The following is a 111,550-nucleotide window of genomic DNA, read 5'->3' on the forward strand; positions in this document are numbered from 1 at the left end:
ACGTTGACGCAGGAGTGGATGCCGTGGCTGAGGTACACGTACAGATGCCCCGGCTCCCCCCACATCGTCGCGTTGCGGTTCGTGCGCCCCATGCGCGCATGCGAACCGGGGTCGGCGAGCTCGCCCGTTCCCTGCCCGTGGTACGCCTCGACCTCGGTGATCCGCAGCCGCACCTCGACCGGCGCATCGGCATCGCCGACGACGATCGTGCGCAGCTCGGCGCCCAGCAGCCGCGGGGCGACCTCGACGGCGGATCCCCTCAGATCCGCCCGGGCCGCCCGGCGCAGTGCACCGTCCGACGCCGCCATGTCAGAACCGCGGAGCCGTCTGACACCAGGACACGTCGAAGCCGGTCAGCGCGACGATCTCCTTGCCGGTACGCAGGTCGATCAGATGCGTCTCCATGTTCTGCGGCAGGGGCAGCAGCATCTCGTCGTAGGGGTTGTTCGCCAGGTCAGGGGCGATCACGACCGCCGCGTACTGGCCGCTCGGAGACGCGCACGCCTGCAGGATCGAGTCCGTGGCCGCCACCTCTACGAGAGGTTCGGCGGTGCCGTCGTCATCGACGCGGATGATCGCCTGACCGGACGGGATGCCGTTCTCGTTGCGCGCGACGACGTGCCGCAGCGTGCCACCGGGGAACGGCGTGATGGTGGTCGCTGCACCGTAGTCGGGATCGGATGCGGCGAGCGGCACCTCCGACCCATCGGTGAGGTTCAGTTCGACGACGGCTCCGTCGAGTCGCTCCACGATCGCGGTGTAGGTACCACGAGAGACGCCCTGGATGTTGGCCGCCAGCCCGAGGGACTGCACTCCGGCGTCGCTGGAGCGGTCGACGAGCGACAGAGCACCGTCGAAGTCGATGAACAGCACCGCAGCACTGTCGGGCACGAACTGCCAGGCGAAGACGCTGGCCTCCTTGTCGGCGACCTCGATGACCTGCGGCTTGTCGTCGCCCTTCAGCGACTGGGTGACCAGCACGCTCGCGCGGCCTTCGGTATCGCTGAGTTCGCGATCGGAGTAGCTGTATCCGACGAGTCCTCCGCGTTCGGAGACCTGGACCGAACCGACGTAGCCGGTCCCGGGCAGCTCGAGCTCGCGCGGGTCCGAGCCGTCACGGTTCATCACGAGCAGTGTCGAACCGTCTTCTTCCTCGACCGCGACCACGAGCTGCGCGGACGTCGCGCGGAAGTCGTTGATCTTGTCGGCCGAGAACACGACGCTTCCCTCACCCGTGAGGTCGGTGCGGAAGACCTTGTCCTCGCCGTCGACATCACGGCGCAGCAGGAAGAAGCTCGAGGCCGGTGTCGTGATGGTGGTGGTGAGATCGGCCTTCGGTCCGCCGCCGGCGCCGACGACGTCGGACACGCGGATCTTGTACTCGGTGTCGTCGTCGAGAGGCACGGTGAAGCGGATGCCGATGCTGCGGCCGGAGGCGTCGACAGTGAACGGGGCGGCCGGTTCGACCGTGACCTGCGATGGGTCGATCGCGGCGAGCGACTGGTTCGCAGTGAGGATGACGCGGCTGCCGGACGACTCGATCGCCTGCTGAGCGTCGGACTGCACCTTCGTCACCCGCGGCCCCTGCAGCAGGCTGACGATGCCGAGGCCGGTGCCGACCAGGACCAGGATGCCGAGCACGGCGACGAGAGTCAGGACGAAGCGGCGCGACGGCAGCGTTCGCGTCGGCTGTGCGGAGCGGGGTCCCTCGGCAGAGCGGGGCCCCTCGGCGGAGCGGGGCCCCTGAGCAGAGCTGGGTCCCTGAGCTTGTCGAAGGGTGCCCTCCACGGGCGGGGATGCTTCGACAGGCTCAGCAACCCAGGTCTCCGGCTCCGCTCCCGGGGTCTCCGGCTCGGCACCCGCACCCACGACCACGGGCTCAGGGGCGAGGGGAACCGCAGGAACGGCGGTCGCCTCGACGTCCTTCCGAGCGGCAGCCTCGAAGGCGGCCATCTTCCGCGCGGCGGCCTCCTGCTCCGCGACCTCACGGTCGCCGGCCCGGCGAACAGCCTCTTCTCGCGCAGCAGCTTCGCGAGCGGCACCTTCGCCTGAAGCGGCATCCGGCTGGTCGACACCCTCTGCGGTCTGATCCGTGTGCGCGACCGCGCGGCCGATCCGCTCAGCCTCCGCCTGCTCTGCAGCTTCACGGGCAGCCCGCATCTCGGCGCGCGTCTGCGGCACCGCAGGCACGTGTGGACGTTCGTCGTCAGTACTCATACGGGTCTCCGGGCTCGTCGATCGCGACGACGTCGGTCGGCTCGATGTGCAGTGCGCCGTCGGCATCCGCGCGCACGGTTCCGGTGATCTCGACCCACTGGCCGGTCTTGTATTCGCCGGGGTCGACCTCGACCGGAAGCGTCGCGGTCTGCGCGTCGATCACACAGTGCGTGATGACCAGGCGCGTCAGGTTCACACCGTCCGAACCTGAGCCCGGGGTCACGAAGCCGGTGAGCGTGACGTCGGCGCCGTCGTAGGCGGCGGTGTTGGTGGCGGTGGCGAACACGCTGGCCCAGTCGCCGATGCCGAAGGTCGTGGTGTCGGCGACGCCGAGCGAGACGGTGTCGGCGCCCGCGAACAGTGCGGTCGATTCACCCGCGCGCGACATCGCCAGCTCCACCGACAGCGACGCAGGCGGCAGCACGAGAGCCGCGGCGACGACACCCGTGGCGACGACTCCTCCGGTCACCGCGCCGACCGTCGCGAGGGTGCGCCGTCGCGACACCGCCGGCGTCTCCTCGCTCGCGGCATCCGCGGCATCCCCGTGGTCGTGACCGTGGTCGCCCTCTGCCCCGATGGGCAGCGTGCACGACCAGATCGCACCCGCGAGGGTCACGACGGCAGCGGCACAGGCGAACCAGATCGACTCCGGGCTGATGTAGAGCGTGAGCCGTCCGGTGACCCCGAGACCCAGGGTGACGACGGCGATGACCGAGGCCAGGCCGACGCCCAGCCACCGGGTGCCGAGTGCGCGCGCGCGGGAGGGAGCCTGCTCAGACAAGGACGTTCACCCCGATCCCGATCGCGAAGGCCGCGGTCAGCACGATGCCCACGATTCCGGCGAGAGTGCGGGCGGTGAAGGTGGTGCGCATGAGGGCGAGCATCTTGATGTCGACCAGGGGTCCGACCAGCAGGAAGGCCACCAGCGCACCCGACGAGAACGTCGAGGCGAACGACAGCGCGAAGAAGGCGTCGACGTTCGAGCAGATGGCGACGGTCATCGCGAGCACCATCATGGTGACGATCGAGAGCACGGGGTTGGACCCGATGGCCAGCAGCATGTCGCGCGGGATGAGCACCTGTACCGCGCCCGCGAGCGCCGAACCGATCACCAGCGCCGGCATCACGGCACGCAGCTCGATCAGGAACTGCGTCAGGCTGCGCTTCACGGGAGTGCCGTGTTCGTGCGTGACACGGTCGCAGGTCTCGACGAAGCGCTGCGTGAGCATGCCGTCGGGATCGGGGTGCCGGCTGTAGATCCAGCCGATGAGGTTGGCGATGAGGTAGCCGCCGACGAGGCGGGCGACGAGGATGCCACCATCCCAGCCGAAGGCCGCGTGCGTGGTGAGGATCACGATCGGGTTCACGATCGGCGCCGCGATGAGGAACGTCATCGCCTCGGCCGGAGCGAGCCCGCGCATCATGAGCCCGCGGGCGAACGGCACGTTTCCGCACTCGCACACCGGGATCAGCATGCCGAGCAGCGACAGCACCGCTCGGCGCGCCCAGGCCCGCTTCGGCAGCCAGCGCTGGATCGCATCCGGCGGCAGCCACACCTGCACCACGATCGACAGGATGACGCCCAGGATCACGAACGGCAGCGCCTCGATGAGCACGCTGAGCGCGAGGGTCAGACCATCCTGCGCCCTCGTCGGCAGGGAGGCCGGGAAGAGCGTCGGGAGGAACTGGTCGATCAGGAACAGCGCCGCGATGACCACTGCCCCGACCGCGACGCCGATCCAGGGCGAACGCGGAGAAGCGGTGGGACGATGCGAATGGCCTGTGCGCGACACCCCAGGCCGGGTCCCTGAGTCTGTCCGGAGGATCACGCCGTCGCAGCCCTCTCGGCGTCACGCTTGTTGGCGCAGGGGGTGCACAGTCCGAAGATGTCGACCACGTGCGCGGCATCCGTGAATCCGTGGAGCGCCGCGGTGCGGTGCGCCCACTGCTCGACGTCCTTCGCCTCGATCTCGACCGTCAGCCCACAGGAGCGGCAGATCAGGTGATGGTGGTGGCCCTGCGTGGTGCAGGCGCGATACAGCGCCTCCCCCTCGGGGCTCTGCAGCGAATCGGCGTCGCCGGAGGCGGCGAGTCCGGCGAGGGCGCGGTACACCGTCGCCAGTCCGATGCCGGTGTTGTCGTCACGCAGCGAGGCATGCAGATTCTGCGCGCTCACGAAACCGCGCGCGTCGGCGAGTGCTTCGCGCACGCGTTCGCGCTGCCAGGTGTTCCGCTGAGCCATACCGAGAGTCTAAGCGGCGGGCATTGCCGAGGGCTGGGAACGGATGGGGCGCTGGTGGGCCGATCCGTGCGACGGATCACGGAGTTCATGACGAATCGAGGAACGGATGCCGCAGAAAGGTCCGTGATCCGTCCGGAGCTCCGCGATCCGTCGGGTCGAGGTCACGCCGCCACGCGCCGCACGCGCGCCCGCGACCGCTGCACGAGCCAGCACACCACGTAGATCGTGAACGACAGGGTCGTGATGTAGGGGCTGACGGGGAGGGTTCCGGCGAGGGCGAGCAGGATGCCGCCGACGGCCGAGACGAAGCCGAAGAGCGCGGCCAGCAGCGGTACCGCGACCGGACCGGCGGTGACCCGCATCGCGGCGGCGGCCGGCGTCACCAACAGCGCCATCACCAGCAGCGCGCCGATGATGTGCACGCTGACCGCGACGATGAGGCCGAGGAGCACCATGAACAGCAGGCTCACCGCGCGGGTCGGCACACCGCGCGCGGCGGCGGACTCAGGGTCGAGTGAGTCGAACCGCAGCGGGTTCCACATCACCAGCAGCCCGACCAGAACGACGCCGCTGATGCCGATCAGCCAGCCGAGATCGGGGCTCGACACCGAGACGATCTGGCCCGTGAGCAGGCTGAAGCGATTGGCGCTGCGTCCGTCATAGAGCGACAGGAACAGGATGCCGAGGCCGAGGCCGAACGGCATCAGCACACCGACGATCGAGTTGCGGTCGCGGGCTTTCGCGCCGAGCAGTCCGATCAGGATCGCCGCGACCAGGGCGCCGCCGAGCGATCCGACAACCACGCTGCCCCCGAACAGGAGCGCGGCCGCGGCACCCGCGAACGACAGCTCGCTCACGCCGTGCACTGCGAACGCGAGGTCGCGTTGCATCACGAAGACGCCGATCAGTCCGCCGACGATGCCGAGCACCGCACCGGCGACGATCGAGTTCGCGAGCAGGGCGACGAGCTCGCCGTAGTCCTGGAAGGAGAAGACGTCGCTCCAGTCGACCATCGGGACGATGCCGGTGAAGACGTTCATGCGGCACCTCCGTGGTCGTGGTCGTCGTCATGGAAGTGGTGGGGCTCGGCATCCGGCACACCCACGACCACCAGCCGGTCGCCGGCGCGGAGCACGAAGACCGGGGTGCCGTACAGCTCGGTGAGCACCCGCGTCTGCAGCACCTCGTCCGGCGTGCCCAGCAGGAAGCGGCCACCCGCGATGTAGAGGATGCGGTCGACGCGGCCCAGGATCGGGTTGATGTCGTGCGTCACGAACAGCACCGCTGCCCCGCGCTCACGGCGCTGGCGGTCGATGATGTCGGTCACTCCGACCTGGTTGGCGAGGTCGAGGTTCGACAGGGGCTCATCGCACAACAGCAGCGAGGGCTCGTCGGCGAGGGCTTGTCCGACCCGCAGCCGCTGCTGCTCGCCGCCCGACAGCATCCCGACCCGACGCTCGGCATAGTGCGCGGCCCCGACGGCCTCGAGCAGCCGGTCGACCTTGGCGCGGTCGCCGCGGTGGGGGATCGGGAAGCCGAAGCGGCTGCCCTGCACACCGAGAGCCACGAGGTCGCGGGCCCGCATGCTGGTGTCGGGGGCGAGCGAGCGCTGCTGTGGGATGTAGCCGATGCGCGAGTTGCCTCGGTGCACGGGCTCACCGGCGACGCGGATCGTGCCGGACGACAGCGGCTGCAGGCCCAGGATGCTGCGCAGCAGTGTGGTCTTGCCGGAGCCGGACGGCCCGAGCACGGCGATGAACTCTCCTGGATGCACCGTGAGGTCGAGCCCCGACCAGAGCTCGCGGTCGTCGCGGTGCAGCGACGCGTTCGCGATCTCGAGCACGGGGCTCGCCGCGGATCCTTCGCCGCGACCTTCGCTGGGTCCCTGTGGCCGACCTTCGCTGGGTCCCTGAGCCTGTCGAAGGGCCCCGCTCACGACTGGATCGCGGCGGCGAGGCTCTGAATCGCGTCACTCATCCACTCAGAGTACGACGATCCGTCCTCCAGCAGCTCCGTGAAGGCGACGACGGGGATGCCGGCATCCTTCGCGGCGGCCTCGACGCGCTCGGTCTCGGAGCCACCGGTCTGCGCGTTGGTGAGCAGCGCGCCGACCTCTCCGCTGTCGATCACGTTCAGCGCTTCGAGCAGCACGGCGGGGGCGACATCCGTTCCCTCTTCGACCGACTCGGCGAAGCCCTCGGGGGTGACATCCGTGAGACCGGCCGCGGCGGCGAGGTAGCCGGGAAGAGGCTCGGTGATGAAGACGTTCACTCCTTCGGCCTGCGCCTGCAGACCGGCGAGGTCGGCCTCGAAACCCTCCAGGTCGGCGGTGAGCGCAGCGGCGTTCGCCTCGAAGTCGGCTTTGCCGTCTGGGTCGATCTCGGTCAGCTCGGCGGCGATCGCCTCGACGACGTGGACCATCGTGTGCGGGTCGAACCAGACGTGCTCGTTGAAGCCCTCGATGTGGTTGTGGCCCTCGTGACCCTCGGCGTCTTCGGCGTGATCGTGGTCGTGCTCGGCTTCGTCGCCCTCCGCCTCATGACCCTCGTTGCCGGGGAAGTCGTGCGAGTACTCGACGGCGGTGACCAGGTGCGGGTCCTTCGCGTCTGCGAGCAGTGTGTCGATGAAGGCGTCGTAGCCGCCGCCGTTCTCGATCACGAGGTCGGCCTTCTGCACGGTCAGTCGGTCGCGCGCGGTCGCCTCGTAGGAGTGCGGATCCTGGGTCGCGGAAGCGATGATCGACGTCACGTCGACCCGGTCTCCGCCGATCTGCGCTGCGATGTCACCGTAGACGTTGGTGCTGGCCACGACCGTGATCGTGCCGTCATCGCCGCCACCCTCTCCCGCCGCGGGGGCGGTGGAGCATCCGGCCAGCGTCAGGGCGGCGACGGATGCGAGGGCGAGGGCGATCACGGGCTTCTTCATGCTCTCACTCTAAACGCTAATGAGAACCATTATCAAGTTGGCGGGTAGGAGATGACGCGGGGGTAGGCCGATCCCAGCCATATCGGCCTACGCCCGCTCCATCGCCTACGCTCGTGTGATCCACGCAGTGGCGTCGCCCGGCAGCGCGGAACCGTCCAACGCCGTGCTCGAGAGCACCACGTCTGCGGGATCAGCACCGAGGTCGAACGGCTCGGCGCCGAAGTTCGTCACGATCTGCCAGCCGTTCGGTCGCGCGAATCGCAGCACGTCCGCCCGCCCGGTCTCGATCCACTCCAGCTCCTCGCTCGCCTGCAGCAGGCGGCGAAGCCGCAACGCCTCGCGGTACAGCGACAGCGTCGACGAAGGATCAGCCGCCTCGACGTCGACTGCGGCCGATGCGAACCAGGCCGGCTGCGGCAGGTGGGCCTCCGCGTCACCGAATCCGAACGAGACCCCCTCCGCGGTCCAGGGCAGCGGCACGCGGCATCCGTCCCTGCCGAATCCGTCGAACTCCGCCTGGCGGAAGAACCCGGGATCCTGCCGCTGTTCCGGTGTGATCTCGGCGACTTCGTGGAGTCCCAACTCCTCGCCCTGGTAGAGGTACGCGCTGCCGGGGAGCCCGAACAGCAGCAGCGAGGCCGCCCGCGCGCGATGCAGACCCTGCTCGCGGTCGAGCTGATCCGCTGGGCCACCGGCGATGACCCACTCCGTCCCCTGCTTGACCGGGCGTCCGTTCAACGGTGCGAGTCCGTAGCGCGTCGCGTGCCGGGTGACGTCGTGGTTCGACAGCACCCACGTCGTCGACGAGCCGGTGCGCGCCGACTGCTGCAGGTTGTCGTCGATGATGCTCCGGAACTGCGTGGCGTCGAAGTCGGCCACCAGCAGATCGAAGTTGAACGCCTGCCCCAGCCCCTCGGCGGAGGCGTAGCGAGCCCGGCGCTCCGGCGTCTCGACCCAGGCCTCAGCCACCGCCGTGCGCGGAGGGTCATAGGAGTTGAACACCTCACGCCACTCGGCGTAGATCTCGTGCACATCGTCGCGGTCGAGCAGCGGATGCGTGCCCGAGGTGCGGTCCATCGCGTCGAGCTCCGCCCGCGAGGGCAGCGGCTCGCTGAGGTCCTTGGTGAGCATGTGGGCCACGTCGATGCGGAAGCCGTCGACACCGCGGTCCGACCAGAAGCGCAGGGTCTTCAGGAAGTCGGCACGCACCTCGGGGTGGTCCCAGTTCAGGTCGGGCTGCTCGACGGCGAAGTTGTGGAAGTACCACTGGCCGTCCTCGACGCGCTCCCAGGCGCTGCCGCCGAACACCGACACCCAGTCCGTGGGCGGCTCGGCACCGTCCGGCCCGGTGCCTTCACGGAAGATGTACCGCTCCCGTGCGGCCGAGCCGCGTCCGGCGGTGAGCGCCTCCTGGAACCACTCGTGCAGGTCCGAGGTGTGGTTCGGCACGATGTCGACGACGACCTTGATCGACCGGGCGTGCAGCGCCGTCACCATGGCGTCGAAGTCGTCGAGGGTGCCCAGGCGCGGGTCGACGTTCCGGTAGTCGGCGACGTCGTACCCGCCGTCGGCGAGCGCCGAGGGATAGAACGGGCTGAGCCACACCGCATCGATCCCGAGCTCGGCGAGATAGTCGACACGGGACAGGATGCCGGGGATGTCGCCCAGTCCATCTCCGTTCGCATCGGCGAAGCTGCGGGGGTAGATCTGGTACACGGCGGCCTGACGCCACCATGCCGTCTTCTCGTCTTCGCGGGTCTCGGTGAGAAGCGCTTCGGTCATGAGGGGTGGTACTCCTTTGCGTGTTGCGGTCTGGTGCGGTTGGGTTGCTGAGCCTGTCGAAGCATCCCTAACCCTTGACGGCGCCCTGCGTGACGCCCTCCATGACGAAGCGCTGCGTGAACAGGTACGCCAGGATCGCCGGGGCCATCGCCATCAGGTATGAGGCGAACGACACGTTGTAGTTGTTGCTGAACTGGGTCTGGAAGAGGTTCTGCCGCACCGGCAGCGTCTGCAGCGCCGGATCGGAGATGATCAGCGACGGCATCATGAAGTCGTTCCAGGCGTAGAGGAACGCGAAGATGCCGACCGTGGCACTCATGGGGGCGAGCAGCGGGAAGATCAGCTGCCAGAACGTCTGCCAGGTGGTGGCGCCGTCGATGCGCGCGCTCTCCTCGAGCTCCAGCGGGATCGACCGCAGGAACGCCGTGAACAGCAGCACGCTGAAGCTGAGCTGGAACATCGTGGCGAGGATGATCACGCCGAAGGGATTGTCGAGCCCGACGCGTCCGGTGAGCTGGATCTGCGGCAGCGCCACCACGGGGAACGGGATGAACATCGCCGCGAGCAGGTAGAAGAACGAGTAGCGGAACAGCTTCCGGTCCCAGTTGCGCACGATCGCGTAGGAGGCGAATGCCGCGAGCACGATGGTCGCGACCACGGTGCCGGCGGTGACCAGCAGCGAGATGCCCGCTCCGACCGGGAACTTGGTGAGGTTCCAGGCTTCGACGAACCCGTCGATGCTGAACGGTGCAGGGAGCGAGAAGGCGTTGCCGTCGACGGCCTGCGCCGTGGTCTTGAACGCCATCGAGATCGTCACGTACAGCGGCAGCAGCACCGTGACGGCGCACAGGATCAGGATGATGGTGCCCGACCAGTTCACGCGCTCCATGCGGATGCGCGGCTTCTTTCCGGAGGCGGTGACGGTGGTGATGGTCTGCGTCGACATCAGAGTGCGTTCCTTCCGCGGGTCAGCGAGAGCTGCAGCAGGGAGATGAGCACGGCGACGATGAAGAAGATCGTCGCATTGGCCATCTGGTAGGCGTAGTCGCCGCCGTTGAAGCCCGCGATGATGGTCATCGCGACGCTGCGGGTGGAGGTTCCCGGTCCGCCGTTGGTGAGTCCGACGATGATGTCGTAGGCGTTGAGGAATCCCTTGAATCCGAGGATCACGTTGATCACCACGTAGCCGGCGACGAGCGGGAGCGTGATGCGCGTCAGCTGCTGGGTCTTGCTCGCGCCATCGATGCTCGCGGCCTCGTACACCTCGCCGGGCACCGAGAGCAGACCGGCGATGTAGATCAGCAGCGTGCCGGGCACTGCCTGCCACGCGGTCACGATCACGATCGCGATCCATGCGAGATCGGGATTGGCGAGCAGGCTCGTCGACAGCCACGGAATGCCCGTGGCTGCACCCGCCGCCGGGATCGAGTTGGAGAACAGGAAGTTGAAGACGTAGGCGATGATGATGCCCGAGATGACCATCGGGATCACGAAGATCGTGCGCAGGCCTGTCTTGAAGCGGATGCGGGAGGTCAGCCCCACCGCGAGCAGGAACGCGACCACGTTCACGACGATCACCGTGGCGATCGAGAAGCCGAACGTGAACAGGTAGCTCTGCAGGATGGCCGGATCGCTGAACATCGCGATGTAGTTCGTGAGGCCGTTGAAGTTCCACTCGCCGATGCCGATGGAATCGGTGAAGCTGAAGAAGATGCCCATGACACCCGGCACCGTGATCGCGAGAGTGAACAGCACCAGCGTCGGCAGCAGGAACAGGTAGTAGATCGGCTCGACCCTGCGCGTACGCCGACCGAGCGTGCGCTTCCCGCCCGTGACGATCGCCGTGGTGTCGGTCGTCGGGGCGCTCGGCTTGGTGATGCGTGAGGCTGCCGGGTTCGGCAGTGCGGTGTTCGTCATGGCGCGGACTCCTCTGTCTCGCCGGATGCGGATGCGTCGCCCGATGCCGAATCCTGGGTCGATGGGAGCGGAGCGCGGAATGCGATCCTGGCCCAGTCGGCATCCATGGTGCGCAGGGTGGCGGTGGTGGACGCGCCGAGCACCATCGCCTGCGCGTAGTTGAAGATCGGGAGCGTCTTGGGGACGAGCACGGACGGGCCCTGGTAGATCTGCCCGTTGTCGTAGTACTCGATCATCCCCTCGATGCGCGGGTCGTCCGGCGCGGGAGCATCTTTCGTCGGTGTGAAGCCGAGCTGCGAGGCGTTGTACTCCTCGATGTGGCCCGGCTGATACAGGTACTCGAGGAAGTCGCGGGCAGCCTCCTGGTGGCGCGAGCCCTCGGGGATCATCGCGGCGAGGTCCATGTTGACGCGCACGCCGAGGTCGGCAGGATCGTCGGTCATGGGCAACGGGAAGGTGCCGAGTTCGAGGTCGGGTGCGGTCTTGGCGATCTCGCTGAACGCCCACGGCCCCTGCAGGTACATCGCGGCCTCGCCCTTGGCGAAGGCGAGATTGCCGTCGCCGTAGCCGCGGCTCGCGGCATCCGCATTCGTGTACTCGTCGGCGAGCAGCAGCATCCGGTCCATGGGCTCGGCGAAGTCCTTCTGGAAGGAGACCTCGGAGTCGGGGCCGACTTCTGTGCCTTCCTCGGCGAGCGCGTCGAAGAAGTCGATCACGTCGACGGAGCCGCCGGCGGTGTAGTCGTACCAGCCCTGGCCCACGGTCCAGTCATCCTTGAAGGTGCCGTAGAACGGGTCGATGCCGGCGTCCTTCAGCTGGTCGCAGACCGCGATCAGCTCGTCCCAGGTCTGCGGGACCTCGAGCCCCTGGGCGTCGAAGATCTCCTTGTTGTAGATGACGGATGCCGCCATCACCGAGTACGGCAGCGCGCTGGTGCGTCCGGCGCAGGAACCGTACTGATCCATGAGCGGCTGCAGATCGTCGCGGATGGTCGCGGCCGCATCCGTCCCGGACAGGTCGGTCAGCGCGCAGCGCTGCACGAAGCGGGCGATCTCGTAGTTGTAGTTGGCGAGCATGATGTCGGGCGGATTGCCCCGCACGAAGCTCGCAGAGACGACGTCGACGCCCGAGGTGTCGATCACGACCTCCACGTCGTCCTGCGACGCGTTGTACTCGGCGACGAGTTCGGTCATGAACCCGATCGCCTCGCGCTTGCTGAAGGTGAAGCGGATGGTCTCCGCTCCGGAGCCGGCTGCGCAGCTCGTGAGGGCGGCCCCGACCAGCGTGAGCCCCAGAGCCCCGGCGACCAGTCGCACCGCGCGTACTCGATTCACAGACACCGTCGTCCTTTCGATATGTAGATCCGCGTACTAAATCTAGTCAGCGAATTTACTCTGTCGAACGGTACTCTCTCATTTGGACGACAGGGAGGTCAAGTGCTGTGACAGAAGTCTCCGCAGACCTGGGCACCGGACGCGCGAGCGTCGGCGCCGTCCTCGACTTCGCCTGGACGGCCGGCGAGTTCACCGCGACCGAGGCGATGGCGAGCACCTCGCTGACCCGCTCCACCGCGATCGACGCGATCGACACCCTGCTCGGCGCCGCGCTGCTGCGCGAGCTCCCGAACGCCCGCGCCGCCGGCAGCTACCGCTCCGGACGCCCCTCACGGCGCTTCGTGCTGTCGTCGGAACTCGGCGTGGTCGTCGGCGTCGACGCGGGAGACACCCACCTCGCCGTGACCGTCGCCGACCCGCTCGACCGCACCCTCGTGCACCACCGCACAGACCTCGAGCCCGACCAGTCGGCGTCCGCACGCCGCGCGACGATCCTCGAGCGGTTGAACGCCGCTCTGGCCGAGGCCGGCGTCACGCGAGACGACGTCTTGGCGCTGTGCGTCGGTGTGGCAGCCCCCGTGAACCGCAACGGCATCTCTCCTCCACACCCCGACGGGTTCTGGGAGCGCACCAACCCCGGTCTCGCCGAGGCTCTGAGCGGATGGGCCCCGGTCGTGCAGATCAAGAACGATGCCCAGCTCGCGGCCATCGCGGAGGGTGCGGAAGGCGCAGCGATCGGATGCCGCGACTACGTCGCCCTGCTCGCGAGCGAGCGCTTCGGCGGCGGCGTGGTGGTCGACGGCCACGTGCTGCACGGCGCGCACGGCGGTGTCGGCGAGGGCGTGGTGTTCGACCACATCATCGGCGTCGGCTCTGCGTTCGGACTCCGCTACGCGGTGCAGGACCAGGTGCGCCTCGCCGTGGATACCGGCGAGATCGCCCCCGACAGCACGGTCGGCCGGCTCGTCGACGCCGACCGGATCGACCCGCGCCTCGTGCTGACGCTCGCCGCGTCCGGGGATGCGGACGCCCTGCTCGTCACCTCACGCGTCGGAGCGACCGTGGCCCGCGTCGTCGGTGTGCTCGGCAGCATGTACGACCCGGCGCGCGTGATCGTGTGCGGAGCCGTGGCCGAGAGCATCGAGCCGGTGCTGGCCGCCGCGCGGCGCATCCTGCCGGAGGAGCTGCATCTTCCCGCTCCCGAGATCCTCGCCTCGAGCCTCGGCGCGGAGGTCGTCTCCCGCGGCGCCGTGGCCACCGCGCGTCAGGCCGCTCGCGACCACGCCGTGCCGCTGCTGGCGGAGCGGCGGTTGCGGGCGACGGCGTAGTCGGCATCCCCGCATCCGGAGGCGCTTGCCCCGATTCCCCCCGCATCCGGAGGTAGGCGATCACTCGGGCGTAGGCCGATACCTCCCCTGGCGACCTACGCCGGAGTGATCACCTACGCCGCGAAGCGGCTTCGCCTGCGCGCCTCAGTCGACAAGCAGCGCGGGCTCCTCGAGCACGGATGCCACGTCGGCGATGAAGCGGCTCATGCCGTCGCCGTCGATCACGCGGTGGTCGAACGATCCGGCGACCGTGGTCACCCAGCGCGGACGCACCTCGCCGTCGACGACCCACGGCTTCTGGCTGATCGTGCCCATCGCCACGATGCCGGCCTCACCGGGGTTGATGATCGGGGTGCCGGCATCCATCCCGAACACGCCGATGTTGGTGATCGTGATGGTGCCGCCCTGCTGATCGGCCGGGCTGGTCTTGCCCTCGCGCGCGGTGAGCGTGAGGCGGTTCAGCGCGCGAGCGAGCTCCTTCATGCCGAGGTCCTGCGCGTCCTTGATGTTCGGCACCAGCAGACCGCGAGGCGTGGCAGCGGCGATGCCGAGGTTCACGTAGTGGCGCACGGCGATCTCGGCGCCGGCATCCGTCTCGATCCAGGCGGCGTTGACCATCGGCGTGCGGCGCGCAGCCCAGATCACGGCGCGCGCCATGATCAGCAGCGGCGAGACGCGGATGTCGGCGTAGTCCGGCGAGGCCTTGAGGCGCTTGACGAGCTCCATGGTGCGGCTCGCGTCGATCTCCTTCCACACCGTCACGTGCGGCGCGGAGTACGCGCTCTGCACCATGGCCGAGGAGGTGGCCTTGCGCACGCCCTTGACCGGGATGGACTCGGTGCGGCTGTCATCGCCGAACGCGGTCGCCACCGCAGCGATTCCGCGCGCGAGTCCGACCGGGGCGCTCTGCGGTGCCGGCACGGTCTCTTCACGGACGGCGCCCCACTCGGGCGTCTCGATGTTGCGGAACACGCTCGCCTGCGAGGCGTGCTTCATCACGTCGTCGCGGGTGACCTCGCCGTCGGCACCCGTGGGCGTGACGGTCGTGAGGTCGACGCCCAGGTCGCGGGCGAGCTTGCGGATCGGCGGTTTCGCGATCACGCCGACCGAGGAGCTCACCGGACGCCCGGCCGCGCGCTTGCGCCGCGAGGTCGCGCCACCGCCCGTCCCGTAGCCGACGAGCACCGAACCTCCGCCCTCCTCCGCCGCAGGTGCGGGAGTGGCAGGGGCTGCGGGCGCCGCATCCGTCTCAAAGGTGATGATCGGGGTGCCGACCTCGACCGTCACACCCTCCGCCACCAGCAGCTCGCCCACGACGCCGGCGTGCGGCGACGGCAGCTCGACGAGCGACTTCGCGGTCTCGATCTCGCAGATCACGTCGTTGATGGCGACGGTGTCGCCGGGGGCGACCTTCCACGTCACGATCTCGGCTTCGGTCAGGCCTTCGCCGACGTCGGGGAGGATGAAGTTCTGCGTGCTCATGAGCGGTCCTTTCGGAAGGTGCCTCGTTCACAACTCAGGAGAAGTGCGGGGCGAACCCCACTCTGACGCAGATTCACGGCCTGTGCGGCGCGATCTTCCTGAGTTGTGAACATGGAACGGCGGTGTCAGTAGGCCAGCGAGCGATCGACGGCTTCGAGGATGCGGTCGGCATCCGGCAGATAGGAGCCCTCGAGCTTCGCGGGAGGGAACGGGGTGTCGTAGCCCGAGACGCGCAGCACCGGGGCCTCGAGCGCGTAGAACGCACGCTCCATCACGGTCGCCGCGACCTCGCTGCCGATGCTGGTGAAGCCCTGGGCCTCCTGCGCGTAGACCATGTGGCCGGTCTTGCGCACGGAGTCGAGGATCGGCGCGTAGTCGATCGGCGACAGCGAGCGCACGTCGACGACCTCGCAGCTGGTGCCTTCGGCTTCGGCGAGCGCGGCCGCCTGCAGCAGCACGGTGACCATGGCCCCGTGACCGACGAGCGTGACGTCGGTGCCGGTGCGCACGACGCGGGAGGCATGCAGAGGCGCCGCGGAGGCGTCGAGCTCGACCTCGCCCTTCTGCCAGTAGCGGCTCTTCGGCTCCATGAAGATCACGGGGTCCTTCGAGGCGATCGACTCCTGGATCATCCAGTACGCGTCGTTCGGGGTCGACGGCGACACCACGCGCAGACCAGGGGTGTGCGCGAAGTACGCCTCCGGGCTCTCCTGGTGGTGCTCCACCGCGCCGATGTGTCCGCCGTAGGGGATGCGGATCACGATCGGCAGGCTCAGCGCGCCCTCGTGCCGGTTGGTGAGCTTGGCGAGCTGCGTCGTGATCTGGTCGAACGCGGGGAACACGAAGCCGTCGAACTGGATCTCGATGACCGGACGGAAGCCCGTCATCGCCATGCCGATCGCGGTGCCGACGATGCCGGATTCCGCGAGCGGAGTGTCGAGCACCCGACGATCGCCGAAGTCGCGCTGCAGGTGCTCGGTCACGCGGAAGACGCCACCGAGCTTGCCGATGTCCTCGCCCATGAGCAGGACCTTGGGGTCGTTCTCCAGCGCCCTGCGCATGCCCGCGTTCAGTGCGCGGCTGAACGTCATCGTCTCGAGGGTCATGCCTGGTCTCCTTCGAACGACGCCTCGTACTGCGCGCGCCACGCCTTCTGCTCGTCGATCAGCGGATGCGGTTCGCTGTAGACGTGGTCGAACATCTTGCCGGCGGGCGGCGGGCCGAGCGCGACGGTGCGGGCGCGCAGGTCCTCTGCGGCATCTGCTCCCTCCGTCTCGACGTCGGCGAAGAAGGATGCGGAGGCACCCTTGCCTTCGAGGAACGCACGCATGCGGAGGATCGGGTCGCGCAGCGCCCAGGACTCCTCCTCGTCGCTTCCCCGGTATTTCGTGGGGTCGTCGGTGGTCGTATGTGCGCCCAGACGGTACGTGACCGCCTCGATCGCCCGCGGGCCCTTGCCACTGCGGGCCTCGTCGAGCGCGACACGCGACACGGCATAGCTGGCGAGCACGTCGTTTCCGTCGACGCGGACGCTCGGGATGCCGTAGCCCGCACTGCGCTGCACGAGCGGCACGCGCGACTGGGTCGCGACGGGCACGGAGATCGCCCACTGGTTGTTCTGCAGGAAGAAGACCGCGGGCGCCTGGTAGCTCGCAGCGAAGACCATGGCCTCGTGCACGTCACCCTGGCTGGAAGCGCCGTCGCCGTAGTAGACGATGACGGCCTCGTCGCGGTCGAGGTCGCCGCTGCCCGACCTTCCGTCGAACTCGATCCCCATCGCGTAACCGGCCGCGTGCAGTGTCTGCGAGCCGAGCACGAGCGTGTAGAGCCGCGTGTTGCCGTTCTTCGGGTCCGTAGGGTCCCATCCGCCGTGCGAGACGCCGCGCATGAGCTTGATGATGTCGACCGGGTCGACGCCCCGGATGCGCGTGACCGCGTGCTCGCGGTACGAAGGGAAGATCGTGTCCTGCGCACGGGTGGCACGGGCGGAGCCGACCTGCGCCGCCTCCTGCCCCCGGCTCGGCGGCCACAGGGCGAGCTGCCCCTGCCGCTGCAGATTGATGGCCTGGGTGTCGATGGCACGGATGACCACCATGTCCCGGTAGAACTGCTCCAGCTCTGCATCGCTGATCGCCTCGATCAACGGCAGGTACTGTTCGGCAGCCGGACTGGGCGCGAAGCGGCCATCCGCCTCGAGGACGCGGATGAGTTCAGTCTCTGACGAGGTCACCGTTCCACGCTATCCGAGGTTCCGGTCCTAGGGCTGGAGGGTCCGCACAATGGATTCCGAAACCTGTAGGACCTTCTCCACCGACTCATGCTCTCCGACGGATATGCGGATGCCGTCGCCCGAGAACGGACGCACGATCAAGTCGGCCGCGACGAAGGCCGCAGCCGCCTCGTCGGTATCCGCTCCGGTGGGCAACCAGACGAAGTTGGCCTGGGCGTCCGGCACGTTCCAGCCCTGTGCACGGAGCCCGTCGACCAGGAGGGTGCGGCGCTCGACGATCACTGCGACGCGTTCGAGGAGTTCGGCTTCGGCGTCGAGGCTGGCGATCGCCGCGTTCTCGGCCGCGGACGTGACCGACAGCGGGATGCCCGTCGTGCGGGCGGCGTCCAGCACCTTCTCGTTGCCGATCGCATAGCCGATGCGGAGGCCGGCCAGACCGTACGCCTTGGAGAACGTGCGCAGCACGACCACGTTCGGGTGCTGCTCGAAGACGCGCTCCGCCAGACCGTCGATCGCGTCAGGCGCGGTGACGAACTCGGCATATGCCTCGTCGAGAATGATCAGGACATCGGCCGGGACGCGCTCGACGAAGGTCGCGAACTCGGCGGTCGTGATGATCGGACCGGTGGGGTTGTTGGGGGTGCAGAGGATGATCGCACGCGTACGTTCGGTCACGGCATCGGCCATCGCGTCGAGGTCGTGGCGCGATTCCGAGGTGAGCGGCACCTGCACCCCTGTCGCACCCGCGACGAGCGGAAGGCTGGGGTACGCCTCGAACGAACGCCAGGCGTAGATGACCTCGTCGCCGACCGAGGCGGTCGCGAGGATCAGCTGGTGCAGGATCGACACGCTGCCCGCGGCGACGTGCACCTGGTCGGGCTCGACACCGTAGCGGGCACCGAGGCGCTCGCGCAGACGAGCGGCGGTCGCATCCGGGTAGCGATTGATCGGCGTCGTGTGCTGCAGCGCCGCGAGCACGGACGGCAACGGATCGAACGGGTTCTCGTTGCTGGACAGCTTGAACGCGTCCGGGCCTGCCTGCTTGCCCTGGCGATACGGCGCGAGGGCGGCGATGGTGGGACGGATGCGGGGCAGGATCGGCTCGGTCACAGTCATGAGTCTAGAAGTCGGGCGCGGTCGGTGACCCGAGACCCGAGGGAGTATCGCCCTTCCCTGTCGAGCCCGGGCCGAACCGCTGACATCGCACGGCGATCGTGGAAGACTGGACGGACCATGCGCTTCATCATCCGAGTCGTCGTCAATGCGTTCGCCCTGTGGGTCGTGACACTGATCCCCGCTCTGCAGGTGCAGATCACCGCGTTCCCGCCCGCCGAGACGCTGCAGCTCGTGCTGACGCTGCTCCTGGTGGCCGCGATCTTCGCGCTCGTGAACACGATCATCGGCACGGTGGTGAAGATCGTGGCGTTCCCGCTCTACATCATCACCTTGGGCCTGATCGGTTTCGTGATCAACGGCTTCCTGCTCTGGCTGACGGCATGGATCACGAGCGGTTTCGGCTGGGGCCTCACGGTCGGCGACTTCTGGTGGGGCGTGGTCGCCGCGCTGATCATCTCGCTGATCAACGGCGTCTTCGGTTTCATCCTGCGCCCGCAGAGCAAGAAGCCCCGGCGCGACTGACCCCGACCCCTCACTCATCGCGCTCCGCGTGGTACTCGGTCGACGTGACCTCCACCGCTCCATCGAGTTCCGACCACAGCTCGTCGAGCGCCGCCACACGGGGGTCGCCGGACGCATCGACCTGCTCCGCGGTCTCGACATAGGCATCGAGCTGGTGCGGGGCGAGCAGCAGGTCCTGCAGCCCCGCCGCGGGATCGGCCTCCCGCTCTGCGGTGAAGCTGTCGGGCGATCCGGTGCCGTCGGGTGAACCTCCGGCGGCCAGCGACGACACGACATCGTCGGTGTGGCGCAGCTGGATGAGCAGCTGGTCGTCGTCGAGAGTCGGTTCGACCGGGCTGCCCGCGGTCATCTGCACCTGCACGTCGTACTGGCTCTCCATCGCGAGGTGCGCGGCGATGACCCCGCCCTGGGAGTGGGCCACGACATCGACGCGATCCCCGGGCTGCGCCCCGGCCGCCTCCAGCGCGTCGAGCGTGGCCTGATATGACGCCGACTTCTCGCCCGTGTACAGCTGCGTGTTCGACCGCATGTCCCACGGCTCCGCCCCGCCGAACGCCACCGACTGCGACCCCTTGACGTAGGCCATGTACCGCGTGGTCCCATCCGCCATCACGTACTGCTCTACCCTCACCTGGGCTCCCGGCGCGGTGGGGAACCTGCGGAAGGCATCAGCCAGACTCGCGGGCGGGCCGGTCGGCGTCGACGTGCGCACCGGCGTGACGGTCACCGGGTCCGCGACGCCCCGCAACGTCATCTCCGGGCGCACCGTGCCCAGACCGAGCATGATGCCCGCGAGCGGCCCGCCCCAGAACAGCGGTGCCACCAGCCCGCCGAGGTCGTACTGGTCCCCCAACCCCTCGAACCGACCCTCCTTCCATCCCGCCACGAGCTGATCCGCCATCGTCGCGATCCGCTCGTCAGAGGCGGTCAGTCGGTCGATCCGCCGCTGCAGCGCCGCCGCTGTGACGGTGTCGGCCAGTCCCATCGCCTGCGCCTGCGCGCGCAGCTCGACGAGCTCGAATGCATCGGCCATGAGCAGTGTGCCGGCCGCGGCGTCCGCGCACTCGTCACCCAGCGCCACGGCGCACCCCCCGGACGTCGCCAGCGCAACCGCATCGACGCTCGCGAGCCCGGGGTCCGCGGTGACCGCCCCATGGGCCCGCGCGATCGCCGCGCGCGCGTCGTCGAACCGCACTCCCACAGCCGCGAGGCGCATGCCGACATCGCGGAGAGCGGCGGTGTCGACCGCGATGGCGCCGCCGTGGTGGATGTCGAGGTCGCCACTCACGACGCGCCTGCCCGCGTGATCTCCCACTCACGCACCCGCAGCTCGGCGATCACGGCCTCGGCCCGCGCTCGGAGTTCCACGAGCAGCATGTGCAGCGCGCGCACACCCTGCGCCTGCCAGTCGGCATCGGCCGCGAGCTGGTGAAGACTGACCGCGGCGTCTTCGACCGCATCGAGCGCGGCACGGGTCTCACGGTCGGCGACGAACCAGAACCAGAACGCCTCGGAAGTCCAGGATTCAGCAGGTGTGAAGGAGTACATGCGTCCAGCATCCGCCCCGGCGGCACCCGTCGATCGACGGGTTCGCGGCCGCTGTGGAGCCACCGATATCGCTCCGGGCCGTGCAGGAACAGTTACCAGAACTGTGCAGGATCGGTCGGTAGAGGCAGAATAGGTGAGTGACATCCCCGGATCCCTTCCGCGTGATCTTCGTCTGCACGGGGAACATCTGCCGCTCGCCCATGGCCGAGGTGGTGTTCCGCGATCTCGCCGAAAGGCAGGGACTCGGCTCGCGCATCATCTCGCGCAGCGCCGGCACCGGCGACTGGCACCTCGGTGAACGTGCCGACCACCGGACGATCGATTCACTGTCACGCCGCGGCTACGACGGCTCACAGCACCGCGCCAAGCAGTTCACTCTGGCCTCCTTCGCCGACAACGACCTGATCGTCGCGCTCGACCGCACGCACGAACGCATCCTGCGGGAATGGGCGAGCGACGAAGACCAGGAGGGCAAGGTCACGCTCCTGCTCGCCTTCGACCCCGACGCCTCCACGCACGACGTGCCCGACCCCTACTACGCCGGCACCGACATGTTCGATTCGGTGCTCGGTATGATTGAGACGGCGACGCGGGGCCTGTTCCGCCAGCTCGAGCCCGCTCTTCGTCTCCCCCGCACGCCCCGCATCTGAGGGGCCCGATCAGGAGGACTCCCCTGACTTTCCAGCCTTCGCTTCCGCCGCAGCCCCTGAGCCCCCTCGACGGTCGCTACCGCGCCGCCGTGTCCGGACTCGCCGACTTCCTCTCGGAGGCCGGACTCAACCGGGCCCGGGTCGAGGTGGAGGTGGAGTGGCTGATCGCCCTCACCGACCGGTCGCTGTTCGAGACATCGCCGCTGTCGGATGCCGACAAGGAGCGCCTTCGCGCGCTCTACCGCGACTTCGGACAGAACGAGATCGACTGGCTCGCCGAGAAGGAAGCCGTCACCCGTCATGACGTCAAGGCCATCGAGTACCTCGTGCGCGACCGCCTCTCGACGCTCGGACTCGACGCGATCTCCGAGCTCACGCACTTCGCCTGCACCAGCGAGGACATCAACTCCGTCTCGTACGCCCTCACCGTGAAGCGTGCGGTCGAGAGCGTCTGGCTGCCCGCGCTCGACGGCGTGATCGCCAAGCTGCGCGAACTCGCCGTGGAGCACGCGGACGCTGCCATGCTCTCGCGCACCCACGGACAGCCGGCGACGCCGTCGACCATGGGCAAGGAGATCGCCGTGTTCGCGTGGCGCCTCGAGCGTGTGCGCGACCAGATCGCCGCATCCGACTACCTGGCCAAGTTCTCCGGCGCGACCGGCACCTGGTCGGCGCACCTGTCGGCGGACCCCGACGCCGACTGGCCGACCATCGCCCGCGAGTACGTCGAGGGGCTGGGCCTGGGCTTCAACATCCTCACCACACAGATCGAGTCACACGACTGGCAGGTCGAGCTCTACGACCGCGTGCGTCACGCCGGCGGCATCCTGCACAACCTCGCCACCGACATCTGGACCTACATCTCGCTCGGCTACTTCGCGCAGATCCCGGTCGCCGGTGCGACGGGCTCGTCGACCATGCCGCACAAGATCAACCCGATCCGGTTCGAGAACGCCGAGGCGAACCTCGAGCTCTCCGGCGCCCTGCTCGGCTCGCTGTCGCAGACGCTCGTGACGAGCCGCCTGCAGCGCGACCTGACCGACTCGACAACGCAGCGCAACATCGGCGTCGCGTTCGGGCACTCGCTGCTCGCTCTCGACAACCTGCGCCGAGGCCTCAACGAGATCTCGCTCTCGCGCGACGTGCTGCTCGCCGACCTCGACGTGAACTGGGAGGTGCTCGCCGAGGCCATCCAGACCGTGATCCGCGCCGAGGTCGTCGCCGGACGCTCCTCGATCACCGACCCGTACGCACTGCTCAAGGAGCTCACCCGCGGACACCGCGTGGGCGCGGCCGACCTCGCGGAGTTCGTGCAGGGCCTGGAGATCGGCGACGCGGCCAAGCAGCGCCTGCTCGCCCTCACGCCGGCGACCTACACCGGTATCGCCGAGCGTCTGGCCCGCTAGACCTCACCCGCAGAACAGAAACGCACCTCGCGCCGACCGCGCAGGTGCGTTTTCTGTATGTCCAGGCCTCCGGCGCTCGCTTCGGCCGTTCATAACTCCTCAGAAGCCGTGCACGTCGAGCACCCCGCTCGAGGCATGACGCGGAGCCCGTCCGCGCCGACCGTGATTCTTGAAGAGTTGTGAACGCGAGCCGCGGCTGACCACGGCTCCGGAATCAGTCCGTGCGACCGGTCCCGGCGTCGCCGGAGGGTGCGGTACCCGCGTCACCCTCGGGCTCGGGGTCGTAGAGCACCGGCCGGTCGACGGTCTTGGTCACGTCGGCCGGATCGACGGCCAGGATCAGCATGGCCAGGATCAGCAGCGTGGCGATGAACGCCCCGCCTCCGACCACGAGTCCGAGCACGACCGGGGTCAGTCCGTCGTAGGTGCCGTTCGCGATCGCGGTGTTGACGCGCGAGGTGAAGGCACCGGTCGAGACCAGCGTCACGATCATCGCGAACACGCCACAAGCGAGCGCGATGCCCAGCAGGTGCAGCGGGCGCAGGATGTCTCGCCGGGTCGGTTTCTCGTCGCTCATCGGTCTCCTCCGAGCTCAGCCGACGTCGGAGTCGCGTGCTGTGCAGTATCAGGGGCGTCGGCATCCGAGGTGGAGTCCGCCACGGGTTCGGCGCGACGCGGGGTCAGGCCGGCGATGCCGAGGAAGACCGCGACGATCGCCGCGTATCCGCCGAACAGCCCTACGCCGAGGATGATGCCGGACAGCAGGAAGGTGCCGGCCTTGTCGATCGTGTACTCCTGGAGGAAGCCGGCGGGGATGAGCAGCAACGCACCCGCGAGCAGGATGCCGAAGGCACCGACGGTGATCGCATCGCGGGCGAGCGGGTCCGCCGTGCGGCGAGCGCGGATACCGGCGAGCAGCTCGATCCCACCGGTGAGCAGCGCCCATGTGATCACGACGAAGAAGAACAGATCATCCGTGCGCCACATCGGGATGCCGCTGACCATGCCGGCGATGAGTCCGAACGCGGCCTGGAGGATCGAGGACCAGCGGGCGCCCGCAGGCAGCACGAGCCAGGCGGCCAGGATCTGCACCAGCGCGGTCACGAACACGAAGCCGCTGAACACGGCCAGCCCGACCGGAGCCGAGTGGTCGGAAGAGAAGGTGATCATCAGCGCCGCGGCGGCTGCGATCAGCGCGCGCAACAGCTGGATGTGACGCACGGTGAACGCGCGGGCAGGGGCAGACATGACGATGCAGAGTCCTCCGGGATGTTCCCCCCAGTCTACGCGGGGGTACGGAGCGCATCCGCCGGGCGCGGAACCGAGCCGCGGAGCGCCGGGCAGCAGCTGTTCGTGAGGCCCGGCTGATCTCTCCCCAGATAGATCGCCGGGCCTCACGAAATACGCAGCAAGGGGGGCGTCACTGCGTCAGACTGATCGTTCGCAAGGTCGGGCACCCTGCCTGCGTCGAGTCAGCCCAGTGACCCCACACCTTCACCCCGTCCCTTGAGGTGCACGTGTGCGGTCGTAAGCTCACTCTAGAGATGTCGTCTTCACATACCGGAGGGGGTCTGTGATGAGTATCGGAAGTGACGCGAAGGAGTCCGGCGCCGACGCCTTCGCCGGCGCGCTCAGGGACGCCATCAACGCGAAGCGGATGACGCTGTCGAGGCTGCAGGAGAGGCTGCGCGCGCGGGGGAACCGGGTCTCACTCGCGACGCTCAGCTACTGGCGATCGGGGGCGCGGCGGCCCGAGGGGGCGCAGTCACTCGCGGCCGTGGCCGACCTCGAGGATCTGCTCGACCTCGATCAGGGTTCCCTGACGGGGTTCCTCGGCCCGACGAACCGGACAGGACCGCTCGGACCGATCCAGTTCCCGATCGACGAACAGGCCATCGAACGTGCGGTGCGCGAGGCCTATGCCGCGCTCGGCGCCCCGTACCCCGACATGTCGCGCGAGGTGACGACGCACTCGGTGACGGATGTGGGCGCCGACGGCAATGTGGCGTTCTGCATCACGCGCAGCATCGTGCAGTCCACGAGCGGAACCATCACCGCGACGCCGTTCCTCGAACTCACACCCGGCGTGAACACCCCGGCGCCCCTCATCTCGGCGGTGTCGGGCGGCAGGATCACCGAGCGGTACTCGCACCCCAACGGCGAGGTGCACGGGGTGCTGTTCGAGTTCGATACACCGGTGACGGCTCCGAACACGACCGTGGTGGAGTGGTCGATCTCGTATCCGCCCGGCTATCCGACGATGCGCGAGACGGGCCACGCGGTGGCGCGCCAGTGCCGCGAGCTGCTGGTGTGGACCCGCTTCCACCCCGACGCGCTGCCGGACTGGTGCGAGGAGCGCATCGAGACCCCGACGGGCACGACGGTCGCGGGAGTGACGCTCGACGGCGGCACCTCGGTGCATCAGGTGCGGCGGGCCTTCGGCCCCGGCGCGATCGAGCTGACGTGGGGCTACGGCCCCCGGGAGTGAGCCCCGCTACGCTCAGCCGGGCTGGTCGCCGGTCGCGACCGGGCGTCCTGGCGTGTTCGACCACTGGCTCCAGGAACCGGGGAAGACCTGGGCGTCGATGCCGACCTCGTCGAGGATGAGCACCGTGTGCGCCGCCGTGATGCCGGAGCCGCAGTAGGCCGCGACCGAAGACCCAGGGGTCACACCGACGCTCGCGAACGTCTTCAGCACCGTGGTGCGGTCGAGGATCTTGCCCTCCGGGTCGAGGTGCAATCCGGTGGGCAGGTTCACCGCGCCCGGGATGTGCCCCGCCACCGGGTCGAGCGGCTCCGTCTCCCCGCTGTACCGCTCGGGGGCGCGGACGTCGAGCAGCACACCGGATGCCGGGAACGCGGCGGCTTCGTCGATCGTCAACGCCTCGCCGCCGATCTCGTCGAGCACCACGTCGCCGACTTCGGGGGTCACGTCGTCGGTGTCGACCGGCAGTCCCGCCGCGGTCCACGCCCGGATGCCGCCCGCGAGCACGCGCACATCGACACCCCCCTGTCGGAGCAGCCACCAGGCCCGCGCCGCCGCGAGACCCTTCGCGTCGTCGTATGCCACGACGATGTCGCCCTGACGGACGCCCCAGCGACGCGCCGCCGTCTGCAGCGTCTCGGTCGACGGCAGCGGGTGACGTCCTTCCGAGGGCTCGCCGTGCGTGGCCAGCTCGGCGTGCAGGGGCACGTACACGGCTCCGGGGATGTGCCCTGCCAGGTACTCCGCGTGGCCGTCGGGGCGATCGAGCCGCCACCGTACGTCGAGCACACGCACGGATGCGCCCTCGGTCAGCAGTGCGTTCAGCTCATCGACGGTCGTGAAGTTGCTCATGCTGCGAGGCTACCCAGTCGCCACCGACATCCGGCCTGCATGACCCTTTCTGACGTCGACGCGGTGTTTTCCCGGATGTAGGCTCGATCCGGCACCGTCGAGAAAGGGCCCTCTCCATGCCCTCCACTCTGCGTTGGATGCGTCTGCGCCCCCAGGAGACCGCTCTCATCGCGATCACCGCGGTGTGGGGCAGCACCTTCCTGCTCGTGCACTGGGCGATGCAGCATTCCGGCCCCTGGTTCTTCGTCGGCATCCGGTTCCTCGTCGCCGGTCTCATCAGCGTCGTCATCTTCCGACGGGTGCTGCACGGCATCCGCTGGCGTGACATCGGAGCCGGCGTCGCGATCGGTGTGATGATCTATCTCGGCTACGGGTTGCAGACCGTCGGCCTGCAGACGATCGACAGCAGCACCTCCGCCTTCATCACCGCGATGTACGTGCCGCTGGTGCCGCTCGCACAGTGGGCGGTGTTCCGCAAGCGCCCACCGGCCATGGCCTTCATCGGCGCCGGGCTCGCATTCATCGGCCTGGTGCTCATCGCCGGGCCCGACGCCCTGCTCACCCTGACGTTGGGCGCCGGCGAGATCGCGACCATGCTCAGCACTCTGCCGATCGCCGCGGAGATCATCCTGATCAGCGTGTTCGCCGGCAGGATCGACCTCGGGCGCATCACGGTCATCCAATTGCTCACGGCCGGAATGCTGGGTCTGCTCACGATGCCGGTGACCGGGGAGAGCGTGCCGGAGTTCTCCTGGATCTGGGTCGGCTGCGCGGTGGGTCTGGGTGCGGCGAGCTGCCTCATCCAGCTGACGATGAACTGGGCGCAGAAGTCGGTCTCCCCCACGCGGGCCACCATCATCTACGCGGGAGAACCGGTCTGGGCGGGCATCATCGGCCGCATCGCCGGCGAGCGGCTGCCCGCGACGGCCCTGATCGGCGGGGCGCTCGTGGTGCTCGGCATCCTCGCCAGCGAACTGAAACTCGTGCGACGGCGCGCGCGGGAGTAGCTCGCGAATTCTCGCGCATCCGGGAATACTCCGGCGGATGCCGCGTTTCACCCGACATGATTGAAACTTCAACCGTTGCTCCGGTCGCCACGGAGCGCACCCGCGTCCGCGTGCCGCTGCGCTTCGGCGATGGATTCTCCACCACGGCCGACGTCGTGACCTTCGACGGACTGGTCGACGCCCGCGAGCACCTGCTGCTCGGACTCGGCGACTGGCGCGCCGCCCTCGATCGCGCGGCGGACGGCGGCGACGCACCCCTCGTGCGCCCCCACAGCGAGTGCCTGACCGGCGACGTCTTCGGCTCCGAGCGCTGCGACTGCGGCCCCCAGCTGCGCGAAGCCGTGGAGCGGATCGCGGCTGAGGGCGGCTTCCTGCTCTACCTCCGACAGGAGGGACGCGGCATCGGCCTGTACGCCAAGCTCGACGCGTACGCGCTGCAGGACGCGGGCCTGGACACCTACGAGGCGAACGTCGCCCTCGGGCACGGCGAGGACGAGCGCGACTACACGGTCGCCGCGCAGATGCTGCGCGCGGTCGGCACCGACGCGATCCGCCTGCTGAGCAACAACCCCGACAAGGCCGTGCAGCTCGAGGCGCTCGGCATCCAGGTCACGGAGCGGGTGCGTACCGAGGTGCACCTGTCGGAGTCGAACTCTCGCTACCTGCAGGCCAAGCGGGACCACACGGCGCACACGCTCGACCTGTCAGCAGCGTGACACTTCTGGAGGAGACCATGACCGCGGAGCCGCGGCACCCGCGTCGCCTCGACGACACCGAGATGGCGACCTGGCTCCCCGTCATCCGCTTCGTCCAGCTGTTGCCCCAGGTGCTCGACCGCACGCTCAAGGACGAGGTGGGCCTGAACCACGCCCGCTACGCGATCATGGTCACCCTCGCCGGGCAGAACGACGGCGCCGTGACCATGACCGAGCTCGCCCGCATCGCCGGGTTGAGCCGGTCGCGCCTGAGCCACGCGCTCGACTCTCTCGAGGAGCGAGGCTGGGTCAGCCGCACCTCGTGCAGCACCGACAAGCGCACGCTCTCGGCGACTCTGACACCGGAGGGCAGGGAGATGCTGCGCACGGCGGCGCCCGTGCACGTGGATCAGGTGCGCGAGCTGGTGCTCGATCCACTCAGCGCGGACGAGCGCGACCAGCTCAGCACGATCCTCGGAAAGCTGCTGCCCGGCGTGACCGCGGCGCTGTAGGCCGTGGACCGCTCCGGAGTCTGACCGTTCTGCTCTGATTCCGAGGGTTTCTGCTCTGAGCAGAAACCCTCGAAACCGCCGGATGGCGCGGATTATCGTGAGGCATGGCCGACATCGTCCCGTTTGCACGCGCACCGCGCCCCGTTCGCCCCCGCCTCAGCGATCCAGAGCCGCTGTGGCGCCACCTGCTCGGCGACCAGCTGCGCCGCCGACGACACGACCGCGATGAGACGCTCACCGAGACCGCCGAGAAGGCCGGCGTCTCACCGCAGTACCTCTCGGAGGTCGAGCGCGGACGCAAGGAGCCGTCGAGCGAGATGATCGCCGCGATCGCCGGGGCGCTCGACACCAGCCTGATCGAACTGACCAGCGCCGTGGCGGACGCGCTGCGCTCGGCCGCGGTCCCGGCATCCGCTGCGGTGTCGGTGTCGGTGTCGGTGTCGGTGTCGGTGTCGCGCGGGGCGTTCGCACTCGCGGCCTGAGCCGGGGCATCCGCTCGCTGCCTTTCGCGGGGTACTGGCGCGCGACCTGCAGGACCATCGGCGACCTGCAGCACCGATCCCCGGCGAGTCTTCCTGCACGTCGCGAACCGTCCTGCAGGTCGCGCGCGGCAGGTCGTCGAAAGGCCAGGAGTCAGTCCCTGCGCGCGCCGAGCACCGTGTCGATCAACCCGTACTCGCGCGCCGCCGAGGCCGTGAACACCCGGTCCCGGTCGGTGTCGGCACGCAGCTCGACCACCGTGCGTCCGCTGTGCCTGGCGAGGATCTCCTCCATGTCGCTGCGCACCCGTACCACCTCGTCGGCCGCGAGGATCAGGTCGGGGATCGCGCCGCGCGACTGACCGGCCGGCTGGTGCAGCACGATCCGCGCGTGGGCGAGCGCCGCCCGCTCCCCCGGCGCTCCGGCCGCGACCAGCAGTGCCGCGGGTCCGATCGCCTGTCCGACACACGTCGTCGCGACGCGCGGACGGATGTGCTGCAGGGTGTCGTAGATCGCCAGCGCGGCCCCGGGATCTCCGCCTTCGCTGTTGATGTAGAACTGGATGCCGGCCTCGGGGCTGTCGGCGTCGAGGTGCAGCAGCTGCGCGATCAGCGCGTTCGCGACCCCCGCGTCGATGCCGGTGCCCAGGTAGATGACCCGTTCGGCGAGCAGGTGCGAGTACACGTCCATGATGCGTTCCCCGCGCGGATGCTGCGCGATCACGTTCGGGATCGTGTAGCCGCTCATGCCCCGACCCCCAGTCCGACGCGGGCGCGCCTGCGCGGCATGACCTCGTCGATCGAGGAGACGATCCCGTCGATGAACCCGTAGTCCTGCGCCTGGACCGCGGTGTACCAGCGGTCGTGCAGCGAGTCCTCGAAGATGCGCTCGACAGGCTGTCCGGTGTCGGCGGCGATGAGCCCGAGCACCGTGTCGCGCATGTGGCGCAGATCATCGGCCTGGGTCTCGATCTCGCCGGCGGAGCCGCCGATGCCCGCCGACCCCTGGTGCATCAGGATGCGGGCGTGCGGCAGCGCCCGACGCTTGTCGTGCGTGCCGGCCGACAGCAGAAACTGCCCCGCGCTGCACGCGAGCCCGAGCGCGAGGGTGGCGACGTCGTTCGGGATCAGTCGCATGATGTCGCGGATCGCGAGCATCGACGGCACGGAGCCGCCGGGCGAGTGAATCCAGAGCGCGATGTCGGTGGCTGGATCCTCGGCCGACAGCGTGAGCAGCTGCGTCATGAGCAGCGTGCCGTTGTCGTCGTCGAGGGCGCCGTCGAGCACGAGCACCCGCTCGTGGAACAGCGCGCGGCGGGCCTCGGGCCCGAACTGCGGGATGGGGTTGTCTTCAGTCATGCCCTCAGCATCCGCCGCCTCGCTGGTCTGCGCGCCCGATTCTGCCCTGGGCTGCTCTGCCCGCAGCAGACGGATGCCGGCCCCTGCCCCTCCTCGCCCCCGCGACGTGCAGGACCGTTCGCCACGTGCAGGACGGATGCTCGGCGTGTCATCCTGCACGTCGCCATCGGTCCTGCAGTTCGCGCAGCGCACCCCGCACGCCGCACCCCGCACCCCGCACGCCGCACCCGCGCACCCCGCAACCCGCACCCCGCACCACCCGCGCACCTCCGCGAAAACTCGTCGTAACACCGCGGACTCACGACGCTCCTACGCTCGGGCACATGGCGAAGCAGAAGGCACCGGCGTGGTCGGAAGACGGACTCAACTTCCGCACCCGCAAGTGGGTGCGCCCCGAGGATCTCAACGCGAACGGATCGCTGTTCGGCGGCAGTCTGCTGAAGTGGATCGACGAGGAGGCGGCGATCTACGCGATCGTGCAGCTGGGCAACTACCGCGCGGTCACCAAGCACATCTCCGAGATCAACTTCGAGGCGTCTGCGGTGCAGGGCGACCTGATCGAGATCGGCCTGCAGGCCACGCACTTCGGCAACACCTCGCTCACGATGCGCGCGGTGGCGCGCAACATGATCACGCGCAAGCGCATCCTCACGATCGAGAAGATCGTCTTCGTGAGCCTCGACGAGGATGGCGTGCCCACCCCGCACGGCTACAGCGACATCACCTACAACCGTGACCGCATGCCCACCGAGCGCCTGGCGACGGGCACCATCCGCCTCCCCGGCTGACGCGGAATCGGCGCGTCGTCGAGCGGCCCGTCACAGAGGCGACGGCTCCAGCGGGTGCAGTTCGTCCCCGGATGCGCTCGTCCGGCCCGCAACGCGACCGCAGATCATGAGGAGGGCCTCGCGGAGATCCGCACCCGCGCGGTGAAGCGCGTCGCCGCCCCATGACACCCAGACGGGGAACTCACCGTCTGGCGTGCGTGAGGACGTATCCCACAGCAGGTAGTCGCCGTTCTCGCTCCACCCGAAGACTTCGAGGGAGGCGACGAGCTCCCACGAACCGTCCGGCTCGACCATCCAATCGAACTCCTCGACACGGCCGTCCTCATAGGCCTCGCGGAACCGCCGCGTCAGCACGCCGCCGCGCCCGGACAGACCATCAGCCCAGCCGGCGAGCACCGGCGGGTAGATCAACCACAGTCCGACGAGACGCGCCCAGCCCGCGTGACGAATGTATCCCCGGTACGACGGCGGGAAACCGAGTCCGTCTGAGAAGCGGAGGCCGTCGAGCTCCACGAGGTCGACATGGGAAAGCGATGGCCGCCCGGCTACGCGCAGGTCGGCGAAAGGCTGGTGGGGCACGGTCACGACCCTAGGCGAGGTCTGCAGGGAGCAACAAGACCGCCGAACCGGCACTCAGACGCGAACAGCCCCTTCCGGCATCGGGGTGCCCACGACCGCGGGCAACGTCGCGAACGCCTGCGCAAGGTCGTCGATCAGGTCGTCGACGTTCTCGAGGCCGATCGAGAGGCGCAGCACGTCAGCGGCCGGTCGCGCCTCGGGCGGCACCGGCCGGTGGGTGAGCGCCGCCGGATGCTGGATCAGCGAATCCACGCCTCCCAGCGACACGGCGTGCGTGAACAGCGTCGTCGCCGTCGTGACAGCGGATGCCGCGGCGTACCCGCCCTGCATCCGCATCGCGATCATCGCGCCGGTCCCGCGCATCTGCCGCGCGAGGATGCCGTGCGGATCGCCGTCGAGTCCCGGATAGAACACCTCGGCGACCTCGGGCCTGTCGATCAGCCACTGCACGACCCGGCGCGCGTTCTCCTGCTGCTGGCGCATCCGCACCGGCAGCGTGGTGAGGCCCCGGTGCAGCAGGTAGGCGCCGAGCGGATGCAGCAGCCCACCCGTCACCGCCCGCACCCGGCGCAACGCCTCGGCGGTCTGCTCGCTGCACGCGACCACGCCCGCGATCACGTCGCCGTGTCCTCCCAGGTACTTGGTGGCGCTGTGCAGCGACATCGCCGCACCCAGATCGATCGGGTTCTGCAGCACCGGGGTCGCGAAGGTGTTGTCGACGACCACGGGCACCGCGCCGGCCTGGCGCACGACGTCCGCGATGTCGGCGAGCTCGAGCGTGGGGTTGGCCGGCGTCTCCAGCACGACCAGTCCGGTGTCGGGGCGGATGCTGGCCGCAACCTCGTCCGGGTGGCAGTAGGTCGTCTCGACGCCGAGCAGACCAGAACCCAGGAGGTGATCGGTGCCCCCGTAGAGCGGGCGGACGGCCACCACGTGCCGCAGCCCGGTCGCACCGGTGTGCGCGAGGATCACCGCGGTCATCGCCGCCATCCCCGACGCGAACGCGACCGACGCCTCGGCGTGCTCGAGCTCGGCGAGCGCCTCCTCGAACCGGGCGACGGTCGGGTTCCACAGCCGTGCGTAGACCATGCTGCCGTCTGCCGGCGGTCGCCCACCGGTCGCCATCGCCTCGTACGAGTCGCCTCCGCGCTCGATGTCCGGCAGCGGATTGGTGGTCGACAGGTCGATCGGCAGCGCGTGGACCCCCAGACCCTCGAGGTCGGAGCGGCCGCTGTGCACGGCGACGGTGTCAGGATGCAGCGGTGCAGTCATGCCTCCACGTTGCCGGAATCCCGGTTTCAACGCAGAGAATCGACAGCATCCGCCAGAGAAATCGTGATTCTCGCTATTCTGAGCAGGATTCGGCATCCGAGGAGGGATGACATTGGCGAAAGCGCAAGGCACACCGCTCGACGAGATCGACCTCGAGCTCCTGGCCGTCCTCACCCACGACGCGGACATCACGAACAAGGCGCTCGCGCACCGCCTGAACCTCGCCGAATCGACCTGCGCGCACCGCGTGAGGTCGCTGCGCGAGCGCGGCATCATCCGCGACACCCGCATCCGTCTCGATGAGGCCGCCGTCGGCTTCCCGCTGCAGGCGATCATCAAGGTGCGCCTCGCCAACCACACCGGGCAGAAGGTCACCGCGCTGTTCGACGCGCTCGCGAGCATCCCGCGCGTGCTGCAGGTGTTCCATGTCGCCGGGGTCGACGACTTCCTCGTGCACGTCGCGGTGCAGGATGCCACGGCGCTGCGCGACATCGTGCTCGAGCACATCACGGTGCACTCTGTCGTGCGCGGCACCGAGACGCAGCTGGTGTTCGAGCTGCGCGATGGCGTCGGCCTCCTCCCCCGCTACGTGCGGGAGGATGGACTGCACGCCAGCAAGGGAGCATCATGAGCCGCAGTGCCACCGCCGCCACGCAGACCATCCGTGAGATGCGCGACTTCCTGTTCGCGAACGCGACCGACTACGACGCGGCACGCGCCGGATTCGCATGGCCGCAGGTCGACGAGTTCAACTTCGCGCTCGAGTGGTTCGACGTCGTCGCCGCTGAGAACCCCGACCGTCCTGCCGTGCAGATCGTGTCGGCCGACCTCAGCCTGCAGGCCTGGACCTACGGCGAGCTCTCCGCGCGCTCCGACCAGGTCGCCGCCTGGCTGACCGGCCTCGGCATCCGCCGTGGCGATCACGTGATCGTGATGCTCGGCAACACGATCGAACTGTGGGAGGTCATGCTCGCGATCACGAAGATCGGCGCGGTGTCGATCCCGACCTCGACCCTGCTCTCAGCATCCGATCTCGCCTACCGCATCGAGCACGGCCGCGCCCGCTCCGTCGTGACGCTGGGGTCGCTGAGCGACCGGCTGGCGGGCATCGACGACGGCATCCTGCGCGTCGGCGTCGGCGACGGCATCCCCTCCGGATGGGCACGCTTCACCGACTCGGCGAGCGCCCCGAGAGCCTTCGACCCCGATGGTCCGACCCCCGCGACCGACACCGCGCTGCTCTACTTCACCTCCGGCACGACGAGCCGCCCCAAGCTCGTGCAGCACACGCACGTCTCCTATCCGGTCGGACACCTGTCGACCATGTGGTGGCTCGGTGTGCGACCCGACGACGTGCACCTCAACATCTCCTCCCCCGGGTGGGCCAAGCACGCCTGGTCGAGCTTCTACTCCCCGTTCCTCGCCGAGGCGACCGTGTTCGTCTACAACTACGACCGCTTCGACGCGAACACGCTCATGCAGGTCATGGACACGCACCACGTCTCGACGTTCTGCGCCCCGCCGACCGTCTGGCGGATGCTGATCCAGGCCGACCTCGCCCACCTCACCCACCCGCCGCGCGAACTCGTGGGCGCGGGCGAGCCGCTCAACCCCGAGGTCATCGACCGCGTGCGTGACGCGTGGGGCGGCACGATCCGCGACGGGTTCGGCCAGACCGAGATGACCGCGTGCATCGGAAACTCCCCTGGGCAGACCGTGAAGGTCGGCTCGATGGGCCACCCACTGCCCGGCTATCCCGTGGTGCTGCTCGACCCGGTCACCGGAGCCGTCATCGACGGAGAGGGCGAGGGCGAGATCGCGCTCGACCTCACCGGCGCACCCCTCGGCCTCATGGCGGGGTACTACGACGACCCCGAGAAGACAGCGGAGTCCCGCGTCGGCGGCTACCACCACACCGGCGACATCGCCGCGCGCGACGCCGACGGCTATCTGACCTACATCGGCCGCGCCGACGACGTGTTCAAGGCATCCGACTACAAGATCTCACCGTTCGAGCTCGAGTCCGTGCTGCTCGAGCACGAGCTCGTGATCGAGGCGGCCGTCATCCCGAGCCCGGACCCCACACGCCTCTCGGTGCCGAAGGCCTACGTGTGCCTGCATCCGGATGCCACCGCCGACGACGCCGACGCCGCCCGCGCGATCTTCACGTATGCCCACGACCGCCTGTCGTCGCATCTGTGGGTGCGGATCATCGAGTTCGTGCCCGAACTGCCGAAGACCATCTCGGGCAAGATCCGTCGGGTCGAACTGCGCGCCCGCGAGGCTGCTCGAGTGGAGTCCGGCGACGACGCGGGCCAGCACCGCGACCGCGACTACCGCTGACCGCGCTCACAACTTTTCTGCCGCACGCTGCGTCACTTCCGGGTTCCCCCCGACTCATTACCCCTGTGAAGACGATATTCGTCCGAATCGAAGGGGAGTTTGATCCGATGAAGAAGAAAGACGCAGCAGTGCCGGAGGGCGGCCTGTCTCGCAGAACCGTTGTTCAGGGCGCGGCGTGGTCGTTGCCCGTGATCGCCGCCGCCGTATCCACACCGATCGCCGCGGCATCGTTGTTGTGCACCGCAGCCATCAGCACGACCACCGCGACATACACGCGCCTGAGTGCCACGTCGGCGGTGTTCACCTGGGCCAATCTGTTCGGCGACGGCAAGGACTTCACGCTGACGCTGACGGCCGTGCCCAACGGTGCCACGAACATGACCATCAACTCCACGAACAACTTCGTTCTGGATTCCGGCACGCAAGGCGGGGAGGCCCAGCCCAGCGTGCGACTGTCGCTCGACACGGCCGACCTCCGGAACATCGGCGGCGGTGAACGGGTGACGTTCAGCTTCGCGCTCGACGGCGCTCCCGCCACGGTCGACACCCTGTCGTACAAGATCAAGGACATCGACGGTTTCCAAGCGGTGGACGGCCTCGGCGGCGCGGAGCGCGTCTACGTGTCGGAGGGCACCGGCACCTACAACACCGACTGGATCCGGGGTCAGGGGACCAGCGCCAACCCGTGGCGCCCCTTCACCGGCTCGCCGAACGTCGAAGTCATCCCCACCAGCGCCGCCGGCAATGTCACCGTCACGGCTCCGGCGGTCAGCGCGTTCGATCTCACCTTCGTCGCCAACAACTCGGGGCGCGCCGTGGGCGATCGACCGAACCAGAACATCTGGGTCGGCCCGTTCAGCTTCACCGCGCTGAATCCGGCCTGCGCGGTGTGACGCACGGAGAGCCCCGCAGGACATGCTCCTGCGGGGCTCTCTCGTGTCCTCGTTCACAACTCCTCAAGAATCAGCGGACGGGGTCGTCCGGAGCCCGGGAACGCGGCCCGACCAGCGCCGAGGCCTGTGTCCTTGAGGAGTTGTGAACCGAAAGCGGGAGCTCTCAGGGCGTCGAGACGACCGGGATCGCCGACGTCACCGGAGACGACTTCGCCGACGACACGAGCGGCGACGTGACGGCCACCGGTGCAGTGACGGGTCGCCGCGACGGGCGTCCACCGTCGGCGACGTTCACGATCGCACGCACCACGCTCCCGAGCACCAGCATCGCGGCGAGCGCGGCCCCCGAAGCGATCAGCGGCAGCCACTGATTCGCGAACGATGCGGTGAAACTCAGCAGCGCGAACGGGATCCACATCCCCACAGCGCCGCCGATGAGCCCCCCGGCCCCTCGCATGATCGCGATTCCCGCAACGATCGCGCACAGTGCCGCCAGCACGGCTCCGATGACGCCGATCGGCACCAACACTGCGGCCAATTCGTTGGCCACTCTCAATGTCGTCATGATGACCCCCCGGTCTGCGGAACATCCGCATACTTCACACTATGAAAGTGTCCGGGATAAGCCATCCGTCTCAGGTGCGACACGCATCATCCTGCAGGAGGATCTTTTCCGCACACCCTGTTGACGGCGTCAGCGGCGGGCGCCGCGTTTCGGCCGGGTGAGCGCCAGACGCCGCAGGCGTGACGTGCGGATGACCGGCACGGACTGCGTGATCACGGCATCGACGACCATCGAACCGTCGGTCGGCCCCACGATCGCGATCGCCGAGGTCTCGGTCGCATCGATCGGATCCACGGGCATGCGTCCGAGCGCCCGGTGCGCGCGCACGTATGCGGGCACCAGCAGCACGATCGCCCCCACCCACGCCAGCGGATTGCTGAGCGCGACGCCGGTGAAGCCGTAGATCGCGCCGAGCACCACGGCCGCGCCCACGCGCATCACGAGCTCGATCACTCCGGTGACCGTCGGCACCAGTGTGTGGCCGAGACCCTGCAGTGCACCGCGGAGCACGAAGAGCATGCCGAGCGCCCAGTAGCCGCATCCGTTCACGATCAGCATGAGGTGTGCGAGCTCGACGACGTCATCGGACCCCTCGCCGATGAACAGACGCACCATCGGAGCCCCGAAGGCGATGAGCAGACCACCGAGCACGACGCCCGCGATGATCGCCATCCACGTCGCCTCGACCACACCTCGACGGATGCGATCGGGCCGGCGTCCACCATGGTTCTGTGCCGCATACATCGAGACCGCGAGGCCGAGCGAGGAGAGCAGTGCGACCGCGAGGCTGTCGACGCGCGATCCCGTCGTGTAGGCGGCGACCGCGTCTGCACCCTGGGTGTTCAGCGCCACCTGCACGGTGAGCGTGCCGATCGCGATGATCGACGCCTGGAAGCCCATGGGCAGTCCGAGGCGCAGGTGCTCGGCGAAGTCCGCGCGGGTGATGCGCCAGTCCGCGCGGCGCAGGTGCAGCATCGGGAGCCGGCGACGCACGAACTCCAGGCACAGCACCACCGACACGGCCTGCGCGATCACCGTGGCGAGGGCGGCACCGCCGACGCCCCACTCCAGCGGGCCGACCATGAGCACCACGAGTCCGACGTTCAGTGCGCACGACACCGTCAGGAACACCAGCGGGGTGCGCGAATCGCCGATCGCACGGATGATCGCCGAGAGGTAGTTGAAGAACATCGTCGCGCCGGCGCCGAGGAAGCTGATCTGCGTGAAGACGGTGGCCTCGGCCATGAGCTCAGGAGGCGTCTGCAGCAGGGCAAGGAGCGGCTCGGCGATCAGCGGCGCACCGACCATGAGCACGACGCTCGTGATGCCGCTGAGCACGACGCCGGTCGCGACCGAGCGGCGCACCGCATCGTCATCGCGCGCGCCGAACGCCTGCGCGATCGGGATCGCGAATCCGCTGGTCAGTCCCCAGGCGAAGCCGAGCAGGAGGAAGAGCAACGCGCCGGTCGCGCCGACCGCGGCCAGCGAATCCACACCGAGGTGGCGCCCCACGACGATGGCGTCGGCGAACTGGTACAGCTGCTGCACCACGTTGCCGAGCAGGAGTGGGATGGAGAAGGCAAGGATGACACGCCACGGGCGGCCCGTGGTGAGGGAGGTGGCCATGAGGAGGAGCTCGCAGGACTGGAGTGCGGATCGGGGGAAGGCACCAAGCCTATCGAATCGATTCGGTCCCTGTCATCCATTGGTTTCCAGGCTGGGCCTTCCGGATGCGGAGAGGCACCCTCTCCCCACGGGAAGGTGCCTCTCCGCGATCGGAGCGAACGGAGGCGATCAGACGACGACGGCGGGGGCTGCGGCCGGGGCTGAGGCGACCAGGCGCGTGCGCAGGGCGAGGAAGAGCAGGATCATCCCGGCGGTGAGGAGTATGTGGCCGAGCCCCGCAATACCGGCGATCATCTTCGACGACTCCAGGCCGAGCACCGTGAGGCACCCGTGCCAGACCATCATCGCGGAGGTCAGTACGAGACCGGCGATGTAGGTCCAGAAGAACCAGCCGAACAGGCGGCTCTGCGACAGCGCGAACTGCTTCTCGAGCAGCAGCACGATCAGCAGCACGACGAACCCGAGCACGAGCAGGTGCGTGTGCACCAGGCCCAGCTGCGTCGAAGCCCCCTCGGGGAAGTCGTTGAGCTTGGTGAACTCCCGGTAGAAGAGTCCGGAGGCGACCCCGGCCACCATGGAGGCGAACGCGGCGTAGAACAGTCTGCGCATCAGATTCCTTTCGATCTGATTCCAGCCTCGGCGTCGCGGGCAGATCCGGGATCCATCGAACGGTGGAGATGCGGATGCGGCCGGGCCGCTGCACTCAGATCAGACCGGACTCACGGGCGATGGCGAGCGCGCGGGCGCGACTGTCGGCACCCAGCTTCTCGAACACGTGCACCAGGTGCGTCTTGACCGTCGCCTCGGTGACGAAGAGGGTCTTCGCGATCTCGCGGTTCGACGACCCGGTGTCGAGCAGGCGCAGCACATCGAGCTCGCGCTCGGTGAGCCGCACCCGCGGCGCCCGCATGACCTGCACGACCCGTTCACTCAGTTCCGGTGTCAGCACGAGCCCTCCCGCGGCGGCCTGCCGGATCGCGCGGACGATGTCTTCCGGAGCGATGTCCTTCAGCAGATATCCCGCCGCTCCGGCCTCGATCGCCCCCAGTATCTCCGCATCCCTGTCGAACGTCGTGAGGATGATGACGGCGGGAGCCGGGTCCTGCGCACGCAGCGCCGCGGTCGTCTGCACCCCGTTCATCCCCTCGCCCAGGCGCAGGTCGCACAGGACGACGTCGGGGTGCAGGTGTCGGGCCAGCGCGATGGCCTCCTCGCCCGAGGCGGCTTCACCGACCACGTCGATGTCGTCACGCCGGTCGAACAACGAGCGCACGCCCGCGCGGACGATCGGATGGTCGTCGACGAGCAGCACGGTCAGCGCGGTCATTCCCTGTCTCCGTCCGCAACGGCCCGCACGGTCGGGATACCGCCGAGCGGGAGATGCGCCGAAAGCGCGGTCCCGTCACCCGGAGCGCTCTCGACATCGAGTCCCCCGCCGAGCTCGCGCAGCCGCGCCCGCATCGAGCGCAGTCCATAGCCGCCGCCATCCGATCCGAGGCCACCGTGTGCGGCCCATCGGGTGGCGTCGAAGCCCCTCCCGTCATCGACGATGTCGAGCCGGACCGTCTCCCCGGCATCGGCCAGCGTGACGACCACCCGCGATGCGCCCGCATGGGACCGCACGTTCGCCAGCGCCGACTGCGCCGTGCGCAGCAGCGCGACCTCGGCGTCGAGCCCCAACGACGGCAGCTGCTCGTCCGCGTGCAGGGTCGTCTCGATCCCCGTCTCATCGGTCAGCCGTTCGAGCATCCTCCCGAGCGCATCGCCGAGAGCGGTCGCCTCGAGCTCGGCGGGCATGAGCGCGTTCACGATGCGCCGGGCATCGGCCATCCCCTCCGTGGCGAGCGCCCCGATCTGCTCGAGCGTCTTCCTCGCCGGGGAGTCTCCGCTCAGCTCGACGGCCGAACGCGCCAGCATCCCGATGGAAGACAGACTCTGCGCCACGGTGTCGTGGATGTCGCGCGACACTCGCGTGCGCTCCGCGCTCGCCCCGGATTCACGCTGCGTGCGCGCGAGCTCATCCTGCAACGCTGCCATCTCCTCCTGTGTCGCGACGAGCGACGCGATCAGGCGTCGCCGTTCGCGCCCGTCACGCACCAGCTCGAGATACCCGCGCGATATCCCGAGTGCGAAGACTCCGCCCACCAGAGGCCCGATCACATTCGCATAGCTCGTCACGCCGGTGTGCAGCAGCGGGGCGGTGATGACCACCGCGAGGATCACCGCACTGAGCGGCACCGCCCAGCGCATCCGCATCACGAAACCGGCGAGCAGCCACAGCGAGAAGGCGAGCCAGACGAACTCCGGCGAGAGTGCGACCGCTCCGAGCCAGATCGCGGTCAGCCCGAGCAACCACCAGGTCGCGAGGCGTCGATCGTCGGTGCGTTCACTCAGCAGCAGCCCTCCGCCGTACCACCCGGCGAAGACGAGCGAGACGGCGACCACGACCGGAAGAGGGATGCCGTCGGATGCCGCCCGCGCCGCCCCGATCACCACGAGCACGGCGGTGATGACGGCCTGCCCGACGCGGATCGATCCGACCAGGCTCGCCCACGTGCGCGGGGAGCGATGCGCGACGGTCGGATCGATGCGGCCGTGCGATTCAGCCCGCGTCTGCGGAGGCGGCGACTGCGGCATCCTCGTATTCTCCTCTGCTCGTCGCCATGCCACGCGGATCGGCACGACGTCGGATGCTCTTCGCCGGCCACCACATCCGATCGCCGACGATCGCGAACAGAGCGGGCACGACGAGCGTGCGGACGACGAAGGTGTCGACGATCACCCCGATCCCGACGATGAGGCCGATCTGCCCCAGCGTCACCAGCGGCAGCAGACCGAGCGCGGCGAACACGGCCGCGAGCACGACGCCCGCACTGGTGATGACCCCTCCGGTCGCCGTCACCGCGGCGACCATCCCCTCGCGCGTGCCGAGCCGGTGGGCCTCTGCCCGCGCACGATGGACGAGGAAGATCGTGTAGTCGATGCCGAGTGCGACCAGGAACAGGAACGACAGCAACGGGACCTGCAGATCGAGGGAATCCCATCCGAACAGCACTCGACTCGCCCAGGTCCCCGCACCGATCGCGGCCAGCGCGCTGAGCATGTTCACCGCGAGGAGCAGAAGAGGCGCGATCAGCGCTCGCAGCAACACGATCAGCACCAGCAGGCTCACCCCGAGCACGAGCGGGACGAGCAGAAGCACGTCGCGCAGGTTGCCCTGCCGCGCATCCAGATCCGCAGCGACGGGGCCGCCCACCAGGGCATCGGCGTGCGGCACCGTCGCCACGGCATCGCGCACCGCCTGAACCAGATCGAGGCTCTCGGTGGTGCCGGGCGCAGGCTCACCGACGACGAGCAGACGGGTGAGCCTGCCGTCGCTGCTCTCCCCCGCCGAGGTCACCCGGAGGATGCCGTCGACGTTCTCCACGGCAGCACTCACCGCAGCGATCTCACCCGTGTCGGCGATGATCGCCATCGGCTGCGCCTCACCGGCGGGGAAGTGCTCCCCGAGCACCGTCAGCCCCGCCGCGGATTCGGATTCCACACGGAACTTCTCCACCTGCGTGAGTCCGACGGATGCTCCGGCGAGACCGCCCGCGAGCACGCCGAGCAACGCCAGACCACCGATCAGCGGGACCCAGGGGCGGCGGGACACCCGACGCGCGACAGGACCCCAGAAGCGTCCGGTCGTCGCAGCATCGCCCACACGCGGGGCGAAGGGCCAGAAGACCCCGCGTCCGCAGACCGCAAGCGCGGGCGGCAGCACCAGCAGCACCGCGGCGAGCGCGATGAGGAGTCCCACCGCTGACGCGATGCCGAGCCCCCGAGTGCCGGGGATCAGCGCCAGGGCGAGAGTCGAGAGCGCGAGCACGACGGTCAGGTTCGAGGCCACGATCGCCGGTGCGGCGCCGCGCCAGGCAGCGACGAGCGCCCGGCGGTGGTCGGTGTCCCGGGCGAGTTCCTCGCGATAGCGGGAGATCAGCAGAAGCGCGTAGTTCGTGCCCGCGCCGAAGACGAGGACGCTCACGATGCCGGAGTCGAACTGCAGCCCCAGCGCGGTCCCGACAGCTGCGGTGGCCTTGTTCGCGAGCTGGTCGGCGAGAGCGACGACCACCAGCGGGATCAGCCACAGCACCGGCGAGCGATACGTGACGATGAGCAGCAGCGCCACGATTCCGAGCGTCACCATCAACAGTGTGAAGTCGGCGCCGTCGAACGCCGACGCGACATCCACCCCGAAGGCGGGGCCACCGGTGACCTGCACGGACACCCCCTCGATCGGATGCTCCGCGAGGCGGTCGCGCAGGCCGTGCACCACCTCCGCAGCCGCGTCATCATCCGGCAGGACGAGTGTCACCGGGATGACAGCGGCCCTGCCGTCCTCGCTGGCGATCGGCTCGCGCGGAGACACCCCGGTCTCCGACTCGATGTCAGCGGTGAGCGCGGCGATCGCCGCTGTCTCTTCCGATGTCAACCGGGCCCCATCATCGCGGGCGGCGACCACGAGCACGGTCTGCTCGTCGGCATCAGGGAAGTCCGCCGCGAGCGCGGCGGCACGGGAGGATTCCGAATCAGGAGGAGCGACATCGTTCCCCGCGGGGAGAGAGGCCCTCCCCAGCGTTCCGAGAAGAGCGACGAGCGCCAGGGAAGCGATGACGAGGGCAACCCATGCGCCCCGCCGGGACGTGAGCCGGAGGGGAAGGGAGCGCAGTGTGCGAAGCATGCGTCCAGTCCATTCCCCCGAGCTCCTGCGCGGATCGGGCGACGGGCTGACACCCGTCTCCACCATTCGATGGATCCGGATACGCGCATCTGCGGTCTGAGGGGTTTCGCCAGGCCCTCCCTCATCGGGGCGCGGGTGTGTAGCGTCTATCGCAAAGCCGTCGGATGACAGATGACCCCGCGGCGCGGAAAGGGATCGCTCATGCACACACGCACTCTCGGTCAGGGGCTCGAGGTCTCGGCCATCGGCCTCGGCGCGATGGGGATGTCGCAGAGCTACGGCCCCAATCCCGGAAGCCGCGACGACATGATCGCGGTGCTGCGCTCGGCACCGGATCACGGCGTCACGTTCTTCGACACGGCTGAGGTCTACGGCCCGTATGTGAACGAGGAGCTCGTGGGCGAGGCGCTGGAGCCGATCCGCGACGACGTCGTCATCGCCACCAAGTTCGGGTGGCGGATCGAGAACGGCGCGAGCGTGGGCCTGGACAGCAGTCCCGCGCAGATCCGGCGCGTGGCCGAGGCATCGCTCCGGAGCCTGCGCACCGACACCATCGACCTCTTCTACCAGCACCGCGTCGACCCTGCCGTTCCGATCGAGGACGTCGCCGGCACCGTCGCCGACCTTATCCGTGAAGGCAAGGTGCGCCACTTCGGGTTGTCGGAGGCGTCGGCCGACACGATCCGCCGCGCTCATGCCGTACAGCCGGTCACCGCACTGCAGAGCGAGTACTCGCTGTGGACGCGCGATCCGGAAGCGGAGGTCCTGCCCGCGCTCGCCGAGCTGGGCATCGGCTTCGTGCCCTTCAGCCCCCTCGGCAAGGGGTTCCTCACGGGCACCGTCGACACGGCTGCGGACTTCGCGTCCGGCGACATCCGCGCGACGATTCCTCGATTCAGTGCGGAGAACCGCTCGGCCAACCAGACGCTGGTCGACCACGTCGCTCAGCTCGCGACGGCCAAGGGCGCGACACCGGGGCAGATCGCGCTCGCCTGGCTGCTGGCCCGCCAGCCCTGGATCGTGCCGATCCCCGGTACACGTCGCACGAGCCGTATCGCCGAGAATGCGGCAAGCACGACCGTCGCGCTCTCCGCCGACGAAGTCGCCGATCTCTCGAGTCTCGCCACACGCGTCGGGGTCAGCGGCGACCGCTACAACCCGCAGCAGATGTCGTTCGTCGACCGGTGAGCTGAAACGGACTGGATATCCTGAGGCGGATGACCTCCGCCCGCACGTACCCCGCGACGATCGCGGCCTCGGTCGAGCACGAGATCAGCATCCGCAAGTCGCGCTTCCTCACACGCATCGAGCCTGTCGGCTCGGTCGAGGAGGCGGAGGCGGTGATCGCCGGCATCCGCAAACGCGCCTGGGACGCGAACCACAACTGCACCGCCATGGTCACCGGGCTGCTCGGCGATCAGGCCCGGTCCTCGGATGACGGCGAGCCCTCGGGCACGGCGGGTGTGCCGATGCTCGAGGTGCTGCGACGACGCGAACTGACCGACGTCGTCGCGGTGGTCACGCGGTACTTCGGCGGGGTGAAGCTCGGCGCCGGCGGGCTCGTGCGGGCATACTCCTCGGCGGTCTCCGAGACGCTCGACCTCGCCGCCCTCGTGCGGCGGGCGGCGCTCACACAGGTGCGCATCGAGGTGGCGCATGCGGATGCCGGTCGCTACGACAACCTCCTGCGCGACTGGGCCACACACCACGACGCGACACTCGGAGAGCCGCAGTACGCCGCCCTCGCCACTCTCGAGCTGTGGGTGCCCGAGGCGGAGATCGCGCGGCTGACGGATGAGCTTGCCGCAGCCTCCGCCGGAGCGGTCACACCCGTGATCGGCGTCGAGCGCATCGTCGACGTGCCGGACTGAGCCCGACCCGTCGCCGCGGCAGCCGCGGTCGCCGTTCACAACTCAGGAAGAACTGTCGCCCCCGCGACCGGCGACCCCGGAATGACGCGGGTCCGCGCTGCCGATGCCTCGGTTCTTGCGGAGTTATGAACACCCGCCTCCGGCGAACCCACAAGCCACGGCGGATATCCTGGATGCCGCGAACCTGGAAGGAGAGCGATGTTCGACAGTCCGCTCTCCGCCTCGGCGTACGAGATCCTCGGCGTGGAAGCCACGGTCGACGACGCCGAGCTGCGGCGCGCGTATCGGCTTCGCCTCCGGCAGACGCACCCCGACACGGGTGGCGACGCCGCCGTGTTCATCCAGGTGCAGCGCGCCTGGGAGCTGGTCGGCACCCCCGACGACCGCGCGGCCTACGACCGGCGCACCGGCGTGGCCACCGACACCACGTGGAGCGGATGGCGGCCGCCGACCGCGCGCGCCGACACCCGACCCCGCGCCCGCTCCTACGGCCACCCCGGCGGCTGGCGGCGCGAGCGCTACCTGGTGCTCATCCGCGAGTGGGCCGGCCGCGGCGTCGAGGTCCCCGACCCGTACGACCCCGCCCTGGTGCGCTCGGCACCGCGCGAGCTGCGTCGCATGCTGGCTGACGCTCTGGCCGAGGAGTCCACCGCCCGCACGGTCTCGGATCTCGGCATGGGGTTCACGGTGTGGCACGACGTGGATGCGGGCAAGGATGCCGACGACAAGCTCGACCACGTGGTGCTGAGCCCTTCCGGCCTGTACGGAATCATGTCCGAGGACTTCGGCGGCGTCGTGGGCTTCCGTCGCGGCGAGATCACCGGCCCGAGCCTCGGTACGCGCGCCCCGGTCACCGGCACGCTCTCGCGCATGCGCGCCGTGGCCCGCGCCGCCCGCGTGCGCTTCGGCGGCGCGATCATCGTGCTCCCCGACGACGACCTCGCCCAGGCAGTGACCCCGCTCGGCACCAGCCGCGGTGTACCCGTCGTCGTGGTGCGCCGCAGCGCGCTGGCGATGGTGCTGCGCCAGGGCGTTCCCGGCGCGCGGGCCATCGGCGGCAACGAGCTCTTCGACGTGCGCACCCGGCTGCAGCAGACCGTCCGATTCGTCTGACCGTCTCTCGCTTCCCCGGTCGCGGCACCTACGCCTGCGCCACCGCCGCCCCGGACCCGACCCCTGAACCGGGGACAGACGTCAAGGTGAACACCTCCCTATACTCCGAGATGACACCGCCGCCACCGCGACGAAGAGCAACGTCGCTGGCGCCAGCATCCGGGAGAGATCGCATGACGGGCACCCGCAGACTCGTACCGCTCTCGGGTGGCGCACTGATCTCACTGGGCGGGCTGACGATCGCGGCAAGTGTTGCGCTCTACCTCATGTCTTACTTCTGGGCGTTTTTCGCGATCCAGGGATGCGGCTTCTTGCTTCTCCTCGTGGGATCGGGCCTCTCCTTCCGGTGGTTTTCGCAACCACGAACGTGGATACTCCTCGTCGCAGGGAGTAGTGGGTGGTTCATCTGCTGGTCGTGGCCCTTCACTTTCGGGCTGCTGATCCCCATCCCGCTCGTCTTCTGGGCAGCGCTATCCTCGATCGCATACCTGGTCGGCACCTTTTTCGCCGTCGAGAGCGGGAAGGCCTCGCAGTGGGCGGCGCTCAGCGTGCTGACGATCGGTTCCTTCGCCTCCACCATCGTCATGGCTTCAGATCGCCTCTATGCGTCGGACTGGACCTATGTCCCGGTGGGCCTCGGTGCGGCTGCGGCCGGCATCTTCCTCGGTGTGGGATCGCTGCGTTCGCAGCCAACAGCTCTCGCTTCCCCCTAGATGATCGCCGGGATGTGCACCGTCGGATCACCGAGCAGCACCACGGCCTGACGATCCCATGCGGTCAGTCGCAGTCGCACCATGCCGCGCGCCGCCGCATCCGGATCGGCGGTGCCTGGGTCGTCGTACTTCGCCGCCTGATCAGCCCAGTCGCGCAGGATGGGCCCGATCCCGGCGTAGTAGTCGGCGAGGATCAGCCCGAGCGGTCGCCCCGAATGGAGGTGATCGGTCAGCCCCGCCACGATGTCGTGCGTGAATCGCTGCTTCGTCGCAGGGTCCCGCAGCGTGACGTCGAAGGTCGGCTCGACGTGGGCGAGCACGCCCCGCACCGGCTTCTCCCTGGCCAGCAGCTGCGCCGGGCCGGGAGCGACGATCGATCCTTGCAGCGCCACCGCGTCCACGATCGACCGCGCCATCGTCCCCTCCTCGAGCAGGTCGCTGTAGCTGCTCTGCCCGTCCGCACCGGCCGAGCAGCAGGCCTGCGAGAACCAGACCGCGCCGGACGGCATCTCGGCCACCAGGTCGTCGATCGGGAGCGTGTTCTTGTCGCGATCCACAGGCAGCCCGAGGGTGCGGGTCATCTCGGCCTGATCGAGCGGCGTGGCGCCGTGGCTCGAAGTCACGACCAGCGTCGGGCGGGCGCGCAAGGCCTTCAGCAACAGGTCGCCGGTGGCGTCGGCATCCTTCAGGCTCTGCACCTTCATGCGCGGGTCGGTGAGATCCGCGACCAGCGGCTCGGCGAGGGCTGTCTTCATGAGCCGGGTGATGTCGCGGGATCCGTGGTCGACCGCCCAGACCGCCGCCGTTCCACCGGCAGGTGGCGCCGCATCCCATCCGTCAGGTCCATCCAGCATCGCGTCGACGTAGCGCGCGAAGTCGTCTCCGGCGAACGGCAGGCGCCCGACCGCGTGGCGCAGCGCGAAGGCGTACTGCACCTCCCACGGGATCGCCGAGGGAGGAGCCGCGATCAGCACGTAACGCGGCAGCCTCTCGATCCCGGTCCCGAACGACGTGAGGCCGATCCGCAGATCGCTCGCACGTCCGTCCGGGTAGTAGCGCCGCACCCTGGTGGCGCCGTGCGCGGGTCGCCAGCGCAGCACGACCGTGTTCTTCCTGGCAGAGAGCAGGCGACGCAGCGAGGGGGCGAGGTCGGCGCCGGTCACCTTCGCCTTCGTCCACTCGCCGGCATCGTCATCCGGAACGAGGATGCCGTAGCCGACGTCCTCATGCGCCCACTGCGTCGGGTCCGCCGGTGCCTCCAGATCGAGCGGTTCCTGCGCCCCTCCGAGCGGCGCCGCCCCCCACGCGAGTCCCCCCTCGGCGATGCGCCCGCTCGCACGCTTCCCCGCCCACGCATCGATCTGGATGCTGCGCGGGAGAGCCACGTGGGAGGTCATGCCTCCACCTCGCTGAGCGCCTTCCGCAGTCGCGTGATCTCCTTCGTCACGGTCACGATGATCTCCTTCGGCGTCGACCGCGGATCCAGGGTCTTCGCGAACAGCTCGTACTCCGCCAGCCGATCCCGCAGGGCCGCGCGCTCTCGCGCGTGCGAGTCGACTGCCGCCGGCGTGTACACGAGCAGGTGTTCCTGCAGCACGTACAGCACCGGATCCGACCAGCCGTCCTCGCGAGCAGGAGCACCCCCTGCAGCAGCCAGGCGCGGCGCGGTCAACGCCGGCGCCCACTCGATCCGGTGATGCGAAGAGCCGTCGGCGGCCGCCGCGGCGGCGACCATGGCCAGCAGCTCCGGATACACCCGCGCGCAGAACGCATCGGTCGCCGAGAGGTCGACGACGCGGCGCATGCCGATGACGGCGGGAACGCCGCTGTTGACGAGCTCGTGCGCGATCGAGGGTGCGGCCGCGGCGTTCGCGGTCTCGCACGCCGCCAGCACGACGAGCCAGGGGTCCTCGCTCTTCAGCGCTGCCGCCACCATGTCGACCGACACCGCGACCCTGCCCGTCTTCGCCCGTGACAGGAAGTCCCTGCGGGTGGCGAACGAGAGCCCCATGACACCGGGCGCTGCATAGCCGCCGTGGCACAGCACATGGAGCAGGTGAGGTCGGGCGGCCGCGATCTGCCGAACGACCGCGACCGGATCGGTGGCGATCGTCTCGACCGTGATCCCCGGATCGGCGAGCTCCTTCACACGCGCAGCGACCGCCGGATCGCCGGTGATCACATGCACGCCCACCTGCAGCCCCTGAACGCGCGCCGCGACGATCGCGGTCGCGAGCGCATCGAGCTGCGGCACGCCGTCACGCTCGGCGGCCGAGAGCACCGCGACGATGCGGAACGGTGGCTCGAAGGTCCGCTGACCGACCTCGTGCACACGGCGGGCGACGCGCGCGATCGGCCAGCGTGCGTCGAGAGCGACGAAGCCGCGCGGTTCGACGTACAACTGCTCCCACGGCAGCGCGTCGGCGGCCGGCGACGCGAGGCGGAAGTAGATGGTCGAGGGCTCGGTGTCGGCATCCACTCCGAGGGCCTGATCGATCGCCTGCTTCGTCGGACGGTGCCGGCCGAGCAGCCGGGCCAGTTCCTCACCCCTCGCCTTCGCGTCGGCTCCCTGCAGTGGCTTGATGACCACTCGTCTGGGCACATCCATGTCTTCGATCTCCACCGACGATTTGAACAACGAGACCATCGCCGAGGCCTTGTCCACCGGGTTGAACGCGACGATCATGCCCATCAGGTGCCTCCGAGGTGCCGCTGCACCAGGCTCTGGATGTCGGCGAGCGCCTGGCCGGTCGCAGTCTCGTGCGTCTGCGCGGCCGGGGTCTCCTCCGACGATGCGCGGGAGATCATCTCAGCCTGACGCGTCTCGATGAACCGCGATGCCGACGCCGCCCAGCGCGGCACCTCCACGAGCTCCTCGTAGGATCCGGACCCTGCCAGTTCCGGGAGCGAGGTCGAGGGCGGCGGAAGGGGCGGTGGCATCCGGGAGGCGGATGCCGCCGGCACCCCAGGAAGCAGGATCGCCCGCAGCAGCGGCGCCTCCGCCCCGGCCTGGTCGGGCTCAGCAGTCGGTGCGTCCAGCGCATCGACGATCGCCTCAGGTTGCAGGTAACCGAACCACGACGGATCGCTGGGCAGCTGCCGCTCCTCCCTGCTCGCAAGGAACGAATGGATGTCGGCGAGCGCCGTGGCGTCGGGGTCCTGACGGATCGAGCTGAACAGGGTCGGCCCCGGCCGCAGCTGCCCGAGGCGGTCGGCCACCATCCGCGCGCCCACGTCGACACGACGCGGCTCCGGGGAGGCGACCGACACAGTCGAGGCCCCGAGCATGTCGGCCAGGAACCAGAGGTCGTCCGCATCGACGGAACCGCGGAGGTCGACCGCATCCGGTCCCGGATGCCCCGCAACGGCGAGCATCGAGCGCTCGGCGCTGGCGATCCCGACCGCGGCCACGTGCACCGCCGAGACGGCGCGGTCGGCGAGCTCTCCGGTGATCCACTCCATCCAGAGCAACCGAGGATCCTCATCCGACTCGAGGGAACGCAGGCCCGGCACCGAGCGCGGACCCCGCGTGATGCGCACGGCCGTCGTCGGCGCATGTGCCGGATCATGGAGTGTGACGGATGCCGGCAGCCGCTCGTCCCGCAGAAGTACAGCGGCGCTCGCATCCGGGAAGAGCTCGATCGCGACGCCGGGGATGCGCTCGTCGAGAGCCTGCGCCAGCGCCCGCGCGTGCGCAGCACCCCACCGTGCACGCGGCGGCTGGGTCACGATCACCGCGATGCGATGCATCCGCCCCAGCCGCACCGACACCGGCAGATGGTCAGGAACACGGATGACGGGGATGCGGATGCGTTCACCCAGCTGCTCCCAGGGCGCTGCGCCGAGGTAACCGTAGGGCGGTTCGAGACGCAGCCACAGCGCCGATTCGGCCCGCAGCTCCGCCCCCATCGTGTCCTCCACCGCGCGGCTCAGCGCCGACGGCATCCGCAGGCGCCCCTGCACGTCGGCCGAGACATCCAGGCCGAAGTCCTCCAGGCGATCTGTGCGCTCCCAGAAGGTCTGCTCCTGCCCATCGATGAACCCGGCGAGCCGCGACCGCACCTGCGGGGTACGCTCGCTCAGGTCGAGTGCGACGTGGAGTGCCGCGAGCTTCCATTTCCACATGATCTGGTCGGCCACGGCTGTTGCCTCATCTCGCGGTAAGCGTGTGCAGCAGCCACCAGGTGATCGGCTTGTTCACGTCGCCGTGGCCGCCGATGGCTTTCTCCCCGTCGACCACGCCTCCCCCGTCGACCGCCACGATCCCGCCGTCGAGCTCATACCGTTCCCCTGCGGCGAGCGCGGGCCTCGTGGCGAACGCGACCCCCTTCGGCCCGTAGCCGCCGAGCGCACCGTAGGTGTCGGTATCGCCGATGGCCGCCGCGTTGAACTCACCCAGGTTGTCGCCGCGGACGAAGAGGTGGAACACCTCGTGCAGGGGAAAGTCGTGGCGTGAGAAGGTGTGCATGATCGGACGCTCGACCCGCTCCGGCACGTTCGCGTATCCCCCCTTCCGGCCGGTCTCGGCCACCTTCTTCGCGAAGCACCAGCGGTTCACGGCGGGCTGCAGCAGGAGAAGCGAATGCACGGATCTGCTGAGCTTCGTCCGAGCGATCGCGGAGAGCAGCACCCGGGCGCCGTAGGAATGGCCGATGAGGTGCAACCGCGCCGTGCTCTCGAGCAGGTCGGCCAGCACAGGCCCGACGCCGTGTCTGCCGACCAGGCCGGCGCGGGACTTGATCTTCCACACGCTCGCCAAGCGGAGGATCGTGCGTGGGTCGAAGCCACCCCCGGCGATCACGAATCGCTCCCCATCGCTGTCGGGTGCGTTCTCGTCGATGACCCCGGCGATGCCGTCATCGTCATACGGTTCGACGTTGCCGTCGAGCGCTGCCCACGCCATCAGGATCTGATTCAGATCGGGCGGTCCCATCGATGTCTCGTCCCGATCCTTCCAGAGACCGGACACGAGACCCGCCGCCTGACGAGCCTCGCTCTCATCGAGCAGCTCGACACCGTCGAGGAGCTCCGTCAGCGCGGCGCGGTTCTCGGCAGGGAGCGAGTCGCCGACCTCGTCGAGGAGTACCTCGATACTCCCCTCAGCCATATCGTCGGCCCCCTCGGTCGCCGCGATCACGGGCCCTTCCTCAGACTGCTTCACGAACCATGTCGATGGCCAGATGATGCCGATCAGCACGGGGCGGTAGTCATCGGGCACCGGGATCCCGAGCTCCTCGCGCTGAGCGATGTAGCCCTGGATGAACTTCGTGTACTCCCTCTTCGCATCGGCGAACACGTTGTTCCAGCCGTGCGAGAACACGTACACGTCGGTCGCACTCCGCGCGCGCTCGACAGCCATCGCCGCGGTCTGTCGACTGAGCAACGTGCCGTCCTTGCTGAACCGCAGCAGAAACAGGTCGACGTTGCTGCCATCAGGCAGCTCGATCTGGACAGGACCGATCATGGCAATCCCCGTTTCTGAGGCGCGTGACCCCAGCGTCACACCCCAATGCGACAAGTGTCGACCCTCTGGGGGCCGCTGTCCAGACCATGTTTTGGGCGCACGAGAAGCAGCACGTCGACGGGCACCCGCGATGGGGGTTGACGTCCCCCAGGATGCCCAGTCCCCTACACCTGGGGGACCTCGGCAACCCCATTGACTTCCGCTATCAAACCGGTTTACGCTCGCTGCCGTACCCCCGCTCTGAACGGGGTCTTTCCACGAGGAGGTGGCATGAGCCGCACGACGATCGCCGATGTCGCTCGCGAGGCCGGCGTGACCAAGGCCACGGTCTCGCACGCGCTGAGCGGCAATCGCCCCATCTCGGAAGAGACAAGGGCGAAGGTGCTGGCTGCGGCCGCGAAGCTGAACTGGGTGCCGAGTCAGAGCGCCAGAGCCCTCGCCACCCGCCGTGCCAACGCGGTCGCCGTCGTACTCGCTCGAGATCCCGAGGTCATCGCCAACGACTCGTTCTTCCCCGCCTTCATCGCCGGGGTCGAGTCGGTGCTGTCCGAGACCGAGACCGCGCTGATCCTGCAGGTCGTGCCCGACAGGGATGCCGAGGAGCGCGCCTACCGCGCACTCACCCATGGCCGCGCCGACGGTGCCCTGCTGCTCGACCTGCGCGACGACGACTGGCGCGTGCCGTTCCTCGACGATCTCGCTCTTCCGACCGTGCTGGTCGGTGCATACGAGCAGCCCACCGCGTTCTCGTGCGTCCGCACCGATGACGCCGCGCCGGTCCGCGAGATCATCGCGCACCTGCGTGCCGCGGGCCATGAACGAATCGCCCACGTCTCCGGCCCCCTCGACTACGTGCACTCCCGCGCACGCGCCGACGCCTACATCGACACGATCGGCGACGACACTCTGCTGCGCGAGGGCGACTTCACTGCCGCCAGCGGTCGCGCCCTCACCGAGGAGCTGCTCGCCCTCCCCCAGCGTCCGACCGCCATCGTCTACTCGAACGACACCATGGCGATCGCCGGCCTCTCGTTCGCCCGCTCGCAGGGCCTCGTCATCCCCGACGACCTCGCGATCTCCGGATTCGACGACGATCACCTGTCGGCGCATCTGTCCCCGGCGCTCACCAGCGTCTCATCCGACCCCGCGGCCCGAGGCCGCGCCGCCGCCCGCCTGCTGCGGGCAGACATCCTCGGAGCGCACCCGCGCACCGAGATCGTCGACTGCAACGTCGTGCACTTCCGCGAGAGCACGGCCGCACCGTCGGCCGCATCACCCACTGTGTCGAGGAGGACACCATGAAGAAGATCCGTGCAGCCGCGCTCATCGGCGCCGTCGCGCTCGTCGCCACCGGATGCTCCGCCGGAGGCGGTGGAGAAGGTGACACCGGTGCCGCCGAAGGCACCGGCCCCATCAACGTCTGGCTCTCCAACAACGAGCAGGAGGTCGCCTGGGGCACCGCCGTCGTCGAGGCGTGGAACGCCGAGCACCCCGACGAGAAGGTGACCGCGCAGGAGATCCCCGCCGGCTCCTCATCGGAGGAGGCCATCACCGCCGCCATCACCGCCGGCACCGCACCGTGCCTGGTCTACAACGTGGCTCCGGCCGCCGTCTCCGGCTGGGTCAAGCAGGGCGGGCTCGTCGACCTCAGCACCTTCGAGGGCGGCAGCGACTACATCACCGAACGCAGCGGCTCGGTCGACGCCTACGCGACAGACAAGAGCTTCTACCAGCTGCCGTGGAAGTCGAACCCCGTCATGGTCATGTACAACAAGGCCCTGTTCGAGGCGGCGGGCATCGACCCCGAAGACCCGCAGATGAACACCTACGACGCGTTCCTCGAGGGCTCCCGCGCCATCGTCGAGTCCGGCGTGCAGAGCGCGATCTGGCCGGCACCGACCAGCGAGTTCTACCAGCCCTGGTTCGACTTCTACCCGCTCTACCTGGCCGAGACCGACGGCACCATGCTCGTGGAAGATGGAAAGTCGACGTTCGACTCGGATGCCGGCCGCGAGGTCGCCGAGTTCTGGAAGACGTTCTACGACGAGAAGCTCGCGCCGAACGAAGCATCGACGGACGACGCGATGTCGGCCGGCACCACTGCCATGCAGCTCGCCGGCCCCTGGGCGATCCCGTCGTACGCCGACACGGTCGACGTCGGCTTCATGCCGGTGCCGACGAGTGACGGCCGCGAGAACCCGATCACGTTCGCGGACTCCAAGAGCGTCTCGATGTTCACGGCCTGCGAGAACCAGGCCACGGCGTGGGAGTTCCTGCAGTTCTCGACGAGCGTCGAGAGCGACGGCGAACTGCTCGAGCAGACCGGACAGATGCCGATGCGCACCGACCTGACCGAGACCTACGGCGACTACTTCGACGCGAACCCGAACTACGTCGCGTTCGCGGAGCAGGCCGAGGCGACCGCCGATGTGCCCAGCATCCCCAACTCGGTCGAAGCCTGGCAGGCCTTCCGCGACGAGTACTCCGCCGCGGTGATCTTCGGCAAGAACTCGATCGACGACTTCCTCGCGAACGCGGCGGAGAAGATCGACAAGCTCGTCGCCGAGTGACGCCGTGACCGACAACCGGCGGTTGCGCACCCGATGGCTGGGTGCGCAACCGATCGGCGGCCTCTTCACGCTGCCGTACTTCGTGTTCGTGATCGCGATCTTCGCCTACCCGCTCGCGTTCGCGGTCTACATCGCCTTCCACGACTACTTCTTCACGGCACCCAACGTCGAGGTCGACCGCCCATTCGTGGGCTTCGACAACTTCGTCACGGTGCTCACGGACCCGCGGGTGCTGGACGCGTTCCGCAACACCCTCGTGTTCCTCGTGATCAACGTGCCGCTCACCGCGGTGCTGTCTCTCGTGCTCGCCGCCGCGCTGAACACCGGCATCCGCTGGGTCGCCGCGTACCGCGTGGCGTTCTACGTGCCGTACCTGACTGCGAGCGTCTCGCTCGTGGGCGTGTGGATGCTGCTGTTCTCGGGCAACGGCCTGATCAACACCGTTCTCGGTCCACTGGCTCCCGACCCCTCGTGGCTCGTGAACAGCGGACTGGCGATGCCGATGATCGCGCTGTACGTGACCTGGAAGCAGCTGGGGTTCTACATCCTGCTGTACCTGGCCGCGCTGCAGAACGTGCCCAAGGAGCTCTACGAGTCGGCCGAGACCGACGGCGCAGGCGCCCTCAAGCGCTTCCTGCACGTCACCATCCCCGGGGTGCGCAACGCGACCACGCTCGTGCTGATCCTCTCGATCATCACCGGAGCCAATCTCTTCACCGAGCCGTACCTGCTCACCAACGGCGGCGGCCCCGATGGCGCCTCCTCCACCCCGGTGCTGCTCATCTACCAGCTGGGCATCCAGCAGCAGAACCCCGACACGGCCGCGGCGATCGGCATGATCCTCGTGATCCTGGTCGGGATGCTGTCGCTGGCCGCCAACCGCGCAACCAGGGAGCGATGATGAAACGCCGACGTTCACTGCCCCGCATCCTGAGCATCATCCTGCTCACGGTCGCGGCGATCGGGTTCGCCTTCCCGTTCTACTTCATGCTGGTCGGAGCGTTCCAGGAGAACCCGACGAACTCGCCGAGCGAACTGCTGCCCACCGGCGGCTGGACGGTCGACAACTTCATCGCGATCGATTCGCGCATCGACCTGATGGGCTCGCTGCTCAACTCGCTGATCTTCACGGCGGGCGTCCTGCTGGGCACGGTCGTGTTCGGACTGCTGGCCGGCTATGCGATCGCCCGCCTCGACTTCCGCGGACGCGGCGTGGTGTGGGTGCTCATGCTGCTCGTGCAGATGGTGCCGTTCCAGCTGCTGATGATCCCGCTCTACGTGCAGATCACCCGCAACTACGGCCTGGGCGACTCGTACATGGGCATGATCCTGCCGTTCCTGATCAACACGACGGCGGTGTTCATCTTCGTGCAGTTCTTCAAGGCCCTGCCCGTGGAGATCTTCGAGGCCGCCCGCATCGACGGGGCGGGCGAGATCCGTCTGCTCACCTCGGTGGCCATCCCGCTGATCCGTCCCGTGCTGGTGACGGTGGTGCTGGTCACCTTCATCGGCCCCTGGAACGAGTTCCTGTGGCCGTTCCTGATCACGAAGGATGCGACGCTGCAACCGCTCGCCGTCTCCCTCGCGAACTACATCTCCAACGTCGCGCAGTCCACCGCGAACCCCAACGGGGCGATCCTCGCGGGTGCCACAGCGCTCGCGTTCCCCGTCGTCATCCTGTTCGTCGTCTTCCAGCGCTTCTTCACCGCCACCGACCTCGGCGCGGCCGTCAAAGGCTGATCGCACACCGTCTAGCCAGAAAGGGCATCCATGTTCACCGGAGCATCCTTCCCCCTCGGACCGTTCACGCCCCACGAGGGCAACCCGATCCTGCGCCCCCGTGGCGCGAGCTGGGAGTCCGCGAACCTCTACAACCCCGCCGCGATCGTCGACGGCGACGAGGTCGTGCTCCTCTTCCGCGCCCACGCGGAGGACATCATCTCGCACATCGGCATCGCCCGATCGCGGGACGGCGTCACCTTCACCCGCGAGGATGCACCGATCCTCTCCCCCTCGGAGGACTACGAGCGGTTCGGCTGCGAAGACCCGCGCATCGCCCTGATCGACGGCACCTACTACCTCACCTACACGGGCTGGGACCGCCGCAGCGCACAGCTGTGCCTGGCCACCTCGACCGACCTGCGCACCTGGACCAAGCACGGTCCGCTGTTCGACGACTTCGACACGTTCAAGACCATGGATCCGCGCGGGTTCAACTGGTCGAAGGCCGGGGTCATCGTGCCGCAGCAGATGCACGGCAAATGGTGGATGTACTTCGGAGAGGGCGCGATCTACTGGGCCACCAGCGACGACCTCATCCACTGGACGCCGGGCACCCCCGACACCGAGCCGATGTACACACCGACGCAGGGCACCTGGGACGAGGCCCTGGTCGAGATCGGCACCTCACCCGTCGTGACCGACAACGGGCTCCTGCTCTTCCTCACCAACGGCGCCACCCGCGTGGTGCACGACGACGGCACCGTAGACGTCGACTACCGCTGCGGACAGATCGCGATCGATCCGGATGAGCCCACCAGGGTGATCGCCCGGATGCAGGAGCCGTGGCTGCGCCCGCAGAGCTTCGAGGACATGCACGGTCTGGTCTCCAACGTGACCTTCGTGGAGGGTCTCGTGAAGTTCCAGGACAAGTGGTTCGCGTACTACGGGCAGTCCGACACGACCCTGGCCGTCGCCATCCACGATCCGGCCGAGCCGTGGGGTCGCGCGCTGCGCGAGTCCGGTTCCTCCGGCGACTGACCCCGGCCCGACGGATCACGGAGGCTTGGACGGTTCGCGGAGGAATCACCGTGCTCTCCTCCGTGATCCGTCATCCGTTCCGCGATCCGTCGCGTCGACACCCACCCACCCCACCCCCACATCCACCTCTGATCCACCGACCGCACGAAGAAGTGACGACATGGACACCTCACGACGCTCATTCCTGACCATCGCGGCGACGGCATCCGCCCTCGCCCTCCTCCCCGTCGACGCCGCCGTCGGCGCGACGACCGCCGCCCCCGGCGTGCCCGGTGCACTGCCTCTCGAGGCATCCCGGCGCGCTCGTCTGACGAACCTCGCGCACCTGCGCTTCCTCCTGACGGAGGTGCCCGTCGCGCCGAGCGACACGCACACGACGTTCGGCATCGACACCCGGCCGACCGTGCGCGCACCCTGGACCTACGCAGACACGGATGGGGCCGGCGGCTTCCGTCCCGTCGGCGGCGGCACCCGCGATGCGGTGACCGGGTACTGGACCCAGGGCGCCTACAACGCCGATGACATCGCCCGTGCGGCGATCGTGTTCCTGCGCGACTGGAAGGCGAGCGGCGAGACGCAGAGCCGCGATGAGGCGCGCGACGTGCTGCGTTCGCTCGCGTTCCTGCAGACCACGACCGGTCCGAACGCCGGACGCGTCGTCCTGTGGCAGCAGGAAGACGGCACCCTGAACCCGAGCGCGATCCCCGTCGAGCTGCCCGACCCCTCCGACTCCGCCGAGTCGTACTGGCTCGCCCGCAGCGTGTGGGCGTTCGGCGAAGGGTATGCCGCATTCCGGCGCGAGGATGCCGAGTTCGCGAAGTTCCTGCTCACCCGCCTGCACCTGTGCCTCGACGCCCTCGGCAAGGAATCGCTCTCGCGAGCGGGTCAGTGGGTGCGCAGCGACGGCCGGAAGCTCCCCGCCTGGCTGATCGCCGGAGGAGCGGATGCCACGGCTGAGGCCATGCTCGGCCTGGCCGCTGCGGCAGAAGCCGGTGACTCCCGCAGTCGTGGTGCGCTGCAGACCTACGGCGAGGGTGTGGCCGCGATGGCCACGGATCCTTCGAAGGGCTGGCCGTTCGGCGCCGTGCTGCCGTGGACCGGTTCGCTCGGCTTCTGGCACGCATGGGGCGCAGCCGCGCCGGAGGCCCTCGCCCGCGCCGGCTCGCTGCTGCGCCGCCGCGACTGGACCGCCTCCGCGATCGCCGATGCCGGACGCTTCACGCCGCAGGTGCTCGCCTCTGGTGGTCCGCACAACGCGTGGGCTCCGCTGCCTGCCGAGGCGCAGATCGCCTACGGCGCGCACGGCCGCGTGGCCGGAGCACTGCAGGCCGCCGCCGTGGGTGGCGAAGGTCTGCGCGCGCTGGCGGGTCTCGCCGCCGGCTGGTTCTTCGGCGCGAACACCGCGGGCGTCCCCGTGTACGACCCGGCGACCGGCGTCACCTTCGACGGCGTCGAGACCGACGGACGCGTGAACCGGAACTCCGGCGCGGAGTCCACGATCCACGGACTCCTCACGATGCTGCTGCTCGACGCCCACCGCGACGTCGCCGACATCGCGACCTCGATCACCGGACTCCAGTCGTTCTCGGGACTGCGGGTGATCGATGCCGAGACCGCGCGCCGATCGACCGGTGCCGTGGTCGAGACCCCGGCGGGTGGCGCCTGGACCGGCGAGGGCAACCTCTCCGGCGGCGCATACGTGCGTCTGGCGAAGGGCGAGTGGGTCGAGTTCGACGTCACCGAAGCCGGTGGCATTCTGCACGGACTCATCTGGCGTCAGGCCGCGGATGCCGGAGACGCGGTGTGGGAAGTGTTCCGCGGCCGCCGCAAGGTCTGGAGCACGAAGACCCCGGCCGGCGGCACGGGCGATCGAGGATTGACCGAGGCTGACGGGATGCTGGCGCCCCAGTTGCTCGGCGGCGACCTGCCGGATTCCGCGGTGACCGTGCGCTGCACGAGCCGGGGCGACGTGCGGCTCGATGCACTCGTCATCCAGCCCCGCATCGTGAACGCGGTGTACACGACCACGGCGGGAACGGCGGTGCTCTATGCCAACGGCACGCGAGCCGAACAGCGGGTTCCGGCACTCGGCCGCGGGAACGGTCGGGCCTACGACGCCGACGGTTCCCCGCGGGGCCAGGCCGTGCAGGGCGGCAAGGTGCGGGTGCGCGGAACGGGCTTCACGATCACCCGGGGCTGAGGCCGGTCACGACGACGGGCTCACGGCGCGATCACCAGGTCGTCGATGAGCCCGTCGCGCAGCGTGAAGCGGTACCGGAGTTCGACGATGCCCCCGGGGAAGTCTCCCTCCAAGCGGGCGACGACGACCCATCGGTCGGCACCCTCGTGACGCTGCCCGATGAAGGTCGTCGTGTAGGTGAACTCCGATGCGACGGTGGTGAGCCATGCGCGGATGGCGTCACTTCCCCGATAGTCGATGCCGTCGTCACGGACGTGCGCCTCGGAGCCGAAGACCTCGATCGCGGACGCACGCCGGAGGCGATCGTCCTGTGCGCTCAGATAGCCGGCGATGGCCGACGGGAGCTCGGCGAGCTGGAACGGGCTGAGGTCGTGGGATTCGGTCATGGTGTTCTCCTTCTTCTGGGTGATGGTTCGGCTGGGGAGGATGGTTCGGATGAGTCGGTTCAGACGGTCTTGATGGTTCCGCCGTCCACGACGAGCTCGGTCCCGACGATCGACGCCGCAGCATCCGAGACCAGGAACCCGACCGCCTCGGCGATCTCATCGGGGTCGGCGAAGCGTCCGAGGGGCACTCCGCCCAGCAGGTCGAAGATCTTCTGCTCGCCTTCTTCCGGCGAGAGGCCCTCCGCCTGAGCCAGCCGCAGTGCGAGAGCGGACTTGCTCTCGTTCTCGATGCCGCCCGGCGAGACCATGTTGACGCGCACTCCACGCGGAGCGAGTTCGTTCGCGAGTCCCTTGCTGTACGTGCGAAGCGCCGCCTTGGCTGCGGCATACGCGAGCGTGCCGTCGTGGATCGGCATCCGCGCCTGGATCGAACCCACATGCACGATCGCTCCCCGGTCTGTGGCTGCGCTCAATGCGGGGACCAGCGCACGGTCGATACGGACCGCCGTGAGGAGGTTGATCTCGAGCTCCCTCTGCCAGTCCGCATCCGTCAGCGCGGCATGACCTCCGGCGGGCGCGCTGGAGCCACCGACGACGTGCACGAGAATGTCCAGTCCGCCGGCCTCGGCGACAGCGTCGGCGAGGAGGCCAGGTGCCTCCGCTGCGGTGGCGTCGAGGAGGAGGAGACGAGCAGGCAGTGCTGTCGGAGGCGCCGAGCGCCCCGCTGCCCAGACGTCCGCACCGGCAGCGGCGAGCCGTCGCACGACGGCAGCGCCGAGCCCGCGAGTGCCGCCGACGACGAGGGCGCGGGAGCCGACGAGTGCGAGGGCGGGAGGGTAACCGGCCCCTGGGTCCGGTCGTGAAGGGGGTGTGTTCTCCTGCATGCCTCCACACTGAGCCTTCCCCTCGGGGGAAGGTCAAGCGGTGACGGCATCCGTCATCGGAACACGCGGAAGATCGGCCATCCGATGTCGATGACGCAGTGCTGATCGATGCCGGGGAAGCCCTGGATGTAGGTCTCACGCACGGGAGCATCGATGCGGAGTTCGTGCCGCGCGACGTGCGCGCCCAGCGCCGCGTAGACCTGAGGGACCAGCGCGTCGGACCCTTCGTGCCGTGCGACCGCGAGTTCGACGGCCGGAAGGACCAGCACCTCTGCACCGGAGCGGAGGGCGTGCTCATCGAAGCCGTTCTGGATCGCGAAGTACAGGGTCGCGGTTCCTCGGCCGTCGACGAGCAGGTCATCCGGCCATACGCCGCCGAACGAACCGATCGCGTCAGGGTCGGCGCTGTCGGCGATGCCCTGCAGTGTCGACACGGATCGGCGGAACCACGTGCCGAGGTCGCGCAGGTCGATGCACTCGCGGATCGCCACCACACGGGTCTCCGCGACGCTGCGATGGACGATCTCCGGTTGAGGACGAGGCCGCTCCAGCATCGCTCTCAGGCTCTCGACGGCCGCTCTGGTCTCTTCGAGCTTGTCCTCCATCCGCGCGAGATGATCCGAGATCAGCTCGGCGCGCAGCTCGACGTCGGGCGTCGAGACCACCTCGCGGATCACCTCGACCGGCACATCTAGGGTGCGCAGGGTGCGCACCGTCTGAGCATCCGGGATCTGTTCCGGGGTGTACAGCCGGTAGCCGTTGTGGTCGTCGACATGGGCAGGCACGAGCACACCGTTGCGGTGATAGAAGCGGAGCGCCTTGGCGGTCAGGCGCACGGCTCGCGAGAAGTCGCCGATCGTCATCAGGGAAGCCACAGTCACGATTATGTCGTCCGTGGAAGGTGCCGGGCCCGGACGGATCGCGGAGGTCGTGACGGATCGCGGAGAGATCGCCGCAGATTCTTCCGCGATCCGTCATCCTCTCCGTGATTCGTCACCGGATCCCGGGCCGGATGACGGGAAGGATGACGGCGGATGACACGCCCACCGGCATCCTTCTTTTGAATCACTCAAAACAACAGGTAGGGTCGAGGCATGGAGACAGAACTCGACTCGGCGCTTCGCGGCGCCGGGCTGCGCGCGACCGCGGGCCGCGTCGCCGTGCTCGAGGCGCTGACCTCCATGGCCCATACGGATGCGGAGCGGCTCTACCGCGCCGTGTCCGAAGTGCTGCCGACCACGTCGATCCAGTCGGTGCACAACATCCTCGCGGACCTGACGACGGCGGGACTCATCCGCCGGATCGAACCGGCAGGCTCCGCAGCCCTCTATGAGCGGCGCATCGGCGACAACCACCACCACGTCGTCTGCACCTCCTGCGGTGCGGTCGGCGATGTGGACTGCGTGGTCGGCGATGCACCGTGCCTCACGCCGTCCTCGGCCGGGGGTTTCACCGTCCAGACAGCCGAAGTCACCTTCTGGGGCCTCTGCCCCAGCTGCCAGAACGCCGCGCAGTAGTCCGACGCGCCCGCCCCATCTCGTCATCCACGAGACAGGGATGCTCGTCGCGCCTGCGCGCAGAAGGAGAAGAACATGACGAATCCTGCCACCAACCAGCCCGCCACCACGACGCAGACCGGCACCCCGGTCGCCAGCGACGCGCACTCGCTCACCGTCGGGGCCGACGGTCCCACCGTGCTCCACGACCGCTACCTGGTCGAGAAGCTCGCCTCGTTCAACCGCGAGCGCGTGCCGGAGCGCAACCCGCACGCCAAGGGCGGCGGCGCGTTCGGAGAGTTCGTCGTGACCGAAGACGTCTCGGCCTACACCCGGGCCGCGGCGTTCCAGCCCGGCGCCACCAGCGAGACGCTGCTGCGGTTCTCGTCGGTCGCCGGCGAGCAGGGCTCCCCCGACACCTGGCGTGATGTGCGCGGCTTCGCCCTGCGCTTCTACACGTCGGAGGGAAACCTCGACATCGTCGGCAACAACACCCCGACGTTCTTCCTGCGCGACGCGATGAAGTTCCCCGACTTCATCCACTCGCAGAAGCGCCTCGGCGACTCGGGTCTGCGCGACGCCGACATGCAGTGGGACTTCTGGACCCTCTCGCCCGAGACCGCCCACCAGGTGACGTACCTCATGGGCGACCGCGGCCTGCCCCGCAGCTGGCGCCACATGAACGGCTACGGCTCGCACACGTATCAGTGGATCAACGCCGAGGGTGAGCGCTTCTGGGTGCAGTACCACTTCCTCTCGAAGCAGGGCGTGGAGGAGATGGGTGCCGACGAGGCGCAGCAGCTCGCCGGATCGGATGCCGACTACTACCGCCGCGACCTGTTCGATGCGATCGACCGCGGCGAGCACCCCTCGTGGGACGTGTACGTGCAGGTCATGCCGTACGACGAGGCGAAGGACTACCGGTTCAACCCGTTCGACCTCACCAAGACCTGGTCGAAGAAGGACTACCCGCGCATCAAGGTGGGTACGTTCACGTTGAACCGCAACCCGCAGAACTTCTTCGCCGAGATCGAGCAGGCCGCGTTCTCGCCCGGGAACCAGGTGCCCGGCACCGGCATCTCCCCCGACAAGATGCTCATGGCGCGCGTGTTCGCGTACTCCGACGCCCAGCGCTACCGGATCGGTGCGAACTACAACCAGCTGCCCGTGAACCAGGCGCACGCCGCCGAGACGCGCAACTACATGCACGAGGGTCAGATGCAGTACCGGCACAACGACGCCGCGCACCGCGTCTACACGCCGCACTCCTTCGGGGCGGCCGGCGGCCCGGTGGCCGACCCGGTCGCGGGGGTCGAGGCGAGCTGGGAGTCCGACGGCGAGCTGATGCGCGCGGCCGCGACCCTCCACCTCGACGACGATGACTTCGGTCAGGCGGGCACGCTCTACCGCACGGTCTTCGACGACGCGCAGCGGGCCCGGTTCCTCGAGACCCTCACCGGCCAGGGGCGCTCGATCACGATCGACGTCATCCGCGAGCGCTTCTTCCAGTACTGGACGAACGTGGATGCCGCTCTCGGCGAGGCCCTGCGCGCGCAGGTCTGAGTCGAGGCTCGATCAGCCTCACGGCTGCCCCCACCGAGACCCACCGCTCCCGCCCAGGCCCACCACCCCGCGCGTCGCAGGTGGTGGGTCTCGGCGGGAGTGGTGGGTTTCGGCGCACGGCAACCGCGCGCGCTGCTCCCGGCGCGCGGCCGGGGCGGGAGTGCGCGCTAGGAGTGCGCGGCGTCGTAGCGGGCGCGGGAGTCCTCGATCGCGGCGTGGTTCGCAAGCGCCCAGTCGCCGATGGTGCGGGCCATCGGGATGAGCGTGGCGCCGAGGTCGGTGAGCTCGTACTCCACCCGCGGCGGCACCTCGGCGTAGGCGGTGCGCGTGACCAGACCATCACGCTCGAGCTGGCGGAGCGTCAGCGTCAGCATCCGCTGGGAGATACCGGGGATGTGCTTCAGGAGCTCCGTGAACCGCAGCCGGTCTCCGCGCAGCGTGGCGATGACGAGCAGAGACCACTTGTCGCCGACCCGGTCGAGCACCTCGCGGATCGCGCGACCCGCGTTCTCATCGAGCGAGCAGGAACTCTCGTAGCCCGGGAACCCGGCAACGTTGCGCTCGTCGATGTGGGTCAGTGACATCGGTGTGCCTTTTGCAGCCGCCATCCGCATGCTCCATTCTTGGTTACTGATCGTAACAAAGTCACAGAACAGAACCTAGGAGTTCCATGCTCATCGCCCTCTGGATCGTCAACGGCCTGCTGGCCCTCGCCATGCTGGGCGGAGGCGGCATGAAGCTCGTCACGCCGAAGTCCACACTCGCCGAGCGGGGTATGGCCTGGACCGAAGACTTCTCGGCACCGGTGGTCAAGCTCATCGCCGGCCTCGAGGTCGTCGGCGCCATCGGTCTGATCCTGCCCCTGCTGACCGGGATCGCCCCGATCCTCACCCCGCTCGCAGGCACCGGCCTCGCGATCATCATGATCGGGGCGACCATCGTCCACGTGCGCCGCAAGGAGCCCTTCGCTCCTGCACTGGTGCTCGCGCTGCTGGCCATCGCGAGCGCGGTGCTCGGCTTCCTCGTCGTCGCCTGAGGCTCAGCGCGTCGGGTGGCGGGCGTGGTTCACGCTCGCTGCCCGGCGGGATCCGCGGGTCAGAGATCGACGACCCTGGCGAACTCCTCGCTCGTCGTGCGCAGATGGGCGCGCATCGCTGCGGCAGCACCCTCGGCGTCGCCCCGGCGCACGGCGTCCAGGATCTTCTCGTGCGCTCCCCAGCTCGACTCCTTGACGAACTCGAAGCTCATCAGGTCGACGGACTCGAACATGCGCACCCGCGCCTCTTCCACGGCATCCCGCACCAGGGCATTCCGCGACGCTTCTGCGAGAGCGATGTGGAAGTCGGTGTCGGCGATGCGGGAGTCCGCCTTGGTCTCGGACTCGGCGAGATCGCGCTGAGCGAGCTCCATCGCCTCGAGGTCGTCGTCGGTGCGCCGAGTCGCGGCGAGCGCAGCCCCGCCCGACTCCACGATCACGCGGAACTCCGTAAGCTCGCCGATCTCCGCCGAGCGCGTGCGCACCTCCTCGCGGATCAGGCGCGGATCCAGCGCGGCATCCTGCACGATGGCACCGCCCGATGCTCCTCGGGAGATCACGATCTGGCCGCTGCCCTCCAGGATGCGCAGCGCCTGCCGCAGCGTCTCTCGGGCGACGCCCAGCTGCTCGGCGAGGCGTCGCTCCGGCGGCAGGCGGTCACCGGGACGGATGCGACCGAGCGCCATCTCGCGGCGCAGGAACCCCACCACGGCCTGATACCCCGACACGGGTTGCAGCACAGCGCGGGAGAAGTCGCGGTGCGCCTCGTCGCGCTCGCCCATGCGTACTCCGTCCGCCTAGAGGGGGAGACCCGGCCTGTCCACGCCCACGATCTGCTTCCCCACGAAGAAGTCAAGCACATCGTCGTCGCCGTGGCCCCCGAGTCCGCTGGCACCGAAGAAGCTCTGCGCCGACTGCGGAGACATGTCGAGAACGCTCGTGCCGTTCACCTTGACCTCGCCCGCGATGAGCCGCGTACCCAGAGCGGCAGCGGCCGCTTCATCCTCACCGAAGACGTAGCCGGCGAGGCCGACCTGACCGGTGTTGGCGATGCGCACGGCTTCGTCCTCGTCGCGGTAGCCACCGACCTGGAGCATGGGCCCGAACACCTCGTCGGCGAGCCCGGGGCCGTCGAGCACCGCCACGCTCGGCGCGAAGAACCAGCCGCCCTGCGGCACGCCATCGACGCGGTGGACCTCCGCCCCCTGCTGCACGAGGCGGTCACGCTGCTCCTCCAGCTCGGTGCGGCGCGCGGCGAACGCCACCGGCCCCACCTCCGTCGCCTCGTCCAGACTCGACCCGATCACCCGGCGTCCGAACTCCTCGGCCAGCAGCGCGGCGAGCTCGTTCCTGCGCGCACGGTCGACGAGTACGCGCCGCGGCGCCTCACACCACTGACCGGAGAGCTTCAACACGCCATCCGCCAGCGCCTTCGCCGCCGCAGGGAGATCCGCATCGGCACGCACGATCGCGGCGTTGTTCGAGCCCAGTTCGAGCTGCAACCGGGCGAAGCGCGCCGCGGCCGTCGCGGCGATCGCCCTGCCGGTGGGCGTGGAGCCGGTCATCGAGATCGCCGCGATGCGCTGATCGGCCACCAGCCGTCGTCCGACACCGCCGCTCCCCTGCACCAGGCTGACGACGCCGTCGGGGATGCCGACCGCGTGCGCACCCTCCAGCAGCAGCTGGGCGCTCCACGGTGAGAACGACGACGGCTTGAGCACCACGACAGCACCGGCGGCGAGCGCGAACGCGGTCTTCTTCACCGCCATCGCCGACGGCGCGTTCCACGGCAGGATGAGGGCGGTCGGCCCCCAGGGGACACGGTGCAGCCGCACGTCGCCCTGCTCTGCGGGGAGCGCGCGGGAGTCCTGAACCGCGACGGCCCGACGCCCCGCATCGCGCAGCGTGGCGCCGTTCGCCCCGCCGAAGAGCCTCGTGACGGAGATCGGGACCCCGCTGTTGAGCGCGTCGAGCCGAGCGATCTCCTCGGCACGGGCATCGATCCACTCGGCCAGTGCATCGAGCAGCTCCGCCCGACGCTCAGGCGCCAGTCCCCGCCAGCGCCGATCGTCGTGCGCCGCCTGCGCGGCATCCACGGCACGATCCACCTGGCCGGTCGAGCTCGACAGGGAAGGAGCGAGCACCTCCCCCGTGTTGGGGTCGTGCAGCCAGGAGCCGTCAGATTCGGGGCTCTCCTCGGCGACGCCGCCGATCCAGGTGCGCAGAGCGGGGTACGTCATGTCAGATCCGATCGAAGTAGCGGTGCAGGTCCCAGTCGGTCACCCGAGACATGAACGTCGTCCACTCGTGCTCGAGCAGTACCTGCTGGTGCGAGATGAGGTCGGGCGTGAGGAGTTCACGGACGAGGCTGCTCGCGCCGAACAGTTCGGCGGCACGGCGGGGGTCGGTCGGCATCGCCCCGTCGCCCGCGAGCTCGTATGCACTCCCGCGCACGGGGTCGCCGAGCTCGGCTCCCCTGGCCATGCCGTCGCGCGCCGAGGCGAGCACGCCGGTGAGCGTGAAGTACGGGTTCGTGTCGGCACCGGGGAGCCGGAACTCGAAGCGAAGCGCCGACGGGGTGTGTCCCACCACCCGCACCGTCGTGGTGCGGTTGTCGAAGCCCCAGGTGCGCCCACTACCCGCGACGTCGGTGGAGTTGCTACGGCGATACGCGTTCACGGTCGGGGCGTACCAGGCCATGAACGCCGGAGCGTGCTCCAGTGCGCCGGCGATCGCCGACCGCATCCGCGGACTCAGATGCTCGGGGTCATCCTCGTCCCAGAACGCCTCCGTGCCGTCTTCGCCGAGGAACGACACGTGCACATGACAGGAGGAGCCGGGCTGGTCGTTCAGCGGGCGGGCCATGAACGTCGCCGACATGCCGGCGCGCGCCGCGGTGTCGCGCACCGCGAGCTTGTACAGGGCGTGCCGGTCGGCCATCTCCAGCGGGTCACCGTAGGTGAACGTCATCTCCCACTGCCCGAGCCCCCATTCGCTCTGCGCGGCTTCGACGAGGATGCCGCTGGCCCGCAGGTCGGCCCGCAGCTTCTGGAAGAACGGCTCGTACAGGTTCCCCTCGTGGATCATGAAGTCCGAGGGGGTGAGCGTGGTCGGATCCAGATCGCGGAATCCCGATTTGCGCAGCTCGCGGGGGTCGTTGCGGAACAGGTAGAACTCCAGCTCCGTGCCCACCTGCGGAGTGAGCCCGATTTCGCGGATGCGAGCGAGCTCCTGCTTGAGGATCACGCGGGGCGAGAGCGGCAGCGGTTCCTTGGTGTGCACGTCGACCGGATCGGCGAGGCAGATCGCGACGCCGTCGAGCCAGGCGGCAGGGCGCAGGGTCTCCAGGTCGGGGATCAGCGTCACATCCGGCACTCCGTTGTGCATCCCGCAGACCGCGAACTTGTTGGCGTCGATCAGCTCGAGACCCTGATCGATGTCCCACGCCCAGGCGCAGGTGCAGATGTCGACGCCGTTCGCGACGACCCGACCGAATCCCTCGACGGGGATGCGGCGGCCGACCAGACGTCCCTGCATGTCGGGCGTCGCCACGATGACGGTGCGGATGCCTGCGGCCTCGAGATCGTCGGGCGCGAGCCGCACGTCGTCGATCATCGCGTCAGCCACCCTCCGTCGACGGGCAGCTGGATGCCGTCGATCCAGGCGGCCTCGTCGCTGAGCAGCCAGGAGACCGCCGAGGCGATGTCGGAGGGCAGACCCACGCGCGGCACCAGCAGGCGCTGCTTCATGAACTCCAGGCCCTCGGCGCTCGTGACGCTCTCGTAATCGAAGAAGTCGGTGGCGATCGGACCCGGTGCCACGCAGTTCACGCGGATGTTCTTCGACGCGAGTTCGACGGCGAGAGCCTTGGTCAGCATCGGCACTCCGGCCTTGCTGGCGTTGTAGTGCGGCTGCGCCGTGCCGGTGCTGGTGACGACGACCAGCGCTTCGACGGTCGAGAGGTTCACGATCGCGCCGCCTCCGGACTCCGCGATCAGCGGGGCGACCTCCTGGGCGACCAGGAACTGCCCCTTCAGGTTGATGTCGAAGACGAAGTCCCACGCCTCTTCCGTGAGGGTCTCGAACGAGTGCTCCGTGACCACGCCGGCGTTGTTCACGAGCAGGTGCAGCGCACCCCAGGATTCACGTGCGACATCGACCGCGGCGCGGATCTGCTCACGCGAACGCACGTCGACCTTCGCCGCGAGCGCCGTGCCGCCGGCCGCCTCGATCAGTGCGACCGTCTCCGCCGCCCCGTCGAGCGATACGTCGGTGACGAGCACGCGCGCGCCCTCCGATGCCAGACGGAGTGCGGTCTCGCGTCCGATTCCCGACCCTGCCCCGGTGAGGAAGGCGTTCTTGTCTGCATGTCTCATTTCGTCTCCTTGCTCTTCGTCGAGTACTGGACGGCCTGCTCCACGAGCCAGCCGAAGACGGGGTCTCCCCCGAAGGTCTCCGGGTGCCACTGCACTCCGATCGCGGGAACGCCGCTGACCTCGATGGCCTCGATGATCCCGTCCGGCGCGGTTCCGGTGACCACGATGCCGTCACCGGGCACATCGACGGCCTGGTGATGGAAGGAGTTCACGCGTGTCGTCTCACCGTAGAGGGCCTGCGCGACGCTCCCCGGAGTGGTGTGCACATCATGCACGCGGTGGGCCCGCGGGTAGGCGTAGGAACCGTGCGACTCACCCTCGCCGAGCGGGAGGTGCTGATGCAGCGTTCCTCCCCGCACGACGTTGAGCAGTTGCGCCCCTCGACAGATGCCGAGCACGGGGACGCCGCTCGCGATTCCCGCCGCGATGAGCGCCGACTCGAACTCGTCCCGCTCGGGATCGATCAGGAACGTGTGCGGACCGGGGGCCTGTCCGTAGCGACGCGGATCCACGTCGTCGCCGCCCGAGATCACGATCCCGTCGAGGCGCGCGACGAACTCCTCGGGCGCAGCATCCATCGGCAGGTGCACCGGCAAGCCGCCGGCCCTGACGACCGAGGTCGCGTACTCGCTCATGTACGCCTCCAACGGGGCATCGACGAAGCCGTGGGGCGCTCCGACGATGCCGGCAGACTTGCGCCGTCCGGTGATCCCGATGAGCGGTGGGTGCGGTGTGCGGGTAGTGATGATGTCCATCCTTCGTGGAGAGCGGGCGGGTGTCGAGATCTCAGGCGTTCTCGTCGAAACGGCGGGCGATCTGGGCGTAGGACTCCGGGGTCTTCCGGCGCATGATCGCAGCCTGGACGAGTCCGGCGATGGGGGCGAGCACGACCACAGCGACGAGCGTGATGCTGATCGGTCCCCACGCTGGCGCGCCCGTCTCATCGACGTCGCTCACCAGCAGCGGGAAGTTGGCGGCGATGAGCACGGCCGAGACCGCGAGACCGAGGAACCCGAGACCCGGAGCGATCACGGTGTGCCAGGGGCTGCGCAGCACGCGATGGCGGGCGAAGTAGACGATCACCGCGAGGCAGGTCACGGCCATCAGGATGACGATCGCCAGGGTTCCGATGCCCGCGAACCAGGAGAAGATGTTCTCCGGCGCGAAGCCGATGAGGGCCAGGATGACGATCGCGAGACCTGATGTCACCACCTGCACGATCGAGGCCACGTGCGGCGAGCCGTGCCGGGTGTGCACGCTGCCGACGCGGTCGGGCAGGAGCCGCGCGTTCGCCATGGCGTGGTGATAGCGGGTCAGCACGTTGTGCAGCGAGAGCACGGCCGCGAACATGCTCCCCAGGAAGAGCAGCGCCACGATGACCGAACCCACCGGCCCGAGGTACTGCTCGGTGACGCGGGTGATCAGCGTGGTCGGATCCGCCGCTGCTTCCTCGACGATCGAGCCTTCTCCGACGCCGACCACGATCGTCCACGAGGCGAAGGCGTAGAAGAGGCCGATCACGATCGCCGACGCGTAGGTGGCGCGCGGGATGGTCCGCTCCGGGGTGCGCACCTCATCGCGGTAGACCACGGTCGATTCGAAACCGATGAAGCTCGCGATCGCGAACATGAGTCCGAGTGCCGGGGCCCCGGAGAGGATGTTCTGCAGCACGAACGTGCCGAAGGTGACCCCGTCGGCGCCACCCGTGGCGAGGATGACGACGCCGAGCAGGACCACGATGCCGATCTCGGCCAGCAGCACGACGACGAGCACGCGGGAGCTGAGCTCGATGCGCCGATACCCGAGGCTGCCGACGATGGCGACGTTGGCGAGCGTGAGCAGCCACCACGGGATCTCGGGTCCGCCCAGCAGCACGATGCTCGAGCTGATGGTCGCACCGAGGTAGGAGAAGACGGCGATCTGCACGGTCGTGTAACAGACCAGCGCGAGATAGGCGGTCGCGAGGCCCGGTGTGCGACCGAGTCCGTGGGTGGCGAAGACGAAGAACGAACCGGCCTTGGGCAGGTAGCGGCTCATCGCGGTGAGGCCCACGGAGAAGAGCAGCAGGATGACGGTGGCCACGAGGAACATGACCGGGAAACCGATCCCGTTGCCGATCAGGTAGCCGATCGGCACGAGGCCGCCGACCACGGTGAGGGGAGCTGCGGCCGCGATCACCATGAAGGTGACGGCCACCGCCCCGAGGTTTCCTCGCAGGTCGCGATCCCGTGTCGTTCCCGCGCTCTGCGACGTCGTTGTCGAAGCATCCATGTGAACCATCCTTTGCGGATTGGGCTAATGGTCTACTTTCTAGTCCATTAGCCCAATGCAGCACAAGGGGTCGACGGAAATCGCTCTGCGACGACGGTGTGCGGCCGGTCGACGATCCGCGGACGGAACGACGAATCGCGGACGAATCGGGCAGATTTCCTCCGCGATTCGTCACCCCCTCCGCGATTCGTCGGGCTGCTGTCGGCGTCCGCGCCGGCCGCCGCCGCGGTGGCGAGGTGCGCGGCATCCGCAGCGCGCAGCCCGTAAGAGACGGCGAGAGCAAGCGCGAGCCTCGCTGTCACGTGATCGAACGGTCGAAGATCGAGGCGGCACATATGTCCGGAAGGCCCTGGCCCCGCATCAGAGGGCCAGAATGGATGCCGTGGCTGTTCCTCTCTCCGACCTCACCCGCATGCCCGAACCGCAGCAGGTCTACGCGGCTGACGGCACTCGGCTCGCCACGTACACCTGGGGTGAACTCGACGCCCCTGTCGCCGTCACGGTGCACGGCTTCGCGTCGAGCGCCCGCGACAACTGGGTGCTCACCGGGTGGGTGCGCGAACTGACGAACGCCGGGTACCGCGTGCTCGCTCTCGATCAGCGCGGGCACGGACACAGCGAGAAGCCGCACCAGCCCGAGGACTACAGCATCCGCACGCTCGTCACCGACGTCGAATCCGTCATGGACGCCTACCTCGTCGACGACGCCGTCTACATCGGCTACTCCCTCGGCGCCCGCGTGGGGTGGGAAGTCGTGCGCGACCTGCCGCAGCGCATCGGCAGGGCGGTGCTCGGCGGCGTGCCGGACGGCATCCCCCTCGCCCGCCTCGACCTCGATCAGGTGCGCGCTTACATCGCCGACGGCACCCCGGTCAGCGACACCACGACGCAGAACTACATCGCCCTCACCGAGCGCGTGCCCGGCAACGACTTGAGCGCCCTGGTCGCTCTCGCCGAGGGCATGCGGTCGTCCGGGGCGATCGACCCCGACCCCGCGGATGCTCCGACCCGCCCGATCCTGTTCGCGACCGGATCGAAGGACGCCATCATCGAAGGCTCGCGTGCCCTGGCATCCGCCGCGCCCGACGCCCGCTTCTTCGAGATCCCGAACCGGAACCACTTCAACGCCCCCGGCTCGCGCGACTTCAAGGAAGCGGCGCTGGAGTTCCTCGGCGAGCGCTGACGCGGCCGTTCGACAAGCTCAGGGCCCCAGAACCCTGGGTTGCTGAGCCTGTCGAAGCGCCCGCCCTCCCGTCCCGAAGGAGATCGCGCGGAATGACGGAGCGGATGCCGTATCCGCTCCGTCATTCCGTGCGATCACCTGCATTCCGCGGGTCGCCCGGTGTGCGCGGGGGCCCTGAGTCGTCAGTTGATGATCGGCAGGAGGATCGTCGATGCCCATCCGGCGAGACAGCCGCCGAGGATCGGACCGACGATCGGCACCCATGAGTACGCCCAGTCCGAAGACCCCTTGCCCTTGATCGGCACGAGAGCGTGGACGATGCGGGGGCCGAGGTCACGCGCCGGGTTGATCGCGTAGCCCGTCGGGCCTCCGAGCGAGGCACCGATGCCGATCACCAACAGCGCCACCGGGAGAGCGCCGAGGGCCGCGAGCCCCGATGCGTCGCCATTGCGGCCGAACCCCAGCACGACGAAGACCAGCACGAAGGTCGCGATGACCTCTGTGGCAAGGTTGGTGCCGTAGCTGCGGATGGCGGGACCCGTCGAGAACACCGCGAGCTTGCTGCCCGCTTCCGGTTCGGCGTCGAAGTGCTGCCGGTAGACCACCCACGCGAGGAACGCGCCGACGATCGCGCCGAGCATCTGCGCCCCGACGTATGTCGCGATCGTGAGGAGGTTCACCGGCACACCGGGCACGAACTCGGTCGCACCGCTCGAGACGATACCCAGGGTGACAGCGGGGTTCAGATGCGCACCAGACCGGTACGCGACGATGACGCCGGCGAAGACCGCGATTCCCCACCCGATGTTGATGAGCAGGAAACCGCCCGCGTGCCCCTTGGCCTTCGCGAGCACGACGTTGGCGACCACACCACAGCCGAGCAGGATGAGGATGGCGGTCCCGACGATCTCAGAAACGAATACTCCAGTGAGAGTGTCCATGATCCCGTTCTCTTCGTCAGCGCCGGTCAGTGGCGCGCGATGTAGGCGACGGGTTCAGGGAGCTTCGCCTCGGCCCGCACGCGACGGGAGAGCCGCTCGATGGACTTGAGAGCGGCGACGACCTCGGCGGGACGCACTTCGAAAGGCATGCTGTGGATGGTCTCACCCGGGACCGTGGCGAGCTCGGCGACCTGGGTCAGTTCCACGGAGTCCGCATCCAGACCGATCTCCGTCAGAGTCGTGGGCAGACCGACCCGGGTGGTGAACTCGATGAAGTCGCGGATGTCGGAGCTCGGGGCCCCCTCCATCACAAGCTGCGTCACGGATCCGATGTTGACCTTCTGTCCGTGCGCGAGCCCGTGCGTCTGCGGAGCGGCCGTGAGCCCGTTGTGGATAGCGTGTGCGGCGGCCAGACCGCCGGATTCGAATCCGAGCCCGGACAGCAGGGTGTTCGCCTCGATGACCTTCTCCACGGCTGGGGTGACGACGTGGTCGCGCACCGCATCCAGCGCCGGCAGCGCGTTCTCCCACAGCACGTCCCAGCTCAGTCTCGCCAGGGCGGTGCCGGTCTCGGTCGGAAGACCGCCGGCCATGGTGTTCGAGTGCGAGCGAGAGGTGGCTCGTGCTTCCAGCCACGTCGCCAAGGCGTCGCCGACACCGGCCGCCAGGAACGCGGCGGGCGCGTTGGCGATCAGCTGGGAGTCGACGAGGACCAGGTCGGGGTTGCGGGGGAAGAATCGGTACTCCTCGAACGCACCGTCTTCGGTGTAGACGACCGCGAGCGCAGAGGTCGGCGCATCCGTCGAGGCGACGGACGGGACGGTCACCCATCGGATACCGGCGAGGTGACCGGCCGACTTCACTGCATCGATCGTGCTGCCTCCGCCGACCGCGACGACGACGTCGGAGCCAGCTTCCTCGATGATCGCGACGAGTCTGTTGATCTCGATCGCGCTGGGGATGCCGTTGAACTTCTCCCGGCGCGCGGGGAGACCGGCGCCGGCGAGTGACGCCTCGACGTCATGACCGACGAAACCCCAGACGACGTCGTCTGCCACGATCAAGGGGGTGGTGCCGATGGGGGCGAGATATTCACCGAGACGGGTGATCGCTCCGGGGCCTTGAACGTAGCGTCCGGGGCTGATGACGGTGCGGATGGGAAGGGCAGTGGACATGTTCTTTCCTCACAGGGTTGATGAGTGCGGCGTCGTTGCCGCGGGATAGATGGGTCAGGGAACCAGGATTGCTCGTCCGCGCACGCGGCCGGCGTTCAGGTCGTCGATCGCCTGCTGGAATTCATCGAGCGGATACTTCACGGTGTGCAGCGTCACGAGTCCGCGCGCGGCCAGCACCATCAGCTCCGTGAGATCGGTGTAGCTGCCGACCAGGTTGCCGATGAAGTTGATCTCCGCCGAGATGATGTCGATCGTCGGCACGTCGATGTTCTCGCCGTAGCCCACGACGTAGTAGTCGCCGGCGGGGCGCAGCATCTTCACACCGTCCGATGTCGAGCCGCCTTCACCGACGAAGTCGATGACCGCCTCAGCCCCCACGCCTCCGGTGAGCCGGAGCACGGCCTCGACATGTGAGCCGTCGGCGATGACCGTGTGGTCCGCACCGAGCGCGGAGGCCAGTTCGAGCGCTGCGGCGCTGCGGTCGATCACGATCAGCTCCGACGCCGTGAGCGCCTTGAGCACCTGGATCCCGATGTGTCCGAGTCCACCCGCGCCGATGACGACGCACCGGTCAGCGGGGCCCAGCGTGCGCGCCGCCTTCGCGGCCGCGTGGTACGCGGTGAGTCCTGCGTCTGCGAGCGCCGCGACGTCGGCGGGCTCGAGCGCATCCGCGATGCGCACGACGCTGCGGGCGGAGGTCTTGAGGTACTCCGCGTATCCGCCGTGCGTGTCGATCCCGGGGAAGGCGCTCTGCTCGCAGTGCACATCGTCACCCGAGCGGCACGCTCGGCACAGTCCGCACGTGATCAGCGGATGCACGATGACCTTGTCGCCGACGGCGACGTTCGTGACGGCGCTGCCGATCGCATCGACCCAGCCGGCATTCTCGTGACCGATCGTGTACGGCAACGCGACGCCCGACTTCTGCTCCCACTGTCCTTCGAGGATGTGCAGATCCGTGCGGCACACTCCCGCGCCACCGACCCGCACGATCACGTCGTACGGTTGCACGACCTCGGGCTTTGCCACCTCCGCCATCTGGAGGTCGTGGTGGTATCCGATGACCTGAACGGCCTTCATCGTGCTCATGCGATCTTCTTTCCCGTGTTTCGGATGACGGTGGAGAGCGGGAAGAACGCCTCTTCCGCGCGGGGCGCCTGATCCGCTTCCGCACCGGGGTAGCGGGTGGCGAGCAGGCCTCGGCAGAAGTGCGCATTGCCTTCGATCGAGATGCGGGTCGCCCGCGCCCGGCGCAGCGCCAATGCAGCGGCTGCCGAGGTGACGGGGACGCCGCGCTCGTCGACCAGCACCAGCGCAGACCCTTCTATCCCCAACCCGATGGCGGATCGTCGCCGGATCAGAGCGGCCTTCGCGTCGTCATCGGGGAGGTCCCCGAGAGTGATCGCCGCGATCTCCTCCTCCGCTGCATCCGGAAGGCCACGGAGCAGGGCGGTCAGTGCCCGTTCCATCGCGGCGACATGCGCCTTGCGCTGAAAAGTGCGACGCAGGTCATCGAGGTCGCTCTCCGCCTCGTGCAGGAAAGTGCCCCGGTATCCGGCATCCGCCGCCAGGCCCACGTTGATGATGTCGGAGTCGTGATGATCATCGAGCTCGACGACGACGACACCCGACTCAGGAAGCGCCGTCACCGCGTCCTTGGCATCTGAGGCCATGAGATACGCGAAGTTCGGGGCGCAGAACGAGGTGGGCAGGCGCAGATGCACCTCGATCCCCTCATCTGTGAACTGCACGGACCGGACGAATCCGAGATCGGTGATCGGCTCGTCGAGCTCGGGGTCGATCACCGCGTCGAGGGCACGCAGCACGTCGCTCTCCGTGAGCGCGAGCAGCTGCGGCCGCTCGATGACCGTGTGAGCGGTTGCGGACGTCATGCCGTCACCAGGTCCGCCCCACGGGGCCCGGTCGCGGTCTCGTCGGCTGCGGGCAGCTGAAGCTCCGCAGGAACAGGGATCCCGTACATCTTCGCGGCGTTCAGACCCAGGATCTTCCGCTTCTGATCGAGCGTGATCTGCGGATACTCGGTCATGTCCTCAGGAATCTGGAAGTCGACGAACGCCTCGATCAGCCACCGCGGTGTCCACAGCGCATAGTCCGACGAGAACTGGATGCGGTCCTCGCCGATCCAGTACAGGAGCTCCCCGATGATCTGAGCGAAGTACCGCGGTCGGGTGTGGATGAAAGGCATCGCGACGGCGAGCCCGCCATGCACATTGGGCTCCTGTGTGGCGATCCAGCAGAAGTCCTCGAGCCGTGGCAGCCCGACGTGTTCGACGATGAAGTTCAGGTCGGTGAAGTCGGTCGCCGCGTGGTCCACATCCGCGACGTCGAAGGCGTCGCGGTCGAGCGGACGGATGGTCGGCCCCTTGTGCACGTGGATGTTGCGGATGCCGAGTTCGCGGCACACCTCGAAATAGCGATACGCCCAAGGGTCGTCGAGCTTCCACCCGCGCGAGTCGCCGTTCCATTCGGCGGTGTAGAGCTTGACTCCCTGCAGGCCGAACCGCTCGGCATCCGCCCGCAGGCGATCGAGACCGGCTTCGCCGTTGCGCGGATCGAAGTTGTGGTTGTAGGTGAGCTTGTCCGGGTGGGCCTGCGCCAGGGCGAACGCCTCGTCGGTCTGCCCGAATCCGCGGTGGTAGAACTCACCGAGTCGAGCCGGCTGGAAGATCGCGTGGTCGACGTATCCATCCGTGAAGAGGTCCTTCATGAACCGCTCGCCGCCCTGGTAGAGGTACTCCTCGTACGACCACTTCTCCGAATCCGGCGAGAGGTTGGCGTGATAGTCGTAGAAGCAGTCGATGAACTGCTTGCCGTGGATGTTGCGCTGGTTCTCGGGTCGCGCGTCCCACAGCGCCACGTGCGCATCGACGATGAAGAAACTCTCGCCATTCTTCTGATACATGTTTGCTCCTTTGCCGCATGTAAGGAATCCCATTTCCTGGCGCAACGATATGCGGGTGCCGACCGTCCAGGACCGCCGGTCCGTCTCACTTTGAGATCGGCAGGGAGACACCGGGCGCAGCGGCGTAAGCTGACGCCACGAACAACTGCGAAGGCGCTGATGGACGCTCACGATCTACCCGCTCGTGCGCAGGTGGACAACACCGCGCTCCGTGACGTTCCGCCGCGCCTGATGGCCTCCTGGCAGCGCAGCCAGACCTACGGCATCTCGCTCGAAGCGATCAACCCCGTCTTCTCCGGCACCTACGACGACGAGTCGCTGTTCTACGAGTGCGGGCGTCAGATCCTCGCCGACCTGCACAGCACGCTCTCCGCGGAGCCTGTGGGGCTGATGCTGACCGACGCCGACGGACTCGTGCTCAACCGGATCAGCGGCGACACCGCACTCCTGCAAGCTCTCGACCAGGTGCATCTCGCTCCGGGTTTCACCTACTCGGAGCGAGAAGTCGGAACCAACGGTCTCGGACTGGCGCTGGCTGATCGGGTGCCGTCGCTGGTGCGAGCGGATGACCACTACACGCTGAGCCTCTGCGGATACACCTGCGCCGCCGCACCTGTCTTCGACCCGCAGAGCGGGCGGCTGGAAGGCGCAATCAACCTCACCACCTGGTCCGATGCCCGGCCCGATCTGCTGCTCGCACTGGCCCAATCCGCGGCGACCTCGACGGCGAATCTGATGCTGGCGCGCGGTCAGGGGCATCGACCGCGTCGGGTGTCCCGTGGCCACGTGTTCCGTGTCGAGGCGGTCCAGCCGGAACCCGGGAGTGCCTCCGTGCACGCGCTGTCAGACGCCTGGAACAATGCCGTCGCGCAAGCGGCCGCAGCGGTGAAGGCCGGCCGCACCGTCGCCGCCGTCGGCGAGTGGGGATCCGGACGAGCCACCGTCCTCGCGCAGGCGCAGCGGATCGCACACCCGCGCGACCGCCTCCTCGCCGTGCGTGCGCCGGAACCGCACGACATCGACACCTGGCTGTCGCTCTGGACGCCGGAGCTCAGCCATGCCGACACCGGAGTCGTGGTCTGCAACGTCGACGAACTACCGGACAGGGCAGCCCACGAGCTTCACGACCTGCTGGTGAGCGCACACGCGAAGACCGGGAGAAGCCATACGATCTCCGCCGAGCGATTCGATGAGATCCCGACGCCCCTCGCCGAGCTGGTGGACACCGTCGTCCACGTCCCGTCCCTGCGCGAACGTCCCGACGACATCCTTCCCCTTGCCGAGGCTCTCGCGCGACGCGCTCGAGGAAGGCCGATCGACTTCACCCCCGCGGCGGTGCGGATACTCGTCGACTACGCCTGGCCGGGGAACGTCGCAGAGCTCTACGCCGCGGTGAAGGAGGCAGCGATTCGCACCGACACCATCGACGCACAGCATCTTCCTCCGGAGATGCTGGCGCGCAGCGCACACCTGCCCCGCATCCGGGCGTTCGAACGCGAAGAGATGGTGAGAGTTCTCACCCGCCCTGGTGCGACGATCGAGAACGCCGCACGTGAGCTGGGGATGAGCCGCGCGACCATCTACCGCAAGCTCGCGCAGTACGGCATCCAGCTTCCCCGCCACTAGGACGGCCGAACGCCGACCTGCCCCTCGACAAGCTCAGGGACCCAGAACCCTGGGTTGCTGAGCCTGTCGAAGCAGCCGGACGGTCAGACCGCCGCGCTCTCCTCGCGCTTCGGGAGCACCCATCCCGCGCGCGGGAAGTGGCAGGTGTAGCCGTTCGGATACTTGATCAGGTAGTCCTGGTGCTCTTCCTCGGCCTCCCAGAACGGCCCCACGGGCTCGATCGTGGTGACGGCCTTGCCCGGCCAGAGACCCGAGGCGTCGACGTCGGCGATCGTGTCGCGCGCCACGGTCTCCTGCTCGGGGCTGAGCGGGAAGATCGCGGAACGGTAGCTCGATCCGATGTCGTTTCCCTGACGGTCCTTGGTCGAGGGGTCGTGGATCTGGAAGAAGAACGCCAGGATGTCGCGGTACGTGGTCTTGGTCGGATCGAACACGATCTCGACCGCCTCGGCGTGACCCGGGTGGTTGCGGTACGTCGCATGCGCGTTCGAGCCGCCGGTGTAGCCGACCCGGGTGCCGAGCACTCCGGGCTGGCGGCGGATCAGGTCTTCCATGCCCCAGAAACAGCCGCCGGCGAGCACGGCGGTCTCGGCTCCGGGGGTGCGGGTGATGGTTCCGGTGTCGTCGGTCATGACTGCTCCTCGGCGTTGTCGGTGGTCTGGTGTGTGAAGAGGGCGCTGTAGCGACCGTACCCTTCCTCCTCGAGCCGGTCGGCCGGCACGAAGCGAAGAGCGGCGGAGTTCATGCAGTACCGCAATCCTCCCGCGTCTCGGGGTCCGTCGTCGAAGACGTGCCCGAGGTGGCTGTCGGCACCGGTCGAGCGCGCCTCGGTGCGCGTCATGAACAGCTTCCGATCGGTGCGGGTCGTGACGGCATCCGGCTCGATGGGCTTGGTGAAGCTCGGCCATCCGGTGCCGCTGTCGAACTTGTCGATCGAGGTGAACAGGGGCTGGCCGGAGACGACGTCGACGTAGATGCCGTCTTCATGGTTGTTCCAGTACGCATTGCGGAAGGGGGGCTCGGTGCCGTCCTCCTGCGTGACCTCGTACTGCAGGTGGGTGAGGTCGCTGACGGCCTCGGAAGTCTTGCGGTAGTCGTTCGACACGATCTGTCTCCTTGTCTGACGCGGCTGGCTGCAGCGTCTGATGATCACAACCAGCGGGGCGTCCGTTTTGGTCCCGCAGGGCTGGGAGCGCGCTGTGAGTTTCTGCGGACCACCCGAACGCCCCGAACATGAGACGATGCCGGGGATGGATGCCGTTGACGAAGAACTCCGCACGCTACGAGCACGTGCCTACGGTCCGCACGCCGACATCACGGACGATCCGGCGGCCGTCCGGCGCCTTCATGAGCTCGAGGGCCTCCGCGCTGCGCGCCGCGCGGAGACGATGAGCGCGGATGCCGCATCGCCGGTGGCGGTCGACGTCGTGCCGGTGGACGAGCGGATGCCGGATGAGCTCACCCCTGGCCTCTCCGACCTCGACGCGCTGTTCCCGGTAGTGCCGGAGCTTCCCTCGTCGACAGAGCTTCCCGCGTCGCCGCAGCTTCCCGCGTCGGCAGAGCATCCTGTCGCCGCAGAGGAGACGACCACGCCGCAGGAGCCCGCCGGTCCGCGTCGCTACCGACGCCGCGCGCTGTGGATCACCGCCGTGGCCGCGGCAGCGCTGAGCGCCGGCGTCACGTACGCCGTGGTCTCATTCGCCCCGGTCTCGGCATCGTCCGGGGCTCCGCAGATCTCCACGTTGCCCCCCACCAACGCGATCGAGGTTCCGGTGGGGTTCATCGGAGCCGCGGAGGACTCTCCTGTCTTCGAGTTCCACGGCATGACGCTCTTCGTGGGCGGAGGGTTCGGCGGCGCGGCTGCCCCCGGGGCTGCCTGCCTTCTCGCGCTCGACACCGATCAGATCCCGGCCGTCGCCGACTTCGACTCTTCCGGATGGAGCATCGACGGGAACGTCTACAGTGGCTGCGGCGTCGGCGCATTCCCTGCGACGGTCGAGGTTCCGATCACCGCCGAAGCGCCCGGCGATCTCACGGCGGCCTTCCCCGACGGCACCGCACTGCAGTTCGTGCTCGATGGCGACCGGGTCGGCGTCTTCCTCGACAGCGAGTAGCCGACACCTCCGCCGACACCGCCGCCGACACACGATGTGGATATAGTTTCTCGTCTGCACATTGAACCTGGGGGACGCACATGTCGGTTGGTCTGCTCGCCGTCGTCGACGACATCCTGAGCGCGGCGATGAAGGCTTCGGCCAAGGCCGCAGGCGTCGTGATCGATGACGCCGCCGTCACGCCGCAGTACGTGCAGGGCATCACTCCCGCACGCGAACTGCCCGTGGTCGCGAAGATCGCGGTCGGATCACTGGCGAACAAGTTCGTCATCATCATCCCGATCGCCCTGCTCCTCACCGCCTTCGCGCCGTGGGTGCTGCCATACCTGCTGATCCTGGGCGGTGCGTACCTCTGCTTCGAAGGCGCCGAGAAGGTGCTCGAATGGTTCGGCGTGCAGCACGGCCACGCAGAAGAAGGCGACCGCAACGAGAACAAGCTGGTGTGGGGCGCGGTGCGCACCGACCTGATCCTCTCGACCGAGATCATGCTCATCTCGCTCGCGAACCTCGAGGCCGGCCTCGACATCTGGACGACCCTCGCAATCCTGGCCGTCATCGCGCTCATCATGACCGGTGTCGTCTACGGCGCCGTCGCGCTGCTGGTGAAGATCGACGACATCGGCCTCAAGATGGCCAAGAACCCGGTGCAGCGCGTGCGACACACCGGCACCCGGATCGTGCGCTCGATGCCTGCAGTCTTCCGCTTCATCAGCGTCCTCGGCACCGTCGCCATGCTCTGGGTCGGCGGCCACCTGCTGCTCGTGAACCTCGGCGAGGTCGGCCTGCACTTCGGTGCCGATGTGCTGCACGGCATCGAGCACCTGCTCGAGCCGCTCGGACCGGTGATCGTCTGGATCGGCGACACCCTGTTCTCGGCCGTCGCCGGACTCGTGGCCGGGATGATCATCGTCGGCATCGTGCTGGGCGTCGCGCGGATGCTGGGCAAGAAGCCGAACTTCCACGAGGGCGAGGAGTCCCCCGCCGACGTGCACGTCTGAGCGGACACGTCACCGGGGCGTCAGAGCCGTCGGCGCACGACGATCTTCTTCTCGTCGCCCGGGTTCATCCGGTCGTACCAGACATCGACCCGCTCGCCCTCGACGATCGGCGCGGTCACATCGATGACCGCCGGGCGCTGCACGAACCGCTGCGTCCCCTGCGCATCGACGAACGCGTAGGTCACCGCCGTCAGGATCCTGCTCGAGTCGCCGAAGTGTGTGTACCCCTGGTTCGTCACGACGCCCTCGACAGGGTCGGACTCACGCATGAGCCTCTCCTCGGTGTCGAGCCGTACTGTGCGGCGACGCAGCGCGGCGACGGCGGCCACGGCGAACACGACACCGATGCCGATCAGCACGCTGGCCAGCACGACCCTCATGCTCACCGACAGGACGGCGATCCCCGCGCCGCCGAACCCGAGAGCCAACGGCGCCGCCCATCCCGGAAGTCGGCGGTTCTTGATCGAGAGCCGCAGCCAGAGGAAGAACCCTCCGAGGGTCGCGAGGGCACCGAGCGTGGTGCCGCCGGCGCCCAGAAGCAGCCGGACCGTGCTCTGGGCGACATCGCCGTCCCCCGGCTCCCCTGCCATCGACATGAGCGATCCGACCAGGATCGCGGGGCCGACGAAGGCGAGTATGCCGGGCAGGATGAGGTCCTTCCCGGCAGGAACTCGGGCGGCGCGTGCGCGGCGGGCGGCATCGGGATCGACGGTGCTCATGCGTCCATCAGAGCACACCGAGCCCCGCGCGCTCCAGAGCCCGTGCGCCTTCTCACACCCGGACGTGGTCTGCGCTGCGCAGCCATTCGTCGAAGGTGATCTTGCCCCGGAGCGCATCCGCCCCTCCGCGCAGCGAGCCTGACGCGAGCCCCCGGCCGTAGGCACCGGGGAGCCGGATGTCGAGCACCCGGCGGTGGATGCCGTCGAACGCGAGCTGCCGTCGAGCCACGTCAGCGAGTGTCTCATCGCGCGGTCCGACCAGGTCGGGCGCCCGACCGACCGCTCCGGTCTCAGCGACCCGCACGAGGTGCGCGGCGACTTCGCGGGCCGCGACCGGCCGCATGAGCGTGCGGGGCATCGGCGCGAACGGTCCGCTCACCAGGCCGAGGATCTGCCCCGCGAACTCGTGGAACTGGCCCGCCCGGGCGATCGTGAACGGCACGGGTCCTGCGGCGACGGCCCGCTCCTGGGCGAGCTTTCCCGCGTAGTACGAGGTGTCGATGTCGTCGATCCCGACGATCGACAGCACGACGTGATGACCGACGCCGGCCTGCCGCTCGGCTGCGAGCAGGTGGTGCGCCGCGGTCTCGAAGAAGCGCCTCGACTTCTTCGCCGAGAGCGTGGTGGCGAGGTTGGTGACGTCGATGACGGCATCCGCTCCGGCGAGCGCAGCGGCGAGCCCCCTGCCCGTGAGGACATCTGCGCCGTTCGCCCTGCTGAGCACGACGACCTCGTGACCGGCTGCGCGCGCGGACTCCGTGACGTGGCGCCCGACGGTTCCGGTTCCTCCTGCGATGGCGATCCTCATGGGGTTCCCTTCGTTCGGGGTGCTCTGCGCGTCACCCTGTCACATCTCCGACGATGGAACGCGGGCAGGTGTGAGGTCGGTAGTCTTCGAGTGCATCCGCTGCGAGGAGAGAACGTGCACGACGACCTGGATGAGGTGTTCCGCGAACGCCGTCGGCTGCTGGCCGTCGCCTACCGCATGACGGGAACCCTCGCCGATGCGGAGGACGTCGTGCAGGAGACGTTCGTGCGCTGGTACCGGCAGACGGATGCCGAACGCGACGCCATCCTGAACCTCGGCGCCTGGCTGACGACCGTCGCCAGCCGGATCTCGCTCGATCTGCTGACCTCGGCCCGGCGACGCCGTGAGCAGTACGTGGGTCAGTGGCTGCCTGAGCCGGTGCCCTCCGACGCGTTCGCGGACAGCGGCCGGGTGTCCGCGTCATCGCGCGAGATCACCGACCCCTTGGAGCGCGTGTCGTTCGACGATTCGGTGTCGACGGCTCTGCTGGTCGTGCTGGAGTCGATGACCCCGTCGGAGCGCGTGGCCTTCGTACTGCACGACATCTTCGACGTACCGTTCCCCGAGATCGCCGACATCCTCGGGCGCTCCCCTGCCGCCGTACGCCAACTGGCGACCTCGGCGCGACGCCACGTACGCGAGAACCGCGCGACGGCAGTACCTCGGGCGGAGCATGACCGGGTGGTGCGTGCGTTCCGCGCCGCGACGCTCACAGGAGGTGTCGACGAGTTGATCCGGGTGCTCGCACCGGATGTCGAGCTGCGCAGCGACGGCGGCGGAGTCGTGCGCGCCGCACTCAACATCGTCAGCGGCGCCGATCGGGTCGCCCGTTTCCTGCTCGGGATCGCTCAGAAGAACCCTCAGCTCGAGGCCGCCGAGCTGGAGACCGGAGACGGCCTCGCCTTCGTGTTCCGCGCGGCGGGCGAAGTCGCATCCGTCATGAACTTCGCAGTCGAGAACCGCCGCATCAGCCGGGTGTGGATCATGATGAATCCGGCGAAGCTGACCTCGTGGCGTGGCGGTTCGGGCGCGGACGGGATTTCATCGTCGCTGCGACCATGAGATCGACCGCAGCGAGCACCTGTTGCCTGCAGGTGACAGGCGATCAACAACTAGCCCATCGGCCACCCATACGTTGGCTTCGCATCACTCCCCAGTTATAGGTGTTCTACCGGAGTTCGCCTTCTGCGCGCCAGAAATTGACTTACGCTCCTTGTGATCGCGCCCAGACTGGCGAGATCCAGTGGGATATTGGGGGAAGAATGGATCGCTTCGACGTTGCCGGAATCGGCTTCGGTCCGTCAAACATCTCGGTCGCCGTGGCTCTTGCCGAATTGCATCCGGAATTGTCGTGCCGCTTCATCGACAGGAAGCTTGATTTCTCGTGGCATGAGGACTTGATGTTCCCTGAGGCCGAGATGCAAGTGCCTTTTCTGAAGGACATTGTGTCGCTGAGGAACCCTCAAAGCGAGTTCTCATTTCTTGCATACCTAAAAGACCGGGGCAGATTGCATGAGTTCATCAACCTTCGCACATTCTATCCATCCAGAAGAGAGTTCGATGACTACTACAGATGGGTCGCTGGACGGTTTGACGCAAGCACGCAGTGGGGCCGAAACGTCACGAGCGTTGAAGCTGATGGCGAGTATCTCGTTGTTTCTTCGGTAGATGTGTCAGGGAACGATCTTCAACGTATCCAAACAAGGGCCCTGGTCATCGCAAACGGTGGGACTCCAAAGATTCCCGCGGACACTGTAGTTGGATCGCGCCTTTTCCATGCCTCTGAATCGCTGGGTCGACTGCGAGCAGGATACCCGGATCGGACCGCGCCCTACCGCTTCAACATTGTCGGCTCTGGTCAGACAACTGCAGATCTGTTCACCTACCTCCGCGTTGAGTATCCCAACGCGAGCATCACCATCACCTCTCGATCCTTCGCGATGCGACCTGAGGACGACACCCACTTTGTCAACGAACTCTTCTTCCCGGAAACGACTGACTGGTTCTACGGCGCCAATTCGTCTGTACGCGAGCGCGTTCTGCGCGAACACTCGTCGGCCGCCCATTCCGGCGCGAGCTATGACCTGATCCCGCGAATCTACCGCGCTCGGTACGAAGCACGAGTGGCTGGCTCGAACAACTACCAGTTCGAGCGTCTCGTCGAATTCATCGGCGGGTCCTCTTCCGGGAATGTTGCCCGAGGACGCTACCGATCTCTCGAAGATGGCACAGAGCGCGAAGAATCCTACGACGCCATCATCCTCGGCACTGGATACACCTACCCAATGCCCTTGCCTCTCCTTGAAGGCGTCTCCGGAATGTTCGATCTTGGTCCGAACGGTTGCTATCAAATCGATCGTGACTACAGTATCCGCACGCAGAAGATTTCGGCTCCTCAGATCTACCTTCAAGGCTATGCGGAGGCGACCCACGGATTCAGCGAGGTTCTGCTCTCGTTGATGCCTATTCGGGCTGCAGAGATTGCCGAGAATGCGGCGCGCGCTTCGATCGAACCTGCGTGCACGCAGATATGACCACTTCAGGCATGACGCCCGCTTGCGTGACTGAGGCGACGACGCCATCTCCGACGGAGGCCATCTTGCGGGATGCAACGCAGCGCGCGGATGAACTTGGCTCTAGCGTCATCTTTCGACTGCTTCCTCCCCCGAACTCTGACCGCACCGAGGTGACCGTCACAACCGGTGCACGGACTTCACGACTTACGGTCGCCAACGACGCAGCGAGCATCACCGGCGCTGTTGAGCAACTCTGTGTCGATGCATGGCTCGATATGGCATCCATAGAGCCTGGCGTGATCGTGAGTCGATACCCGCGGGGCGCCGATTCGCTCATGATCGTGAGAGTTGACGGGTCGGCGGAAGCCCGAGTTGTCAAGGTGGGGCCCGTCGAAATCGTGCGGGCCGAGGTCGACTTAGTTCGGGCGGTCAATGACCATCACTGCGCTGAGAGGATCGTCTTCCCTCGCGTTCTCGCCTTTGTTGAGCATGCGGGGATCGGAGTCAACGTGATGGAAGCAGCGCGCGCCGAGCCCCTCGATGAAGATCTGTTCTGCGACGGGGACCGAACTACTCCGGTTCACAATGCCATTTCCCGACTCGAACCGTTCTTGGAGCTCCTCGGGAATCTCCATCGGAGGACGGTGGCGCCCGGGGTCCCCGAGGTGGCCGCCTATCTGTACAGGGGCAGATTCTCCGCTGTACCACACGAGCCCGGTTTCATTCAGGCAGCAGAGCGTGTGCTTGGAGACAGGAACGGCGAGGCACTGGGGCTTCTTCCGTGGATTAGCGCTGAGTATGCCGTCGAAGGGCTCGCGTCTCTCCGTACACGCCTTGCTCGACATATCCCGGAGCTGTTGCCGGAATCAAGTTCCGTGGTGCACGGAGACCCCCACCTGCGCAACATGCTGAGGCGGGTAGACGGCACTCCCTGCTTCATCGACCCGCGGACGGTCTGGGACGGTCGACGGCGAAGAGATGAAGGCCGCGGAGATCCGACCTACGACTTCGCTACCTTGCTCCACAGCATTTGGCCAATGAGCTCAGTACTGCACTCAGTGGAGAGCGGACGACGCGGACCGGTTTGGGATGTGACTGCAAATGCGGACGCCGTCCACTTCTCCAGTCTCCTGCCACAGACTGCCCTGATCAACGCGATCGAGGCGTGCTTCGTCGACCAGCTTGATTGGTTTGACGATGCATCACGGAGCGTAAGAGTGGCGCGATTGCGGATCGGGGCGGCAGCCGCGCTTGCGGGCTGGTTGAAGTACCCCGCGGCACTGCCGACTGTCGAATCATGGTCGGCGACCTATTTCGCGATGTTGTGGTACCTCCAGCGTGGGATCGAGGAGATGGAGCAGCATGACGAAGAGGAATGACATTCCGCAGGGAATCGAAGCGATGCATCAGGATCGCGCTGGCGTCGTGGTTCTGGTCAACACGGGAAAGTCAGAGGCGCTGGAACGCTTGCAGCGAGTCGCCGCGAACGCAACCGTGCATGTCGTCACTGAGGCAGCGTACGTGTCGAAATATCCCAGAGGAACACCGATGACCATAGTGAAGGACGTCGGGCGCGTAAGCGACGTGCTTGATGCAGTGGCTGCTGTGCATCGCGGTAGCACTGTTACACACGTCGTTTCCCCGTCAGAGCGCAGTATGCCTGCCGGCGGGTACGTACGAGACGTGTTCGCGCTCGGCGGCATCGGTTCCACCACTGCAAACCTCTTGACCAACAAGTTCGCGATGAAGCAGCGCCTCGTCGAGCATGGTCTTCCCGTCGCCGAGCACCGGGTGACTGTGGGGCGCGAGCAATTGTCGGCCGCCGCGCGAATGATCGGCTTCCCCGTGATCATCAAGCCTGCGTTCGGAACGGGCTCAATGGACACTCATGTCCTCGCCGACGAAGACACACTCGCGCGACTACTGGCGTCCGAGTCGGGCGACCGGATCTCCGACTCAACCCGGCTGATGATCGTCGAGCGATACATGACCGTCGGCGATGAGTTGACCTGCGATGGGATCGTGGTGCGTGGGAAGGTCGAATTTGCTCTTGCGTCGCTCTACAACACTCCTCTCCTCGGCGGGATCGGCCAGATGCTCGGCGCCTCCACTCTCCGCGGCGCCGATGCGCTCGCGCAAGAAGTTCGTGAGCTCCATGCTCGCACCGTCTCTGCGCTCGGCATCGAGGAAGGTGTGACCCACATGGAAATGCTACGTACCTCCGACGGATTGCTTGTTGGTGAGATCGCGTGTCGACCAGGCGGCGCTGGCGTCGTCGATAGCGCTCGTCTGTCGACCGGCGTCGACCTCTGGGATGCATTCATGTCGTTGTCGCTCGGGCATGCCCCGGAGATCGCGAACGACGGGTCGGATCCCGCACCGTTGATGTGGACTACTCTGCCCACCTGGCCCGGCAGGGTAGTTTCGCTCGCAGACGAGAATGCCTTTCGCTCGGTCGACGGGATGCAATTCGTTGACATGCACATAAGGGTGGGCGATGAAATCAGCTCACGAATGCACAGCTCGACGACAACAGGAATCGTCTACTGCAGACTTGACGCGCCCGACCGAAGACAGGTCGCGGATCGTCTCCGCCAGATCGAGAACGCCTATTTCCTCGATACGCGCCCACCCGCAGAGGAGCAACGATGACGCAGGACAGTTCGGGCCGGCTGATAGGTCGGCGAATGCCGACGACGGCGCTGACAACCACCGACGGAGATCGGGTGGACCTATCAGATCCGGCGCTCGGTGCGTTCGCGCTGTTCATCTATCCACGCACCGGAGACCCCAACAAGCCTGATGACGCCTCGTGGGCTGCTATCCCCGGGGCAAAGGGGTGCACCGTTGAAGCCTGCGCTATCCGTGATCTCTACAGCGCATTTCGCGAACTCGGGCTCGGCGTCTACGGTCTCTCAACCCAAAGCACCGAGTATCAGTCTGAGGCGGTCGAACGGCTCCATCTCCCGTACCCGATACTGTCGGACCCGAGCTTGGCACTTCGACGGCTCGGCCTCGACACGTTTCGATTCGATGGTGAGGAGCTGTATACGCGGGTCACTCTGTTAGTCGCAGGTGGATCTGTCGTAGATGTCGTGTGGCCGACCAGCAACACCATCGCGCACGTATCGGACGTTCTTGCCTCTGCCCGTTCGGCCTACGGAAGTGCAGGTTGAGTCGAGTTCTTGTCATCGAGGGAACACCTGCGCTTGTGCTCGCAGCACGTCGCGCTGGGCACGATGTCGTTGTGATCGGGAGTGGCACCGGTCACGACGTGGATGTCCCTGACCGGCGACTGATCGTTCAGACCGCAATCGGCTTGCACGAGCGATTGCCGTTCGACGCCGCAATCAGCCTCACAGAGCAGGGACTGCTTCCTGCCGCGGAGGTGGCCGAGTCCCTCGGGTTGTGGGGCGCTGGCCTAAAAACCGCGCAGCTGCTGATGGACAAGGTGCTCATGCGAAGACACCTCGCCCGCTTCTCCGGCATGGAGGTGCGCTTCTGGGAAGCGCGCTGCCAGGCTGACGTTGCTACCGCTCTGGCGGAGAACGGCGCACCGGTCGTTGTCAAGCCTTCGCAAGGCACTGCAAGCACCGGGGTCTCGGTCGTCCGGGAATCGAGTGAGGCGGAGCGAGCCTGGCGCAGGGCGGCTGGGGCGGCAACCGGCAGCGTACTCATCGAGGAGTTCCTCGATGGACCTGAGTTCAGTGTTGAGGCATTCTCGGTGTCCGGCGAACATCGGATTGTTGCGCTCACGGAGAAGACCGTCGACCCCGCAAGCTCGGTTGAAATGGGGCATACCATTCCCGCCCGCGTCTCGCCTGCCGACTCAGCCGCGCTCGCTGAGCATGCCCGTGGAGTTCTGGACGCCCTCGGCCTGAGGGATGGACCATCACACACTGAATTGCGCCTCACGAGCAGGGGGCCCAGGCTGATCGAATCGCACAATCGGGTAGGCGGTGACAAGATCCGCGAGCTAGTACATCACGCGACCGGAGTCGACTACCTCGACCTCATCATTCGCGCCGCAACGGGTGCCCCCGTCCTGCCAACCGAGCTCATCTATCGCGGCGGCGCGGCGATTCGGTTCCTTGTCGCACCACCCGGCGCCGTGCTCCACGTGTCTGTCCCGAATTGGATCGAACCCGAGACTCAGGTGCACATCGGCGTGCAGTCAGGGAATGTCGTAGGCGCGCTCAGATCCTCGCACGACAGAGTTGGACATGTCATAAGCAGCGGCAGAGACGCGAGCAGTGCAAGTAGCCGCGCAGAGAAGGTGGTTGCTGCAGTCTTGATCAGGACACAAGCGTGAATCCAGACGGACGCAGAGCGTGGTCGCCCGTATTTCAGCGCTTTGCATGGAGCCAGGCTTCCTCCCAGTTCGCGGCGCAGACTGCATCTGCAGCGATCCCACTCCTTGCCTTGACAACCTTGCACGTCCAGGACACTCAGGTCGGCCTGATCTCGTTCGCGCAGTTCTTGCCGGTGATCCTCCTGACGCTACTCCTTGGTGCCATCATCGACTCGACATCGAAGGTCACCCCGATGCTCATCGGGCACGCTGGGCGCGCCCTCGTGTTCGCGCTGCTTGCGGTTCTCGCTTCGACCGGCAGGTTGCAACTGTCCACCCTACTTGTCGCCGTGTTTCTTGCCGGAGCACTAACCGCAGCATTCGATGTCGCCGTCCAAGGAGTCGTTCCCTATCTCGCGCCCTCGGCGAAGTTGGTGGAGGCTAATCGGCGCATCCAACTGACTTACTCGCTGGCGCAGGTGCTCGGACCGACAGCTGCCGGCGCCTTGGTCGGCCTGGGGTATCCGGCGCTTGCGTTTGCTGCGATCAGCATCGTGTATGCGGGCGCGTTCTTCCTCCTCCTACCCGTGCGAGCAACGCCCACGAAGCCGGAATCGCCCCTCAACGCCTCCGTGTTTCGGCGACTCAATGCTGGGCTGCGATTCAGTTTCTCCGATCGGGTACTCAGACGTCTTCTGATCGCGGGGAGCATCTTCAACCTGACCGAACAGGCACTCATCACAACATTTCTGGTTCGGGCAAGTCGCGATCTTGGGATCTCTGCCGGGCTACTCGGCGTGATCCTCTCGGCTGGAGGGCTCGGAGCAGTCGCCGCCGCGGCAGCGATGCGTCACGCGAAACCCCGATCTCCGGCTGTTCTGATGGTCGTCGCAATGAGCGGGGCCACTCTGTCGCCTATTCTGCTACTTTTCGTCAGCGACGCCGGCGTGTTCGATCAGGTACTGGCAATCATGGTGTTCTTCCTCTATGGGTCGGGACTTGTGATCTACAACGTGCTGGCGGTCACCCTGCGGCAGCAGAGAGCTCCTCTGGTGATGAGAAGCCGAATAGGTGCGGTCTATCGCTTCTTCGCGTACGGTTCTCTGGGGTTCGGAGGGCTGGTCTCCTCAGCGCTCATCGCAGTCGCAGGTGCCGCGTTAGCGTTGGTGTTGATTGTCGCAGGCATGGCCGTTGCTACGGTCGTGTATGCCAGCTCGTTGTTGCGGGTCCGACACGAGATCGACGATGGGCTCGTGGCGTAGTTGAAGTGTCCAGTACGCGGGCGTGCGAATCACTTAAGGCATCCTGATCTCCTGACCTCCTGTCCCCGTGATCCGTCACCCTTCGCATCCTGCTAACGTCAGCGTTGCGCGCCCGAAGCGCAGACGCAGGAGACCCCAGTGCAGATCAGGGATGCGGTCGTCGCCGACCTCGAGAAGATCACCGAGATTCACAACCACGCCGTGGTGCACACCACCGCGATCTGGAACGACGATGCCGTCGGCATAGCCGATCGTGCGGCCTGGCTCGCGGATCGCACTGCGCACGGCTTCCCTGTGATCGTCGCCGCGGATGACTCCGGCGTGATCGGCTATGCCTCCTTCGGCGGCTTCCGCCCGCACACCGGATTCCGGCGCACCGTCGAGCACTCGGTGTACGTGCGGGGCGACCAGCAGGGACGCGGCGTCGGCAAGACGCTCATGCAGGAGCTCATCGCGAGGGCGCGCGCGCAGGGTGTGCACGTCATGGTCGCTGCGGTCGAGAGCGGCAACGTCGGATCGATCCGCCTGCACGAGAAGCTCGGCTTCCGCGAGGTGGGGCGCATGCCGCAGGTCGGCGCGAAGTTCGGTCGCTGGCTCGACCTGAGCCTGCTGCAGCTGATCCTCGACGAGCGCACCGCTCCCGACGCCGCGTCCTGAACGGAGACACGATGGATGCGCTGCAGTGGCTCGTCGATGCGTTCAACTCGCAATGGATGCTGCCCGGCGGGCAGACCCTGTTGGTGCGCGAAGTCGTCGGCAACGTCTTCGGACTCGCGAGCGCGATCGGCGGCATGCGCCGCAAGATCTGGGCATGGCCGGTGGGCATCGTCGGCAACCTGCTGCTGCTGACCGTGTTCCTCGGTTCGATCCTCAGCCCCGATCAGTCGCTGCCGCATCTGCTCGGGCAGGCGGGCCGCCAGGTCATGTTCATCGCCGTCGCGATCTACGGCTGGATCCGCTGGCGCAACGCCTCCGGTGGCCGCGTGACCCCGCGCTGGGCCCCCACCGGCGCCCGCATCGGCATGGTGCTCGTCATGATCGTCGGCACGGTCGCACTGACGCCGCTGTTCCGCGCGCTCGGCTCCTGGGAGCCGGTGTGGGCGGACGCCTGGACCTTCGTCGGCTCACTGCTCGCGACCTACGGCATGGCGCGGGGGTGGACCGAGTTCTGGCTCGTCTGGATCGCCGTCGATGTGGTGGGCGTGCCGCTCCTGTTCAGCTCGGGCTACTACGCCACCGGGTTGATGTACGTCTTCTACGGCCTCTTCACCGCGACCGGGTTCGTGATCTGGTGGCGCGCACAGGTGAAGGCCTCCGCGACGCCGGTCGAGATCCTGCCCCCGGACCCGAGTCCGCGGCGCGCGGAAGGTGACGACGGCTGACGTTCAGGCGCGTCGTGACGGCATCCGTTCGGGGAGCAGCAGCACGGCACCCAGCAGCAGGCTGACCCCCAGGGCGACCATCACGCCGATCACGGATGCCGGTGACATGTGCTCGAGGTGCAGCGCGTGGTACGCGAAGTGCAACAGCCCGAACACGGTCCAGGCGATGCCGAGGATGCGGAAGACGACCTCGTTCCGCCAGATCAGTCCGCCGATGCTGGCCGCGGCGAGCGCCAGGTACATGGCACCGACATCGCGGATCAGGTGCTCGTTGTAGGGCCCGTCGACCGAGACCCACGAGCCGAGCACACCGGGGAACGAGTCGTAGAAGCCGGCGGAGGCGAAGTACGCCCATCCGCCGACGAAGAGTCCGAGCGCGGCCGAAGCGGAGAGGGCGAGGATGTGGAGTCGTCTCATACCCGGATGACGATGCAGCGGCCGGCATCGTGAGGCGGCGGCATCCGGTTCGGGAGGGCGCACTCCCGTCAGGACGAGAGCGTTCGCGGGCTGAGCGCCGAGAGCAGCCGCAGCTTCTCCTGACTCTCCGAACCTGGCACTGCGGTGTAGACGAGCAGTGCGTGGGACTGCTCCGGATCGAGCAGGCTCTGGCAGGTGAGTTCGAGCGGCCCGAGCTCGGCGTGCACGAAGTGCTTCGTCGCGCGGGGCCGCAGACCCACCTCGTGCCGATCCCAGAGCTCCCGGAACTCGGCGCTGCGCGGGAGCAGCGCCTCGACGAACTCCGCGGCGCGCGACCCGCTCCCCCTCCGCGCACTGACCTCTCGCAGACCCGAGACCCACAGCCGGGAGAGGAAGTCGTGCTCTTCCTCGGCATACAGCGCCCGCGTGCGTGGATCACTGAACCAGCGATATCCGAGGCTCCGTTCCGGTCCACGGATGCCGGCGGTGTCGCCCGTGAGCGCGACTCCCAGAGGTGTCTGGCGCAGGGTCTCCCCGAGCTCGGTCACGATCTCCGCCGGAGTGTCCTGCAGACGGTCGAGGATCCGCAGCATGCCGGGGCTGACGTGCTCGCTCGCCCCTCCGCGCGCCGGCGGCTGATGTCCGGCCAGGCGGAACAGGTGGTCGCGCTCGTCGACCGTGAGGTGCAGGCCCTGGGCGATGGAGGCGAGCATCTGCGCCGAAGGCAGTGGCCCGTCGCCGCGCTCCAGGCGGGCGTAGTAGTCCGCCGACATGTGGCTGAGAGCGGCGACCTCCTCGCGCCGCAGACCCTCGGTGCGCCGCCGCTGACCACGGCCCAGCCCCACGTCCTCGGGCTGAAGGCTGTCGCGGCGCAGACGCAGGAAACCCGCCAGGGCCGCTCTGTCGATCGCCATCTCATCTCCTCGCTGTGCCGATCACGATCCTCGCACCGTCGCGGTGCGCGCATCCACTGCATGAGGAGTCCTGGATGCGGTCGCGGCAGGCACACATGCTGGAGGCGACCCTCGAAGGAGCATCATGACGCGCAGCATCATCGACATCGACATCCCGTCCCTCACCGGAAAGACGGCCGTGGTCACCGGCGGCAGCGACGGGATCGGGCTGCGCATCGCGACGCGGCTCGCCCAGGCCGGAGCGGAGATCGTGCTCCCCGTGCGCAACGCCCAGAAGGGCGCGGCGGCGGCGGCCGGCATCCGCGAAGCCGTCCCGCATGCCCGAGTCCGCACCGCCCCGCTCGACCTCTCGTCACTGGAGTCCATCGCCGCCTTCGGCGAAACCATGAACGCCGATGCGCAGCCGGTGCATCTGTTGATCAACAATGCGGGCGTGATGACGCCGCCCTCCCGGCAGACGACCACCGATGGGTTCGAACTGCAGTTCGGCACGAACCACCTCGGTCACGTCGCGCTCGTCGCGCACCTGCTTCCCGTGCTTCGGGCTGGTCGCGCACGGGTGACGTCGCAGGTGAGCGTCGCGGCGAGCAGCGGACGCATCAACTGGTCCGACCTGCAGTGGGAGCGGTCATACGACGGCATGCGCGCCTACCGTCAGTCGAAGATCGCCTTCGGGCTGTTCGGCCTCGAACTCGACCGTCAGAGCGAAGTGCACGGCTGGGGCATCACGAGCAACCTGTCGCACCCGGGTGTCGCTCCGACGAGCCTGCTGGCGGCGCGGCCGGAACTCGGGCGTGCCACCGACACCCTCGAGGTGCGGGTGATCCGGTGGGCTTCCGCGCGCGGACTGATCGTCGGCACTCCCGAGAGCGCGGCACTCCCTGCCCTCATGAGTGCCACCGCGCCGGAATCACGCGGCGGGCGACTGTACGGGCCCCGCGGCGCCGGCCACGTGGGCGGGGCGCCCGCGGAACAGCGGCTCTACGCACCACTCACGAACGGAGAGGATGCGTCGCGGATCTGGCAGATCTCGGAGGAACTGGTCGGCGTGACGTTCCCGCGATGAGCGGCTCGCTCAGTCGTCGCTGCGGCTGAACACCGAACGCAGGAAGAAGAACACGCCGGCGGCGACCACCAGCACGATGGCCAGCTTCGCGATGAACCACAGCACCGAGAAGAGCGCACTGACCAGCCACCACGCGATCACCACGGCGAGGACGACACCGACGACGGTCCAGAGCGAGTTCTTGGTCATGACTCCAGCCTAGGCAGGTCCGAGCCTCAGTGCCGCACGCGGGAGAGGAACTCGGCGGTCGCGGCCTGCTGCGGGGCATCGAACACCTGCGATGGGGGCCCCTGCTCGACGATGACGCCGTGCTCGAGGAACACGATGCGGTCGCCGACCTCACGCGCGAACGACATCTCGTGCGTGGCCATGACGATCGTCGAACCGCGCTCCTTCAGCGTGCGGACGAGGTCGAGCACCTCACCCACCAGCTGCGGGTCGAGTGCGCTCGTGATCTCATCGAGCAGCAGCACCTCGGGCTCGGTGAGAATTGCGCGCACGATCGCCACGCGCTGCTGCTGGCCGCCGGAGAGCCGATCGGGGTACTCGTCGGCCTTGGCGCCCAGCCCGAGGGTCTCGAGCAGCTCGCGTCCGCGCGCGCGGGCATCCGCCTTCGACATGCCGTGCACGCGTCGAGCCGCAAGGGTGACGTTGTCGAGCACGGTGAGATGCGGGAACAGGTTGAAGTGCTGGAACACCACGCCGATGCGGGCGCGCACACCGTCGGCATCCACGCGTGGGTCGGTGATGTCTTCACCCGACAGGAAGATCTGCCCGTCGTCGACGCGCTCGATCAGGTTCATGGTCTTGAGCAGCGTGGACTTGCCCGACCCGGATGCTCCGATCAGCACGACGACCTCATGCGCGTCGACCGAGAGATCGACGCCACGCAGCACGTCGTGGTCGCCGAAGCGCTTGCGCACTCCCCTGGCTTCGATCACAGGAACGGTCATACGACTCCTCCGGCCTGCTCGCGCTTGTTGAGGCGTGCCGTGACGACATCGGTCAGTCGGATCATCGGCCAGCTCAGGATGATGAACATCAGCCCGGCGACGACGTAGGGCGTGAAGTTGTAGCTCTCCGCGACCTGCAGCTGCGCGGCGCGCACGGCATCGACGGCGCCCAGCACCGAGATCAGGCCGACATCCTTCTGCATCGACACGAAGTCGTTCATGAGTGCGGGAACGACCTTGCGCACGCCCTGCGGGATCACGACGATCCGCAGGGTCTGACCGTGCGAGAGACCGAGCGAGCGGGCGGCGACACGCTGCGACGGGTGCACCGCCTCCATCCCGGCGCGCAGCACCTCGGCGACGTACGCGGAGTAGGTGATCACCAGCGCGATGGTTCCCCAGAACACGGCGGGCATGCGGGGGAAGATCATCAGCGCGGGGATGCCGAAACCGACGAGGTACAGCACGATCAGCAGCGGCACCCCGCGGAAGAAGTCGGTGTAGGCCGCGGCGAGCGCACGGAGCGGGAAGAAGACCGGTCCACGCAGCGAGCGCATCGTGGCGAGGAGCGTGCCGAGGATCGCGACGCACACCGCCGCGATCACGAGCACCAGGAGGTTGAGGAGCAGACCCTGGAAGATCGGGCCGATGCTCTTGATCGCGACCTGCGGATCGAAGAACGTCTCGCGGACGATCGCCCATCCCGGGGTGTTGACGACGACCGCGATCAGCACTCCGGCGAGCAGCACGCTGCTGCCCAATGCGATCAGGACCGACTTCTTCGTCGCCCGGCGCCGCAGAGCGCGGCGTGACAGCTCGAGCTGGCTCGGCTGCCACTCCGCCTCGACGGTTTGCGAGGTCACTTCAGGACGGGCACGTCGACGGCGTCGCTGAGCCACTTCTGCTGCAGCTCGTCGAGAGTGCCGTCTTCGCGCAGCGCATCGACGGCCGCGGTGACCGCGGTCGTGAGCGCCGAGCCCTTGGGCAGTACGATGCCGAACTCGTCGCCGCCGTCGCTCTCGGCGAACTGGCCGGTGACCACGCCATCGTCGAGCTGGGCGCCCACCACGTAGAACGCGCCGGGCAGGTCGGTGATCATGGCGTCGATCTGGCCACCCTTGAGGGCGAGCACCACGTCGTCGACCGAGTTGAAGACGCTGAGGTTGCCTTCGCCGAGCTGCGCCTTGGCGACCGTGTAGCTGGTGGTACCGCTGGCGACGCCGACTGTGACCTTCTTGAGCTCATCGATCGTGGTCGCCGACGCGGCGGGAGAGTCGCCCTCAGCCACGACCGCCTGAGTGGTCGTGTAGTACGGCGAGGAGAAATCCACGGCCTTCTTGCGGTCGTCGGTGATCGAGAACTGCTGGAGGTTGATGTCCCAGTCCTTCGGTCCCGGCGCGATCGCGCCGTCGAACGTGGTGCGTACCCACACGATGTCGTCAGCCGAGAAGCCGAGCTGCTCGGCGACGGCGTTCGCGACCGCACCTTCGAAGCCCTCGCCGTTGGAGGGGTCGTCGTCGACGAACCACGGCTCGTAGTTGGGTTCGCCGGTCGCGATGGTGAGCTTGCCCTCGGTCACCGTCTGCAAGGTCCCATCCGACGATTCGGTGCCGGCATCAGTCGAGGTGGACGGGCTGCACGCGGCGAGCGAGGCGACGACAGCGATGGCCGCGACCGCGGTGGCGGCACGACGAAGCGAGGGGGCGAAGGGCACGGCGACTCCTGTGCGAAGAAGGACGGGTTGGTTACAGAGTAGGTGATGCGGCGAGTCGCCAATCAGCGAAGTCGAAACCTGGGGAAACGACGCACGAGACGAGTACTTCCGCATCATCGAGCGGGCGGGCCGCCTGCCAGACCCCGGCGGGCACGAGCACCTGGGCGGCGTGCTTCGGACCGAGAATGACCGTGGACGCGGAGCCCGGTTCGGCACCGTCCCCGCCGAGGCTGAGTTCGAGGCTGCCCGGCCCGTGCCACAACCACATCTCGTCGCTCATGACCACATGCCACTCGCTCCGCTCAGAAGGCAGCAAGAGGTAGTGGATGCAGGTGGCGGCGGGGCGCACGCCGTTCGACGTCTCGACGGGGTGCGGGCTCGTCCACGTGCGGCGGAACCAGCCGCCCTCCGGGTGGGCGGCGAGGTCGAGGCGTTCGGCGGTGGCGGGGCGCTGGGTCATCGGACTCCTCGGGATTCGGTGGTGAGGGCGGAGGTGTCGAACGAGGCGGCGGCGTAGCGGATCTCGCCTGCGACGACCGTCGCCGCGGCACGACCGGCGCCGTGCTCGACGAGGTCAGCCACGGCATCCTCCCCTGCCGGCACGTCGAAGAACGTCAGGTCGGCCAGGGCCCCGACGGCGAGGTATCCGGTGCGGTCGGGGCCGACATCGATGCCCATCGCGTGCGCACCGCCGAGGGTGGCTGCGCCGAGCAGCCGGGCGTGCAGGTCGCGGTCGGTGTATCCCTGCGAGCGTGCGATGCGAGCGAGCGCGGCGACATCGGCCAGCACGTCGAGCGACGGACTCGACGACAGGGAGTCCGTTCCGACGGCGATGGGACTTCCCTCGCGCAGATAGGCGGCGATCGGGGGCTCTTCGAGTCCGATCACGGCGTTCGACCGCGGGCACAGGGCCACGGTCGTGCGGCGCTCCCGCAGCACAGCGCGGTCGCGAGCGCTCATGTACACACCGTGGGCGATGTGGCAGTCGGGCCCGAGCACCCCGAGCTGATCGACGAACTCGGTGGCGCTGGTGCCGAATCCGGCGTCGCGCAGTGCCTGGAAGCTGGCGAGCCCGGCGGTGTGCCACGCCTGCGGATGCTCGTGGGCGAACTCGCTCTCGAACGCAGCCTCGCCGAGGTGGATATGGATGCGGCCGCCCCGCTCGCGCACGATGTCGGGGATCTCGAGCAGCGGCTCGATGTCGAGCGAGTACGGGGCATGCGGCGAGAGCCCGGTACCCGGTGGAGTCGGGAGTGCGTCCAACGCCTGCTCGACCTGCGCGCGTCCGGTGCGGGCCCAGTCGGCGTTGGTCCAGCTCATCACCTCCCAGTAGGTGATGCCGTGCAGCCGTGCATCGTGCAGCGCAGTCGCGGCGGAACGGTCGGTGACGACGTCCGCCACGGCGGTCGTGCCGAAGCGCAGCGCCTGCTGGGCGCCGGCCGCGGCATCCGCCGCCCAATCACGGCCGGCCTCGTAGACCGGATCGAACGCCCGCACCCAGTCGTCGAAGCCGTCGTACTGACCTCGACCCACCTCTGCCATGCCGGTGTACTGCAAATGGGTGTGCGCGTTCACCAGCCCAGGAGTGAGAACACCCGGCCAGTGGATCTCGATCGCCGCGATGCCGCGCTCGGACAGTGAACGGAGCACCCACGCGCGCTCACCGACGTGCATGATGCGCCCATCGCGCACCGCGACCGCGCCATCGGGGATCGCCGGCGCGGTGATCGGCACGACGAGCCCGGCCGAGAAGACGGTGACGGCACTCATGCCTTCGCTCCGACGAATCGCGGCGAACGCCACTCCCGTTGCGCCTGGACCTGCGCGCGACCGAGCTCGTCGATGCACTCGCCCCGCGCGAGGAGCGCAGCCTCGGCGATCTCCCGATCGGCGGCGGCCGGGAAGGCATGCACGCCCGGAGGAAGCGTCGACGTGAGCAGGTGTTCGACGGCGCGCAACTGCACGGCGAACGACAGGTCCATGATCTCGATCGGGTTGCCCTCCCCCGCAGCGAGGTTCACGCAGCCGCCCCGCGCGATCAGCAGAGCACCGTCGCCCGCACGCTCCACGAAGGGAGAGGTCGCGCCCCCGACTCCGACGTAGGGTCGCAGGCTCTCGAGGTCGACGTCGACCTCGTGCGGCACCCCACCCGCGACCGCGACGATCGCCGCTGTGGCGACGATGCCGGCGTCGATCGTGTGCGGAGCGCCGGTCGCCGAGATCACGAGCGCGCCGGGCGCCGACTCGCGCAGCGGTGCGACGGCGTATCCGTCATGCGCCGCGCGCAGAGCCCGTACCGGATCAGCCTCGGCCACAGCGACCCGCACACCGAGCGCAGCGAGGTGCGCGGCGACGCCTTCGCCGACGGGACCGTAGCCGACCACGACAGCCGGCTGATCGCGCAGACCGATGCCGACCGAGTCGAGAGCATCGGCGATCGCGAAAACACACGACTGGCCGGTGCCGTAACGGTTGTCGAAGGAGGTCTTGGTCGGCGCATCGTTCACCGCGATGACCGGGATCTCGAGCACGCCTTCGCTCTGCATCAGTCGCAGCGGAGTGAGTCCGCTCGTGGTCTCCTCTGCCGCCCCCCGCAGACCCGTGGCGAGTCCTTCCTCATGCGCGAGTCGGATCAGGTGCGAACCGTCGTCGAGCAGCAGATCGAAGCCGCTGCGCAGGAAGGCGACGGCAGCCGCGCGTTCTGCGGCACCGGAGAGGTCGGGATCGCCATCCACCGCGATCCCACGCGCCCGGAGGACCGCGGCGACCTCGACGTCGATCTCGTCCGGGTGGGCGTACACGACGACCTCGGCACCGGCGTCACGCAGCAACAGGGCGAGCTGAGCGGTCTTCGGTTCGAGCACCATGGCGATACCGATCCGCACGCCGCGCACCGTGCCTCTCTCGCGCAGTCCGCCGGCCCACTCGGTGGAGACCCGCATGTGATGACCGGCCAGGTCCACGCGCTTCTCCGCGCTGTCGCGCACCGGCAGCGGGTGCCCGTCGAGCAGGATGTCGACCGTGCCCCCAGGGACGAAGACCACGCCGCCGTCACCCAGATGGGCTCCGAGAGAGGTGAGCATCAGGCGCAGCGCCTCGGCGACGGCATCCGTCCCGGCCACGGAGAAACTCCGGCCGGAGACGAGCAGATTGGTCTCGCGGGCGAAACGGCGTACGAGCCGCTCCGCGGTCGTGGTCGCGTCGTTCACTCGTTCAGCGTAGACGCCCGCGGACATCGCGCGTTCCCTTCATAAGAACCCCAGGTCAGAAGGGGTGGTTAAGCATTCTGTTATCTCACGCTGAGAAATCGAACTAGCTGCTTATGCACCCCGACGAGATAATCAATCACGAAAGGTCTTGTCCCACTCAGACCTTCACACCCGACGAGCAACGGAGCCGTCGATGATGACGTTCCGTGCTTCGTGACATTCGAGCGATGGTGCGCCCTGCACCATGGAAGGACTCTGTCATGCCCATTTCACAGCACCTCCGCCGGCCCGAGAGCCGCACGGCCCACCGCTGGATCGGTGCCGTCGCTTTCGGCGCCGCATCCATCCTCGTCCTCGCCGGCTGTGGCGGATCGGGCGGATCGGGCGACTCCGGATCCGCATCGCAGACGCTGACCTTCGGCCTGTCCGCCGAACCAGCCACCCCGATCACCGGCATGCAGCAGGGTGGTGCGGTGAACCAGCTGCTCACCATGGTGCACCGCGGCCTGATGACCTACGACGAGAGCGGGGCCGTCACTCCGGGCCTCGCCGAATCCGTCGATACCACCGACCCCACGAGCTACGTGTTCACCCTGCGCCCCGACCTCACCTTCCACGACGACACGCCCCTCACCGCCGAGAACGTCAAGAACTCGCTGGACTACTACCGCGACCCCGCGAACGGCTCCCAACTCGCCGCCGGGCTCAAGGACATCACCGACATCGCCACCGACGGCGACACGGTCACGATCACCCTCGCGCAGCCGAACACCGCGTTCCTGCAGTACCTCGCGCTCCCGTTCGCCGCGATCGTGCCCGACGCGTCGCTCAACGCCGACACTCCGAACTGGGTCGGCGCCGGTCCGTTCGAGATGACGGATCTCGAGCAGGGCATCGGGCTCACCGTCGAGAAGAGCGACAACTACTACGATGCGGATGACGTGGCGCTCGACAGCATCGAGGTGAAGTTCTACCCCGACGGGGAAGCACGCACCAACGCACTGCTCAGCGGCGACGTCGACATGATCGAGTACGTGCCGTGGGAGAACTTCCAGCGCGTGTCGGATGCCGGTCTCACGGTCGACGCCCAGCAGGGTCCTTTCCAGTACGTGCAGTTCAACGTCACCGACGGCCCGTTCGCCGAGCCGAAGGTACGCCAGGCCGTCGCCTACGCCCTCAACCGTGAGAACGCGGTGCTCGCGGCCTTCCAGAGCAACGGCGCCCCACTGAACGGCATCGTCATCCCCGAAGATGACCCCGCCTATGACCCCGCCGCGGCCGACCTGTGGAGCTACGACCCCGAGAAGGCGAAGGAGCTCCTCGCGGAGGCCGGCTACCCCGACGGCTTCTCCGCGACGCTGCTGTCGACCTCGCAGTACACCTTCCTGCAGGACAACGCCCTCTCGGTGCAGGAGGATCTGCGCGCGATCGGCATCGACGTCACGCTCGACGCCCCCGACTGGTCGACGCGCGTCAGCAAGGGCAACGCGGGCGAGTACGACATCGCGGTCTCCGGTGATGCCGGTGTCGTCACCGACCCGTCGTACCTGTTGAACTGGGTCGTCGACAGCCGCAACTTCAACGTCGGCTGGGGCTACTCCAACGACACCCTGCGCGGACTCATCGAAGAGGGGCTCCGGTCCAGCGACGACGACGCCAAGCGCGACATCTACGCGCAGGTCGCCGAGCTCTGGGCCGAGGAGGTGCCGTTCGCCTCGATCAACACCCGGGAGCAGGCGTACGCGTACAACGACAAGGTGAGCGGGTTCGAGACCCTGCCAGGGTTCCTCGTCTTCTACAGCTCGCTCAACCTCGCGCACGCCTCGGTGGAGTAAGTCCTGTGCTGTTCTTCATCCTGAAGCGGATGGCGATGGGGGTGGGGCTGGTCCTGCTGGTCCTCACCCTCATCTTCTCCGCACTCCAACTCGTTCCGGGCGACCCCGCCGTGCTGCTTCTCAGCACCGGCGACGGCGGGGCGCCCAGCCCGGAGGCCGTCGAGAAGCTGCGGGAGCAGCTGGGACTCAACCAGCCGCTGCTCACCCAGTACTTCTCGTTCCTCAGCGGCGTGTTCACGGGAGACCTCGGCGAATCGTTCCGCACCTCCCAGCCCGTGCTCGAGGCCATCGGCGCCCGACTCCCCCGCACTCTGATGCTGGTCGTGTTCGCCACCGTGCTGTCGATCGTGATCGGCGTCGCGATGGGCGCCATCGCCGCACGACGGGGCGGATGGGTCGACACGCTGGTCACCGCGCTCAGCTCTATCGGTGTCGCCCTGCCGGTGTTCGTGTTCGGCGCCGTGCTGATCCTGCTCTTCTCGATCACGCTGAAGTGGTTCCCGGCCGGAGGCTATGTGGACCCATCGAAGGATCTGCTCGGCTCGCTCGCCAGCCTCACCCTGCCGGCGATCTCGCTCGCGGTCGGGTTCGCGGCGCAGATCGCCCGGATGACACGATCGGCCGTGCTGGAAGTGCAGACGCAGGACTGGGTCCGCACTGCGAAGTCGATCGGTCTCGCACCCTTCACCGTGTTCCGCCGGCACGTACTGCGCAACTCGCTCACGCCCGTCGTGACGGTCGTCGGCATCGGCTTCGGCACCCTGCTCGGTTCGACGGTCCTCGTCGAACGTGTCTTCAACTACCCCGGCCTGTCGAGCCTGCTCGTCGACGGCGTCACCACCCGTGACTACCCCGTGGTCCAGGGCGTGGTGATCGTGATCGCCCTGCTGTTCATCGCGATCAACATCGTCGTCGACATCGTCTATGGAATCCTCGACCCCCGAGTGAGGCGAGCATGAAACTCAGCCCCCGCATCCGCCAGGCGATCACGCCCCTGCGGACCGTCATGGTCGTCTACCTCCTGGTGATCATCATCCTGATGGCGTTCGCACCGCTGCTCGCGCCGTACGACCCGATCGCCCAGAACGTCGCGATGCGTCTGCAGCCGATGTTCAGCCCCGGTCACCTGCTCGGCACCGACGAACTGGGGCGCGACATCCTCTCGCGCATCATGTTCGGTGCGCAGGTCGAGCTGTTCATCGCCCTCGGCGCCACTCTGCTCGCCACCGTGCTGGGCACGCTCCTCGGCCTGCTCGGCGGCTACTTCAACGGACTCACCGAAGTCGTCACGATGCGGCTCATCGTCGACGTTATCCTGGCGTTCCCGCCGATCGTGCTCGCGCTCCTCGCCGTCACCCTGTACGGACCAGGACCGATCACGCTCATCATCGCGATGGGCGTGCTGTTCGCCCCGATCTTCGCCCGCATCACCTACGGGCAGGTGTTGTCGACCAAACGCGAGGAATACGTCGACGCCGCCCGCACCTTCGGCGCCCCGACGATTGTGATCCTGTTCCGCACGGTGCTGGCGAACGTCTCCGCACCGATCATCGTGCAGTTCTCGCTCACGATGGCCGCCGCGATCCTCATGGAGTCCGGACTCAGCTACCTGGGTCTCGGCGTGGTGCCGCCCACCCCGTCGTGGGGCTCCATGGTCGCCGCGGGGCAGCGGTACCTCACCACCGACCCGCATGTGCTGCTCGTGCCGGGTGCCGTCATCGTGCTGACGATCCTCGCGTTCGGCATCCTCGGCGACGCCCTGCGCGATCTCCTCGACCCGAAAGCGAAGAAGCGCTCATGAACGAACCGCTGCTGCAGGTCGACGGCCTCTCCGTCGAGTTCCAGACGCCGGACGGCTGGCGTCAGGTCACGTACGACGTGTCGTTCCGCGTCGATCGGCGCAAGACCCTCGCCCTGGTCGGCGAATCGGGGTCGGGCAAGTCGGTCACCGCGATGTCGATCCTGGATCTGCTCCCCGCCAACGCCCGGCGTACCGGACGCATCCTGTTCGACGGTGTCGACCTCGTCCCGATGCGCGACAAAGGGCTCCGGCCACTGCGCGGCTCCCGGATCGCGACGATCTTCCAGGAGCCGATGACCGCGCTGAACCCGGTGTACACGATCGGCCACCAGTTGGCCGAGGCGCTCACCAGCCATCACGACCTCGATCGGAAGACCGTCAGGGACCGCGCGATCCAGCTGCTGCGGGACGTGCACATGCCCGACCCGGAGGAGAAGGTCGATCACTATCCGCACCAGCTCTCGGGAGGGCAGCGCCAGCGCGCCATGATCGCGATGGCGATCTCGTCCGAGCCAGACCTCCTGATCGCCGACGAGCCGACCACGGCTCTCGACGTCACGGTGCAGGCCGAGATCCTCGACCTAATCTCCGAGATCCAGGAGCGGATGGGGATGGCGGTGCTGATCATCACCCACGACATGGGCGTGGTCGCCGATGTCGCCGACGACGTCGTGGTCATGAAGGACGGCCGCGTGGTGGAGGGCGCCCCCTCGGCGGAACTGTTCCGTTCCCCGAAGGAGGAGTACACGCAGGCGCTCCTCGCCGCGGTGCCGCACCTCGGCAAGGCCGACGATTTCCTCTCGGCCGCGCGCAACAAGCTGCGCATCGACGGGGTGACCGCGGCCACGCCGCTGCCCGAGACGGTGCTGCGGCTGCAGGACGCCGTCATCCGCTACCCCGGTCGCTGGCGCCGCCCCGGGTTCCAGGCCATCAACGGCATCGACCTGGAGGTCGCGCGCGGTGAGATCGTCGGTCTGGTGGGCGAATCCGGCTCTGGCAAGTCGACGATCGGCAAGGCCGCGATCGGCCTGCTGCCCGTGACCGAAGGGGTGTTGGAGGTACGCGGCGAGCGCATCACCGGCCGCCCTGGTCGCGCCCTGCGGCAGCTGCGGCGACACGTGACGATGGTGTTCCAGGACCCCGCGTCGTCGCTGAACCCGCGGCGCACGATCGGCCAGGCCATCTCCGACCCGCTGCTCTGGCAGGGGCTCGTGCGAGACCCCCGGGCGCGCAGGAAGCGGGCGAAGGAACTGCTCGAGCAGGTGCAGTTGAACCCGGACTGGTGCGACCGCTTCCCGCACGAGCTGTCAGGCGGACAGCGTCAGCGCATCGGCATCGCCAGGGCGATCGCCACCGACCCGGTGCTCATGATCGCCGACGAGCCGACCTCCGCGCTCGACGTATCGGTGCAGGCGCAGGTGCTCGATCTGTTCCTCGCCCTGCAGCGCGAACTCGGATTCTCGTGCCTCTTCATCAGCCACGACCTCTCGGTGGTCGAGACGCTGTCGAACCGGGTCGTGGTGCTGCGGCACGGTGACGTGATCGAGGAGGGCCCGACGGAAGAGGTGCTGCACCATCCGTCCGACGAGTACACGAGACGCCTGATCGCCGCCGCGCCGGTGCCCGATCCCGAGATCCAGCAGGTGCGTCGCGCCGAGCGGCTCGCGCTGAGGAGGGGGTAGCCATGGAGACCCGACGACTGGAGATCTTCGTCGCGCTGGTCGACGCCGGTGGCTTCAAGCAGGCCGCCGCGAGCCTCTTCATCACGCCGCCGGCACTGTCGCAGCAGATCTCACGACTCGAGAAGGACGTCGGCGTCGCGCTGATCGACCGCACGATGCGCCCGATCGTGCCCACCGAGGCGGGGCGGGAGTTCTACTTCCGCTGCCGTCGGGTGCTCGAGGCGATGCAGCACATCACCCAGCTGCTCGACGACGAGCGCAGCCACGAGTTCGGCCGCGTGCGCGTGGGCATCGTGCCCGCCATGATGTACAGCACGCCGGCGAAAGCGGTGCGCCGGTTCATCCGTGAGCACCCCGCCGCCAATGTGCAGGTGTGCAGCATCGCGACCTCACTGCTGATCGATGAGCTCGAGCAGGGGTCCATCGATGTCGCGGTGCTGCTCACCCAGCCCGATCTGAAGGACCTGTCCTCGACGACGCTGTTCAGCGAGGAGTACCTCGCCTGCCTGCCGGTGGACCACGCGCTGGCCGACCAGGAGGAGATCAGCTTCGCGGAGCTGCGCAGCGAGCGCATCCTCCAAGGTCCGCGTGTGGCCAACCCGGCCGGCTACGACGCGGTCGTCACCGCGTGCATGCGCGCCGGCTTCTCACCGCGGACTCTCGAGGTGATGGGTTCCTACATGGACCACGCCGCGATGGTGTCGGCCGGCATGGGCGTGGGGTTCATGCCGGAGTCGCTGTCCGACATCCACCCGCATGACGTCGTCTACCGGCGACTGGTCAATCCGTCCGTGGGGCTCACGGCGTCGATCTCGTGGTTCGAGCGCCGTCTCGACTCCGTGGGGCGGGCGTTCGTCCGTCACTGCATCACCGAGCTCTCCGATCTGGAGGGCCTCACCCCAACCGAAGGAGAATCATGAAGTTCGCGATCGGCCAGATGGTCTCCGGTGTAGACAAGGCCGCCAACCTCGCGGAGATCGCGCGGTTGACCGAAGAGGCGGCCGCCGCCGGCGCACGCCTCGTGGTCTTCCCCGAGTTCGCCATGTTCGATGCGCCGAAGCTCGACGAGGAGTTCATCAAGGAGGGCGAGTCGCTCGACGGTCCGTTCGTGTCCGGTCTCGCCGCCCTCGCGCGCAGGACCGGGGTCGCGATCGTCGCCGGCATGCTCGAGACGATCGAGGGCGAGTCCCGCGGCTACAACACCCTGGTGCTCGTGACCCCCGAGGAGGGTCTGTCGCGGGTCTATCACAAGCTCCACCTGTACGACGCGTTCGGCTTCCTCGAATCGGACCACATCCGCCCTGGCGACATCGCGGGGCCGGTGACGTTCACGATCGACGACGTCACCGTCGGGATGCTCACCTGCTACGACCTGCGCTTCCCCGAAGTCGCACGCGAGCATGCGGATGCCGGAGTCGACCTGCTGCTGTACCCCGCGGCCTGGATGCCCGGCGCCCGCAAGGAGGATCACTGGAACACCCTCGCCCGCGCACGGGCGATCGAGAACACGCTCTATGTCGCCGCCGTCTCGCAGGGGCCGGCGGTCGGCACCGGCGGCAGCATCATCGTCGATCCCATGGGCATCACGCTCGGGGAGATCGGCGAGCAGAGCGGCATCGCGGTGGCGGACGCCACACCGCAGCGCGTCGCCCAGGTGCGCTCGGTGAACCCCTCACTCGCCAACCGTCGATTCACCGTGGTCGCCTCGGCGTGACGCCGTCACCACAGAACTGAAAGGAAGAAACATGTCTCACACGCTCAAGCAGGGTGCCTGGCTGTCGGATGGAAGCAGCGCGATCGGCGAGATCGTCGCAGGGCTCGGCTACGACTTCGTCGTGCTCGACATCGAGCACGGATCCTTCGACCTCTCGATCCTCGAGCGCTTCATCCCGCTGCTCAAGGGCCTCGGCCTGGAAGTGCTGTCGAAGGTTCTCGTGCCCGAGCGCGGCGCGATCCAGCAGGCCCTCGACTTCGGCTCGGACGGCGTGATCATCCCCCACATCGAGAGCGTCGAGCACGCCAAGCGCATCACCGACTTCGCGAAGTTCCCCCCTCTCGGCTCGCGCAGCCTCGCGGGTGGTCGCACCATGAGCTACCGCGGATACTCCGACGAGTGGATCGCCGCGCAGGATCGCGACATCAAGGTGTTCCCGATGGTGGAGGACCCGGGAGCGCTCCGCGACGTCGAGGCGATCGCCGCGCTGCCGACCGTCGACGGCATCTTCATCGGCCCCGGCGACCTTGCCGCCATGAGCGGTCGTGGCGCCTACCGCCAGACCGAGGCGGACTTCGACGACTTCCGCAAGGTCATCGCCGCGGCCCGCGCGAACGACAAGCCCTGGGTGCTGCCGGCCTGGACCACCGTCGAGAAGGAGTTCGCGATCGCCGAGAACGCCGACTACGTGCTGCTCACGATGCAGCACGCCGCGATCTCGGAAGGCTACGGCAACGCCCGCGCACTGATGGACGACCTCATCGCGAACGCGTCCGTCCCCGCCGCGTCCTGAGCCCGCCCCGGCCCACACCCCGAAGCCCCCGCGCACCCCCGGCGTGGGGGCTTCGTCGTGCGTGGTGCGTGGCTTCGACGGTTCACAACTCCTCAAGAACGCGTGCGATAAGCCTGACAACCGCGTCCCCCGCGCCGAACGAGCGATTTCTGAGGAGTTGTGAACGCGCACGACGTCACACATCCGCGACCTGCGCCGTCGTACCTGGTGGAGGCGCGCACGCGCCCCGGAACGAAGGAGATGACGTGTCGCACGTGAACATCGGCAAGGTCTACGCAGAGCCTTACAAGGCGATGCTCGAGTTCAGCGCCCAGGCCAGTGCCGCGGGAGTGGATGCCGGGCTTTCGCCGCTGCTGGTAGAGCTGGTCAAGATCCGCGCCTCGCAGCTCAACGGCTGTGCGTTCTGCCTGAAGATGCACGCCGCCGATGCCGTCGCGGCCGGCGAGACCGCCGACCGCCTCGCCGTGCTCGCTGGGTGGTGGGAGTCGCAGTACTTCAGCGCCGAGGAGCAGGCCGCACTGCAGATCGCCGAGCGCGTGACCCTGCTGAGCGACCACGGACGCCTCGCCGATCGCGGTGTCGACGTCGATGGCGTGCTGACCGAGAAGCAGATCGCCGCGGTCACCTGGCTCACGGTCGTGATCAACAGCTGGAACCGCATCGCGGTCAGCAGCCACTACCCCGTCGCACCCTGAGAGCTGCGCGGACCCGAACGAGCGGCGGGAGTCAAGACCCTTCCCGCCGCCGTTCGGGCGGGTCAGACTGCCCCCATCCGATCGATGGGAAGAACCGTGAGCCCGACCGCCGTCCGCACAACGACAACCACAGACCTGCACGAGCGAGGTCCGCTGAGCGCCGCGCTCATCCGCAACCTCATCGGCGACGAGGAGTCCGACCACGCCGCGCAGGCCGAGGCGGCGATCGCCCGGACCGACGACATCGTGCGCGACGACGACATCCAGCTCGCGCTCTTCCTGTTGTTCGCCTCGTCCTATGGGGCGCTCCCGCAGATCGACCCGGCCCTGGAATGGGACCCGGACCTGATCGCGACGCGACGCCTTTTGGAGACGGCGTTCGAGCGCGCCCTGCGGACATCCGTGCCGCAGCCGCACCTCCCCGAGGCGACGGTCGACACGGTCGGTCGCGCGCTGTTCGCCCTCGCGGAGGCCGACACCGGCCCCAGCCTGTCGCGGTACGTCGCGAAGAAGGCGACGCCGGAGCAGGCGCGGGAGTTCTTCATCCAGCGCTCGATCTACACGCTGCACGAGGCCGATCCGCACTCCTGGGCGATCCCCCGCCTGCACGGCCGCGCCAAGGCCGCGCTCGTCGAGATCCAGTCCGACGAGTACGGCGGCGGGCGACCCGACCGCGTGCACGCCACGATCTTCGCGAAGGCGATGCGGGGCGCGGGACTCGACGACACCTACGGCGCCTTCCTCGACGCGGTGCCCGCCATCACGCTCGCCTCGCACAACATGATGTCGATGTTCGGGATCAACCGCCGTCTGGTCGGGGCAATCGTCGGCCACCTGGCGGCCTTCGAGATCACCTCCTCGATCCCCAACCGCCTCTACGGCGACGGGATGCGACGGCTGGGCTTCGGAGACGACGTGACCGACTACTTCGACGAGCACGTCGAGGCGGATGCCGTGCACGAGCAGATCGCCGCGCGCGATCTCGCCGGCGGTCTGGCCGAGGACCACCCCGCGCTGCTGTCCGACATCATGTTCGGTGCATCCGCCTGCCTGACCGTCGACGGCTGGGCCGCCGGGCACATGCTCGACGCCTGGGAGCGCGGAGAGTCCTCCCTGCGAACGGATGACCCCCGATGAGCGCCGCCGACCGAGAAGCCACCATCACGCCCTACCCCGACGGCCCCCTGCTGGTACGCGGCGCTGTCGAGCTGCGCACCGCCGACGGCGAGCCCATCGAAC

113 protein-coding genes (2 of these 113 only partly in view) are annotated in these 111,550 nt (G+C 68.1%); 50 read left to right on the forward strand and 63 right to left on the reverse strand.

The annotated features are described in order from the left end of the window. The 12 genes from MRBLWO12_RS14545 to MRBLWO12_RS14600 all read right to left on the reverse strand — a co-directional run. Positions 1 to 308, reverse strand: partial view of a DNA-3-methyladenine glycosylase gene (locus MRBLWO12_RS14545; RefSeq protein WP_363556674.1) — the start only. The gene continues 442 nt to the left of window position 1, outside the view; the window shows 308 of its 750 coding nt (coding positions 1-308); it begins with the start codon at positions 306 to 308; its stop codon lies off the left edge, out of view. A gap of 1 nt (position 309) precedes the next feature. Beyond that, positions 310 to 2,217, reverse strand: coding sequence for a hypothetical protein (locus MRBLWO12_RS14550; RefSeq protein WP_363556676.1), 1,908 nt, complete (start codon positions 2,215 to 2,217; stop codon positions 310 to 312). Next, on the reverse strand, positions 2,207 to 2,998 hold the full coding sequence (locus MRBLWO12_RS14555; protein WP_363556678.1) for a TIGR03943 family putative permease subunit: 792 nt from the start codon (positions 2,996 to 2,998) through the stop codon (positions 2,207 to 2,209). The genes MRBLWO12_RS14550 and MRBLWO12_RS14555 overlap by 11 nt, the downstream gene beginning before the upstream one ends. Further along, complete coding sequence (locus MRBLWO12_RS14560; RefSeq protein WP_363556680.1) at positions 2,991 to 4,010, reverse strand: permease; 1,020 nt, start codon at positions 4,008 to 4,010, stop codon at positions 2,991 to 2,993. Before MRBLWO12_RS14560 ends, MRBLWO12_RS14555 begins: the two co-directional genes overlap by 8 nt. Positions 4,011 to 4,042: 32 nt before the next feature. Continuing rightward, positions 4,043 to 4,459 (reverse strand): Fur family transcriptional regulator, encoded by a 417-nt coding sequence (locus MRBLWO12_RS14565; protein ID WP_363556682.1) that lies wholly within the window; start codon positions 4,457 to 4,459, stop codon positions 4,043 to 4,045. A gap of 161 nt (positions 4,460 to 4,620) precedes the next feature. Further along, positions 4,621 to 5,472: a metal ABC transporter permease gene (locus tag MRBLWO12_RS14570; RefSeq protein WP_363558614.1), complete on the reverse strand. Its 852-nt coding sequence runs from the start codon at positions 5,470 to 5,472 to the stop codon at positions 4,621 to 4,623. A gap of 23 nt (positions 5,473 to 5,495) precedes the next feature. Continuing rightward, positions 5,496 to 6,302 (reverse strand): metal ABC transporter ATP-binding protein, encoded by an 807-nt coding sequence (locus tag MRBLWO12_RS14575; RefSeq protein WP_363556684.1) that lies wholly within the window; start codon positions 6,300 to 6,302, stop codon positions 5,496 to 5,498. An 89-nt stretch (positions 6,303 to 6,391) separates the two neighbouring features. Next, entirely contained in the window at positions 6,392 to 7,384 is a 993-nt protein-coding gene (locus tag MRBLWO12_RS14580) for a metal ABC transporter solute-binding protein, Zn/Mn family (protein WP_363556686.1), read from the reverse strand. Between the two features lie 105 nt (positions 7,385 to 7,489). Next, entirely contained in the window at positions 7,490 to 9,166 is a 1,677-nt protein-coding gene (locus tag MRBLWO12_RS14585; protein WP_363556688.1) for a glycoside hydrolase family 13 protein, read from the reverse strand. Between the two features lie 67 nt (positions 9,167 to 9,233). Beyond that, positions 9,234 to 10,112: a carbohydrate ABC transporter permease gene (locus MRBLWO12_RS14590; RefSeq protein WP_363556690.1), complete on the reverse strand. Its 879-nt coding sequence runs from the start codon at positions 10,110 to 10,112 to the stop codon at positions 9,234 to 9,236. Beyond that, positions 10,112 to 11,083 carry a carbohydrate ABC transporter permease gene (locus MRBLWO12_RS14595; RefSeq protein ID WP_363556692.1) on the reverse strand — a complete coding sequence of 324 codons (972 nt, stop codon included), beginning with the start codon at positions 11,081 to 11,083 and terminating at the stop codon, positions 10,112 to 10,114. The genes MRBLWO12_RS14590 and MRBLWO12_RS14595 overlap by 1 nt, the downstream gene beginning before the upstream one ends. Next, a complete protein-coding gene (locus tag MRBLWO12_RS14600) occupies positions 11,080 to 12,423 on the reverse strand; it encodes an ABC transporter substrate-binding protein (RefSeq protein WP_363556694.1) in 1,344 nt (447 codons plus the stop codon). The genes MRBLWO12_RS14595 and MRBLWO12_RS14600 overlap by 4 nt, the downstream gene beginning before the upstream one ends. 101 nt (positions 12,424 to 12,524) lie before the next feature. Between MRBLWO12_RS14600 and MRBLWO12_RS14605 the strand changes: the two genes are divergently transcribed. Then, a complete protein-coding gene (locus tag MRBLWO12_RS14605) occupies positions 12,525 to 13,745 on the forward strand; it encodes an ROK family protein (RefSeq protein ID WP_363556696.1) in 1,221 nt (406 codons plus the stop codon). Positions 13,746 to 13,889: 144 nt separating this feature from the next. Here MRBLWO12_RS14605 and MRBLWO12_RS14610 read toward each other — a convergent pair whose 3' ends face one another. The 4 genes from MRBLWO12_RS14610 to MRBLWO12_RS14625 all read right to left on the reverse strand — a co-directional run bounded on the left by MRBLWO12_RS14610 (position 13,890) and on the right by MRBLWO12_RS14625 (position 18,573). Continuing rightward, positions 13,890 to 15,227 (reverse strand): dihydrolipoamide acetyltransferase family protein, encoded by a 1,338-nt coding sequence (locus MRBLWO12_RS14610; protein ID WP_363556698.1) that lies wholly within the window; start codon positions 15,225 to 15,227, stop codon positions 13,890 to 13,892. 125 nt (positions 15,228 to 15,352) lie between these two features. Beyond that, positions 15,353 to 16,333 carry an alpha-ketoacid dehydrogenase subunit beta gene (locus MRBLWO12_RS14615; protein ID WP_363556700.1) on the reverse strand — a complete coding sequence of 327 codons (981 nt, stop codon included), beginning with the start codon at positions 16,331 to 16,333 and terminating at the stop codon, positions 15,353 to 15,355. Beyond that, positions 16,330 to 17,457, reverse strand: a complete 1,128-nt coding sequence (locus MRBLWO12_RS14620; protein ID WP_363556702.1) for a thiamine pyrophosphate-dependent dehydrogenase E1 component subunit alpha — start codon at positions 17,455 to 17,457, stop codon at positions 16,330 to 16,332. Before MRBLWO12_RS14620 ends, MRBLWO12_RS14615 begins: the two co-directional genes overlap by 4 nt. Before the next feature lie 27 nt (positions 17,458 to 17,484). Beyond that, positions 17,485 to 18,573 carry a histidinol-phosphate transaminase gene (locus tag MRBLWO12_RS14625; protein ID WP_363556704.1) on the reverse strand — a complete coding sequence of 363 codons (1,089 nt, stop codon included), beginning with the start codon at positions 18,571 to 18,573 and terminating at the stop codon, positions 17,485 to 17,487. A 117-nt stretch (positions 18,574 to 18,690) separates the two neighbouring features. Between MRBLWO12_RS14625 and MRBLWO12_RS14630 the strand changes: the two genes are divergently transcribed. Continuing rightward, positions 18,691 to 19,095, forward strand: a complete 405-nt coding sequence (locus MRBLWO12_RS14630) for a phage holin family protein (RefSeq protein WP_363556706.1) — start codon at positions 18,691 to 18,693, stop codon at positions 19,093 to 19,095. A 10-nt stretch (positions 19,096 to 19,105) separates the two neighbouring features. Here the strand turns inward: MRBLWO12_RS14630 and MRBLWO12_RS14635 are convergent, their stop codons facing one another. Together MRBLWO12_RS14635 and MRBLWO12_RS14640 are read right to left on the reverse strand one after the other, a co-directional pair. Next, positions 19,106 to 20,383: a hypothetical protein gene (locus tag MRBLWO12_RS14635; protein WP_363556708.1), complete on the reverse strand. Its 1,278-nt coding sequence runs from the start codon at positions 20,381 to 20,383 to the stop codon at positions 19,106 to 19,108. Then, positions 20,380 to 20,643: a hypothetical protein gene (locus tag MRBLWO12_RS14640; RefSeq protein WP_363556710.1), complete on the reverse strand. Its 264-nt coding sequence runs from the start codon at positions 20,641 to 20,643 to the stop codon at positions 20,380 to 20,382. The genes MRBLWO12_RS14635 and MRBLWO12_RS14640 overlap by 4 nt, the downstream gene beginning before the upstream one ends. Positions 20,644 to 20,780: 137 nt before the next feature. Here MRBLWO12_RS14640 and MRBLWO12_RS14645 point away from each other — a divergent pair, with 137 nt between their 5' ends. Beyond that, positions 20,781 to 21,293, forward strand: coding sequence for a low molecular weight protein-tyrosine-phosphatase (locus tag MRBLWO12_RS14645; RefSeq protein WP_363556712.1), 513 nt, complete (start codon positions 20,781 to 20,783; stop codon positions 21,291 to 21,293). After that, positions 21,290 to 22,699 (forward strand): adenylosuccinate lyase, encoded by a 1,410-nt coding sequence (purB, locus tag MRBLWO12_RS14650; protein ID WP_414685517.1) that lies wholly within the window; start codon positions 21,290 to 21,292, stop codon positions 22,697 to 22,699. The genes MRBLWO12_RS14645 and purB overlap by 4 nt, the downstream gene beginning before the upstream one ends. A gap of 214 nt (positions 22,700 to 22,913) precedes the next feature. Here the strand turns inward: purB and MRBLWO12_RS14655 are convergent, their stop codons facing one another. After that, positions 22,914 to 23,276 carry a hypothetical protein gene (locus MRBLWO12_RS14655; protein WP_363556714.1) on the reverse strand — a complete coding sequence of 121 codons (363 nt, stop codon included), beginning with the start codon at positions 23,274 to 23,276 and terminating at the stop codon, positions 22,914 to 22,916. After that, the gene (locus MRBLWO12_RS14660) at positions 23,273 to 23,947 is read right to left on the reverse strand and encodes an acyl-CoA synthetase (protein WP_363556716.1); all 675 of its coding nucleotides are present in this window, start codon (positions 23,945 to 23,947) and stop codon (positions 23,273 to 23,275) included. The genes MRBLWO12_RS14655 and MRBLWO12_RS14660 overlap by 4 nt, the downstream gene beginning before the upstream one ends. Before the next feature lie 328 nt (positions 23,948 to 24,275). On the opposite strand from MRBLWO12_RS14660, the gene MRBLWO12_RS14665 reads away from it, so the two are divergent. Beyond that, complete coding sequence (locus MRBLWO12_RS14665; RefSeq protein WP_363556718.1) at positions 24,276 to 25,187, forward strand: hypothetical protein; 912 nt, start codon at positions 24,276 to 24,278, stop codon at positions 25,185 to 25,187. Positions 25,188 to 25,199: 12 nt separating this feature from the next. On the opposite strand, the gene MRBLWO12_RS14670 is transcribed toward MRBLWO12_RS14665, so the two are convergent. After that, entirely contained in the window at positions 25,200 to 26,036 is an 837-nt protein-coding gene (locus tag MRBLWO12_RS14670; protein WP_363556720.1) for a sulfurtransferase, read from the reverse strand. A gap of 116 nt (positions 26,037 to 26,152) precedes the next feature. On the opposite strand from MRBLWO12_RS14670, the gene MRBLWO12_RS14675 reads away from it, so the two are divergent. From MRBLWO12_RS14675 to MRBLWO12_RS14690, 4 genes are all read left to right on the forward strand, one after another. Next, the gene (locus tag MRBLWO12_RS14675; protein WP_363556722.1) at positions 26,153 to 27,043 is read left to right on the forward strand and encodes a DMT family transporter; all 891 of its coding nucleotides are present in this window, start codon (positions 26,153 to 26,155) and stop codon (positions 27,041 to 27,043) included. A 56-nt stretch (positions 27,044 to 27,099) separates the two neighbouring features. After that, complete coding sequence (locus tag MRBLWO12_RS14680; protein WP_363556724.1) at positions 27,100 to 27,759, forward strand: GTP cyclohydrolase II; 660 nt, start codon at positions 27,100 to 27,102, stop codon at positions 27,757 to 27,759. Next, entirely contained in the window at positions 27,756 to 28,250 is a 495-nt protein-coding gene (locus tag MRBLWO12_RS14685; RefSeq protein ID WP_363556726.1) for a MarR family winged helix-turn-helix transcriptional regulator, read from the forward strand. The genes MRBLWO12_RS14680 and MRBLWO12_RS14685 overlap by 4 nt, the downstream gene beginning before the upstream one ends. 104 nt (positions 28,251 to 28,354) lie before the next feature. Next, positions 28,355 to 28,732, forward strand: coding sequence for a helix-turn-helix domain-containing protein (locus MRBLWO12_RS14690; protein WP_363556728.1), 378 nt, complete (start codon positions 28,355 to 28,357; stop codon positions 28,730 to 28,732). A gap of 151 nt (positions 28,733 to 28,883) precedes the next feature. Here MRBLWO12_RS14690 and MRBLWO12_RS14695 read toward each other — a convergent pair whose 3' ends face one another. Continuing rightward, positions 28,884 to 29,477, reverse strand: coding sequence for a ClpP family protease (locus MRBLWO12_RS14695; RefSeq protein ID WP_363556730.1), 594 nt, complete (start codon positions 29,475 to 29,477; stop codon positions 28,884 to 28,886). Further along, positions 29,474 to 30,088, reverse strand: a complete 615-nt coding sequence (locus MRBLWO12_RS14700) for a ClpP family protease (RefSeq protein ID WP_363556732.1) — start codon at positions 30,086 to 30,088, stop codon at positions 29,474 to 29,476. Before MRBLWO12_RS14700 ends, MRBLWO12_RS14695 begins: the two co-directional genes overlap by 4 nt. Positions 30,089 to 30,411: 323 nt before the next feature. Here MRBLWO12_RS14700 and MRBLWO12_RS14705 point away from each other — a divergent pair, with 323 nt between their 5' ends. Further along, positions 30,412 to 30,876: an acyl-CoA thioesterase gene (locus tag MRBLWO12_RS14705; protein ID WP_247628300.1), complete on the forward strand. Its 465-nt coding sequence runs from the start codon at positions 30,412 to 30,414 to the stop codon at positions 30,874 to 30,876. A 30-nt stretch (positions 30,877 to 30,906) separates the two neighbouring features. On the opposite strand, the gene MRBLWO12_RS14710 is transcribed toward MRBLWO12_RS14705, so the two are convergent. Both MRBLWO12_RS14710 and MRBLWO12_RS14715 read right to left on the reverse strand, forming a co-directional pair. Continuing rightward, a complete protein-coding gene (locus MRBLWO12_RS14710) occupies positions 30,907 to 31,461 on the reverse strand; it encodes a hypothetical protein (RefSeq protein WP_363556734.1) in 555 nt (184 codons plus the stop codon). 48 nt (positions 31,462 to 31,509) lie between these two features. Continuing rightward, on the reverse strand, positions 31,510 to 32,727 hold the full coding sequence (locus MRBLWO12_RS14715; RefSeq protein ID WP_363556736.1) for a trans-sulfuration enzyme family protein: 1,218 nt from the start codon (positions 32,725 to 32,727) through the stop codon (positions 31,510 to 31,512). A gap of 106 nt (positions 32,728 to 32,833) precedes the next feature. Here MRBLWO12_RS14715 and MRBLWO12_RS14720 point away from each other — a divergent pair, with 106 nt between their 5' ends. From MRBLWO12_RS14720 to MRBLWO12_RS14730, 3 genes are all read left to right on the forward strand, one after another. After that, positions 32,834 to 33,358, forward strand: a complete 525-nt coding sequence (locus MRBLWO12_RS14720; RefSeq protein ID WP_363556738.1) for an Lrp/AsnC family transcriptional regulator — start codon at positions 32,834 to 32,836, stop codon at positions 33,356 to 33,358. Beyond that, positions 33,355 to 35,070: an AMP-binding protein gene (locus MRBLWO12_RS14725; RefSeq protein ID WP_363556740.1), complete on the forward strand. Its 1,716-nt coding sequence runs from the start codon at positions 33,355 to 33,357 to the stop codon at positions 35,068 to 35,070. The genes MRBLWO12_RS14720 and MRBLWO12_RS14725 overlap by 4 nt, the downstream gene beginning before the upstream one ends. Before the next feature lie 107 nt (positions 35,071 to 35,177). Then, positions 35,178 to 35,963 carry a hypothetical protein gene (locus MRBLWO12_RS14730; RefSeq protein ID WP_363556742.1) on the forward strand — a complete coding sequence of 262 codons (786 nt, stop codon included), beginning with the start codon at positions 35,178 to 35,180 and terminating at the stop codon, positions 35,961 to 35,963. 163 nt (positions 35,964 to 36,126) lie between these two features. Here MRBLWO12_RS14730 and MRBLWO12_RS14735 read toward each other — a convergent pair whose 3' ends face one another. The 6 genes from MRBLWO12_RS14735 to MRBLWO12_RS14760 all read right to left on the reverse strand — a co-directional run bounded on the left by MRBLWO12_RS14735 (position 36,127) and on the right by MRBLWO12_RS14760 (position 42,877). Beyond that, positions 36,127 to 36,528, reverse strand: a complete 402-nt coding sequence (locus MRBLWO12_RS14735) for a hypothetical protein (protein ID WP_363556744.1) — start codon at positions 36,526 to 36,528, stop codon at positions 36,127 to 36,129. A gap of 129 nt (positions 36,529 to 36,657) precedes the next feature. Next, complete coding sequence (locus MRBLWO12_RS14740; protein ID WP_363556746.1) at positions 36,658 to 38,154, reverse strand: MATE family efflux transporter; 1,497 nt, start codon at positions 38,152 to 38,154, stop codon at positions 36,658 to 36,660. A gap of 168 nt (positions 38,155 to 38,322) precedes the next feature. After that, complete coding sequence (locus tag MRBLWO12_RS14745) at positions 38,323 to 38,763, reverse strand: DUF2871 domain-containing protein (RefSeq protein ID WP_363556748.1); 441 nt, start codon at positions 38,761 to 38,763, stop codon at positions 38,323 to 38,325. 94 nt (positions 38,764 to 38,857) lie between these two features. Next, positions 38,858 to 39,481, reverse strand: coding sequence for a response regulator transcription factor (locus MRBLWO12_RS14750; protein WP_363556750.1), 624 nt, complete (start codon positions 39,479 to 39,481; stop codon positions 38,858 to 38,860). After that, the gene (locus tag MRBLWO12_RS14755; protein ID WP_363556752.1) at positions 39,478 to 40,791 is read right to left on the reverse strand and encodes a sensor histidine kinase; all 1,314 of its coding nucleotides are present in this window, start codon (positions 40,789 to 40,791) and stop codon (positions 39,478 to 39,480) included. Before MRBLWO12_RS14755 ends, MRBLWO12_RS14750 begins: the two co-directional genes overlap by 4 nt. After that, on the reverse strand, positions 40,757 to 42,877 hold the full coding sequence (locus tag MRBLWO12_RS14760; RefSeq protein WP_363556754.1) for an MMPL family transporter: 2,121 nt from the start codon (positions 42,875 to 42,877) through the stop codon (positions 40,757 to 40,759). Before MRBLWO12_RS14760 ends, MRBLWO12_RS14755 begins: the two co-directional genes overlap by 35 nt. Positions 42,878 to 43,078: 201 nt before the next feature. Between MRBLWO12_RS14760 and MRBLWO12_RS14765 the strand changes: the two genes are divergently transcribed. The 4 genes from MRBLWO12_RS14765 (at position 43,079) to MRBLWO12_RS14780 (ending at position 46,574) form a co-directional block, all read left to right on the forward strand. Further along, positions 43,079 to 44,065 (forward strand): aldo/keto reductase, encoded by a 987-nt coding sequence (locus MRBLWO12_RS14765; RefSeq protein ID WP_363556756.1) that lies wholly within the window; start codon positions 43,079 to 43,081, stop codon positions 44,063 to 44,065. Positions 44,066 to 44,094: 29 nt separating this feature from the next. Then, on the forward strand, positions 44,095 to 44,748 hold the full coding sequence (locus tag MRBLWO12_RS14770) for an IMPACT family protein (RefSeq protein WP_363556758.1): 654 nt from the start codon (positions 44,095 to 44,097) through the stop codon (positions 44,746 to 44,748). Positions 44,749 to 44,946: 198 nt separating this feature from the next. Next, positions 44,947 to 45,861 (forward strand): J domain-containing protein, encoded by a 915-nt coding sequence (locus MRBLWO12_RS14775; protein ID WP_363556760.1) that lies wholly within the window; start codon positions 44,947 to 44,949, stop codon positions 45,859 to 45,861. A gap of 173 nt (positions 45,862 to 46,034) precedes the next feature. Then, a complete protein-coding gene (locus tag MRBLWO12_RS14780) occupies positions 46,035 to 46,574 on the forward strand; it encodes a hypothetical protein (RefSeq protein WP_363556762.1) in 540 nt (179 codons plus the stop codon). Here the strand turns inward: MRBLWO12_RS14780 and MRBLWO12_RS14785 are convergent. Genes MRBLWO12_RS14785 through MRBLWO12_RS14800 form a run of 4 tightly spaced genes read right to left on the reverse strand, consistent with a single transcriptional unit; the run spans position 46,571 to position 52,038 of the window. Further along, on the reverse strand, positions 46,571 to 47,971 hold the full coding sequence (locus MRBLWO12_RS14785; protein WP_363556764.1) for a hypothetical protein: 1,401 nt from the start codon (positions 47,969 to 47,971) through the stop codon (positions 46,571 to 46,573). The genes MRBLWO12_RS14780 and MRBLWO12_RS14785 overlap by 4 nt on opposite strands. Beyond that, complete coding sequence (locus MRBLWO12_RS14790) at positions 47,968 to 49,266, reverse strand: CHAT domain-containing protein (RefSeq protein ID WP_363556766.1); 1,299 nt, start codon at positions 49,264 to 49,266, stop codon at positions 47,968 to 47,970. Before MRBLWO12_RS14790 ends, MRBLWO12_RS14785 begins: the two co-directional genes overlap by 4 nt. Next, positions 49,266 to 50,714 (reverse strand): hypothetical protein, encoded by a 1,449-nt coding sequence (locus MRBLWO12_RS14795; RefSeq protein ID WP_363556768.1) that lies wholly within the window; start codon positions 50,712 to 50,714, stop codon positions 49,266 to 49,268. The genes MRBLWO12_RS14790 and MRBLWO12_RS14795 overlap by 1 nt, the downstream gene beginning before the upstream one ends. A gap of 10 nt (positions 50,715 to 50,724) precedes the next feature. Next, positions 50,725 to 52,038 (reverse strand): hypothetical protein, encoded by a 1,314-nt coding sequence (locus MRBLWO12_RS14800; RefSeq protein WP_363556770.1) that lies wholly within the window; start codon positions 52,036 to 52,038, stop codon positions 50,725 to 50,727. Between the two features lie 270 nt (positions 52,039 to 52,308). Here MRBLWO12_RS14800 and MRBLWO12_RS14805 point away from each other — a divergent pair, with 270 nt between their 5' ends. The 6 genes from MRBLWO12_RS14805 to MRBLWO12_RS14830 all read left to right on the forward strand — a co-directional run bounded on the left by MRBLWO12_RS14805 (position 52,309) and on the right by MRBLWO12_RS14830 (position 59,568). Further along, positions 52,309 to 53,340: a LacI family DNA-binding transcriptional regulator gene (locus tag MRBLWO12_RS14805; RefSeq protein WP_363556772.1), complete on the forward strand. Its 1,032-nt coding sequence runs from the start codon at positions 52,309 to 52,311 to the stop codon at positions 53,338 to 53,340. Continuing rightward, the gene (locus tag MRBLWO12_RS14810; protein ID WP_363556774.1) at positions 53,337 to 54,608 is read left to right on the forward strand and encodes a sugar ABC transporter substrate-binding protein; all 1,272 of its coding nucleotides are present in this window, start codon (positions 53,337 to 53,339) and stop codon (positions 54,606 to 54,608) included. Before MRBLWO12_RS14805 ends, MRBLWO12_RS14810 begins: the two co-directional genes overlap by 4 nt. Positions 54,609 to 54,612: 4 nt before the next feature. Beyond that, positions 54,613 to 55,509, forward strand: a complete 897-nt coding sequence (locus tag MRBLWO12_RS14815; RefSeq protein WP_363556775.1) for a carbohydrate ABC transporter permease — start codon at positions 54,613 to 54,615, stop codon at positions 55,507 to 55,509. Further along, entirely contained in the window at positions 55,506 to 56,348 is an 843-nt protein-coding gene (locus MRBLWO12_RS14820; RefSeq protein WP_363556777.1) for a carbohydrate ABC transporter permease, read from the forward strand. Before MRBLWO12_RS14815 ends, MRBLWO12_RS14820 begins: the two co-directional genes overlap by 4 nt. Positions 56,349 to 56,378: 30 nt before the next feature. Beyond that, positions 56,379 to 57,368: a glycoside hydrolase family 130 protein gene (locus tag MRBLWO12_RS14825; RefSeq protein WP_363556779.1), complete on the forward strand. Its 990-nt coding sequence runs from the start codon at positions 56,379 to 56,381 to the stop codon at positions 57,366 to 57,368. A gap of 160 nt (positions 57,369 to 57,528) precedes the next feature. Continuing rightward, the gene (locus tag MRBLWO12_RS14830; protein ID WP_363556781.1) at positions 57,529 to 59,568 is read left to right on the forward strand and encodes a hypothetical protein; all 2,040 of its coding nucleotides are present in this window, start codon (positions 57,529 to 57,531) and stop codon (positions 59,566 to 59,568) included. A gap of 20 nt (positions 59,569 to 59,588) precedes the next feature. Here the strand turns inward: MRBLWO12_RS14830 and MRBLWO12_RS14835 are convergent, their stop codons facing one another. From MRBLWO12_RS14835 to MRBLWO12_RS14845, 3 genes are read right to left on the reverse strand one after another with little or no spacing between them, the layout of a single operon-like run. Then, entirely contained in the window at positions 59,589 to 59,954 is a 366-nt protein-coding gene (locus tag MRBLWO12_RS14835) for a nuclear transport factor 2 family protein (RefSeq protein ID WP_363556783.1), read from the reverse strand. A gap of 59 nt (positions 59,955 to 60,013) precedes the next feature. Continuing rightward, positions 60,014 to 60,838, reverse strand: coding sequence for an oxidoreductase (locus MRBLWO12_RS14840; RefSeq protein WP_363556784.1), 825 nt, complete (start codon positions 60,836 to 60,838; stop codon positions 60,014 to 60,016). 53 nt (positions 60,839 to 60,891) lie between these two features. Beyond that, positions 60,892 to 61,713 carry a MerR family transcriptional regulator gene (locus MRBLWO12_RS14845; RefSeq protein ID WP_363556786.1) on the reverse strand — a complete coding sequence of 274 codons (822 nt, stop codon included), beginning with the start codon at positions 61,711 to 61,713 and terminating at the stop codon, positions 60,892 to 60,894. Positions 61,714 to 61,932: 219 nt separating this feature from the next. Between MRBLWO12_RS14845 and MRBLWO12_RS14850 the strand changes: the two genes are divergently transcribed. Together MRBLWO12_RS14850 and MRBLWO12_RS14855 are read left to right on the forward strand one after the other, a co-directional pair. Continuing rightward, positions 61,933 to 62,355, forward strand: a complete 423-nt coding sequence (locus tag MRBLWO12_RS14850; RefSeq protein WP_363556788.1) for a Fur family transcriptional regulator — start codon at positions 61,933 to 61,935, stop codon at positions 62,353 to 62,355. Between the two features lie 75 nt (positions 62,356 to 62,430). Beyond that, a complete protein-coding gene (locus MRBLWO12_RS14855; RefSeq protein ID WP_363556790.1) occupies positions 62,431 to 63,897 on the forward strand; it encodes a catalase in 1,467 nt (488 codons plus the stop codon). 167 nt (positions 63,898 to 64,064) lie between these two features. Here MRBLWO12_RS14855 and MRBLWO12_RS14860 read toward each other — a convergent pair whose 3' ends face one another. Beyond that, positions 64,065 to 64,481, reverse strand: coding sequence for a winged helix-turn-helix transcriptional regulator (locus tag MRBLWO12_RS14860; protein ID WP_363556792.1), 417 nt, complete (start codon positions 64,479 to 64,481; stop codon positions 64,065 to 64,067). 86 nt (positions 64,482 to 64,567) lie between these two features. Here MRBLWO12_RS14860 and MRBLWO12_RS14865 point away from each other — a divergent pair, with 86 nt between their 5' ends. Next, complete coding sequence (locus tag MRBLWO12_RS14865; RefSeq protein ID WP_363556794.1) at positions 64,568 to 64,933, forward strand: DoxX family protein; 366 nt, start codon at positions 64,568 to 64,570, stop codon at positions 64,931 to 64,933. A gap of 59 nt (positions 64,934 to 64,992) precedes the next feature. Here MRBLWO12_RS14865 and MRBLWO12_RS14870 read toward each other — a convergent pair whose 3' ends face one another. Genes MRBLWO12_RS14870 through MRBLWO12_RS14895 form a run of 6 tightly spaced genes read right to left on the reverse strand, consistent with a single transcriptional unit; the run spans position 64,993 to position 71,580 of the window. After that, positions 64,993 to 65,715: a FadR/GntR family transcriptional regulator gene (locus tag MRBLWO12_RS14870; RefSeq protein ID WP_363556796.1), complete on the reverse strand. Its 723-nt coding sequence runs from the start codon at positions 65,713 to 65,715 to the stop codon at positions 64,993 to 64,995. Between the two features lie 15 nt (positions 65,716 to 65,730). Then, entirely contained in the window at positions 65,731 to 67,173 is a 1,443-nt protein-coding gene (locus MRBLWO12_RS14875; RefSeq protein ID WP_363556798.1) for an aldehyde dehydrogenase family protein, read from the reverse strand. Position 67,174: 1 nt separating this feature from the next. Continuing rightward, positions 67,175 to 68,560 carry a glutamine synthetase family protein gene (locus MRBLWO12_RS14880; RefSeq protein ID WP_363556800.1) on the reverse strand — a complete coding sequence of 462 codons (1,386 nt, stop codon included), beginning with the start codon at positions 68,558 to 68,560 and terminating at the stop codon, positions 67,175 to 67,177. Then, positions 68,545 to 69,309, reverse strand: a complete 765-nt coding sequence (locus MRBLWO12_RS14885) for an SDR family NAD(P)-dependent oxidoreductase (RefSeq protein WP_363556801.1) — start codon at positions 69,307 to 69,309, stop codon at positions 68,545 to 68,547. Before MRBLWO12_RS14885 ends, MRBLWO12_RS14880 begins: the two co-directional genes overlap by 16 nt. Further along, positions 69,306 to 70,064, reverse strand: coding sequence for a gamma-glutamyl-gamma-aminobutyrate hydrolase family protein (locus tag MRBLWO12_RS14890; RefSeq protein WP_363556803.1), 759 nt, complete (start codon positions 70,062 to 70,064; stop codon positions 69,306 to 69,308). The genes MRBLWO12_RS14885 and MRBLWO12_RS14890 overlap by 4 nt, the downstream gene beginning before the upstream one ends. Positions 70,065 to 70,095: 31 nt before the next feature. Then, positions 70,096 to 71,580, reverse strand: a complete 1,485-nt coding sequence (locus tag MRBLWO12_RS14895; protein WP_363556805.1) for an APC family permease — start codon at positions 71,578 to 71,580, stop codon at positions 70,096 to 70,098. Between the two features lie 373 nt (positions 71,581 to 71,953). Here MRBLWO12_RS14895 and MRBLWO12_RS14900 point away from each other — a divergent pair, with 373 nt between their 5' ends. Next, positions 71,954 to 72,763, forward strand: a complete 810-nt coding sequence (locus MRBLWO12_RS14900) for an alpha/beta fold hydrolase (protein WP_414685485.1) — start codon at positions 71,954 to 71,956, stop codon at positions 72,761 to 72,763. 182 nt (positions 72,764 to 72,945) lie between these two features. Here the strand turns inward: MRBLWO12_RS14900 and MRBLWO12_RS14905 are convergent, their stop codons facing one another. From MRBLWO12_RS14905 to MRBLWO12_RS14925, 5 genes are read right to left on the reverse strand one after another with little or no spacing between them, the layout of a single operon-like run. Next, on the reverse strand, positions 72,946 to 73,704 hold the full coding sequence (locus MRBLWO12_RS14905) for an MIP/aquaporin family protein (protein ID WP_363556809.1): 759 nt from the start codon (positions 73,702 to 73,704) through the stop codon (positions 72,946 to 72,948). Between the two features lie 26 nt (positions 73,705 to 73,730). After that, entirely contained in the window at positions 73,731 to 74,879 is a 1,149-nt protein-coding gene (locus MRBLWO12_RS14910; protein ID WP_363556811.1) for a glycerol dehydrogenase, read from the reverse strand. 54 nt (positions 74,880 to 74,933) lie between these two features. After that, positions 74,934 to 75,968 carry an NAD(P)-dependent alcohol dehydrogenase gene (locus tag MRBLWO12_RS14915; RefSeq protein WP_363556813.1) on the reverse strand — a complete coding sequence of 345 codons (1,035 nt, stop codon included), beginning with the start codon at positions 75,966 to 75,968 and terminating at the stop codon, positions 74,934 to 74,936. Continuing rightward, on the reverse strand, positions 75,965 to 76,771 hold the full coding sequence (locus tag MRBLWO12_RS14920) for an iron-sulfur cluster assembly protein (RefSeq protein ID WP_363556815.1): 807 nt from the start codon (positions 76,769 to 76,771) through the stop codon (positions 75,965 to 75,967). The genes MRBLWO12_RS14915 and MRBLWO12_RS14920 overlap by 4 nt, the downstream gene beginning before the upstream one ends. Beyond that, positions 76,768 to 77,802, reverse strand: a complete 1,035-nt coding sequence (locus MRBLWO12_RS14925) for an amidohydrolase family protein (protein ID WP_363556817.1) — start codon at positions 77,800 to 77,802, stop codon at positions 76,768 to 76,770. The genes MRBLWO12_RS14920 and MRBLWO12_RS14925 overlap by 4 nt, the downstream gene beginning before the upstream one ends. A 159-nt stretch (positions 77,803 to 77,961) precedes the next feature. On the opposite strand from MRBLWO12_RS14925, the gene MRBLWO12_RS14930 reads away from it, so the two are divergent. Then, positions 77,962 to 79,428 (forward strand): GAF domain-containing protein, encoded by a 1,467-nt coding sequence (locus tag MRBLWO12_RS14930; RefSeq protein ID WP_363556819.1) that lies wholly within the window; start codon positions 77,962 to 77,964, stop codon positions 79,426 to 79,428. Positions 79,429 to 79,511: 83 nt separating this feature from the next. Here MRBLWO12_RS14930 and msrA read toward each other — a convergent pair whose 3' ends face one another. Next, on the reverse strand, positions 79,512 to 80,060 hold the full coding sequence (msrA, locus tag MRBLWO12_RS14935; protein WP_363556821.1) for a peptide-methionine (S)-S-oxide reductase MsrA: 549 nt from the start codon (positions 80,058 to 80,060) through the stop codon (positions 79,512 to 79,514). Then, on the reverse strand, positions 80,057 to 80,533 hold the full coding sequence (gene msrB / locus MRBLWO12_RS14940) for a peptide-methionine (R)-S-oxide reductase MsrB (RefSeq protein WP_363556824.1): 477 nt from the start codon (positions 80,531 to 80,533) through the stop codon (positions 80,057 to 80,059). The genes msrA and msrB overlap by 4 nt, the downstream gene beginning before the upstream one ends. Positions 80,534 to 80,678: 145 nt before the next feature. On the opposite strand from msrB, the gene MRBLWO12_RS14945 reads away from it, so the two are divergent. Beyond that, the gene (locus tag MRBLWO12_RS14945) at positions 80,679 to 81,542 is read left to right on the forward strand and encodes a hypothetical protein (RefSeq protein WP_363556826.1); all 864 of its coding nucleotides are present in this window, start codon (positions 80,679 to 80,681) and stop codon (positions 81,540 to 81,542) included. A gap of 80 nt (positions 81,543 to 81,622) precedes the next feature. Next, positions 81,623 to 82,540 carry a DUF808 domain-containing protein gene (locus MRBLWO12_RS14950; RefSeq protein WP_363556828.1) on the forward strand — a complete coding sequence of 306 codons (918 nt, stop codon included), beginning with the start codon at positions 81,623 to 81,625 and terminating at the stop codon, positions 82,538 to 82,540. A gap of 20 nt (positions 82,541 to 82,560) precedes the next feature. Here MRBLWO12_RS14950 and MRBLWO12_RS14955 read toward each other — a convergent pair whose 3' ends face one another. Together MRBLWO12_RS14955 and MRBLWO12_RS14960 are read right to left on the reverse strand one after the other, a co-directional pair. Beyond that, a complete protein-coding gene (locus MRBLWO12_RS14955; RefSeq protein WP_363556830.1) occupies positions 82,561 to 83,259 on the reverse strand; it encodes a DUF3592 domain-containing protein in 699 nt (232 codons plus the stop codon). A 52-nt stretch (positions 83,260 to 83,311) separates the two neighbouring features. Further along, the gene (locus MRBLWO12_RS14960; protein WP_363556832.1) at positions 83,312 to 84,067 is read right to left on the reverse strand and encodes an SDR family oxidoreductase; all 756 of its coding nucleotides are present in this window, start codon (positions 84,065 to 84,067) and stop codon (positions 83,312 to 83,314) included. A gap of 114 nt (positions 84,068 to 84,181) precedes the next feature. Here MRBLWO12_RS14960 and sigJ point away from each other — a divergent pair, with 114 nt between their 5' ends. The 9 genes from sigJ (at position 84,182) to pnuC (ending at position 93,518) form a co-directional block, all read left to right on the forward strand. Beyond that, entirely contained in the window at positions 84,182 to 85,129 is a 948-nt protein-coding gene (sigJ, locus tag MRBLWO12_RS14965; RefSeq protein ID WP_363556834.1) for an RNA polymerase sigma factor SigJ, read from the forward strand. A gap of 200 nt (positions 85,130 to 85,329) precedes the next feature. Beyond that, on the forward strand, positions 85,330 to 86,601 hold the full coding sequence (locus tag MRBLWO12_RS14970) for a SidA/IucD/PvdA family monooxygenase (protein WP_363556836.1): 1,272 nt from the start codon (positions 85,330 to 85,332) through the stop codon (positions 86,599 to 86,601). 152 nt (positions 86,602 to 86,753) lie between these two features. Then, the gene (locus tag MRBLWO12_RS14975) at positions 86,754 to 87,962 is read left to right on the forward strand and encodes a phosphotransferase (RefSeq protein WP_363556838.1); all 1,209 of its coding nucleotides are present in this window, start codon (positions 86,754 to 86,756) and stop codon (positions 87,960 to 87,962) included. Further along, positions 87,946 to 89,235, forward strand: a complete 1,290-nt coding sequence (locus tag MRBLWO12_RS14980; protein WP_363556840.1) for an ATP-grasp domain-containing protein — start codon at positions 87,946 to 87,948, stop codon at positions 89,233 to 89,235. The genes MRBLWO12_RS14975 and MRBLWO12_RS14980 overlap by 17 nt, the downstream gene beginning before the upstream one ends. Next, entirely contained in the window at positions 89,232 to 89,759 is a 528-nt protein-coding gene (locus MRBLWO12_RS14985; protein ID WP_363556842.1) for a peroxiredoxin, read from the forward strand. The genes MRBLWO12_RS14980 and MRBLWO12_RS14985 overlap by 4 nt, the downstream gene beginning before the upstream one ends. Before the next feature lie 98 nt (positions 89,760 to 89,857). After that, positions 89,858 to 90,895, forward strand: a complete 1,038-nt coding sequence (locus MRBLWO12_RS14990; protein WP_363556844.1) for an ATP-grasp domain-containing protein — start codon at positions 89,858 to 89,860, stop codon at positions 90,893 to 90,895. Beyond that, entirely contained in the window at positions 90,892 to 92,136 is a 1,245-nt protein-coding gene (locus MRBLWO12_RS14995) for an MFS transporter (protein ID WP_363556846.1), read from the forward strand. Before MRBLWO12_RS14990 ends, MRBLWO12_RS14995 begins: the two co-directional genes overlap by 4 nt. A gap of 138 nt (positions 92,137 to 92,274) precedes the next feature. Continuing rightward, positions 92,275 to 92,793: a GNAT family N-acetyltransferase gene (locus tag MRBLWO12_RS15000; protein WP_363556848.1), complete on the forward strand. Its 519-nt coding sequence runs from the start codon at positions 92,275 to 92,277 to the stop codon at positions 92,791 to 92,793. 11 nt (positions 92,794 to 92,804) lie between these two features. Further along, positions 92,805 to 93,518 (forward strand): nicotinamide riboside transporter PnuC, encoded by a 714-nt coding sequence (gene pnuC / locus MRBLWO12_RS15005; RefSeq protein WP_363556850.1) that lies wholly within the window; start codon positions 92,805 to 92,807, stop codon positions 93,516 to 93,518. Positions 93,519 to 93,521: 3 nt separating this feature from the next. On the opposite strand, the gene MRBLWO12_RS15010 is transcribed toward pnuC, so the two are convergent. Continuing rightward, on the reverse strand, positions 93,522 to 93,935 hold the full coding sequence (locus MRBLWO12_RS15010) for a hypothetical protein (protein ID WP_363556852.1): 414 nt from the start codon (positions 93,933 to 93,935) through the stop codon (positions 93,522 to 93,524). A 68-nt stretch (positions 93,936 to 94,003) separates the two neighbouring features. After that, complete coding sequence (locus MRBLWO12_RS15015) at positions 94,004 to 94,849, reverse strand: helix-turn-helix transcriptional regulator (RefSeq protein ID WP_363556854.1); 846 nt, start codon at positions 94,847 to 94,849, stop codon at positions 94,004 to 94,006. Positions 94,850 to 94,973: 124 nt separating this feature from the next. Here MRBLWO12_RS15015 and MRBLWO12_RS15020 point away from each other — a divergent pair, with 124 nt between their 5' ends. After that, a complete protein-coding gene (locus tag MRBLWO12_RS15020) occupies positions 94,974 to 95,915 on the forward strand; it encodes an SDR family oxidoreductase (protein WP_363556856.1) in 942 nt (313 codons plus the stop codon). A gap of 9 nt (positions 95,916 to 95,924) precedes the next feature. Here MRBLWO12_RS15020 and MRBLWO12_RS15025 read toward each other — a convergent pair whose 3' ends face one another. The 7 genes from MRBLWO12_RS15025 to MRBLWO12_RS15055 are packed head-to-tail and all read right to left on the reverse strand — an operon-like array spanning position 95,925 to position 101,791. Beyond that, positions 95,925 to 96,104 carry a hypothetical protein gene (locus MRBLWO12_RS15025; protein ID WP_363556858.1) on the reverse strand — a complete coding sequence of 60 codons (180 nt, stop codon included), beginning with the start codon at positions 96,102 to 96,104 and terminating at the stop codon, positions 95,925 to 95,927. A gap of 26 nt (positions 96,105 to 96,130) precedes the next feature. Next, positions 96,131 to 96,868, reverse strand: a complete 738-nt coding sequence (locus MRBLWO12_RS15030) for an amino acid ABC transporter ATP-binding protein (RefSeq protein WP_363556860.1) — start codon at positions 96,866 to 96,868, stop codon at positions 96,131 to 96,133. Next, complete coding sequence (locus MRBLWO12_RS15035; protein ID WP_363556862.1) at positions 96,865 to 97,731, reverse strand: amino acid ABC transporter permease; 867 nt, start codon at positions 97,729 to 97,731, stop codon at positions 96,865 to 96,867. Before MRBLWO12_RS15035 ends, MRBLWO12_RS15030 begins: the two co-directional genes overlap by 4 nt. Then, positions 97,728 to 98,582 (reverse strand): ABC transporter substrate-binding protein, encoded by an 855-nt coding sequence (locus tag MRBLWO12_RS15040; RefSeq protein ID WP_363556864.1) that lies wholly within the window; start codon positions 98,580 to 98,582, stop codon positions 97,728 to 97,730. The genes MRBLWO12_RS15035 and MRBLWO12_RS15040 overlap by 4 nt, the downstream gene beginning before the upstream one ends. 31 nt (positions 98,583 to 98,613) lie before the next feature. Continuing rightward, a complete protein-coding gene (locus MRBLWO12_RS15045; protein WP_363556866.1) occupies positions 98,614 to 99,042 on the reverse strand; it encodes a cupin domain-containing protein in 429 nt (142 codons plus the stop codon). After that, entirely contained in the window at positions 99,039 to 100,352 is a 1,314-nt protein-coding gene (locus MRBLWO12_RS15050; protein WP_363556868.1) for an amidohydrolase family protein, read from the reverse strand. Before MRBLWO12_RS15050 ends, MRBLWO12_RS15045 begins: the two co-directional genes overlap by 4 nt. Then, a complete protein-coding gene (locus MRBLWO12_RS15055) occupies positions 100,349 to 101,791 on the reverse strand; it encodes an adenosylhomocysteinase (protein WP_363556870.1) in 1,443 nt (480 codons plus the stop codon). The genes MRBLWO12_RS15050 and MRBLWO12_RS15055 overlap by 4 nt, the downstream gene beginning before the upstream one ends. 260 nt (positions 101,792 to 102,051) lie before the next feature. Between MRBLWO12_RS15055 and MRBLWO12_RS15060 the strand changes: the two genes are divergently transcribed. From MRBLWO12_RS15060 to MRBLWO12_RS15105, 10 genes are all read left to right on the forward strand, one after another. Continuing rightward, entirely contained in the window at positions 102,052 to 103,626 is a 1,575-nt protein-coding gene (locus MRBLWO12_RS15060) for an ABC transporter substrate-binding protein (protein ID WP_363556872.1), read from the forward strand. Positions 103,627 to 103,631: 5 nt separating this feature from the next. Further along, positions 103,632 to 104,585: an ABC transporter permease gene (locus MRBLWO12_RS15065; protein ID WP_363556874.1), complete on the forward strand. Its 954-nt coding sequence runs from the start codon at positions 103,632 to 103,634 to the stop codon at positions 104,583 to 104,585. Further along, complete coding sequence (locus MRBLWO12_RS15070) at positions 104,582 to 105,427, forward strand: ABC transporter permease (RefSeq protein ID WP_363556876.1); 846 nt, start codon at positions 104,582 to 104,584, stop codon at positions 105,425 to 105,427. The genes MRBLWO12_RS15065 and MRBLWO12_RS15070 overlap by 4 nt, the downstream gene beginning before the upstream one ends. Next, positions 105,424 to 107,109, forward strand: a complete 1,686-nt coding sequence (locus tag MRBLWO12_RS15075) for an ABC transporter ATP-binding protein (RefSeq protein ID WP_363556878.1) — start codon at positions 105,424 to 105,426, stop codon at positions 107,107 to 107,109. The genes MRBLWO12_RS15070 and MRBLWO12_RS15075 overlap by 4 nt, the downstream gene beginning before the upstream one ends. A 2-nt stretch (positions 107,110 to 107,111) precedes the next feature. Beyond that, complete coding sequence (locus tag MRBLWO12_RS15080) at positions 107,112 to 108,029, forward strand: LysR family transcriptional regulator (protein WP_363556880.1); 918 nt, start codon at positions 107,112 to 107,114, stop codon at positions 108,027 to 108,029. Continuing rightward, entirely contained in the window at positions 108,026 to 108,823 is a 798-nt protein-coding gene (locus tag MRBLWO12_RS15085) for a carbon-nitrogen hydrolase family protein (RefSeq protein WP_363556882.1), read from the forward strand. Before MRBLWO12_RS15080 ends, MRBLWO12_RS15085 begins: the two co-directional genes overlap by 4 nt. A 31-nt stretch (positions 108,824 to 108,854) precedes the next feature. Beyond that, positions 108,855 to 109,616, forward strand: coding sequence for an HpcH/HpaI aldolase family protein (locus MRBLWO12_RS15090; RefSeq protein ID WP_363556884.1), 762 nt, complete (start codon positions 108,855 to 108,857; stop codon positions 109,614 to 109,616). Between the two features lie 245 nt (positions 109,617 to 109,861). Beyond that, positions 109,862 to 110,311 carry a carboxymuconolactone decarboxylase family protein gene (locus tag MRBLWO12_RS15095; RefSeq protein ID WP_363556886.1) on the forward strand — a complete coding sequence of 150 codons (450 nt, stop codon included), beginning with the start codon at positions 109,862 to 109,864 and terminating at the stop codon, positions 110,309 to 110,311. An 84-nt stretch (positions 110,312 to 110,395) separates the two neighbouring features. Beyond that, positions 110,396 to 111,448 (forward strand): iron-containing redox enzyme family protein, encoded by a 1,053-nt coding sequence (locus MRBLWO12_RS15100; RefSeq protein ID WP_414685486.1) that lies wholly within the window; start codon positions 110,396 to 110,398, stop codon positions 111,446 to 111,448. Then, positions 111,445 to 111,550: the 5' portion of a CDGSH iron-sulfur domain-containing protein gene (locus tag MRBLWO12_RS15105; protein WP_363556890.1), read on the forward strand. It continues 101 nt past the right edge of the window; only the first 106 of its 207 coding nucleotides appear in the window; its start codon is at positions 111,445 to 111,447; its stop codon lies off the right edge, out of view. Before MRBLWO12_RS15100 ends, MRBLWO12_RS15105 begins: the two co-directional genes overlap by 4 nt.

Origin of the sequence: Microbacterium sp. LWO12-1.2, from assembly GCF_040675875.1 — a bacterium.
In the GTDB taxonomy this organism is placed as follows: domain Bacteria; phylum Actinomycetota; class Actinomycetes; order Actinomycetales; family Microbacteriaceae; genus Microbacterium.

Bases quoted from the DNA above. Each gene is read 5' to 3' on its own strand.
- MRBLWO12_RS14550 (WP_363556676.1), bottom strand. From the start codon at position 2,217: ATGAGTACTGACGACGAACGTCCACACGTGCCTGCGGTGCCGCAGACG.
- MRBLWO12_RS14565 (WP_363556682.1), bottom strand. From the start codon at position 4,459: ATGGCTCAGCGGAACACCTGGCAGCGCGAACGCGTGCGCGAAGCACTC.
- MRBLWO12_RS14570 (WP_363558614.1), bottom strand. From the start codon at position 5,472: ATGGTCGACTGGAGCGACGTCTTCTCCTTCCAGGACTACGGCGAGCTC.
- MRBLWO12_RS14580 (WP_363556686.1), bottom strand. From the start codon at position 7,384: ATGAAGAAGCCCGTGATCGCCCTCGCCCTCGCATCCGTCGCCGCCCTG.
- MRBLWO12_RS14585 (WP_363556688.1), bottom strand. From the start codon at position 9,166: ATGACCGAAGCGCTTCTCACCGAGACCCGCGAAGACGAGAAGACGGCA.
- MRBLWO12_RS14590 (WP_363556690.1), bottom strand. From the start codon at position 10,112: ATGTCGACGCAGACCATCACCACCGTCACCGCCTCCGGAAAGAAGCCG.
- MRBLWO12_RS14595 (WP_363556692.1), bottom strand. From the start codon at position 11,083: ATGACGAACACCGCACTGCCGAACCCGGCAGCCTCACGCATCACCAAG.
- MRBLWO12_RS14610 (WP_363556698.1), bottom strand. From the start codon at position 15,227: ATGAGCACGCAGAACTTCATCCTCCCCGACGTCGGCGAAGGCCTGACC.
- MRBLWO12_RS14615 (WP_363556700.1), bottom strand. From the start codon at position 16,333: ATGACCCTCGAGACGATGACGTTCAGCCGCGCACTGAACGCGGGCATG.
- MRBLWO12_RS14625 (WP_363556704.1), bottom strand. From the start codon at position 18,573: ATGACTGTGACCGAGCCGATCCTGCCCCGCATCCGTCCCACCATCGCC.
- MRBLWO12_RS14630 (WP_363556706.1), top strand. From the start codon at position 18,691: ATGCGCTTCATCATCCGAGTCGTCGTCAATGCGTTCGCCCTGTGGGTC.
- MRBLWO12_RS14640 (WP_363556710.1), bottom strand. From the start codon at position 20,643: ATGTACTCCTTCACACCTGCTGAATCCTGGACTTCCGAGGCGTTCTGG.
- MRBLWO12_RS14655 (WP_363556714.1), bottom strand. From the start codon at position 23,276: ATGAGCGACGAGAAACCGACCCGGCGAGACATCCTGCGCCCGCTGCAC.
- MRBLWO12_RS14660 (WP_363556716.1), bottom strand. From the start codon at position 23,947: ATGTCTGCCCCTGCCCGCGCGTTCACCGTGCGTCACATCCAGCTGTTG.
- MRBLWO12_RS14665 (WP_363556718.1), top strand. From the start codon at position 24,276: ATGAGTATCGGAAGTGACGCGAAGGAGTCCGGCGCCGACGCCTTCGCC.
- MRBLWO12_RS14670 (WP_363556720.1), bottom strand. From the start codon at position 26,036: ATGAGCAACTTCACGACCGTCGATGAGCTGAACGCACTGCTGACCGAG.
- MRBLWO12_RS14675 (WP_363556722.1), top strand. From the start codon at position 26,153: ATGCCCTCCACTCTGCGTTGGATGCGTCTGCGCCCCCAGGAGACCGCT.
- MRBLWO12_RS14680 (WP_363556724.1), top strand. From the start codon at position 27,100: ATGATTGAAACTTCAACCGTTGCTCCGGTCGCCACGGAGCGCACCCGC.
- MRBLWO12_RS14690 (WP_363556728.1), top strand. From the start codon at position 28,355: ATGGCCGACATCGTCCCGTTTGCACGCGCACCGCGCCCCGTTCGCCCC.
- MRBLWO12_RS14695 (WP_363556730.1), bottom strand. From the start codon at position 29,477: ATGAGCGGCTACACGATCCCGAACGTGATCGCGCAGCATCCGCGCGGG.
- MRBLWO12_RS14700 (WP_363556732.1), bottom strand. From the start codon at position 30,088: ATGACTGAAGACAACCCCATCCCGCAGTTCGGGCCCGAGGCCCGCCGC.
- MRBLWO12_RS14705 (WP_247628300.1), top strand. From the start codon at position 30,412: ATGGCGAAGCAGAAGGCACCGGCGTGGTCGGAAGACGGACTCAACTTC.
- MRBLWO12_RS14715 (WP_363556736.1), bottom strand. From the start codon at position 32,727: ATGACTGCACCGCTGCATCCTGACACCGTCGCCGTGCACAGCGGCCGC.
- MRBLWO12_RS14720 (WP_363556738.1), top strand. From the start codon at position 32,834: ATGACATTGGCGAAAGCGCAAGGCACACCGCTCGACGAGATCGACCTC.
- MRBLWO12_RS14725 (WP_363556740.1), top strand. From the start codon at position 33,355: ATGAGCCGCAGTGCCACCGCCGCCACGCAGACCATCCGTGAGATGCGC.
- MRBLWO12_RS14730 (WP_363556742.1), top strand. From the start codon at position 35,178: ATGAAGAAGAAAGACGCAGCAGTGCCGGAGGGCGGCCTGTCTCGCAGA.
- MRBLWO12_RS14735 (WP_363556744.1), bottom strand. From the start codon at position 36,528: ATGACGACATTGAGAGTGGCCAACGAATTGGCCGCAGTGTTGGTGCCG.
- MRBLWO12_RS14740 (WP_363556746.1), bottom strand. From the start codon at position 38,154: ATGGCCACCTCCCTCACCACGGGCCGCCCGTGGCGTGTCATCCTTGCC.
- MRBLWO12_RS14745 (WP_363556748.1), bottom strand. From the start codon at position 38,763: ATGCGCAGACTGTTCTACGCCGCGTTCGCCTCCATGGTGGCCGGGGTC.
- MRBLWO12_RS14750 (WP_363556750.1), bottom strand. From the start codon at position 39,481: ATGACCGCGCTGACCGTGCTGCTCGTCGACGACCATCCGATCGTCCGC.
- MRBLWO12_RS14755 (WP_363556752.1), bottom strand. From the start codon at position 40,791: ATGCCGCAGTCGCCGCCTCCGCAGACGCGGGCTGAATCGCACGGCCGC.
- MRBLWO12_RS14760 (WP_363556754.1), bottom strand. From the start codon at position 42,877: ATGCTTCGCACACTGCGCTCCCTTCCCCTCCGGCTCACGTCCCGGCGG.
- MRBLWO12_RS14765 (WP_363556756.1), top strand. From the start codon at position 43,079: ATGCACACACGCACTCTCGGTCAGGGGCTCGAGGTCTCGGCCATCGGC.
- MRBLWO12_RS14770 (WP_363556758.1), top strand. From the start codon at position 44,095: ATGACCTCCGCCCGCACGTACCCCGCGACGATCGCGGCCTCGGTCGAG.
- MRBLWO12_RS14775 (WP_363556760.1), top strand. From the start codon at position 44,947: ATGTTCGACAGTCCGCTCTCCGCCTCGGCGTACGAGATCCTCGGCGTG.
- MRBLWO12_RS14780 (WP_363556762.1), top strand. From the start codon at position 46,035: ATGACGGGCACCCGCAGACTCGTACCGCTCTCGGGTGGCGCACTGATC.
- MRBLWO12_RS14785 (WP_363556764.1), bottom strand. From the start codon at position 47,971: ATGACCTCCCACGTGGCTCTCCCGCGCAGCATCCAGATCGATGCGTGG.
- MRBLWO12_RS14790 (WP_363556766.1), bottom strand. From the start codon at position 49,266: ATGGGCATGATCGTCGCGTTCAACCCGGTGGACAAGGCCTCGGCGATG.
- MRBLWO12_RS14800 (WP_363556770.1), bottom strand. From the start codon at position 52,038: ATGATCGGTCCTGTCCAGATCGAGCTGCCTGATGGCAGCAACGTCGAC.
- MRBLWO12_RS14805 (WP_363556772.1), top strand. From the start codon at position 52,309: ATGAGCCGCACGACGATCGCCGATGTCGCTCGCGAGGCCGGCGTGACC.
- MRBLWO12_RS14810 (WP_363556774.1), top strand. From the start codon at position 53,337: ATGAAGAAGATCCGTGCAGCCGCGCTCATCGGCGCCGTCGCGCTCGTC.
- MRBLWO12_RS14820 (WP_363556777.1), top strand. From the start codon at position 55,506: ATGATGAAACGCCGACGTTCACTGCCCCGCATCCTGAGCATCATCCTG.
- MRBLWO12_RS14825 (WP_363556779.1), top strand. From the start codon at position 56,379: ATGTTCACCGGAGCATCCTTCCCCCTCGGACCGTTCACGCCCCACGAG.
- MRBLWO12_RS14830 (WP_363556781.1), top strand. From the start codon at position 57,529: ATGGACACCTCACGACGCTCATTCCTGACCATCGCGGCGACGGCATCC.
- MRBLWO12_RS14835 (WP_363556783.1), bottom strand. From the start codon at position 59,954: ATGACCGAATCCCACGACCTCAGCCCGTTCCAGCTCGCCGAGCTCCCG.
- MRBLWO12_RS14840 (WP_363556784.1), bottom strand. From the start codon at position 60,838: ATGCAGGAGAACACACCCCCTTCACGACCGGACCCAGGGGCCGGTTAC.
- MRBLWO12_RS14850 (WP_363556788.1), top strand. From the start codon at position 61,933: ATGGAGACAGAACTCGACTCGGCGCTTCGCGGCGCCGGGCTGCGCGCG.
- MRBLWO12_RS14855 (WP_363556790.1), top strand. From the start codon at position 62,431: ATGACGAATCCTGCCACCAACCAGCCCGCCACCACGACGCAGACCGGC.
- MRBLWO12_RS14860 (WP_363556792.1), bottom strand. From the start codon at position 64,481: ATGTCACTGACCCACATCGACGAGCGCAACGTTGCCGGGTTCCCGGGC.
- MRBLWO12_RS14865 (WP_363556794.1), top strand. From the start codon at position 64,568: ATGCTCATCGCCCTCTGGATCGTCAACGGCCTGCTGGCCCTCGCCATG.
- MRBLWO12_RS14870 (WP_363556796.1), bottom strand. From the start codon at position 65,715: ATGGGCGAGCGCGACGAGGCGCACCGCGACTTCTCCCGCGCTGTGCTG.
- MRBLWO12_RS14875 (WP_363556798.1), bottom strand. From the start codon at position 67,173: ATGACGTACCCCGCTCTGCGCACCTGGATCGGCGGCGTCGCCGAGGAG.
- MRBLWO12_RS14885 (WP_363556801.1), bottom strand. From the start codon at position 69,309: ATGAGACATGCAGACAAGAACGCCTTCCTCACCGGGGCAGGGTCGGGA.
- MRBLWO12_RS14890 (WP_363556803.1), bottom strand. From the start codon at position 70,064: ATGGACATCATCACTACCCGCACACCGCACCCACCGCTCATCGGGATC.
- MRBLWO12_RS14895 (WP_363556805.1), bottom strand. From the start codon at position 71,580: ATGGATGCTTCGACAACGACGTCGCAGAGCGCGGGAACGACACGGGAT.
- MRBLWO12_RS14900 (WP_414685485.1), top strand. From the start codon at position 71,954: ATGGATGCCGTGGCTGTTCCTCTCTCCGACCTCACCCGCATGCCCGAA.
- MRBLWO12_RS14905 (WP_363556809.1), bottom strand. From the start codon at position 73,704: ATGGACACTCTCACTGGAGTATTCGTTTCTGAGATCGTCGGGACCGCC.
- MRBLWO12_RS14910 (WP_363556811.1), bottom strand. From the start codon at position 74,879: ATGTCCACTGCCCTTCCCATCCGCACCGTCATCAGCCCCGGACGCTAC.
- MRBLWO12_RS14915 (WP_363556813.1), bottom strand. From the start codon at position 75,968: ATGAGCACGATGAAGGCCGTTCAGGTCATCGGATACCACCACGACCTC.
- MRBLWO12_RS14920 (WP_363556815.1), bottom strand. From the start codon at position 76,771: ATGACGTCCGCAACCGCTCACACGGTCATCGAGCGGCCGCAGCTGCTC.
- MRBLWO12_RS14925 (WP_363556817.1), bottom strand. From the start codon at position 77,802: ATGTATCAGAAGAATGGCGAGAGTTTCTTCATCGTCGATGCGCACGTG.
- MRBLWO12_RS14930 (WP_363556819.1), top strand. From the start codon at position 77,962: ATGGACGCTCACGATCTACCCGCTCGTGCGCAGGTGGACAACACCGCG.
- msrA (WP_363556821.1), bottom strand. From the start codon at position 80,060: ATGACCGACGACACCGGAACCATCACCCGCACCCCCGGAGCCGAGACC.
- MRBLWO12_RS14945 (WP_363556826.1), top strand. From the start codon at position 80,679: ATGGATGCCGTTGACGAAGAACTCCGCACGCTACGAGCACGTGCCTAC.
- MRBLWO12_RS14950 (WP_363556828.1), top strand. From the start codon at position 81,623: ATGTCGGTTGGTCTGCTCGCCGTCGTCGACGACATCCTGAGCGCGGCG.
- MRBLWO12_RS14955 (WP_363556830.1), bottom strand. From the start codon at position 83,259: ATGAGCACCGTCGATCCCGATGCCGCCCGCCGCGCACGCGCCGCCCGA.
- MRBLWO12_RS14960 (WP_363556832.1), bottom strand. From the start codon at position 84,067: ATGAGGATCGCCATCGCAGGAGGAACCGGAACCGTCGGGCGCCACGTC.
- MRBLWO12_RS14970 (WP_363556836.1), top strand. From the start codon at position 85,330: ATGGATCGCTTCGACGTTGCCGGAATCGGCTTCGGTCCGTCAAACATC.
- MRBLWO12_RS14980 (WP_363556840.1), top strand. From the start codon at position 87,946: ATGACGAAGAGGAATGACATTCCGCAGGGAATCGAAGCGATGCATCAG.
- MRBLWO12_RS14985 (WP_363556842.1), top strand. From the start codon at position 89,232: ATGACGCAGGACAGTTCGGGCCGGCTGATAGGTCGGCGAATGCCGACG.
- pnuC (WP_363556850.1), top strand. From the start codon at position 92,805: ATGGATGCGCTGCAGTGGCTCGTCGATGCGTTCAACTCGCAATGGATG.
- MRBLWO12_RS15010 (WP_363556852.1), bottom strand. From the start codon at position 93,935: ATGAGACGACTCCACATCCTCGCCCTCTCCGCTTCGGCCGCGCTCGGA.
- MRBLWO12_RS15015 (WP_363556854.1), bottom strand. From the start codon at position 94,849: ATGGCGATCGACAGAGCGGCCCTGGCGGGTTTCCTGCGTCTGCGCCGC.
- MRBLWO12_RS15020 (WP_363556856.1), top strand. From the start codon at position 94,974: ATGACGCGCAGCATCATCGACATCGACATCCCGTCCCTCACCGGAAAG.
- MRBLWO12_RS15025 (WP_363556858.1), bottom strand. From the start codon at position 96,104: ATGACCAAGAACTCGCTCTGGACCGTCGTCGGTGTCGTCCTCGCCGTG.
- MRBLWO12_RS15030 (WP_363556860.1), bottom strand. From the start codon at position 96,868: ATGACCGTTCCTGTGATCGAAGCCAGGGGAGTGCGCAAGCGCTTCGGC.
- MRBLWO12_RS15045 (WP_363556866.1), bottom strand. From the start codon at position 99,042: ATGACCCAGCGCCCCGCCACCGCCGAACGCCTCGACCTCGCCGCCCAC.
- MRBLWO12_RS15050 (WP_363556868.1), bottom strand. From the start codon at position 100,352: ATGAGTGCCGTCACCGTCTTCTCGGCCGGGCTCGTCGTGCCGATCACC.
- MRBLWO12_RS15060 (WP_363556872.1), top strand. From the start codon at position 102,052: ATGCCCATTTCACAGCACCTCCGCCGGCCCGAGAGCCGCACGGCCCAC.
- MRBLWO12_RS15070 (WP_363556876.1), top strand. From the start codon at position 104,582: ATGAAACTCAGCCCCCGCATCCGCCAGGCGATCACGCCCCTGCGGACC.
- MRBLWO12_RS15075 (WP_363556878.1), top strand. From the start codon at position 105,424: ATGAACGAACCGCTGCTGCAGGTCGACGGCCTCTCCGTCGAGTTCCAG.
- MRBLWO12_RS15080 (WP_363556880.1), top strand. From the start codon at position 107,112: ATGGAGACCCGACGACTGGAGATCTTCGTCGCGCTGGTCGACGCCGGT.
- MRBLWO12_RS15085 (WP_363556882.1), top strand. From the start codon at position 108,026: ATGAAGTTCGCGATCGGCCAGATGGTCTCCGGTGTAGACAAGGCCGCC.
- MRBLWO12_RS15090 (WP_363556884.1), top strand. From the start codon at position 108,855: ATGTCTCACACGCTCAAGCAGGGTGCCTGGCTGTCGGATGGAAGCAGC.
- MRBLWO12_RS15100 (WP_414685486.1), top strand. From the start codon at position 110,396: ATGGGAAGAACCGTGAGCCCGACCGCCGTCCGCACAACGACAACCACA.